This window comes from Luteimonas sp. MJ250 (assembly GCF_039548455.1).
Lineage (GTDB): Bacteria > Pseudomonadota > Gammaproteobacteria > Xanthomonadales > Xanthomonadaceae > Luteimonas.
Genome location: NZ_JBCLVB010000011.1, coordinates 1 through 115,343, shown reverse-complemented (window position 1 = coordinate 115,343; position 115,343 = coordinate 1). Strand labels below are relative to the sequence as shown.

The 115,343-nt window shown below is 70.2% G+C and carries 96 protein-coding genes and 1 tRNA gene (1 of these 97 running past the window's edge); 52 read left to right on the top strand and 45 right to left on the bottom strand.

Translation table 11 applies throughout. The features are described 5' to 3' along the window. Together WCE37_RS07175 and WCE37_RS07170 are read right to left on the bottom strand one after the other, a co-directional pair. Positions 1–9, bottom strand: the start of a protein-coding gene (locus WCE37_RS07175; protein ID WP_343254491.1) for a hypothetical protein. Its footprint begins 900 nt before the window's first position; only the first 9 of its 909 coding nucleotides appear in the window; its start codon is at positions 7–9; its stop codon lies off the left edge, out of view. Between the two features lie 65 nt (positions 10–74). Continuing rightward, positions 75–803: a glutamine amidotransferase gene (locus tag WCE37_RS07170; RefSeq protein ID WP_343278750.1), complete on the bottom strand. Its 729-nt coding sequence runs from the start codon at positions 801–803 to the stop codon at positions 75–77. Between the two features lie 99 nt (positions 804–902). Between WCE37_RS07170 and glyQ the strand changes: the two genes are divergently transcribed. From glyQ to WCE37_RS07145, 5 genes are all read left to right on the top strand, one after another. Next, a complete protein-coding gene (gene glyQ, locus WCE37_RS07165; protein ID WP_343278749.1) occupies positions 903–1,814 on the top strand; it encodes a glycine--tRNA ligase subunit alpha in 912 nt (303 codons plus the stop codon). 16 nt (positions 1,815–1,830) lie between these two features. After that, positions 1,831–2,070 (top strand): hypothetical protein, encoded by a 240-nt coding sequence (locus WCE37_RS07160; RefSeq protein WP_343278748.1) that lies wholly within the window; start codon positions 1,831–1,833, stop codon positions 2,068–2,070. After that, complete coding sequence (gene glyS / locus WCE37_RS07155) at positions 2,067–4,265, top strand: glycine--tRNA ligase subunit beta (protein WP_343278747.1); 2,199 nt, start codon at positions 2,067–2,069, stop codon at positions 4,263–4,265. The genes WCE37_RS07160 and glyS overlap by 4 nt, the downstream gene beginning before the upstream one ends. Before the next feature lie 61 nt (positions 4,266–4,326). Further along, entirely contained in the window at positions 4,327–6,240 is a 1,914-nt protein-coding gene (locus WCE37_RS07150; RefSeq protein WP_343278746.1) for an autotransporter assembly complex family protein, read from the top strand. Beyond that, on the top strand, positions 6,240–10,166 hold the full coding sequence (locus WCE37_RS07145) for a translocation/assembly module TamB domain-containing protein (RefSeq protein ID WP_343278745.1): 3,927 nt from the start codon (positions 6,240–6,242) through the stop codon (positions 10,164–10,166). The genes WCE37_RS07150 and WCE37_RS07145 overlap by 1 nt, the downstream gene beginning before the upstream one ends. A 115-nt stretch (positions 10,167–10,281) precedes the next feature. Here the strand turns inward: WCE37_RS07145 and WCE37_RS07140 are convergent, their stop codons facing one another. Continuing rightward, entirely contained in the window at positions 10,282–11,661 is a 1,380-nt protein-coding gene (locus WCE37_RS07140; RefSeq protein WP_343278744.1) for a sialidase family protein, read from the bottom strand. Between the two features lie 27 nt (positions 11,662–11,688). Between WCE37_RS07140 and WCE37_RS07135 the strand changes: the two genes are divergently transcribed. Both WCE37_RS07135 and WCE37_RS07130 read left to right on the top strand, forming a co-directional pair. Further along, positions 11,689–12,174 carry a DUF2007 domain-containing protein gene (locus WCE37_RS07135; RefSeq protein ID WP_343278743.1) on the top strand — a complete coding sequence of 162 codons (486 nt, stop codon included), beginning with the start codon at positions 11,689–11,691 and terminating at the stop codon, positions 12,172–12,174. 111 nt (positions 12,175–12,285) lie between these two features. Next, positions 12,286–14,658 (top strand): Tex family protein, encoded by a 2,373-nt coding sequence (locus tag WCE37_RS07130; protein WP_343278742.1) that lies wholly within the window; start codon positions 12,286–12,288, stop codon positions 14,656–14,658. Positions 14,659–14,700: 42 nt separating this feature from the next. Here WCE37_RS07130 and WCE37_RS07125 read toward each other — a convergent pair whose 3' ends face one another. Beyond that, on the bottom strand, positions 14,701–17,640 hold the full coding sequence (locus tag WCE37_RS07125) for a diguanylate cyclase (protein WP_343278741.1): 2,940 nt from the start codon (positions 17,638–17,640) through the stop codon (positions 14,701–14,703). An 88-nt stretch (positions 17,641–17,728) separates the two neighbouring features. Next, entirely contained in the window at positions 17,729–18,742 is a 1,014-nt protein-coding gene (locus WCE37_RS07120) for a cation transporter (RefSeq protein ID WP_343278740.1), read from the bottom strand. 116 nt (positions 18,743–18,858) lie between these two features. On the opposite strand from WCE37_RS07120, the gene WCE37_RS07115 reads away from it, so the two are divergent. The 4 genes from WCE37_RS07115 (at position 18,859) to WCE37_RS07100 (ending at position 22,672) form a co-directional block, all read left to right on the top strand. After that, complete coding sequence (locus tag WCE37_RS07115; RefSeq protein WP_343254503.1) at positions 18,859–19,044, top strand: oxidoreductase-like domain-containing protein; 186 nt, start codon at positions 18,859–18,861, stop codon at positions 19,042–19,044. Continuing rightward, complete coding sequence (locus WCE37_RS07110; RefSeq protein WP_343278739.1) at positions 19,041–19,955, top strand: TlpA disulfide reductase family protein; 915 nt, start codon at positions 19,041–19,043, stop codon at positions 19,953–19,955. Before WCE37_RS07115 ends, WCE37_RS07110 begins: the two co-directional genes overlap by 4 nt. 159 nt (positions 19,956–20,114) lie before the next feature. After that, positions 20,115–21,287 (top strand): porin, encoded by a 1,173-nt coding sequence (locus WCE37_RS07105; RefSeq protein ID WP_343278738.1) that lies wholly within the window; start codon positions 20,115–20,117, stop codon positions 21,285–21,287. Positions 21,288–21,322: 35 nt separating this feature from the next. After that, a complete protein-coding gene (locus WCE37_RS07100) occupies positions 21,323–22,672 on the top strand; it encodes a ferric reductase-like transmembrane domain-containing protein (protein ID WP_343276331.1) in 1,350 nt (449 codons plus the stop codon). Positions 22,673–22,870: 198 nt separating this feature from the next. On the opposite strand, the gene WCE37_RS07095 is transcribed toward WCE37_RS07100, so the two are convergent. Next, positions 22,871–23,413: a DUF924 family protein gene (locus WCE37_RS07095; RefSeq protein ID WP_343278737.1), complete on the bottom strand. Its 543-nt coding sequence runs from the start codon at positions 23,411–23,413 to the stop codon at positions 22,871–22,873. Between the two features lie 5 nt (positions 23,414–23,418). Next, a complete protein-coding gene (locus WCE37_RS07090; protein ID WP_343278736.1) occupies positions 23,419–25,665 on the bottom strand; it encodes a TonB-dependent hemoglobin/transferrin/lactoferrin family receptor in 2,247 nt (748 codons plus the stop codon). Between the two features lie 189 nt (positions 25,666–25,854). Between WCE37_RS07090 and WCE37_RS07085 the strand changes: the two genes are divergently transcribed. Next, positions 25,855–27,951, top strand: coding sequence for a cytochrome D1 domain-containing protein (locus WCE37_RS07085; protein WP_343278735.1), 2,097 nt, complete (start codon positions 25,855–25,857; stop codon positions 27,949–27,951). A gap of 52 nt (positions 27,952–28,003) precedes the next feature. On the opposite strand, the gene mnmG is transcribed toward WCE37_RS07085, so the two are convergent. Next, positions 28,004–29,917, bottom strand: a complete 1,914-nt coding sequence (mnmG, locus tag WCE37_RS07080) for a tRNA uridine-5-carboxymethylaminomethyl(34) synthesis enzyme MnmG (RefSeq protein ID WP_343278734.1) — start codon at positions 29,915–29,917, stop codon at positions 28,004–28,006. A 405-nt stretch (positions 29,918–30,322) separates the two neighbouring features. Continuing rightward, complete coding sequence (locus WCE37_RS07075) at positions 30,323–31,105, bottom strand: hypothetical protein (RefSeq protein ID WP_343278733.1); 783 nt, start codon at positions 31,103–31,105, stop codon at positions 30,323–30,325. 261 nt (positions 31,106–31,366) lie between these two features. Between WCE37_RS07075 and WCE37_RS07070 the strand changes: the two genes are divergently transcribed. Then, complete coding sequence (locus tag WCE37_RS07070) at positions 31,367–31,990, top strand: YdcF family protein (protein ID WP_343278732.1); 624 nt, start codon at positions 31,367–31,369, stop codon at positions 31,988–31,990. A gap of 5 nt (positions 31,991–31,995) precedes the next feature. Here WCE37_RS07070 and WCE37_RS07065 read toward each other — a convergent pair whose 3' ends face one another. The 6 genes from WCE37_RS07065 to bioB form a co-directional block, all read right to left on the bottom strand. Then, entirely contained in the window at positions 31,996–32,592 is a 597-nt protein-coding gene (locus tag WCE37_RS07065; RefSeq protein WP_343278731.1) for a hypothetical protein, read from the bottom strand. Positions 32,593–32,788: 196 nt separating this feature from the next. After that, positions 32,789–33,682: a malonyl-ACP O-methyltransferase BioC gene (bioC, locus tag WCE37_RS07060; protein WP_343278730.1), complete on the bottom strand. Its 894-nt coding sequence runs from the start codon at positions 33,680–33,682 to the stop codon at positions 32,789–32,791. Next, the gene (locus tag WCE37_RS07055) at positions 33,679–34,578 is read right to left on the bottom strand and encodes an alpha/beta fold hydrolase (protein WP_343279167.1); all 900 of its coding nucleotides are present in this window, start codon (positions 34,576–34,578) and stop codon (positions 33,679–33,681) included. Before WCE37_RS07055 ends, bioC begins: the two co-directional genes overlap by 4 nt. A gap of 185 nt (positions 34,579–34,763) precedes the next feature. Beyond that, positions 34,764–35,774: a multidrug resistance efflux transporter family protein gene (locus tag WCE37_RS07050; RefSeq protein ID WP_343278729.1), complete on the bottom strand. Its 1,011-nt coding sequence runs from the start codon at positions 35,772–35,774 to the stop codon at positions 34,764–34,766. A gap of 24 nt (positions 35,775–35,798) precedes the next feature. Next, positions 35,799–36,995 (bottom strand): 8-amino-7-oxononanoate synthase, encoded by a 1,197-nt coding sequence (gene bioF, locus WCE37_RS07045; protein ID WP_343278728.1) that lies wholly within the window; start codon positions 36,993–36,995, stop codon positions 35,799–35,801. Positions 36,996–37,004: 9 nt separating this feature from the next. Further along, positions 37,005–38,069, bottom strand: coding sequence for a biotin synthase BioB (bioB, locus tag WCE37_RS07040; protein ID WP_343278727.1), 1,065 nt, complete (start codon positions 38,067–38,069; stop codon positions 37,005–37,007). A gap of 49 nt (positions 38,070–38,118) precedes the next feature. Here bioB and WCE37_RS07035 point away from each other — a divergent pair, with 49 nt between their 5' ends. Continuing rightward, positions 38,119–38,913: a ComF family protein gene (locus WCE37_RS07035; RefSeq protein WP_343278726.1), complete on the top strand. Its 795-nt coding sequence runs from the start codon at positions 38,119–38,121 to the stop codon at positions 38,911–38,913. A gap of 15 nt (positions 38,914–38,928) precedes the next feature. On the opposite strand, the gene WCE37_RS07030 is transcribed toward WCE37_RS07035, so the two are convergent. Next, complete coding sequence (locus tag WCE37_RS07030; RefSeq protein WP_343278725.1) at positions 38,929–40,611, bottom strand: MFS transporter; 1,683 nt, start codon at positions 40,609–40,611, stop codon at positions 38,929–38,931. A gap of 114 nt (positions 40,612–40,725) precedes the next feature. Further along, positions 40,726–41,637 carry a 4-hydroxybenzoate octaprenyltransferase gene (ubiA, locus tag WCE37_RS07025; protein WP_343278724.1) on the bottom strand — a complete coding sequence of 304 codons (912 nt, stop codon included), beginning with the start codon at positions 41,635–41,637 and terminating at the stop codon, positions 40,726–40,728. A 123-nt stretch (positions 41,638–41,760) separates the two neighbouring features. Here ubiA and WCE37_RS07020 point away from each other — a divergent pair. After that, a tRNA-Arg gene (locus WCE37_RS07020) sits at positions 41,761–41,837 on the top strand. 202 nt (positions 41,838–42,039) lie between these two features. Continuing rightward, positions 42,040–42,648, top strand: coding sequence for an azurin (gene azu, locus WCE37_RS07015; RefSeq protein WP_343254525.1), 609 nt, complete (start codon positions 42,040–42,042; stop codon positions 42,646–42,648). Between the two features lie 174 nt (positions 42,649–42,822). Here azu and WCE37_RS07010 read toward each other — a convergent pair whose 3' ends face one another. From WCE37_RS07010 to WCE37_RS06980, 7 genes are all read right to left on the bottom strand, one after another. Beyond that, a complete protein-coding gene (locus WCE37_RS07010) occupies positions 42,823–43,848 on the bottom strand; it encodes an FAD:protein FMN transferase (RefSeq protein WP_343278723.1) in 1,026 nt (341 codons plus the stop codon). A 10-nt stretch (positions 43,849–43,858) separates the two neighbouring features. Continuing rightward, the gene (locus WCE37_RS07005; protein ID WP_343278722.1) at positions 43,859–44,476 is read right to left on the bottom strand and encodes a nitrous oxide reductase accessory protein NosL; all 618 of its coding nucleotides are present in this window, start codon (positions 44,474–44,476) and stop codon (positions 43,859–43,861) included. An 11-nt stretch (positions 44,477–44,487) separates the two neighbouring features. Further along, positions 44,488–45,312: an ABC transporter permease gene (locus WCE37_RS07000; protein ID WP_343278721.1), complete on the bottom strand. Its 825-nt coding sequence runs from the start codon at positions 45,310–45,312 to the stop codon at positions 44,488–44,490. Beyond that, positions 45,309–46,235 (bottom strand): ABC transporter ATP-binding protein, encoded by a 927-nt coding sequence (locus tag WCE37_RS06995; protein WP_343278720.1) that lies wholly within the window; start codon positions 46,233–46,235, stop codon positions 45,309–45,311. Before WCE37_RS06995 ends, WCE37_RS07000 begins: the two co-directional genes overlap by 4 nt. Continuing rightward, positions 46,232–47,458 (bottom strand): nitrous oxide reductase family maturation protein NosD, encoded by a 1,227-nt coding sequence (locus WCE37_RS06990; RefSeq protein WP_343278719.1) that lies wholly within the window; start codon positions 47,456–47,458, stop codon positions 46,232–46,234. The genes WCE37_RS06995 and WCE37_RS06990 overlap by 4 nt, the downstream gene beginning before the upstream one ends. Before the next feature lie 112 nt (positions 47,459–47,570). Further along, complete coding sequence (gene nosZ / locus WCE37_RS06985; protein ID WP_343254531.1) at positions 47,571–49,556, bottom strand: TAT-dependent nitrous-oxide reductase; 1,986 nt, start codon at positions 49,554–49,556, stop codon at positions 47,571–47,573. Positions 49,557–49,596: 40 nt separating this feature from the next. Further along, positions 49,597–51,861 carry a 4Fe-4S binding protein gene (locus WCE37_RS06980; protein ID WP_343254532.1) on the bottom strand — a complete coding sequence of 755 codons (2,265 nt, stop codon included), beginning with the start codon at positions 51,859–51,861 and terminating at the stop codon, positions 49,597–49,599. A gap of 54 nt (positions 51,862–51,915) precedes the next feature. Here WCE37_RS06980 and WCE37_RS06975 point away from each other — a divergent pair, with 54 nt between their 5' ends. Next, positions 51,916–52,992 (top strand): ferritin family protein, encoded by a 1,077-nt coding sequence (locus WCE37_RS06975; protein WP_343278718.1) that lies wholly within the window; start codon positions 51,916–51,918, stop codon positions 52,990–52,992. A gap of 48 nt (positions 52,993–53,040) precedes the next feature. Here WCE37_RS06975 and WCE37_RS06970 read toward each other — a convergent pair whose 3' ends face one another. After that, positions 53,041–53,172 (bottom strand): putative transporter small subunit, encoded by a 132-nt coding sequence (locus WCE37_RS06970; protein ID WP_343278717.1) that lies wholly within the window; start codon positions 53,170–53,172, stop codon positions 53,041–53,043. After that, positions 53,169–54,866 (bottom strand): sodium:solute symporter family protein, encoded by a 1,698-nt coding sequence (locus WCE37_RS06965; RefSeq protein WP_343278716.1) that lies wholly within the window; start codon positions 54,864–54,866, stop codon positions 53,169–53,171. Before WCE37_RS06965 ends, WCE37_RS06970 begins: the two co-directional genes overlap by 4 nt. Before the next feature lie 295 nt (positions 54,867–55,161). Between WCE37_RS06965 and WCE37_RS06960 the strand changes: the two genes are divergently transcribed. From WCE37_RS06960 to zapE, 4 genes are all read left to right on the top strand, one after another. Beyond that, a complete protein-coding gene (locus WCE37_RS06960; protein WP_343254536.1) occupies positions 55,162–55,677 on the top strand; it encodes a c-type cytochrome in 516 nt (171 codons plus the stop codon). An 81-nt stretch (positions 55,678–55,758) separates the two neighbouring features. Beyond that, a complete protein-coding gene (locus WCE37_RS06955) occupies positions 55,759–57,186 on the top strand; it encodes an ExeM/NucH family extracellular endonuclease (RefSeq protein WP_343278715.1) in 1,428 nt (475 codons plus the stop codon). Positions 57,187–57,259: 73 nt separating this feature from the next. Further along, positions 57,260–57,931, top strand: a complete 672-nt coding sequence (locus WCE37_RS06950; RefSeq protein ID WP_343278714.1) for an alpha/beta fold hydrolase — start codon at positions 57,260–57,262, stop codon at positions 57,929–57,931. Then, positions 57,924–59,057: a cell division protein ZapE gene (gene zapE / locus WCE37_RS06945; protein ID WP_343278713.1), complete on the top strand. Its 1,134-nt coding sequence runs from the start codon at positions 57,924–57,926 to the stop codon at positions 59,055–59,057. Before WCE37_RS06950 ends, zapE begins: the two co-directional genes overlap by 8 nt. A 153-nt stretch (positions 59,058–59,210) precedes the next feature. Here the strand turns inward: zapE and WCE37_RS06940 are convergent, their stop codons facing one another. After that, complete coding sequence (locus WCE37_RS06940; RefSeq protein WP_343278712.1) at positions 59,211–61,151, bottom strand: choice-of-anchor X domain-containing protein; 1,941 nt, start codon at positions 61,149–61,151, stop codon at positions 59,211–59,213. Between the two features lie 221 nt (positions 61,152–61,372). On the opposite strand from WCE37_RS06940, the gene WCE37_RS06935 reads away from it, so the two are divergent. From WCE37_RS06935 to WCE37_RS06895, 9 genes are all read left to right on the top strand, one after another. Beyond that, a complete protein-coding gene (locus tag WCE37_RS06935; RefSeq protein WP_343278711.1) occupies positions 61,373–62,686 on the top strand; it encodes an amidohydrolase in 1,314 nt (437 codons plus the stop codon). Positions 62,687–62,840: 154 nt separating this feature from the next. Further along, on the top strand, positions 62,841–63,698 hold the full coding sequence (gene queF, locus WCE37_RS06930; RefSeq protein WP_343278710.1) for an NADPH-dependent 7-cyano-7-deazaguanine reductase QueF: 858 nt from the start codon (positions 62,841–62,843) through the stop codon (positions 63,696–63,698). Positions 63,699–63,834: 136 nt separating this feature from the next. Then, on the top strand, positions 63,835–64,221 hold the full coding sequence (locus WCE37_RS06925; RefSeq protein WP_343279166.1) for a LysM peptidoglycan-binding domain-containing protein: 387 nt from the start codon (positions 63,835–63,837) through the stop codon (positions 64,219–64,221). After that, positions 64,218–64,706, top strand: coding sequence for a hypothetical protein (locus WCE37_RS06920; RefSeq protein ID WP_343278709.1), 489 nt, complete (start codon positions 64,218–64,220; stop codon positions 64,704–64,706). The genes WCE37_RS06925 and WCE37_RS06920 overlap by 4 nt, the downstream gene beginning before the upstream one ends. Before the next feature lie 180 nt (positions 64,707–64,886). After that, positions 64,887–66,215 carry an isocitrate dehydrogenase (NADP(+)) gene (gene icd / locus WCE37_RS06915; RefSeq protein ID WP_343278708.1) on the top strand — a complete coding sequence of 443 codons (1,329 nt, stop codon included), beginning with the start codon at positions 64,887–64,889 and terminating at the stop codon, positions 66,213–66,215. 690 nt (positions 66,216–66,905) lie between these two features. Further along, complete coding sequence (aceK, locus tag WCE37_RS06910; RefSeq protein ID WP_343278707.1) at positions 66,906–68,714, top strand: bifunctional isocitrate dehydrogenase kinase/phosphatase; 1,809 nt, start codon at positions 66,906–66,908, stop codon at positions 68,712–68,714. 129 nt (positions 68,715–68,843) lie between these two features. Further along, positions 68,844–69,710, top strand: a complete 867-nt coding sequence (locus WCE37_RS06905; RefSeq protein ID WP_343279165.1) for a methyltransferase — start codon at positions 68,844–68,846, stop codon at positions 69,708–69,710. Next, the gene (locus tag WCE37_RS06900) at positions 69,711–70,271 is read left to right on the top strand and encodes a pseudouridine synthase (RefSeq protein ID WP_343278706.1); all 561 of its coding nucleotides are present in this window, start codon (positions 69,711–69,713) and stop codon (positions 70,269–70,271) included. Positions 70,272–70,395: 124 nt separating this feature from the next. Continuing rightward, positions 70,396–71,535, top strand: a complete 1,140-nt coding sequence (locus WCE37_RS06895; protein WP_343278705.1) for a hybrid sensor histidine kinase/response regulator — start codon at positions 70,396–70,398, stop codon at positions 71,533–71,535. A gap of 35 nt (positions 71,536–71,570) precedes the next feature. Here the strand turns inward: WCE37_RS06895 and WCE37_RS06890 are convergent, their stop codons facing one another. Further along, positions 71,571–72,023 (bottom strand): hypothetical protein, encoded by a 453-nt coding sequence (locus WCE37_RS06890; protein ID WP_343278704.1) that lies wholly within the window; start codon positions 72,021–72,023, stop codon positions 71,571–71,573. 108 nt (positions 72,024–72,131) lie between these two features. Next, positions 72,132–74,672, bottom strand: coding sequence for an ATP-dependent helicase HrpB (hrpB, locus tag WCE37_RS06885; protein ID WP_343278703.1), 2,541 nt, complete (start codon positions 74,670–74,672; stop codon positions 72,132–72,134). Between the two features lie 186 nt (positions 74,673–74,858). Here hrpB and WCE37_RS06880 point away from each other — a divergent pair, with 186 nt between their 5' ends. Further along, entirely contained in the window at positions 74,859–75,674 is an 816-nt protein-coding gene (locus WCE37_RS06880) for a TatD family hydrolase (protein ID WP_343278701.1), read from the top strand. Positions 75,675–75,754: 80 nt separating this feature from the next. Here the strand turns inward: WCE37_RS06880 and WCE37_RS06875 are convergent, their stop codons facing one another. The 3 genes from WCE37_RS06875 to WCE37_RS06865 are packed head-to-tail and all read right to left on the bottom strand — an operon-like array spanning position 75,755 to position 79,161. Further along, positions 75,755–77,329, bottom strand: coding sequence for an OmpA family protein (locus tag WCE37_RS06875; protein ID WP_343278699.1), 1,575 nt, complete (start codon positions 77,327–77,329; stop codon positions 75,755–75,757). A gap of 51 nt (positions 77,330–77,380) precedes the next feature. Next, positions 77,381–78,202: an ABC transporter permease gene (locus tag WCE37_RS06870; RefSeq protein ID WP_343254560.1), complete on the bottom strand. Its 822-nt coding sequence runs from the start codon at positions 78,200–78,202 to the stop codon at positions 77,381–77,383. Next, positions 78,199–79,161: an ABC transporter ATP-binding protein gene (locus tag WCE37_RS06865; protein ID WP_343278698.1), complete on the bottom strand. Its 963-nt coding sequence runs from the start codon at positions 79,159–79,161 to the stop codon at positions 78,199–78,201. Before WCE37_RS06865 ends, WCE37_RS06870 begins: the two co-directional genes overlap by 4 nt. A gap of 123 nt (positions 79,162–79,284) precedes the next feature. Between WCE37_RS06865 and WCE37_RS06860 the strand changes: the two genes are divergently transcribed. The 6 genes from WCE37_RS06860 (at position 79,285) to WCE37_RS06835 (ending at position 84,110) form a co-directional block, all read left to right on the top strand. Beyond that, complete coding sequence (locus tag WCE37_RS06860; protein WP_343279164.1) at positions 79,285–80,007, top strand: ferredoxin--NADP reductase; 723 nt, start codon at positions 79,285–79,287, stop codon at positions 80,005–80,007. An 88-nt stretch (positions 80,008–80,095) separates the two neighbouring features. Then, complete coding sequence (locus WCE37_RS06855) at positions 80,096–80,488, top strand: hypothetical protein (protein ID WP_343278697.1); 393 nt, start codon at positions 80,096–80,098, stop codon at positions 80,486–80,488. Then, a complete protein-coding gene (locus WCE37_RS06850; RefSeq protein ID WP_343278696.1) occupies positions 80,485–80,685 on the top strand; it encodes a helix-turn-helix transcriptional regulator in 201 nt (66 codons plus the stop codon). Before WCE37_RS06855 ends, WCE37_RS06850 begins: the two co-directional genes overlap by 4 nt. Further along, entirely contained in the window at positions 80,682–82,184 is a 1,503-nt protein-coding gene (locus WCE37_RS06845; RefSeq protein WP_343278695.1) for an alpha/beta hydrolase, read from the top strand. Before WCE37_RS06850 ends, WCE37_RS06845 begins: the two co-directional genes overlap by 4 nt. 1 nt (position 82,185) lies before the next feature. Next, the gene (locus WCE37_RS06840; protein WP_343278694.1) at positions 82,186–82,932 is read left to right on the top strand and encodes an ATP-binding cassette domain-containing protein; all 747 of its coding nucleotides are present in this window, start codon (positions 82,186–82,188) and stop codon (positions 82,930–82,932) included. Next, positions 82,929–84,110 (top strand): ABC transporter permease, encoded by a 1,182-nt coding sequence (locus WCE37_RS06835; RefSeq protein WP_343278693.1) that lies wholly within the window; start codon positions 82,929–82,931, stop codon positions 84,108–84,110. Before WCE37_RS06840 ends, WCE37_RS06835 begins: the two co-directional genes overlap by 4 nt. Positions 84,111–84,188: 78 nt before the next feature. On the opposite strand, the gene WCE37_RS06830 is transcribed toward WCE37_RS06835, so the two are convergent. From WCE37_RS06830 to rpmH, 5 genes are all read right to left on the bottom strand, one after another. Then, on the bottom strand, positions 84,189–85,241 hold the full coding sequence (locus WCE37_RS06830; RefSeq protein ID WP_343278692.1) for an energy transducer TonB: 1,053 nt from the start codon (positions 85,239–85,241) through the stop codon (positions 84,189–84,191). A gap of 106 nt (positions 85,242–85,347) precedes the next feature. Beyond that, on the bottom strand, positions 85,348–86,727 hold the full coding sequence (mnmE, locus tag WCE37_RS06825) for a tRNA uridine-5-carboxymethylaminomethyl(34) synthesis GTPase MnmE (protein WP_343278691.1): 1,380 nt from the start codon (positions 86,725–86,727) through the stop codon (positions 85,348–85,350). Positions 86,728–86,763: 36 nt separating this feature from the next. Beyond that, entirely contained in the window at positions 86,764–88,536 is a 1,773-nt protein-coding gene (gene yidC, locus WCE37_RS06820; RefSeq protein WP_343278690.1) for a membrane protein insertase YidC, read from the bottom strand. A 13-nt stretch (positions 88,537–88,549) separates the two neighbouring features. Next, positions 88,550–89,011 carry a ribonuclease P protein component gene (gene rnpA, locus WCE37_RS06815; RefSeq protein ID WP_343278689.1) on the bottom strand — a complete coding sequence of 154 codons (462 nt, stop codon included), beginning with the start codon at positions 89,009–89,011 and terminating at the stop codon, positions 88,550–88,552. 49 nt (positions 89,012–89,060) lie between these two features. Further along, positions 89,061–89,201 carry a 50S ribosomal protein L34 gene (gene rpmH / locus WCE37_RS06810; protein WP_343254571.1) on the bottom strand — a complete coding sequence of 47 codons (141 nt, stop codon included), beginning with the start codon at positions 89,199–89,201 and terminating at the stop codon, positions 89,061–89,063. 219 nt (positions 89,202–89,420) lie between these two features. On the opposite strand from rpmH, the gene dnaA reads away from it, so the two are divergent. From dnaA to WCE37_RS06760, 10 genes are all read left to right on the top strand, one after another. Further along, positions 89,421–90,755: a chromosomal replication initiator protein DnaA gene (dnaA, locus tag WCE37_RS06805; RefSeq protein ID WP_343254572.1), complete on the top strand. Its 1,335-nt coding sequence runs from the start codon at positions 89,421–89,423 to the stop codon at positions 90,753–90,755. A gap of 255 nt (positions 90,756–91,010) precedes the next feature. Further along, entirely contained in the window at positions 91,011–92,111 is a 1,101-nt protein-coding gene (gene dnaN, locus WCE37_RS06800; RefSeq protein ID WP_343254573.1) for a DNA polymerase III subunit beta, read from the top strand. Positions 92,112–92,181: 70 nt separating this feature from the next. Next, a complete protein-coding gene (gene recF, locus WCE37_RS06795) occupies positions 92,182–93,255 on the top strand; it encodes a DNA replication/repair protein RecF (RefSeq protein ID WP_343278688.1) in 1,074 nt (357 codons plus the stop codon). Between the two features lie 806 nt (positions 93,256–94,061). Then, positions 94,062–96,512 (top strand): DNA topoisomerase (ATP-hydrolyzing) subunit B, encoded by a 2,451-nt coding sequence (gyrB, locus tag WCE37_RS06790; RefSeq protein WP_343278687.1) that lies wholly within the window; start codon positions 94,062–94,064, stop codon positions 96,510–96,512. A 68-nt stretch (positions 96,513–96,580) separates the two neighbouring features. Then, positions 96,581–97,396, top strand: coding sequence for a M48 family metallopeptidase (locus WCE37_RS06785; protein ID WP_343256200.1), 816 nt, complete (start codon positions 96,581–96,583; stop codon positions 97,394–97,396). Between the two features lie 119 nt (positions 97,397–97,515). Beyond that, positions 97,516–98,739: a tetratricopeptide repeat protein gene (locus WCE37_RS06780; RefSeq protein ID WP_343278686.1), complete on the top strand. Its 1,224-nt coding sequence runs from the start codon at positions 97,516–97,518 to the stop codon at positions 98,737–98,739. 150 nt (positions 98,740–98,889) lie between these two features. Next, positions 98,890–99,555 (top strand): energy transducer TonB, encoded by a 666-nt coding sequence (locus tag WCE37_RS06775; RefSeq protein WP_343278685.1) that lies wholly within the window; start codon positions 98,890–98,892, stop codon positions 99,553–99,555. A 98-nt stretch (positions 99,556–99,653) separates the two neighbouring features. Next, positions 99,654–100,400: a MotA/TolQ/ExbB proton channel family protein gene (locus WCE37_RS06770; protein WP_343256203.1), complete on the top strand. Its 747-nt coding sequence runs from the start codon at positions 99,654–99,656 to the stop codon at positions 100,398–100,400. A 32-nt stretch (positions 100,401–100,432) separates the two neighbouring features. Continuing rightward, a complete protein-coding gene (locus WCE37_RS06765) occupies positions 100,433–100,861 on the top strand; it encodes a biopolymer transporter ExbD (RefSeq protein WP_343256204.1) in 429 nt (142 codons plus the stop codon). A gap of 15 nt (positions 100,862–100,876) precedes the next feature. Continuing rightward, the gene (locus WCE37_RS06760; RefSeq protein ID WP_343278684.1) at positions 100,877–101,290 is read left to right on the top strand and encodes a biopolymer transporter ExbD; all 414 of its coding nucleotides are present in this window, start codon (positions 100,877–100,879) and stop codon (positions 101,288–101,290) included. A 111-nt stretch (positions 101,291–101,401) separates the two neighbouring features. Here the strand turns inward: WCE37_RS06760 and WCE37_RS06755 are convergent, their stop codons facing one another. The 3 genes from WCE37_RS06755 to cls form a co-directional block, all read right to left on the bottom strand. Continuing rightward, entirely contained in the window at positions 101,402–102,163 is a 762-nt protein-coding gene (locus WCE37_RS06755; RefSeq protein WP_343278683.1) for a pyridoxine 5'-phosphate synthase, read from the bottom strand. Positions 102,164–102,204: 41 nt separating this feature from the next. Further along, positions 102,205–102,471: a hypothetical protein gene (locus WCE37_RS06750; RefSeq protein ID WP_343278682.1), complete on the bottom strand. Its 267-nt coding sequence runs from the start codon at positions 102,469–102,471 to the stop codon at positions 102,205–102,207. A gap of 112 nt (positions 102,472–102,583) precedes the next feature. Then, positions 102,584–104,032 (bottom strand): cardiolipin synthase, encoded by a 1,449-nt coding sequence (cls, locus tag WCE37_RS06745; protein ID WP_343278681.1) that lies wholly within the window; start codon positions 104,030–104,032, stop codon positions 102,584–102,586. Between the two features lie 52 nt (positions 104,033–104,084). On the opposite strand from cls, the gene WCE37_RS06740 reads away from it, so the two are divergent. The 3 genes from WCE37_RS06740 (at position 104,085) to WCE37_RS06730 (ending at position 106,531) form a co-directional block, all read left to right on the top strand. Beyond that, a complete protein-coding gene (locus tag WCE37_RS06740) occupies positions 104,085–105,200 on the top strand; it encodes a PA0069 family radical SAM protein (RefSeq protein WP_343278680.1) in 1,116 nt (371 codons plus the stop codon). A gap of 75 nt (positions 105,201–105,275) precedes the next feature. Beyond that, the gene (locus WCE37_RS06735; protein WP_343278679.1) at positions 105,276–106,094 is read left to right on the top strand and encodes an ATP-binding protein; all 819 of its coding nucleotides are present in this window, start codon (positions 105,276–105,278) and stop codon (positions 106,092–106,094) included. Then, a complete protein-coding gene (locus WCE37_RS06730; protein WP_343278678.1) occupies positions 106,094–106,531 on the top strand; it encodes a response regulator in 438 nt (145 codons plus the stop codon). The genes WCE37_RS06735 and WCE37_RS06730 overlap by 1 nt, the downstream gene beginning before the upstream one ends. Before the next feature lie 32 nt (positions 106,532–106,563). Here WCE37_RS06730 and WCE37_RS06725 read toward each other — a convergent pair whose 3' ends face one another. The 4 genes from WCE37_RS06725 to phhA all read right to left on the bottom strand — a co-directional run bounded on the left by WCE37_RS06725 (position 106,564) and on the right by phhA (position 111,552). Continuing rightward, positions 106,564–107,274 carry a 2OG-Fe(II) oxygenase gene (locus tag WCE37_RS06725; protein ID WP_343278677.1) on the bottom strand — a complete coding sequence of 237 codons (711 nt, stop codon included), beginning with the start codon at positions 107,272–107,274 and terminating at the stop codon, positions 106,564–106,566. Positions 107,275–107,288: 14 nt separating this feature from the next. Then, the gene (locus WCE37_RS06720) at positions 107,289–108,302 is read right to left on the bottom strand and encodes a class 1 fructose-bisphosphatase (protein ID WP_343256024.1); all 1,014 of its coding nucleotides are present in this window, start codon (positions 108,300–108,302) and stop codon (positions 107,289–107,291) included. Positions 108,303–108,396: 94 nt separating this feature from the next. Then, positions 108,397–110,535, bottom strand: coding sequence for a TonB-dependent receptor (locus tag WCE37_RS06715; protein WP_343279163.1), 2,139 nt, complete (start codon positions 110,533–110,535; stop codon positions 108,397–108,399). A 114-nt stretch (positions 110,536–110,649) separates the two neighbouring features. After that, entirely contained in the window at positions 110,650–111,552 is a 903-nt protein-coding gene (gene phhA, locus WCE37_RS06710; RefSeq protein WP_343256023.1) for a phenylalanine 4-monooxygenase, read from the bottom strand. Between the two features lie 174 nt (positions 111,553–111,726). Here phhA and WCE37_RS06705 point away from each other — a divergent pair, with 174 nt between their 5' ends. Continuing rightward, positions 111,727–112,206: an Lrp/AsnC family transcriptional regulator gene (locus WCE37_RS06705; protein WP_343278676.1), complete on the top strand. Its 480-nt coding sequence runs from the start codon at positions 111,727–111,729 to the stop codon at positions 112,204–112,206. A 4-nt stretch (positions 112,207–112,210) separates the two neighbouring features. On the opposite strand, the gene WCE37_RS06700 is transcribed toward WCE37_RS06705, so the two are convergent. Continuing rightward, positions 112,211–113,158 (bottom strand): integron integrase, encoded by a 948-nt coding sequence (locus WCE37_RS06700; RefSeq protein ID WP_343279162.1) that lies wholly within the window; start codon positions 113,156–113,158, stop codon positions 112,211–112,213. A 1,208-nt stretch (positions 113,159–114,366) separates the two neighbouring features. Between WCE37_RS06700 and WCE37_RS06695 the strand changes: the two genes are divergently transcribed. Continuing rightward, complete coding sequence (locus tag WCE37_RS06695) at positions 114,367–114,738, top strand: hypothetical protein (protein ID WP_343278675.1); 372 nt, start codon at positions 114,367–114,369, stop codon at positions 114,736–114,738. Positions 114,739–115,343 lie beyond the last annotated feature (605 nt).

Below are 115,343 nucleotides of genomic sequence, written 5' to 3'. Positions count from 1 at the left end.
TGTACTCATCCAGTGTCCCCGGGTAGCAGTGTGTCCGTGGCGACGCCACGCCCGCTTATCGTAACCCGGCGACCTCAGGCGTGGCGGCGTGCGCGGCGCACGAAGCGGCGCAATACCCGTCGCGCGTCCGGCGCGGCGCGCACGGCCGCGCGCATGGCGGCCGGGTCCAGGCCTTCGGCGGCCAGGCTGTCGCGGCGTGCGTCGATATAGCCGCGCATGTGGCCGGCGCTGAATTCCGGGTGGAACTGCACGCCCCAGGCCGCGTCGCCCCAGCGGAAGGCGTGGTAGCCGTCGAGGTCGGAAGAGGCAAGCGCGACGGCGCCGGAGGGGAGTCCAAGCACGCTCTGCAGGTGGGTGGCCTGGGCCAGGAAGCGCTCCGGCAGGCCGGCGAACAGCGGATCGCCTTTGGCCTCCGGACCCGGGTCGATGGCGACGGTGCCCATCTCGCGGCCGCGGGGGTTGTCGGCGACCGTGCCGCCCAGCGCGTGCGCCAGCAGCTGGTGGCCATAGCAGATGCCGAACAGCTGCGCGCCCTCGTGGGCCGCGTCGCGAAGCCAGTCGGCCGTGCGCTCGCTCCAGGGCTCGCGGTCGCTGACCATGGCGCCGGAGCCGCTGACCAGCACGCCGGCATAGTCGCGATGCGACGGCGGCGCGTCACCGGACTGCACATCGACCACCTCGACTTCGCCGCGCGACAGCCCGGCGGCGGTGCGGATCCAGTGCGCGAAGCTGCCGTGGCGGCGCATCGAAGCCACGGGCCGGCCGGTCTCGAGGACCAGGAAAGGAGGTGTGTTCCGGGACATGCAGTGCAACCTTCGACGTGCGGCCGCGGGGCGCGCGGGGGCGGCCGCTATACTAGCCCGCCCTCCATCCACGCCGCCTCCGGCGGGCACGGACCGCGCATGACCGCACCCACTTTCCAGCAGCTGATCCAGCGGCTCAACGACTTCTGGGCCGCGCAGGGCTGCGTGCTGGTCCAGCCGCTCGACCTCGAGGTCGGCGCCGGCACCTTCCACCCGGCGACGTTCCTGCGTTCGCTCGGGCCGGAGCCGTGGAACGCCGCCTACGTGCAGCCCTGCCGCCGTCCCACCGACGGCCGCTACGGCGAGAACCCCAACCGCCTGCAGCGCTACTACCAGTACCAGGTGGTGATGAAGCCCTCGCCCGACAACATCGTCGAGCTCTATTTCGAATCGCTGAAGAGCGTCGGCGTGGACCCGCTGGTGCACGACCTGCGCCTGGTCGAGGACAACTGGGAATCGCCGACGCTCGGCGCCTGGGGCCTGGGCTGGGAAGTCTGGTTGAACGGCATGGAAGTGACCCAGTTCACCTGGTTCCAGCAGGCCGGCGGCATCGAGTGCAAGCCGGTGCTGGGCGAGATCACCTACGGCCTCGAGCGCCTGTGCATGTACCTGCAGAACGTCGACGACGTGTTCGACCTGGTGTGGACGCACGGCCCCGACGGCACGCCGGTCACCTATCGCGACGTGTACCACCAGAACGAAGTCGAACAGAGCACGTACAACTTCGAGCACGCCGACGTCGCCGAGCTGTTCCACCGCTTCGACGCCTGTGAGGCCGAGGCGATGAAGCTGGTGGAACTCGGCCTGCCGCTGCCCGCCTACGAGCAGGTGATGAAGGCCAGCCACAGCTTCAACATGCTCGATGCCCGGCGCGCGATCAGCGTCACCGAGCGCCAGCGCTACATCCTGCGCGTGCGCAGGCTGTCGCAGGCGGTCGCCGAAGCCTATTTCGCGCAGCGCGAGAAGCTCGGCTTCCCCGGGCTGAAGTCCGCCGCGAAGAACGTCGCCTGACAGGGAGCCACAGCGCATGACCGAGATCTTCTCCATTGCATTCGTCTACGCCTGGTCCGCGCCGGTGGCGTTCGGATTCTTCGCCGCGTACTGGGCGCAGCAGACCGGGCGCAATGCGTGGCTCTGGCTGCTGTTCGGCGTGCTGCTGATGCCGCTGGCCGGCATCGTCCTGCTGATGCTCAACGGCGACCGCAAACCGACCACGCCGGGCAACGGCCTGGGCCACCTCATCGCGGTCAACAAGGACCTTCCGTGACCGATACCGCTCCACTCCTGATCGAACTGGGCACCGACGAACTTCCCGTCGCCGCGCTGCCGGGCCTGGCACGCGCGTTCCTCGACGGAGTCCGCGACGCACTCACCGCGCGTGGCATCGCCTTCGCAGAGGGCGCACGGCCGCTGTACGGACCGCGCCGGCTCGCCGTCCTGCTGGACGGGGTGGCCACGGTGCAACCCGACCGCGCGTCCGAAGTGCTGGGCCCCTACGTCAACATCGCCCTGGACGCCGAAGGCCAGCCGACGCGAGCGCTGCAGGGTTTCGCGCAGAAGGCCGGCGTCGACTGGAGCACGCTCGAACGCAGCACCGACCAGAAGGGCGAGCGTTTCGTGCACCGCTCGGTGACAACCGGCGCCGCCACGCGCGACCTGCTGCCCGAGGTGCTGGACGAAGCCATCGCGGCGATCCCGGTGCCCAAGGCGATGCGCTGGGGCGCGCATGCGCACGCCTTCGCCCGCCCCGTGCACTGGCTGGTGGTGCTGCTCGGCGGCGACGTGGTGCCGGCCAGTGCCTTCGGCATCGCGTCCGACCGCATGAGCCGTGGCCATCGCTTCATGCATGACAGGCCGGCCTGGATCGGCGCACCCGGCGACTACGTCGACGCGCTGCGCGGTGCGAAGGTGCTGGTGGATCCCGAAGAGCGCCGCGCCGCCATCATCTCCGGCGTCGAGGCCGCAGCCACGAAGCTCGGCGGCACCGCGCGCATCGAGCCCGGCAACCTGGCGCAGGTGGAATGCCTGGTCGAATGGCCATCGGCCGTGGCCTGCTCCTTCGACCCCGGCTTCCTGGCCGTGCCGCAGGAGGCGCTGGTGGCGACCATGGAAGCCAACCAGAAGTTCTTCCCGGTGCTGGGCGGGGACGGCCGCCTGACCGAGCACTTCATCGGCGTGGCCAACATCGCCTCGCGCGACGAATCCGAAGTGCGCAAGGGTTACGAACGAGTGATCCGCCCGCGCTTCGCCGACGCCCGCTTCTTCTTCATCGAAGACATGAAGCAGGGCCTGTCGGCGATGAACGACGGCCTGGCCACCGTGACCTACCAGGCGAAGCTCGGCAGCGTGGCCGACAAGGCCGCGCGCGTGGCCGCATTGGCGAAGGCGCTGGCACCGGCGGCGGGGATCGACGCGGCGCTTGCGCGCCAGACCGCGCTGCTGTCGAAGGCCGACCTGCAGTCACGCATGGTCAACGAATTCCCCGAGCTGCAGGGCATCGCCGGGCGCTATTACGCGATCCAGGATCCAGCGCTTGCGGGACTGTCCCCAGGCGATCGCGAGGCGCTGGCCAACGCGCTGGACGAAGCCTGGCAGCCCCGCGGCGCCGGCGACGCCATCGCGCCTTCGCCGCTGGGCCGGCTGCTGGCGATCGCCGAACGCATCGACACCCTGGCCGGCGGCTTCGCGGCCGGGCTCAAGCCCACCGGCAACAAGGATCCTTTCGCCCTGCGCCGCAACGCGCTGGCGCTTGCGCGCACGATCATCGAAGGCGGGCTGGAGCTGGATGTCCACGGAATGCTGGACTCCGCGCGTCGGCTGGCATTGGCCGCCATGGTCGACACCGCCGACTCCGCACTCGCCTCGGCAAGCGGCGAGAAAGAGCAAGCCCGCGCCCGCAAGTCCCTGGAGCAGGCGGTCGCCGAACGCGACGCGGACCAGCATTCCGCCGTCGATGAACTCTACGACTTCGTCATCGAGCGCCTGCGCGGCTACTACGCCGGCCGCGGCGTGCCGGTGCAGCAGTTCAATGCCGTGGCCGCGCTGCGCCCGGCATCGCTGCGCGACTTCGACCGCCGCATCGACGCCATCGCCAGCTTCGCGAAGCTGCCCGAGGCCGAGGCCCTGGCCGCCGCCGACAAGCGCATCCGCAACATCCTGCGCAAGGCCGAGGGCACGGTGCCCGATACCGTGGATCCCACGCTGCTGCACGAGCCGGCCGAACAGGCCCTGGCCGCCGCGGTGGAGTCCGCCTACGCCGACACCGGCGCGCCGCTTGCCGCCGGCAACTACGGCGATGCGCTCGCGCGCCTGGCCCGGCTGCGGCCGCAGGTCGATGCGTTCTTCGACGCGGTGATGGTCAACGCCGAAGATCCCGCCCTGCGCGGCAACCGCCTGGCGCTGCTGCAGCGGCTGTCCTCGCGACTGGGCAGCGTGGCGGCCATCGAACACCTGTCGGCCTGACACCGGGCCCGGGCCGGATTGCGTTAATCGCGCCTCGACACGCCCCCGGTATCATTCATCGATGCATCCGCCCCGCCGCGCACTCCTCGCCGCCCTTCTGCTCGCAGCCACCGGCGGCGCGCATGCCGTCAGCGTCTCCTCGGTCGAGGTCAAGGGCCTCGACGACGAGATGGAAGAAAACGTCCGCACGTCGCTGTCGCTGGTCGATGCCATCGGCGATGAACTGGGCTGGCGCCGCCTGGGCTACATGCTTCGCGCCGCGGATGACGAGACCCGCGAGGCGCTGGAACCCTTCGGCTACTACTCTCCGCGGATCGTGGTAGAGCGCGTGCGCAACGGCGAGCGCCGGGTGGTGCTGGACACCGCTGCGACCGAGGGCCAGGACGCGGCCGATACGGCGGCCGCGACCGCGGCCGTGGTCCGCGAGGCCGACCGGGACCCCGGGCGCGCGCGCGACGACGCGCAGGCGCCGATTTCGGTGGTGATCACGGTGGAACCCGGCGACCCCGTGCGCGTGCGCCGCGCCGACATCGCCATCATCGGCGACGGCCACGACGACCCCTACCTCAGCGAGGAGGTCGACGACTTCGTTCCGCGCGAGGGTTCTGTACTGCACCATCCGACCTACGAAGCCAGCAAGGCGCGGATCAGCCGCCGGCTGGCGGAGCGCGGTTATTTCGACGCCGATTTCTCCGCCCGCCGGGTCGCGGTCACCCGCGCCGAAGAAGCCGCCGACATCGAACTGGTCTGGACCAGCGGCGACCGCTATGACATGGGCGCCACGCGCTTCACGCAGGTGCCGCACGAGGTCGTCGACAACAGCCTGCTCGAACGCCTGGTGTATTGGGAAGAAGGCCAGTACTACCACCAGGGCCGCCTGGACCGCCTGCGCACCTCGCTCAATTCGCTGGATTATTTCAGCCGCGTCGACATCACCCCGCGCCCGGGGGAGGCCGGGGACGGCCGGGTGCCGGTGGACGTCACGCTCACGCCCGCCAAGCGCGATGTCTACAGCGCCGGCCTGAGCTACGGCACCGACAGCGGCGCCGGCGTTCGCCTCGGACAGGAGCGCCGTTACGTCAACCGCCGCGGGCACAAGGCGCTGTGGCAGGTGGACTATGCCCAGAACCGCAAGACCCTGACCCTGCAGTACCGCATCCCGGCCTTCCGATGGCTGGACGGCTGGTACACGGCCAGCCTGCAGGCCGCCGACGAGCAGACCGACTACATCGACACCCGGCGCATCGAGTTCGTCGCCAGCCGCAGCGGCCAGTACAACCGCAACCTCAACCTGGTGGCCTCGATGCACGCGCTGCGCGAGCGCTGGGCCTACGAGTACGAAGCCGACACCGACCCCACGACGCCACCGGTGTACCGGTATGCGACGTTCACCTATCCGTCGCTGCGCGCGACCTACGTCGACCTCGATGACGCACTGTTCCCGCGCGGCGGCTACAGCGGCAGCCTGCTGCTGCGCGGCGGCGTGGAAGGCGCGGGCTCCGAGGCCAGCTTCGCCCAGTTCCACGCGCGCGCGCACTGGTACCTGGGCATCGGCGACAGCGACCGCCTGATCCTGCGCGGCGAGTACGGCCGCACCGAAACCAGCGCCCTGGTCGACATGCCGCCGAGCCTGCGCTTCTACGCCGGCGGCGACGGCAGCATCCGCGGCTACGAATGGCGCGAGGTCGGCCCGCGCGTGGTCGACGACGACGACGACAGCTTCGCCCTGGGCGCGCGCCATGTGTTCACCGCCAGCGCCGAGTACGAACACTACTTCCGCGGCGGGCCCTGGGGCATCGGCGCCTTCGTCGACACCGGCAGCGCCTACGACGGCTCGCCCGACCTGCGCACCGGCGTCGGCGTCGGCCTGCGCTGGCAGACCCCGGTCGGCCCGCTGCGGCTGGATATCGCCCGCGGACTGGACGATCCGGATTCACCCTTCACCCTGCATCTCAACATCGGGACCAGCCTGTAATGGCCGGCACGCCCGACCCAACCCCCGAAGAGCGCGAGGCGCGGATCGCGGATCTGCGCGCGCGGCGCAAGGCACGCATGCGCGCGCTGGCGGTCCGCAGCGGCATCGGCATCGCGGCGCTGGTGGCGCTGGTGCTGGTGGTGGCGTGGTGGCTGCTGTCGACGCTTGGCGGCCGCGACTTCCTGCTGTCACAGGTGGTGTCGCGCCTGCCCGCCGGGACCACGCTGGAATGGCGCGATGCCGAAGGCCCGGCGTCCGGGCCGCTGACGCTGCACGACGTCGCCTTCCAGCAGCTGGTCTGCCCCGAAGTCGACGACACGCCGGTGCCCTACGGCCAGTGCGCGGCGCCCAACGCGCTGCGCTTCAGCGCCAGGCGGGTCACCATCGACCCGGCGCTGCGACCGCTGCTCGGCCGCGTGCTGCGCCTGGACGCGGCCGAGGTCGAGGGCGCGGTGCTGGAGCTGCCGCCGTCCGACGACGGCGAACCGTTCTCGCTGCCGCGCTGGCCCGAGGTGCTGCCGCAGATCGAACCACCGCTCGGCCTCCAGGCCGACGCCATCGAGATCGACGGTTTCCGCGTGCTGCGCGGCGGCGAGCCGATGATCGACATCGCCAGCGTCCGCGGCGGCATGGAGGCACGCAGCGGGCTGCTGCGCCTGCAGGACATCGTTGTCGACAGCGACCGCGGCGTGTTCAGGGCCGGCGGCGAGTACGCGCCCGGCGACGACTACCGCATGGACCTCACCGCCTCGGCGCTGCTGCCGGCGCCCGCGGGCAGCACGCGGCCGCGCCTTGGCCTGGTGGCACGCGGCAACGTGGCCGCGCTCGACGTGGCGCTGTCCGGGCATGCGCCGGCGCCGGTGCGCGCGCGCCTGGGCCTGCGCGGCGGCGAGGACGCGCCGCGCTGGACGTTCACCGCCGCCAGCGAAGCGCTCGATCCCGCGCTGCTGGCCGGCTTCGGCGAGCCCGGCACGCCGCTGGCCTTCGACCTTGACGCCCGCGGCACCGGCGGCCGCGCCGAGCTGCAGGGCGACATCGCCTACGGCGAATTCCGCGCCACCCTGCAGCCCTCGCTGGCCATCCTCGACGAACAGGTGCTGGAGTTCGATCCGCTGGTGGTCGACGTGCTCGGCGGCCGCATCACCGTCACCGGCCGCGGCGACTTCGCCGATCCGCAGGCCGCCAGCGTCCGCTACGCGGTGCTTGCGCGCGGCCTGGCCTGGGCACCGACGCCCGCGGACGGTACCGCCGCCGATCCCGCCGCGACCGTGCACGCCGACGCCGACATCGGCCTGGCCGGCACCGCCGAGGCCTGGGCCGTGGTCGGCGAGGCCACGCTCACCCGCGATGGCGAAGCCGCCGAGGTCGAGCTGCGTGGCCTCGGCGACCAGTCGCGCCTGGACCTGCGCAGCCTGGTCGCGCGCACGCCCGGCGGCAGTCTGGATGGCAGCGGGCACGTGGCCTGGGCGCCGGCGCCGGGTTGGTCGATCGATGCCGATCTCGCCGGCTTCGACCCCGGCTACTTCGCCCCCGATTTCAGCGGCGCGATCGACGGCCGCATTTCATCCACCGGCAGTACGCGCGACGACGGCGGCCTCGAGCTCACCGTCGATGCCAACGACCTTGGCGGCCAGCTGCGCGGACGCCGGCTCTCCGGCAGCGCCAGCGTCGCCATGCACGGCGCCGCCACCGGCAGCACCGCGCCGGCGGCCTACGAGGGCGAGGCCGCGCTCAGCGTCGGCGGCAGCCGGATCGACGCCCGCGGCCGCGTCGACCAGCGGCTCGACATTGAAGCGACGCTGGCGCCGCTGCAGCTCGACGACCTGCTGCCCGGCACCGCGGGACGCGTCCAGGGCACGCTCACCGTCGCCGGCGAGCGCAACACTCCCGACCTGCGCGCCGACCTCGACGGCAGCGGGCTGCGCTATGGCGACTACATCGCCGACAGCCTGCAGCTGCGTGGCCACCTGCCCTGGCGCAGCGGCGGCGGCGAGCTCGAGCTCGACGCGCGCGGCGTGCAGGCGGGCCTGGCCCTGGACACGCTGGCGCTGCGCGCGCGCGGTGCGGTCGAAGACCTGCAGCTCGACGCCGAGGCCCGCGGCGACATCGGCCACGCGACGCTGGCGGGCAGCGCCCGGCGCGGCGGCAACGGCCTCTGGCGCGGCGCGCTCGACGCGCTCCAGGTCGCCCCTGCGGTCGGTGCCACCTGGCGCCTGCAGTCCACGGCCGCCTTCGCCCAGGCAGCGGGCGGGCGCTGGACGCTGTCGCCGGCCTGCCTGGCCCCGGACGTCGGCGGCCACCTTTGCGCCAGCGCCGACTGGCCGCGGCAGGGGCTGTCGATCGACGGCGAACAGCTGCCGCTTGCCCTGGTCGCTCCGTACCTTCCCAAGCAGGGCAGCGGCCGCCCCTGGTTCCTCGAGGGCAATATCGACATCGACGGCCGCCTGCGTCCGGCCGGAACTGCCTGGCAGGGCCATTTCAACCTCGCCTCGGCCAGCGGTGCGCTGCGCACCAGCGCGCGCTCGCGCCGCGACGTGCTGTCCTACAGCGGCCTGGCCCTGGACGCGGAGTTCGATGCCAACCGCATCGCCGCCACGCTCGGCCTGGGCTTCAACGGCAGCGGCCGCATCGACGCGCAGCTGCGCACCGGCTGGGACGCGTACGCACCGCTGGAAGGCAATATCACCGCTGCCACCAGCGAGCTGACCTGGCTTGAACTGTTCTCGCCCGACATCGTCTCGCCCGAGGGACGCCTGGATGCCGACGTCAGCCTGGCCGGCACCCGCGCCCAACCGCGGCTTGGCGGCAGCGCGGCCCTGACCGGTTTCAGCGCCGAGATCCCGTCGCTTGCGATCGCGATCGTCGATGGCCAGGCCCGGCTGGAGGCCCTGCCCGACGGCAGCGCGCGCATCAGCGGCACGCTCGGCACCGGCGGCGACGGGCGATTGGCGATCGACGGCAACCTCGGCTGGCAAACGGAGGGCTCGCCGCTGCTGCTGCAGGTGCGCGGCGACAACGTGCTGCTGTCCGACACCCGCGACCTGCGCGCGGTCGCCAGCCCCGACATCGAGGTGCGCTATGCCGCCGGCCGGCCACTGCAGGTCAGCGGCCGGGTGCTGGTGCCCAGCGCACGCATGGACCTGGAGCGGCTCAGCGACGGCGTCTCGGCGTCGTCGGACGTGGTGGTGCTCGACCCGGTCGATCCCGACGAGGGACCGGCCATGGCGATGGAGCTCGACCTCACGCTCGCCATGGGCGATGACGTGCATCTGAACGGTTTCGGCCTCGAAGGCGAGCTGACCGGCGAGCTGCGCGTGCTCTCGCGCGCCGGTCGCGAGATGACCGGCCAGGGCATGCTCGAAGTCGGCGGCCGGTATGAAGCCTATGGCCAGGAGCTGGCGATCACCCGCGGCCGCCTTGAATGGTCGAACACGCCGGTCTCCGATCCGCTGCTCGACATCCGCGCCGAGCGCAAGGTCGGCGACGTGACCGCCGGCATCAACGTCGACGGCCGCGCCTCGGCGCCGCGCGCCCGGGTCTGGACCGATCCCGCCAGCGACGAGTCGGAAGCCCTGGCCCTGCTCGCGCTGGGACGTCCGCTGTCGAGCCTGAGCGGCCGCCAGGCCAGCGACCTCGATGCCGCATCCGCGGCGCTCAACGCCGGCGGCAGCCTGCTGGCAGGGCAGCTGGGCAAGCAGATCGGCCTCGACGACGCCGGCGTGATGGAGTCGCGCGCGCTCGGCGGCAGCGTGCTCGGCATCGGCAAGCAGCTGTCACCGCGGCTCTACGTCGGCTTCGGCGTGTCCCTGCTGGGCACCGGCCAGGTGCTGACGCTGAAGTACCTGCTGCGCAAGGGCTTCGACGTTGAAGTCGAATCCAGCACCCTGGAAAGCCGCGGCTCGGTCAACTACCGCCACGAACGCTAGCCGGCTTTCGCTGGAGCGGCTGCAGCCGTGAAGCCATTGTGGGAGCAGCTATAGCTGCGAAGCCGCTCCCAAAAAATCGCGATTGGCGACCGCCGGAATCAGCTGGCAGCGGCGCTCACTGCCCGGCCGACGCCGGCACGATCCGCGCGCCGCGCAGGCCGGGCACGCCGTCGTGGACATCCGTCCAGACCACGTGCGCGTTGCCGCCGGCCACCGCCAGCTGCGGGAAGCCGGTGCCGCGGCCGCGGCCGGTGAGGTGGGCGACGCCGATGCGTTCGAACTCCGTGACCAGGTCCGGCGAGCGCCGCGACAGCCACAGCGACTGGCCACCGTTTTCTTCCCGCAGCCACAGCACCCAGGCCTGGCCATCGCCGAGCGCGATCGCGACACGCCCCTGCACCGCTTCGCCGCGATCAAGCGTGACCGGTGCAGCGAAACTCTCACCGGCATCACCGCTGTACGCGATGCGTACCTCGGGCACGTCGCCATCGGCGGCCGTGTACCAGGCGACCACGGCCGCGTCACCGTCGGCCGCCACCGCAGGGCCGTTGACCGGGCAGGCCGGCATCACCCAGTTGTCGGCGTGCACGGCCTTGGGCGTGGTCCAGGCCTCGCCGTCCAGGCGCGTGGCCAGGATGTCGCGCACTTCACCCTGGGCGCGGCCGCGATAGACCAGCAGCGGACCGCGCGCGGTGACCGCGGCGCTGGTCTGGCAGCAGTCGCAGACGCTGGCGTCGATCTCGACGTCGGCGGCCCGGCGAAGGTGGCCGTCGAAGCTTGCGGCGCGCAGGGTCATCGCAGCCAGGTCCGCAACGGCGGCGCTGGCGGCATTCGTTGCCGCGCCCATCGTCGCACCGGCTGCCGCGTCGCCCGCGTCGCCCGCTGCGTCCGCTTCGCCGTGGTCCGCGTGCCCGTTGCCGGCAGTGTTGCGCCCGTCCAGCCACGCGATCCCGAGCGTGCCCTGTCCCTGCGGCCACATCGAGACGAAGCCGTGTTCGGTCTGCGTGCCGTCATCGTGCGGACTCACCGGCTCGCTCCAGCTGCGGCCGCCGTCGAGCGAGTTGCTCAGCCGGACGTCATAGGCATAGGGCGCGTCGCCGTTCTTCTGCAGCCAGTGCGCCCACAGCGCGCCGTTGGGCGTGGCCATGATGTGCGGCGTGTCGGCCCAGTTGACGAACATGCTGTTGCCCACCGCGATCGTCACCGGCGCCGACTCCCAGCGCGCGCCTGCGAGGTCGTAGCTGGAGAACTGCAGGATGTGGCGGCGCCCGGGCTGCGAATTGGTCCAGGCCAGCAGCAGCTTCCCGCCGTCGACGGCGGCCAGGTCGGGAAGCGCCGAACCGGGCAGCATCGCCGGCAGCGGCCATTCCTCGACCACGCGCGCGGCGGCGGGATCGACCGCGGCAGTGGACGCCGCCGGGAGCGGTGCCGGTGCCTCGCTGCCGCATCCGGCAACAAGGCCCAGCGCGGCAAGGGTGATCATGGCGATGCGCATGCCGGCAGCGTACCGTAGGGATCGACCATGTTCACCACCGTCGCCGCCTATACCGATCCGATCGAAGCCCAGCTCGCGGCCGGCCTGCTGCAGGCGGAAGGCATCCCGGCGCGCCTGGACGATACCGGCACCGCGATCGCCAACTGGGAATGGCGGCTGGCCATCGGCGGCATGCGGCTGCGCGTGCCCGACGCGCAGGCCATCCACGCGCGACGCGTGCTGGCGGCGCTGGACGCCGGTGAGTACGCGCTGGACGAGGATGCGCTGTTCGACGAAGGCGAGGAAGGCAATATCCACGGCACCCACGGCCTGCAGGACGCGTTGGTCGCGGGCGCTGCGGGCGGCAGCGGAGACCGCGGCTCGCGTGACTCCCGGCGCGAAGCCGGCGCGCTGCATGCACCCGACCGCGAAAGCGTCTCCAGCCGGGTCGCCTGGGCGGCGCTGATGCTGCTTGGCCTGCCGCTGCCCTGGCGACGCCGGCGTGACCAGGGAGCGGCAACCCGCCGCGTGTGAGCGCAGCGCGCCTGGCCCGCGCGCGGCGCGCTGTCAACGGGTTCCGCGCATCGCGATGCGGGGCCACAATCGGCGCCTCCGCGGCTTGCGCCGCCCGATGCAAGACCACTGATGGCTGACCCCAAGACCGCGCTCGCGCGCAAGATCGCCCGGACCATCGCCGACGAGATCGGTGCCCGACAGACCCAGGTCGAGGCCGCCGTCGGCCTGCTCGACGAAGGCGCGACCGTGCCCTTCATCGCGCGCTACCGAAAGGAGGTCACCGAGGGCCTGGACGACACCCAGCTGCGCGATCTTGAAACGCGCCTGGCCTACCTGCGTGAACTCGAAGACCGGCGCGCCGCGATCCTCGCCAGCATCGACGAGCAGGGCAAGCTGAGCGACGAGCTGCGCGCCGACATCGAGGCCGCCGACAGCAAGGCGCGGCTGGAAGACCTCTACCTGCCCTACAAGACCAAGCGCCGCACCCGCGCCCAGATCGCGCGCGAGGCCGGGCTGGAGCCGCTGGCCGACGGCCTGCTGGCCGATCCGGCGCAGGTGCCGGAGGAATTCGCGCTGCAGTTCGTCGACGCCGAAAAGGGCGTGGCCGACGCGAAGGCAGCGCTTGAAGGCGCACGCGCGATCCTGCTCGAGCGCTGGGGCGAGGACGCGAGCCTGGTCGGCGAACTTCGCGAATGGCTGGCAAGCTGCGGCGTGATCCGTTCGAAGGTGGCCGAAGGCAAGGAGGCCGCGGGAGAGAAGTTCCGCGACTACTTCGACCACGCCGAGCCGCTGTCGAAGATTCCCTCGCACCGCCTGCTGGCGCTGTTCCGCGGCCGCCGCGAAGAATTCCTTCAGCTTGAACTCGACCCGGGCGCCGACCTCGACGCCGGCAACGCCTACGCCGAGGGCCGCGTCGCCCTGCAGGCCGGCATCCGCAACGACGGCCGCGCCGCCGACGCCTGGCTGCTCAACGCCTGCCGCCTGGCCTGGCGCGCGAAGCTGCAGCTGCACCTGATGCTGGACCTGTTCGCGCAGGCGCGCGAGAAGGCCGAAGCCGAAGCCATCACCGTGTTCGGCGACAACCTCAAGGACCTGATGCTGGCCGCGCCCGCGGGACCGAAGGCCGTGCTCGGCATCGACCCGGGCATCCGCACCGGCTGCAAGGTCGCGGTGGTGGATGCGACCGGCAAGCTGGTCGCGACCGACACGATCTATCCGCACGAGCCACGCAAACAGTGGGACCAGTCGGTGCACACGCTGCGCAGGCTGTGCGCCGAACACGGCGTGCAGCTGGTGGCGATCGGCAACGGCACCGCGTCGCGCGAGACCGACCGCCTCGCCGCCGACGTCATGAAGGCCGCGCCCGAACTGAAGCTGCAGAAGATCGTGGTCAGCGAGGCCGGTGCCTCGGTGTACTCGGCGTCGGAGCTTGCCGCGAAGGAGTTCCCCGGCCTCGACGTGTCGATCCGCGGCGCGGTGTCGATCGCGCGCCGCCTGCAGGACCCGCTGGCCGAACTGGTCAAGATCGAACCCAAGGCGATCGGCGTCGGCCAGTACCAGCACGACGTCGACCAGTACCGCCTCGCGCGCGCGCTCGACGCCCGCGTCGAGGACTGCGTGAACGCGGTCGGCGTGCATGTGAACACCGCATCGAGCGCGCTGCTGGCGCGCGTGTCCGGCCTGTCGTCGACGGTGGCCGCGAACATCGTCGCCCATCGTGATGCCAACGGCCCCTTCAAGCGCCGCAAGGACCTGCTGAAGGTGCCGCGCCTGGGCGACAAGACCTTCGAACAGTGCGCCGGCTTCCTGCGCATCGCCGACGGCGACGAGCCGCTGGACGGCTCCGCCGTGCACCCGGAAGCCTATCCGGTGGTCGAGCGCATCGTGGCCGCGACCGGCCGGCCGATCCACGCGCTGGTGGGCGACGCCGGTTTCGTGCGCACGCTGAAGGCGCGCGAGTTCACCGACGAGCGCTTCGGCGAACCGACCGTGCGCGACATCCTCGCCGAGCTTGAAAAGCCCGGCCGCGACCCGCGACCCGAGTTCAAGGCCGCGGTGTTCGCCGACGGCGTCGAGGACATCAAGGACCTGCGCGAAGGCATGATCCTGGAAGGCGTGGTGTCGAACGTCGCCGCCTTCGGCGCCTTCGTCGACATCGGCGTGCACCAGGACGGCCTGGTCCACATCTCGGCGCTGTCGGACCGCTACGTGAAGGACCCGCGCGAGGTGGTGAAGGCCGGCGACATCGTCAAGGTGAAGGTGCTGGAGGTCGATGTCGCCCGCAAGCGCATCGCGCTGACCCGGCGCCTGGACGACACCCCGGCGCCGCGGGACGCGCGGCCGGATGCGCGCCGCGATGATGGCCCGCGCGGCAACCGTGGCGGTGGCGGCAACCATCGCGGCGGCCCCGCGGCCCGCGGCGGCGGCACCCCCGCGCGCACCGCCGCGGCACCGGCCAACAACGCCCTGGCCGACGCCTTCGCCCGCGCCAAGCGCAGCTGAGCCACGCGCCCGTGCCCCGCCCAGCGGGGCATGCGGCCCGCCTCAGGCCGCGACGACACGGTCCCGGCCGCTGCGCTTGGCCTCGTACAGGCGCTCGTCGGCACGCCGCAGCAGGTCGTCCGGCTGCTCGCCCGCGGCGCGCTCCACCAGGCCCGCGCTGATGGTGCATACCAGGTCGTCGCCGAGCGATGCGATCCGCAGCGCGGCGATGTCCATGCGCACCTGCTCCACCCGGGACCGGCCAGCGTCCAGGGTCATGTCGTGGAGCACCACCAGGAACTCCTCGCCACCGGTCCGCCCCACGAACACGGACGGATCCCGCAGCGAGTCGAGCAGGCGCGCGCCCACGTGCGCCAGGACCTGGTCGCCGGCCTGGTGCCCGTGGCGGTCGTTGATGGCCTTGAAGCGGTCGACATCGAGCAGCGCCACGCACAGCGGGCTGCCGGTGGCCTCGGCGCGCGCCACCGCGGACTCCAGGCACAGGTCGCAGGCGCGGCGGTTGGGCAGGCCGGTCAGGGCATCGTGGTGTGCCTGGTGGGCGAGCTGCTCCATCAGCTGTTCGCGCTCGCGCGATGCCTGTTCCAGTTCGGCGTTCTTCTCGCGAAGCTCCTCGGTCCGCTGCGCGACCTTCGACTCCAGCCGCCGCTGGCGCCCGCGCTGGTGGCGACCCAGCCAGGCGTGCAGGCCCGCCAGCAACAGCGCCAGCAGGCACGCGCCCAGCAGGCGCACCGGCGTGCGCGCCCACCACGGCGCGGCGACCCGCAGCTCGACCTGCGCCCGGTTGGCCGGGCGCGACCAGTCCGCCGGTGCCCGCGCCACCTGGACTTCGAAGCGCAGCGTCCCGGCCGGAAGGTGGGTGTAGGCCAATTCGCCGGCCGAGCCGGCCTCGATCCAGTCGGCGTCGACGCCCTGCATCCGGTAGCGGTAGCGCAGGCTGTTCGGGCTGCGCTGGCTGACGCCGGTGTACTGGATCAGCACGCGCCCGCCGGGCGGAACGTCCGTCGCCGGAGCGCCGTCGACCAGGACCCGGTCGATCACCAGCGAGACGTTGCCGGCGGCCCCGGCCATGACCCGGGCCGGATCGAAGACCGCGATCCCGGCGGCGGTCGGCATCCAGAGTTCGCCGTTGGCCATGCGCCAGCCGGCGGGTGAGCTGCCACCGTTCGACTGGCGGCTGGGCATGCCGTCGTCGCGGGTGAAGGACTGCATGTCGAGTTGCACCACTTTGCCGCGGTCGACCTCGTCGAATGCACGGCGCGGGATCCGGGTCACGCCCTCGTTGCTGCTGACCCACAGGTTGCCGAAGTCGTCGGGCAGGATTCGGAACAGCGCGCTGCCCGACAGTCCCTGCCGCCGGCCATAGAGGCTGAACACGCCGTCGCGATGGCGCAGCACGCCGCGGTCGCTGGCAATCCAGAGCGTGCCGTCGGGATCGGACAGGAAATCGAAGGCGGACAGGGCCGGGAAGTCGACCTCCGGCTCCAGCACCACCAGGCGGCCATCGCTCCCGCGACGGGCCAGCCCGCCAAGGGAGCCGATCCACAGCGTGCCGTCGTCGGTGTGATGCAGCGCGCGCACCGGCAGCGCCGGCAGCGAGGGGAAAGGCCGCTCCTGCGTCTGTCCGTCGCGCCAGGCGGCGAGTCCGCGCTCGGTGCCGACCCAGAGCGTGCCGTCGGGCTCCTCCAGCACGGCGCGGACCTGCTCGGTGGCGAGCAGGCTGCCCTCCCCGGCCACGGGCCGGACCGGCGCCTGCGCATCCGCCGCGACGTGCATCACGCCGCGGTTGTATGTGCCCGCCCAGACCCCGCCGTCAGACGCCCGCGCCAGCGACAGCACCGAGGCCGATGGCAGGCCCGGCCGCGGCAGCAGCACTTCGATGCGCCCGTCGCGCAGGCGGCTCAATCCGCCCGAATGCCCCACCCAGACCTGGCCGTCGGCCGTCTCCACCAGGCTGCGCACGAAGTCGTTGCGCAGGCCCTGCTCCTTGCCCAGGCCCCAGACCGGGCCATCGCCGATGCGGAACAGGCCGTGCGTGGTGCCCATCCAGACCAGCCCGTCGCGACCTTCGAACAGCGCGCCCGAAGCGAAACCCTCGATGCCGTGGCGCCGGTCCAGCTGCCGCCACTCGCCCTGCCAGTAGCGCAGCAGCGTGCTGTCGGTGGCCGCGACCCACAGCGCACCCTGGCGGTCCTGCATCAGCCCTTCGGCCGCCCCGCTGCGCAGGCGCTCCAGGCGCTGGCCGCGGAGCCGCCAGACGCCGTGTTCACCCGCGATCCACAGGTCGCCGCCGCGGGCCTGCTGCAGGCCGCGGACTTCGCCCGCCGGCAGGCCCAGGCGCTCGCTCAGCGCCTCCAGGCGACCGGCGTGCCAGCGGTAGAGGCCATGGCGGTTGCCGGCCAGCAGGCTCCCGTCGGCGCGCGCCAGCAGCACCAGCACATCGAGGGCCGCCAGCGCCTCGCCGCCGTCGACACGCTCGCAGCCGCCATCCCCGCCAACCCGGTACAGGCCTTCGCGGGCCGTGATCCAGTAGCCGCCATCGATAGCCGGCGCAACGCGCGCAGCCTCCAGTCCGGGCGCGTCCGCGCAGGCCGGCCGGGCCTGGCCGCCATCGGGCACGTGCATCAGGCCGAGATGGTCGACCGACACCAGCACGCCGTCGCCATGGCGCACGATCTGTCGCGACGCGAGGCGCCGGCCGTCCGGGTGGTTCAGGTCCTCGACCTCGCGGAAGCTGCGTCCGTCGAAGCGCACCGTGCCTTCCCAGGTCGCGACCCAGAGGAAGCCGTCGCCGTCCTGGCTGATCGCATGGACCTGGCCATGGGGCAGGCCGTCGTCGGCGTTCCAGCGGGTGACCGTGTAGCGCTCGGGCGGCAGCTCCGGGTCCAGCGCCAAGGCCGGGCCCGCGGCCAGCCATGCACAGGCCAGCGCCGTGGCCAAGGCGCGCGAAAGCCACGCTGTCGCGCTGCGTCTGGATGCGTCCATGCCTGGCATGCCGTTCAACGTGCCCCTGTCCACGTTTCGCCGCCAGTGTAACAACTGCCCCCCGGGATGCCGCCCGCGGCCGCGCCGGCTACTCCGCCCACTCCGGGTCGGCGGTGAACTCGACCGTCAGCCAGCGGTTGGGCATGTCGCCACCGATGGCGTCGCTGATCTCCTCGCGCAGCCGGTCCCAGGCCTCCACCGTGCGCGCCGGCGAGCCCGGCGGGACGATGAACGCCAGCTCGATCTGGCGGCCGCGCCCGACCCGCGCCACGTAGGCGCGGAAATCGACGAAGCCGTGGCGCAGGACGACATCCCGGGCCACCTCGTCCACGTGCTGCTTCAGGTCCGGCGGCGTCACCAGCAGGATGTCGGCCAGCGCCTGGCGGATGGTGCCCAGCGGCATCGGCAGGATCACCAGGCACACCAGCGCCAGCACCGCCGGATCGATGTAGGGCGTGATCCAGTGCAGCGATGTGCCTTCCACCATCCACCCGACCGCGAACGCCACCAGCAGCGCGCCCGCCAGCAGCGCCGACATCAGCCAGCCCTTGGCGTCGAGCGCGACGAAGCCGGAGCGGATGCGCCGGTTCGCACGCAGCTGGAACAGCCACATGGCGAAGCTCACCGCGGTGGTCGCCGCCGCGTAGGCCATGGCCATGCCGAACTGCAGCTCGCGGCCGCCGGTCATGAACGCGTCCACGGCGTGGATCAGCGCGTAGATCGCGGCGCCGGTCAGCAGCAGCGCATCGACGCCGAGCACGATCGGCTCCAGGTGCCAGAAGCCCATGGTGAAGCGCTCGACCAGCCGCTGGTTGCGCAGCCCGCCCGCGGTCGAACCGGCGATCAGGCGCGCCACCAGCAGGCCGACCATGGTCATGCAGGCGTCGATCAGCGAGTACACGCCGTCGAAGACGATCGCGAACGAGCCCGACAGCAGGCCCATGGCGATGCCCAGGCAGGCGAACAGCAGGATCACCATCACCGAGAGGCGCAGCACGCCCTGCTCGGTGTCGACGCGCAGGCGTCCGCGAGGTTCCACGTCGACCACCCTGGTGTGCTCCTTTGCCGTGCCGTGCGGGACGCGTCGGGCTGCGCAGTGCATGGCCAGCCCGTGTCGATCCTCTCCGGACGGGGCACAGCTGACAAGCTGAACATCGTTCCGGTCGACGCCGGCCACGGCGTGGAACGCGGGCGGCGTGGATGGGACAATGGTGCGTAATGAGCCAGATCCTGCATACCTTCGACAACGATCCGCGCCCGACGCCTCCGGAAGCGCCCCTGCCCAGCGACTGCTGCGACAGCGGCTGCGATCCCTGCGTCAACGATTCCTACGCCGAAGAGCTGCAGTACTACCGCGAGCAGCTGGCGAAGTGGCTCGAGCGCCACCCGAAGTCCTGTCCTTGACGGGCCTGGGTCCGTTCCCGATCCACGCCGTCATCGCCGCGCTGGCCACCCTGTCCGGCTGGCTGGTCGTGCGCGCCTGGGCGCGGCGGCTGCCGGAGGCGCCGGATCCGGCGGACGTTCAGCACGCGGCCGCGTCGGCGCCCGCGGGCCCACCCGCCGCACCAGACGCCCGCCCGCAGCGGATTGCGGCAGCGCTGTTCGTCGACGCAGTGCTCATCGGCCTGCTGGCCGCACGCCTGGGCTACGTGCTGCTGTGGTGGCCCGAGTACATGGCCGCGCCGAGGTCGATCATCGCCATCGGCGACGGCGGCTTCCTGTGGTGGGCCGGGCTGGCGGCGGCGCTGGCCTTCGCGGGGTGGTCCACGCGCAGGCGCATGCCGCTGCGTACGCCGCTGCTGGCCGGCATCGCCGCCGGCATGCTGGCCTGGGTCGCCTTCGGCGGACTGCTGGTGATGATGCAGCGCTCGGCGCCGCCGCTGCCCGCGTTCGCGCTGACGACGCTGGACGGCGAGCCGACCACGCTCGCCGCGCTGTCCGGACGCCCCATGGTGCTCAACCTGTGGGCGACCTGGTGCCCACCCTGCCGCCGCGAGATGCCGGTGCTGCAGGATGCGCAGGCGCGCTACCCGGGCGTCGCCTTCGTGCTCGTGAACCAGGGCGAGGACCGCGGCACGGTCCGCGATTACCTGGACGCCGCCGGCCTCGAGTTCGAGCACCTGCTGCTTGATCCGCATTCGAAGGGGATGCTGGAGACCAACACCCGCGGCCTGCCGACGACCCTGTTCTTCAACGCCGACGGCCGCCTGCTCGACACCCACATGGGTGAGCTCACGCGCGCAAGCCTGGCGAGCGCACTGCAGAAGCGCTTCGGCGTGGCGGCCGGGAGCAGGGCCGCACAGCCGGACGGATAGCCCGACGGGGGCTGTCCGGATCACATCGCGAAGCAGAGCCGGCAACAGCGCACGCTTGATGCGGGTCAAGGACCGGCACCGGCGTCCGGCGCATAGTCCTTGCACTCGCCGGAGGCCGGTGCTCGCGACCGGTCCGGGCATCCACTCCCGGAGACCATCATGCGTATCCGCCACGGGCCACCCGCCCTGTCGCGCGTTTCCGCGCCCCGCCTGTCCCTCGCCGCCATCGCCGCGCTGGCGCTGGTGGCGGGCAGCGCCCACGCCGCCGACACCTGGAAGACCAGCGGCGACGTCCGCTTCGGCTACGTCGCCTCCGAAACCCGCGCCCGCAGCGGCGCCACCACCGACGCCGACAGCGTGCGCGCCCGAGCGCGCTTCCGCGTGAGAGGCGAACTCGGCAACGGCTGGCACGCCAGCGGCCGCGTGGCCGCGCGCCTGGACAGCGAACAGGACGACGAGGAGTTCTGGATGCGCACCTACGCCCCGGGGCCTTCGGGTCTCGAGGACGGCCAGGCGACCATCGACGAGGCCTACCTCGAATACCGGGCTGCGGATTCGCCCTGGAGCCTGCGCGTGGGCCGCTTCCAGGCCGCTTTCGGCATCGACGACATCATGAAGAAGTCGCTGGACCAGAACGACAGCACCAACTTCGACATCACCTGGACCGACGGCGTCTGGTGGCAGTGGCGCGGCAGCGACTGGACCACGCACGTGATCGCGCGCCACAACGACCACCGCGGGCCCACCGGCACGCTGCGGCGACCGCTGGACTTCGCCGACAGCGGTTCGCGCGCCGGCCTGTTCGTGGCGGCGGAATCGAAAACCGCCATCGGCCCCGTGGTGCAGCGCATGGTCACCATGACCTGGCTGCCCTCGGCGCTGCGCACGAACGGCCTCGCCGATCCGGCACTCGAGGATTACCTGGCGGTGACCGCCAAGGCCGCCGCCGAATGGCCGCTGGGCGAGGGCGGCACGAAGTTCCGCCTCGGCGGCGAGATCGGCTGGGCGGCCGACACCCCGCGCAGGCAGGCGATGAACACCGGCACCGGCGACGCAGACGCGCTGTCCTGGCAGGCCTCCTTCAGCCTCATGGACGTGCTGCCCGACCATGACGTCGGCATCGTCTACGGCCGCGTCGCCGACGGCTGGCTGCTGTCGAGCGACTTCCGCCCCAACGACGAGCTGCTGGAAGCGCGCTGGGTCTGGCAGGCGAGCAAGGCCTGGCAGCTCGACGCGCGCCTGCGCCGACGCGAGGAACTCGACCTGCCCGCGAGCGCCGTCCGCCCGCGTCGCGATGACGACCTGTATGTGCGCGCGACCTGGAAATTCTGAGCGGAGTGCGGCATGAACCGTCGCCGGAGCAAGACATGCGCAACCTGAGACGCGCGCTGTGGGGAACGCTTGTTGTGCTGGTGGTCGCCTGGCTCGCGGCCGAGCCCACGGTCTTCCGACCCGGCGGCTTCTTCGCGCTGCGCGGCGCGATGGTGCAGCTGACCGGCGTGGTCGCGATCGGCTGCATGGGCCTGTGCATGGTGCTGGCGCTGCGTCCGCTGTGGCCGCAGGCCTGGCTGGGCGGTCTCGACAAGATGTACCGCCTGCACAAGTGGCTGGGCATCGCCGCGCTGGTGGCCGGCATCCTCCACTGGCTGTGGGCGACCGGGCCGAAGTGGGCGGTGGGCTGGGGCTGGCTTACGCGGCCGGCGCGCGGGCCGCGGGCCGTGCCCGGCGGCCCGGTCGCAGCCTGGCTGTCGGACCAGCGAGGGCTTGCAGAAAGCATTGGCGAATGGACCTTCTACGCCGTCGTGGTGCTGATTGCGCTGGCGCTGATCCAGCGCTTCCCGTATCGCCTGTTCCACAAGACGCACCGCCTGCTGGCCATCACCTGGCTGCTGCTGGCCTTCCATACCGTCGTGCTGATGCGGTCGGGTTACTGGCTGTCGCCGGTGGGCTGGCTGGTCGCGGCGCTGCTCGCCGCTGGCACCTGGGCCGCGCTGGTGGTGCTGGCGCGGCGCGTCGGCGCCCGCAGGAAAGTGCCGGGACAGGTCGACGCCATGCACTGGTTCGACGACGTGCACTCGCTTGAAGTCGAGGTCCGGGTGCGCGACTGGCCCGGCCACAAGCCGGGGCAGTACGCCTTCGTGACCGTGGACGCCTCGGAGGGCGCGCATCCCTACACGATCACGTCCAGCTGGAACCCGGCCCGGCCGGTCATCTCCTTCGGCATCCGCGAGCTGGGCGACCACACCCGTGGCCTCCGCGACCGGCTCGGCATCGGGCAGGCGGTGAAGGTCGAAGGGCCGTATGGCTGCTTCACCTTCGACAACGGACCGGCGCGCCAGATCTGGATCGGCGGCGGCGTCGGGGTCACGCCGTTCGTCGCCCGCATGAAGCACCTGGCGCGCGAACAGAGCGGGCACGGCGCGCCGGCCGACCGGCAGATCGACCTCTTCCACACGACCACCGACTCCGACCAGGAAGTGTTCGAGCGACTGAACGCCGACGCCCGCCAGGCCGGGGTGCGACTGCACATCCTGGTGGACGCACGCGATGGCCTGCTGACCGGCGAACGGCTGCGGGCCACCGTGCCCGACTGGCGCGACGCGGGCATCTGGTTCTGCGGACCCGCCGGGTTTGGCGAGGCGCTCAAGCGCGACCTGGCCGCGCACGGGTTCCCGGTGGAGAAGCAGTTCCACCAGGAGCTGTTCGCGATGCGTTGATCCGGCGAGGGCCGCCGATCGGGCACCCGATTGCACCCATTGGGCCGAAGAAGCGCGACGAATTGTCTGCGCTGGAGACGCCCGACGGGATGCCGCGTGCACGAGCCTGGGACCGGATACGCGCGCTGACTGGACGTGCGCTCGCCGCCGCTTGCCGTCGCAGCGCCGGCGTTCCGCAACAACCGGGCGCCGGCGGACTCAGCCGGCAAACCCGCCGTCGGCGATGAACGCGGCTTCCGCAGCGGTATCCTCGCGGCCCAGGACCCGGTTGCGGTGCGGGAAGCGTCCGAAGCGCTGGACGATGTCGTGGTGTCCCCGCATCCGCTCCACCTGCCGCGGCCCGATGCGCGCAGCCAGCTCCAACGAGTACGCCTGGTCGGCGGCGTCCTCGGAATGGGTGGACGGAAACACGAAGAACACGCGATACGCAGGCTCCACGCCCTCCATATGGCCGCGACGCACCGCTTCGCGCGCATGCAAGCGCGCCAGTCCATCGGTGGCATACATGTGCGCGGTGCCGCGGAAGGCGTTGCGCGGGAACTGGTCAAGCAGGACCATCAGCGCCAGCGCGCCGTCCGCGGTGTCGATCCAGTGGTCGCAGCGGCGCGCGGCCGCCTCCATGTGCAGGTCGAGGAAGCGTTCGCGGAAGTCGCGGTCGAAGCCGGGATCCCTGGCCATCCACAGGCCCTCGGCGACGACGCGCGCCCAGAACGAAACAACCTCGCCGACTCCTGCATCCATCGTGTTCACCAGTCCAGCGAAATGTTCACCGCGGCGCTGCGTCCCGGCCGCGTGTGGAAGCCGATGTTGTCCTCGTCGGCCGCCAGGCCGCGCACGCCGCTCCAGTTCCAGTAGCGGCGGTCGCCCAGGTTGAGCAGGCCGGCGTTGATGCGGATGCCGGGCCGTGGCTCCATCCACGCGTAGAGGTCGAAGCGCGCGTAGCCCGGCGGCTCGAACAGTTCGCCGGCGCCGTGGTCGACGCGGCCCTGGCCACGCACGGCCACCATCGCGCCCTCGACGCCCCATTGCCCACCCGATGCCTCGTAGCGCAGGCCGAGCGTGGCGCGCGGCGGGTCGATGCTGTTGAGCGGAACATCGCGACGGGTGTCGTCGCCCCGCGACCATGCCATCGCGCCGCGCAGCTGCCAGCCGCCGGGCAGCGCCTGATCGGTCCACGGCAGGTTCCACAGCAGGTCGCCCTCGATGCCGCGGATGCGCGCGCGGTCGCGGTTGACCGACTGGAACACCAGCGCGCGCGTGACCGGGTCGATCCCGAGGTTGGCGCGCGAGTCGATCAGGTCGCGGTAGCGGTTCTCGTACACCGACAGGCTCGCGCGCGCGGCTTCGCCCACGAAGCGCCAGCCAAGCTCCAGGCCCTCGCTGCGTTCCGGGCGCAGGTCCGGATTGGCGCGCACCTCGTAGTTGAACACCGGCAGCAGCAGGCCGATGTTGACGTCGCCGAAGGGCGGCGCGCGGAAGCCGCGGGCGTACTGCGCGAACAGGCTGTGGCCACCGTCCAGGCTCCAGCGCAGGGCCAGCCGCGGCGTCACCTGGTCGGTGTCGACGTCGACCGGGATGCTGTCCGGGAAGTCCTCCAGGTAGATCGCATCCGGATGCGCGCGCAGGCGGTTCCACTCCGCGCGCAGCCCCGGGATCACCGCGAATCGTTCGCCGAAGGAGATCTCGTCCTGCCAGAACAGGGCCAGGCTGGTATTGCGCGAGTCGGGGAAGTCGCGCACCGGCAGCGGCTCGCCAAGGATCACGCTGCTGGTCGCGCCGGTGGCCAGGTTGGTCTCGACGCCGTCGCGCAGGCCGCGGTAGTCCTGGCGCGCGACGTCGATGCCGAAGACCTGCCAATGGCTGCCGAAGCGGCCGGCGTGCCGCGACTGGCCAAGCAGGCCAAGGCCCAGGGCATTGCTTTCGTAGTTGAAACGGCGCCAGCGCCGGGATTCGAAGGGCGTGGCGGCATCCGGCAGCCGGTACTGGTCGCTGTCCTGCCGGACTTCGGTGTCCTGGTGGTAGAGCTGCGCCTGCAGCGACTGCAGCCAGCGCCAGCCGGGCTGCCATTCGCTGGCGATGCTCGCGCGCAGGCGCTGCTGGCGGTCGTCGGCGTCGAGCCGGTAGGTGGTGGCGTAGCGGCCGCTGCCGAAGCGCAGCGAATTGACCGAGGTCTGGCGCGACTCGCGGGTCCCGTCCAGGGTGACGACATGGCGACCCGCCGCGCCCGCGTCGCGCACCAGCTTGGCGAGCACGCTTTCGCGAACGAAGTCGAGCGGATTGGGATCATCCTCCGCGCGCCAGGCGCGGTTGCCGGCCTGATGCCCGCGGCGTTGCGCCGCGATCGCCATCGCCTGCCAGCCGTCGGCGCGGCCGCCGGCCCAGCTGGCGGACAGCAGGCGACTGTCGTCGACGCTGTCATGGCCGATGCGAACGCCAAGGTGCCGGTCGCCATCGGCGCGCTGCAGCAGCGCATCGGGATCGAGCGTGCGGAAGGCGACCACGCCGGCCAGCGCGTCGCTTCCATACAGCGTGGACGCCGGGCCGCGCTGCACTTCCACCCGCTCCACCGCCTCCATGTCGACCAGGTCGCGGCCGGCCGAGGCGAACTGGCCGATGCTGTAGTCGTCGGCCAGGGGGATACCGTCAACCACGATCCGCACCCGGTTGCCGTCCAGGCCGCGGATCGAGAAGCCGCGGGTGCCGAAGCGGTTGCCCTCCGACACCACCTCCACGCCGGGCACGTAGCGCACCAGGCTTTCGGGATCGCGCACCAGGCGCCGGTCGAGGTCTTCGCGCTCCACCGCGGCCACGCTCGAGACCACCTGGCTGATCGGTTCGGCCACGCGACTGGAGACCACAACCATGGTGTCCAGGGTGGTGACGCGCTCGCCGTCGCCTGGCGAGTCGCCGGATGTGGGATCTCCGGCGGCCGCGGCTGCGGCGGATGCCAGCAGCAGGGAGGTCAGCGCAAGCAGGGGCACGGGCTTGGCCACGAATCGGCTCCGGAAAGGCGTGGATGCGAATGCGCCGCATTGTCGCGGCGACAGGACGGCCTCCGCATGACCTGCGTCAAGACGGGCATGTGTGAATTGATCCAGATCAATTACGCCGCTCGCGGCAACAGGCACGGTCCAGGTTGGAACGTCCACTGATCGCACCCGCTGTCCGCCAGGAGCACGCTGATGAAACGTTCGACGATCGCCCTCGCCATTCCGCTCCTGCTTGCAGGCGGCACCTACCTGGCCGTGGGCCAGGGCGCCGACGCCGCACCCGGCGACGCGGTAGTGGACGGAGGACAGGCCTATCTGCAGAACTGCGCCGCCTGCCACCAACCCGACGGCAAGGGCCTGGCCGGCGCGTTCCCCCCGCTTGCCGGCTCCGACTGGCTCCGGGGCAAGTCACCGGCCCAGGTCGCGTCCACGGTCCTGGCCGGACTTGAAGGCGAGATCGTCGTCAACGGCGTCACCTACAACAGCCTGATGCCGGCGCAGAGCCACATCAGCGACGCCGATATCGCAGCCATCACCACCCATGTCCTCAACAGCTGGGACAACCCGGGCGGCAGCATCACCGAGGCCGAGGTCAAGGCGCAGCGCGCGGCGCTGGCGGTGAGCACCGACCCCGCGCAGGGCGAAGTGCATCCGGGTACCAGCCAGGCGCAGGCGGCCTACGAGGGTGCGCCATCGACCGTCAGCGGCAGCGACGTCACCCAGATCCGCACGCCGGGCGCGCCGGCCATGAGCGAGGCCGAGTTCACCGCGGCGAGCGAGATCTTCTTCCAGCGCTGCGCCGGCTGCCACGGCGTGCTGCGCAAGGGCGCCACCGGCAAACCGCTCACCCCCGACGTGACCCAGCCACGCGGCACCGAATACCTGAAGGCGCTGATCAACTTCGGCTCGCCCGGCGGCATGCCCAACTTCGGCACCGGCGGCGAGCTGACCGCGGACCAGGTCGACCTGATGGCCCGCTTCCTGCAGCACACGCCGCCGAATCCGCCGGAATGGGGCATGCCGGAAATGCTCGCCAGCTGGAAGGTGCTGATCCCCGAGGACAAGCGCCCGACCAGGCAGATGAACAACTGGGACCTGGAGAACGTCTTCTCGGTCACCCTGCGCGACGCCGGCGAGATCGCCCTGATCGACGGCGACAGCAAGCAGATCATCAACATCATCACCACCGGCTATGCGGTGCACATCTCGCGCGCCTCGCACTCGGGCCGCTACATCTACACCATCGGCCGCGACGGCAAGATCGACCTGATCGACCTGTGGATGAAGGTTCCCGACCGCGTGGCCGAGATCAAGATCGGCCTCGAGGCGCGCTCGGTCGAGACCTCCAAGTTCAAGGGCTACGAGGACAAGCTCGCCGTCGCCGGCGCCTACTGGCCGCCGCAGTACGTGGTGATGGACGGCCCGACGCTGGAGCCGAAGAAGATCGTCTCGACCCGCGGCATGACGGTCGACACGCAGGAGTACCACCCGGAGCCGCGCGTGGCCGCGATCGTCGCCAGCCATGAGCACCCGGAATTCATCATCAACGTCAAGGAGACCGGCCGCATCCTGCTGGTCGACTACTCCGACCTTGAAGCGCTCAAGACCACGACGCTCGACGCCGCACCCTTCCTGCATGACGGCGGCTGGGACTCGACCAAGCGCTACTTCCTGACCGCGGCCAACAACAGCGACAAGATCGCAGTGGTCGACTCGAAGGAGCAGAAGATGACCGCGCTGATCGACGTCGACAAGATCCCGCACCCGGGCCGCGGCGCGAACTTCGTGCATCCCACCTACGGGCCGGTGTGGGCGACCTCGGCGCTGGGCAACGAGAACATCACCCTGATCGCCACCGACCCCGTCAACCATCCCCAATACGCGTGGAAGGCGGTCGCTGTGCTCAAGGGCCAGGGCGGCGGCTCGCTGTTCGTCAAGACGCATCCTGCATCGACCAACCTGTGGGTCGATACCACCCTCAATCCCATCGCGGAGGCCAGCCAGTCGATCGCCGTGTTCGACATCAACAACCTCGGCAAGGGCTACGAAGTGCTGCCGATCGCCGAATGGGCGAACCTCGGCGAAGGCCCCAAGCGCGTGGTGCAGCCCGAATACAACAAGGCCGGCGACGAAGTCTGGTTCTCGGTGTGGAACGGCAAGGACCAGCGCTCGGCGATCGTGGTGGTGGACGACAAGACCCGCAAGCTGAAGGCGGTGCTCGACGATCCGCGCCTGGTCACGCCGACCGGAAAGTTCAACGTCTACAACACGATGAAAGACGTGTACTGAGGTTTGCAGGGAGGGAACGAGCGGGGCGGGAGCCGGTCTCCCGCCCCGTTTTTCATGCGTGCTGCCTGCCGACAGCCTCGAGCGCGTGCATGCGCCGCGCGCGCTCCAGGTGCACCAGCAGCAGCGAGATCGCCGCCGGGGTCATGCCCGGAATGCGCTGCGCCTGGCCGATGGTCTGCGGCCGCACCTGCTCGAGCTTCTGCCGCAGCTCCGCCGACAGCCCGCGCACGACGGCGTAGTCGAAGCCTTCGCTGATCACCGCGTCCTCGCTGCGGCGCTGGCGCGCGATCTCTTCTCGCTGGCGTTCCAGGTAACCGGAGTACTTGGTCTCGATCTCGACCTGCTCGGCGACCGCGGGATCATCCACCGCGGGGCCGAACGCGGGCACCGCGGCCAGCTTCGCGTAGCCAAGCTCCGGCCGGCGCAGCAGGTCCAGGCCGCTGCACTCGCGGCTGATGTCGATACCCAGCACCGCGGACGCGTTGCGCCCGGCAGCGTTGTTCGGCGAGGCCCACAGCGCGCCCAGGCGCTGCGTTTCCGCGGCCACCGCGTCGCGCTTGCGCGCGAACGCATCCCAGCGCGCGTCGTCGACCAGGCCCAGCTCGCGGCCCACCGGCGTCAGCCGCAGGTCTGCATTGTCCTCGCGCAGCTGCAGGCGGTACTCGGCGCGCGACGTGAACATGCGGTAGGGCTCGACCGTGCCATGGGTGATGAGGTCGTCCACCAGCACGCCGATGTAGGCCTGGTCGCGGCGCGGCGCGAATCCTTCGTGCCCCTGCACCGCGCGCGCGGCATTGGCGCCGGCGAGCAGGCCCTGGGCCGCGGCCTCTTCGTAGCCGGTGGTGCCGTTGATCTGGCCGGCGAAGTACAGCCCGGCCACGGCCTTGGTCTCCAGCGTGGACTTCAGGCCGCGCGGATCGAAGAAGTCGTATTCGATGGCATAGCCCGGCCGGGTGATGTGCGCGCGCTCGAAGCCCTGCACAGAGCGCACCAGCTCCAGCTGCACGTCGAAGGGCAGCGAGGTGGAGATGCCGTTGGGATAGATCTCGGCCACGCCCAGGCCCTCGGGCTCGACGAAGACCTGATGGCTGTCCTTTTCGGCGAAGCGCACCACCTTGTCCTCGATCGACGGGCAATAGCGCGGCCCGGTGCCCTCGATCTGCCCCGAGTACAGCGGCGAGCGGTGCAGGGCGCCGCGGATGATGTCGTGCGTGCGCGCCGTGGTCTGCGTGATCCAGCACGACACCTGGCGCGGATGGTGGTCGCGGCTGCCCATGAACGAGAACACGGGACGCGGGTCATCACCGGGCTGCTCGACCATCAGCGAGTAGTCGAGGCTGCGGCCGTCGACGCGCGGCGGCGTGCCGGTCTTCAGCCGGTCGACCACGAAGGGGCCTTCGCGCAGGCGTTCGGCCAGGCGCACCGAGGGCGGATCACCCATGCGCCCGCCGGCGTGCTGCGCCTCGCCGACGTGGATCCGGCCGGCGAGGAAGGTGCCGGCGGTCAGCACCACCGCCTGCGCCTGGAAGCGCAGGCCGGTGTTGGTAACCGCCCCGCGCACGACGCCCGCTTCGATCAGCAGGTCGTCGACCGCCGCCTGGAACACGGTGAGGCCCGGCTGCGCTTCCACCGCGCTGCGGATGAAGGCCCGGTACAGCGCGCGATCGGCCTGGCAGCGCGTGGCGCGCACCGCCGGCCCCTTGGACGCATTGAGTCGCCGCCACTGGATGCCCGCGGCATCGGCGGCGCGCGCCATGACGCCGCCCAGGGCGTCGATCTCGCGCACCAGATGGCCCTTGCCGATGCCGCCGATGGCCGGATTGCAGCTCATCGCACCGATGGTCTCGATGTTGTGGGTCAGCAGCAGCGTGCGCGCACCCGCACGCGCGGCGGCCAGCGCGGCTTCGGTGCCGGCGTGGCCGCCGCCGATGACGATGACGTCGTGGCGATGGAAGTCGTGATGCATATCGCAATTATCGCGCTTGGGGGCGGGCTTGCGTCGACCGCCGGGAAAGTTGGCACGCAACCTGCGTCCGTTACAGGCGCACCCGGGATGGCAATCGCCTAGGGGGGCGTGGCCGGAGATTGGAACAGGGCTGGCCAAGCGCATCCTGGGGAAGCGAAGGGGCCGAACGTCGGGGGACGTTCGGCCCCGTTTTTTTGCCCGGGCTCCGGGCGGCGCAGTGCGCCTGGTCTGGAGCCGACGCCCGGCGGGAGCGGAACAGGGGGGATCCGGGATCCCCCGCCGGGTGTCGACATTGGTCACCCCGTATTACGTCAGGAAGCGACGCAACCGGTCAGTCGGCCCTAGCTTGCGACGACTGGCGTCAGTGCGCAAGCGCCAAAGCGCCGATTGCGGCATCCCGTCGCGCTACTCCTCCCGCACCCGGGTCCGCGTGGCCTCGGGCGACCGCCTTGAAGGCGCCGAGCGCGGCGTTGCCGAGCGTGAGGGTGCAGCCTGCGGCATCGGGCGCGCGGGCGCGGGCCGCGCAGGTACCGGCCGCGCAGCTGCCGGTGAAGACAGCCGCGGCGCAGCGGAACGAGGTGCTGATGTCCCCCGTGGCGTCGCGGGCAATGGCGCAGAGACGCGGGAGGGCGAGGCTCTCGCCGGCCCGGCCCGGCCCGGCATCGCGCGCGAAGGCGTGGACATCCGCACGGGGCCATTGCCGCCGCGCAACGGTGCCTCCGGCCGCCGGTTCTCGCGCAGCTGGCGCAGGCGGTCGCGCGGACGCGCCGCGGTATCCGCACCGGGCATCTGCTGTGGAGGCAGCGGCCGGCTCATCGGCGGCGCGCCGTCGTCACGCGGCGGACGGTTGTGGTTCGGCGGCCGGTGCGGGCGATGCGGGCGGTAATACCCGGGCCAGCCATAGCCGTAACCGGAGTATCCGCTGTACCAGGGATAGCTCCAGGAGCCGTACAGTCCGCCGTAATAGCCACGGGGCCGGTAGTAGCCGGCCACACCGTAAGCGGGGCCGCCGTAGTAACCGGAACCGTAGCCATAGCCGCCGTAGGGCGCGTAGTAGCCATCGTCGTAGTACGACGTATCGCCGTAGTAGTAGTCACCGTAGCCGTAGCCGGCGTAATCGCTGTAGCCGTAGCCCGTGGCGCAGCCGGTCAACAGGGCCAGGGCAAGGACGATGAGGATCTTGCGCATGTTGCTTCCCCCCCAAGGGTGAGTGCCAACACAGGGTCGACCCCGGCCATTGAACAGGGCTTAACCCCGGGTGAGGGCGCCGGCTGCTGAACCCTGCGTTCAACTCCGCTAGTCTGGGCCCATGTCTCCCGCTGCGGCCATTCCCGACGACATCCAGGCCGCCGCGGCCCGGCCCGCTGCACCCGTGCGCGCCATCCCTGCACCGGGTTCCGCAGCCTGCCAGGGCCGGCGCGAAGGCCTCGAAGCACCGCCGTGGGCCGCATGAGGCGCCGCAGGCGCTACGGCCAGGCCCGGCGGCCGCGCCCCGGGCTGCGCTGGCTGCTCCGGCTCACGCTGCTGGGCATGCTCTGGCTGCTCGGCGTCGCGGCCTGGATCGTCTACGTCGGCAGCCGCGACCAGGCCGGCCCGGCCGATGCCATCGTGGTCCTGGGTGCCGCGGCCTACGACACCCGCCCCTCGCCGGTGTTCACCGAACGCATCCGCCACGGCATCGATCTGTATGAGCAAGGGCACGCGCCGGTGCTGGTGTTCACCGGCGGGTACGGCGACGGCGCGCGCTTTTCCGAGTCGCAGGTCGCGCGCACCTTCGCGCTCCGCGCCGGCGTGCCCGAGCGGGCGATCCTGATCGAGACCCTCTCGCGCACCACCTGGCAGAACCTGGCACGCAGTCGCGACCTGCTGTCCGACCATGGCCTGCAGCGCGTGATCGTGGTCAGCGACCCGCTGCACATGGCGCGCGCGCTGCGCCTGGCGCGCCAGCTCGGCATCGACGCCGTCGGTTCGCCGACGCCCAGCACCCGCTTCCGCAGCTTCCGCACGCAGTGGCGCTTCCTCGCGCGCGAGGTCTATTTTTTCCACCGCGACCTGGTGGTCTCGCCCGACTGAAGGTCTCAGCCCGGGCTGCCGACCAGGCTCAGTCCTTCGCGCAGCAGCCAGCGCGTGGCCGCGGCGCGATCGGCCTGCGGCAGGCCGTCGAGCACGCCCACCAGCCAGCGGAAGGAGCGGCAGCGCGCCTGGCGGCTGACCTCGTCACTGCCCTCGCTGGCCATGCCGAGCATGAAGCCCTCGTGCAGGAAGGTGGCGCTGACCGCGGCCGACTTCAGCACCTGGCGTGCATGCTCCGGGTCGTAGGGCTGCACCTGGCCCTGCAGGCCGGTCATGGCGATATCGGTGAAGGCCATGGCGAAGCGTTCGCGGCTGGCGTCGTCGAGGCGGTCGACGGCGCGCTGGAACGCGGCCAGGTCACGCGCAGCGCCGGGATCGAACAGAGCGCACAGGGCACCGGATTCGGTGTCCGAACGTGAACTGGCGTGGACGGCCTTGAACAGCCGGTCGATGGCCGGATCGGGTGCGCGCAGCAGGACGTCATCGCCCAGCGACAGCACGGCGGCGGGATCGAGCTGCGACAGGTCGATTGAATAGCGCTGCGCGGACGCCGGCAGCGCGACGCAGGCGGCAAGCAGGAGTACGCACGCGGCGAGTAACACGTGCAGCGCGCGCCGCCGAGGATGCCGGCGCGAATGCCGGCGCGGGACAAGCGATGTGCGCGGCGGAGTGCCCGGGTCGGGACCGTGGGGCGCGGGACGAGGCTGGGAGGCAGTCGACATGGCGCGAGTGTATGCAGCGATGGCCGGCGCTGGATGAACCGTGGCCGCGTCCGTGCCCGCGCCGCAGCTGCGCCGCTCAGCCCCGGCGCCGGCGTACCGGGATGCCCGACGCCGGGAAGCGCGCCACGTCCTCGCCGCCTTCGCGGATGGGCTGCCCGTGCGCCGGCGCCCAGGCCATCGCGGTGATGGTTTCCCAGGTGGCCGGCAGCAGGCCGTCGCCGCCGCGCCACTGCTCGTAGGCGGCCTGGGCGGCGACGAAGCGCCCGCGGCCTGTCAGCGCGCGGCGGCGCGTGGCCAGGGCATTGGTGGCGCCGAGTTCGCGCAGTCCGCGCATCAGCCCGGCCATCTCGGCGTGGCCGTGCACATCGACGTCGCGGTCGAGCACCGGGTCGCGGAAGCCGGCGCGCATCAGCGCGTCGCCGAATTCCGCGATGCCCGCGAACGGCGACACGTGCGCGACGTCGTCGGCCTCGGCGAAGGCCGCGCGCAGTTCGTGCAGGGTTTCGGGGCCGAAGGTCGAGCACAGCAGCATGCCGCCGGGGCGCAGCACGCGGCGGAAGCCGGCGAACAGCGCATCGAGATCCTCCACCCACTGCAGGCACAGGTTGCTGAAGATGAGGTCGACGCTGTCGTCGGCCAGCGGCAGCGCGCGGGCGTCGGCGCAGATGCGGTCGATCGGGCGCTGCAGCGGATTCCAGCCGCGCTTCGGCGCGACCTGGCGCAGCATCGGCAGCGCGAGGTCGATCGCGACCACGCGCGCCTTCGGCCAGCGCTGGCGCAGGGCGACCGCGGCGGTACCGGGGCCGCTGCCGAGATCGACGATGTCCGCAGGCGCCTGCTCACCGAGGTATTCCAGCGATTCCAGCAGGCGCGACTCGACCTCGCGCTGCAGGTCGGCGGCGGCGGAATAGCTTCCGGCCGCGCGTGAGAAGGCGCGACGGACCTGCTGGCGGTCGAAAATGTGGTTCATCGCGTCCCCGCGGCGTGGCCGGTCCTGGTTCCTGCGGGCGCGCCGGCGAACGCCTGCGCAAGGAACCCGGTGATCGCGTCGGCGACCTGGTCGGCGTGGGTCAGGAACGGCGCGTGGCCGCCGGGTTCGATCTGGACAAAGCTCGCGCCCGGCGCCCGCTCGGCGGCGGCGCGCATCGCACGCGGATCAACCACGCGGTCGCGGCGGCCGGCGATCCACAGGCTCGGCACCTGGAGCAGCGGCAACAACGCCCGCTGGTCCACTTCGTGCAGCAGGTCGAGCCCGCGCGCGAGCGCTGCCGCAGGCGGCTCGCCGCGCGCGAACACCTCGCTGCGCAGCGCGCGCAGTTCGCCACGGGAGTCGTCCGAGCCGAAGGCTTCCAGCGCGATGAAGCGTTCGAGCGTGCCGTGGTAGTCGTTGCGCAGGCCTTCGGCGAAGCCGGCGAAGATCTCCGGCGACATGCCGTAGCGGCCTGTGTCGTCGATCGCCGCTGAAGCCGCTCCCACAGCCGCGGGCGAAGTGTCACCTCCACCTGCGGGCGGGGCTACAGCGGCGTTTCCCGCAGCATCGCGCACAAAGCGCGGTGCCGAACACAACATCAGCAGCGCCGGCACCAGTTCCGGCCGCGTGGCCGCGGCGCGCAGCGCGAACATGCCGCCCAGCGACCAGCCCAGCCACGGCGCTACCGGCACACGCGCGGCCACGGCCTCGACCACCGCATCCGGCTCCAGCGGCACCGCGCTGTCGCGGCTGCGGCCGTGGCCAGGCAGGTCGACCAGGTGCAGCTCGAAGCGGTCGGCAAGGCGTTCGACAAGGGGCGCGAACACGCCGCCATGCATTGCCCAGCCGTGCAGCAGTACCAGCGGCGCGCCGCGGCCGCGGACGTCGATGTGCAGGCTGGCGGTCACTTCGCCGCCGGCGTCTGGCGGCGCGGCGCGCGGGCGTCCCGGGGGGCAGGCATGGGATTCTTCCGGATGGGTAATGCGGTGGGCCGACAAGTCTGGAAAGCGTGCCGCACACTGTCAACCGGACACAGCGCGCCCGAGTTGACGCCAGCGATTGCCACGCCGCGCTGGTGCGCTCAGGCACCCCGGTCGGTCCGTAGCACCCTGGTCGCTCGCTCGCTGCCCGCGGCCGGACGAGCCACCACCCAGGCGAAGCCGACGATGCCCAGCACCACCACGCCCGCACCCGCCAGCGCCACGCCCCGCGGCCAGTCTTCACCCAGCAGCAGCACGCCCAGCAGCACCGCAAACAGCACCTCGGAGGCCTGCATCGCCTCCACCCCGCCCAGCGCCAGCGGCTGGCTGCGCACCATGCCGGTAGCCTGGAAGAACAGCACCATCGCGATCACGCCCGCAAACAGCGCCACCGCCGCGCCCAGCCACAGCTGCGCCACCGTCGGCGCACCCTGCGTGGTCCAGGCATACGTCGCCAGCAGCCACCACAGCGGCTGGCTGGCCAGCGTCATGCCGAACACGCGCTGGGTGGCGTTGAGCGTTTCACCGGTGGTCTCCAGGTGCAGCAGCAACATGCGGTTGCCGAGCGGGAACGCGAACGCGGCCGCCAGCAGGCAGGCCAGCGCGATCCAGCCGGCACGGTCCAGCGCACCGCTGGCATGGCCGAACTGCATCAGCAGCACGCCGGCAAAGATCACCGCCGCCACCGCCAGCCCGGCGCGCGGGATCCGCCGCCGCGCATCGCGGTACAGCAACGGCGCGCACAGCATCCCCGCGATCACGGTGAACTGGAACGTGCCCGCCACCAGCCACGACGGCCCGCTGGCCGCGGCGTAGCTCAAGCCCAGATAGAACACGCCGAAGCCGATCAGCGAGCAGCGCAGCCACGCCCACGGATGCGCGGTGATCGCGCGCAACACCGGCGTTGCGCCGCCCTGGAAAGGCATCAACGGCAGCATCAGCGGCAGGGTGATCAGATAGCGCAGCGAGGCGATCCACGCCCAGTGCATGGCCTGGTCGGCAGCGGCGCGGTTGATCACATAGGTCAGGGTGAAGAACAGCGACGCGCACAGGGCGATGCCGATGGCGGCCAGCGCGCGGCCCGGGGCAGGGACAGGGGCGTCAGTGGACACGGTTTTCGAAGGACGTCAGGGCGATCAGGCCGCGCTGGCGTCGACATGCTCGCGGCTGCGGGCAAGGGCGGCGACCAGCGCGTCCACCTGGTCTTCGCCATGCGCGGCGCACAGGGTCACGCGCAGGCGCGCGCGGCCTTCGGGCACGCTCGGAGGGCGGATCGCGGCCACCCGGAAACCCTCGGCCTCCAGGCGCGCGGCCATGTCCAGGGCGCGCGCGTTGTCGCCGCATGGCACCGGCTGGATCGGGGTATCGGAGGGCGGCAGGTCGAAGCCCGCGGCCTGCATCCCCGCGCGGAAACGCTGCACCAGCGCAGCGAGCTTCTCGCGCCGCCAGTGTTCGCGGCGCGCCAGCTTCACCGACGCCAGCGCCGCGGCGGCCTGCGGCGGCGGCAGCGCCGTGGTGTAGAGATAGGGGCGCGCGGTGCCTGCAAGGTGGTCGATGAGATCGATGTCGCCGGCCACCACCGCGCCGTAGCTGCCCAGGGCCTTGCCCAGGGTGACCAGCTGCAGGGGCACGTCGGCCACGCCCAGGCGCGCATCGGCCACGCTGCCGCGGCCGCCGGGGCCGAGCACGCCAATGCCGTGGGCGTCGTCGACATACAGCAGCGCCGACTGCATGCGCGCGGCCAGCGCCAGCTGGCGCAGCGGGGCGACGTCGCCGTCCATGCTGAAGACGCCGTCGGTGGCGAGCATCGCCGCACCCTCGGGCACCGAGCGCAGCTGGCGCAGCGCGCCCTCGGCGTCGGCGTGCGGATAGCGGCGCAGGCGGCAGCCGGCCAGGCGCGCGCCGTCGATCAGGCTGGCGTGGTTGAGCCGGTCCTGGACGCTGGTGTCGCCGTCGCCGAGCAGCGCCTGCTGCACGGCAAGATTGGCCATGTAGCCACTGCCGAACGCCAGCGCGCACGGCACTTCGAGCCAGTCCGCGACCTCGCGCTCCAATGCCTCGTGGGCAACGTGGTGGCCGCTGACCAGGTGCGAGCCGGTGCCGCCGACGCCGTCACGGGCGGCGGCGCCCTGCATCGCATCGACCACCTGGAACTGCTGCGACAGGCCGAGGTAGTCGTTGCCGCAGAAGTCCAGCAGCCAGCGGCCGTCGATCTCCATGCGCACGCCGTCGCGACGGCCGACCACGCGGCGGCTGCGCACCATGTCGCGCGCCAGCGCTTCGGCGCGCTGGGCCTGCGCGCGGCGACGGAGGTCGGGGCGCTTGGCGGCCATGGCGCGCTCCTAGGCCGCGCAGGTCCGCGGCGGCGGGCCGACGATGTCGGCGTGCACGGTACCGGCCTGGTCGTGGCCTTCGGCATCGACGCTGATCGCCATCGCGCGCAGGCCCAGGCGGTCGAACAGCGCCTGGTCGTGGGCGACGTCGGGGTTGCCGGTGGTCAGCAGCTTTTCGCCGTGGAAAATGGAGTTGGCGCCGGCGCTGAAGCACAGCGCCTGCAGCTCGTCGGACATCTGCTCGCGGCCGGCCGACAGCCGCACCATCGACTTCGGCATCAGCAGGCGGGCGACCGCGATCGTGCGCACGAACTCGAAGGGATCGAGCTCGGCGGTGCCGTGCAGCGGCGTGCCTTCCACCTGGACCAGGCGGTTGATCGGCACCGAGTCCGGGTGCGCGGGCATCGTCGCCAGGGTCTGCAGGAAGCCGGCGCGCTGGCGGCGGGTCTCGCCCATGCCGACGATGCCGCCGCAGCAGGTCTTGAGCCCGGCCTCGCGCACGTGTTCCAGCGTGTCGAAACGATCCTGCAGGTCGCGGGTGCGGATGATCGCGCCGTAGTTATCGGGATCGGTGTCGATGTTGTGGTTGTAGTAGTCGAGGCCGGCCTCCTTCAGCGCCTGCGCCTGGGTGCCGGTGAGCATGCCCAGCGTGGCGCAGGTTTCCAGCCCCAGCGACTTCACCCCGGCGATCATCGCCGCGACCTTGGGGATGTCACGGTCCTTGGGCGAACGCCAGGCGGCGCCCATGCAGAAGCGCGAGGCGCCGGCGGCCTTGGCCTGGCGGGCCTTCTCCAGCACCGCATCGGTTTCCATCAGCTTCTGCGCATCGACGCCGGTGTCGTAGCGCTGCGCCTGGGGGCAGTACGCGCAGTCCTCGGGGCAGCCGCCGGTCTTCACCGACAGCAGGGTGCTGACCTGCACTTCGGCCGGGTCGAAGGCCTGGCGATGGACGCTGGCGGCGCGGAACAGCAGTTCGGGCAGCGGCAGGTCGAGCAGCGCCTCCACCTCGGTGCGGGTCCAGTCGTGGCGCGGGGCGGCGGCGTCACCGGCGCGGAATTCACTGACGGCGGGCATGGCGTGATCCTGAAGGCGCTTGCGGAGCTGACCGGGCAGTCTGGAAAGCATGCCTGCACCTGTCAACCTCGCGCAGGCCATCGCGGTTGACGGCTGGTTCGGCCGGCTCGGCCGCTGCCTGTGGGCACCACGCTGCCTGGTTTGCGGAGAACCGGCCCGCAGCCGGCTCGACCTGTGCCCGGCCTGCGAGGCGGGCCTGCCGTGGATGCCGCCGGCCTGCCTGTCCTGCGCGATGCCGCTGCCGCAGCCGGCGCCTGGCGCGAACGCTGCAGCAGCGGGGGCCCCCGGTCCGCCGCGGCCTTCGCGGGTCCACCAACCCCGCCTCTGCAGCGCCTGCCAGCACGGCCCGCCGCCGCTCTCCGAAGTCCACGCCGCCTTCCTCTACGGATTCCCGCTGGACCGCCTTCTGCCGCGCCTCAAGTTCCACCGCGACCTCGCGGCCGGCCGCCTGCTGGCCCATGCCATGGCCGCCTGCTTCGCCGGCCTCGCGCGGCCCGATGTCCTGGTACCCGTGCCGCTGCACCGTGCGCGCATGCGCCAGCGTGGCTACAACCAGGCGCTTGAGCTCGCGCATCCGCTTGGGCGGACGCTGGAGCTGCCGGTGCACGCGGGACTGCTGCTGCGCATCCGCAACACATCGGCGCAGTCGCGCCTGGACGCCGACGCCCGCGTCGGCAACCTGCGCGACGCCTTCGTGGTGGCCGGCCGCGGCGCGCCGCCGCCGCACGTCGTGCTGGTGGATGACGTCATGACCACCGGCGCCACCCTGCACGCCGCCGCCGATGCCCTGTTCGATGCCGGCGTGGACCGGGTGGACGCCTGGATCTGCGCCCGCGCGCCCTAGCCGCGCCGCGGCGCCTTACGAGCCCCGGGGATCGGTCACCGGCTCGGTGAGGGCCTGCGGCCCCGAGACCGGCACCGTGTGCAGGTCGCTCGGCTGGCGCTCGATCATCCGCCGCACCCGTGGTCCGTCGGCCCCGCGGTGCAGCGCGCGCAGCTGGGCCGGGATGGTCGCATCGTCGTGGGTCAGGCGGCTGTTGTGGCGGACGTACTCGAGCCAGGTGGGCGTCGCGTAGCGTTCGATCCACACCTGCGGATCGGCGAGGTCGCGCAGCACCCGCCAGTTGCGGGCGCCGTCGCGGCGGCGGATGCGACGCCGCTCCGCCATCGCGTGGAGGAACTCCGGGACGTCCTGCTCGTCGATCAGGTATTCGATCGTGATCACCACCGGCCCGGTGCGCGGCTGGACCGGCACGGCGGTGGCGGGTTCCTTCCAGCGGCTGAGCGGATCAAGGTTGAGTTCGGTCAGCCTGGCCAGCGGACGCCAGACGCCGAGCAGCGCGCAGGCGACCATCACCAGCGCGGCGCCGGCCAGCGCGATGCGCACGTCGCCCTTTTCGGCGATGAAGCCCCACAGCCAGCTGCCCAGCGCCATGCCGCCGAACGCCGCCATCTGGTACAGCGACAGCGCGCGCGCCACGACCCAGCGCGGCGTGGACAGCTGCACCGTGACGTTGAACGTCGACAGCGCCAGCACCCACGACGCGCCGCCCAGCAGCAGCGCCACCATCGTCAGCGGCAGCCAGGGGCTCATGGCCGCGCCGGCCGCAGCGACCGCGAAGGCGAGGCAGGCCCAACGCACCAGGCCCTCGTTCGACAGCGCGCCACGCAGGTGCGTGCTGCCCATCGCGCCGCCGATGGCGCCGAGGCCGAACGCCCCCAGCAGCAGGCCGTAGGTCAGCGGGCCGCCGACGATGAGGTCCCTGGCGACCAGCGGCATCAGCGCCATCACCGCGCTCGCGCCCAGGCCGAAGACGAAGGCGCGTCCCAGCACCGTGCGGATGACCGGTGACATCATCACGTAGCGCACGCCCGCCGCCATCGCGCTGCCGAGCGCTTCACGCGGCAGCAGCCGCGGTTTCGGCTCGGGCTGCCAGCGGGCCAGCACCACGACCAGGGCGACATAGCTCACCGCGTTGACCGCGAACGCAGCCGCAGCCCCGGCGGCGGCCACGATGGCTCCGCCGACCGCCGGGCCGACGCTGCGCGCGATGTTGAAGCCCATGCTGTTGAAGGCCACCGCGCCGGGCAGCTCAGCGCGCGGCACCATGTCGCCCACCGATGCCTGCCAGGCCGGCGCGTTGAAGGCGGCGCCGCAGCCGATCAGGAAGGTGAAGAGCAGCAGCAGCCACGGCGTGATCAGCCCCGCCCAGGTGCACAGCGCCAATGCCACCGACACCAGCAGCATGAACACCTGTGCGCCCAGCATCATCCTGCGGCGGTCGAAGTTGTCGGCCATCGCGCCGGCCACCAGCGAGAACAGCATCACCGGCAGCGCGACCGAAGCCTGCACCAGGGCGACCATGTCGGCGGATTCCGCGATCGAGATCATCAGCCAGGACGCGCCGACCGACTGGATCATGCCGCCGAAGTTCGATGACGCGCTCGCGAACCAGACCCGGCGGAAGATCGGGTAGCGCATCGCCGACAGCGCCGAAGGGCGCTGCACGGGGTCGGGCGGAATGTCGGGCGTCTGCGCCATCAAGAGCCAGGCCGGGAGGACCGGCGGCCATTGGGCCAGAGTCGATGCCTCGGCCGCGTCATGGTCGCGCCGGCCCCCCTGCGGTCATGGCCAAGGCCGATGCCGGCGCCGCGGTCACGCCCCACCGCGCAGCGCGAGGTCGGCGGCGATGCCGGCGAACACCGCCATCCCGACCCAGTGGTTGTGCAGGAAGGCCCGGAAGCAGGGCCCGCGCTCGCGGTTGCGGCAGATCCGGAACTGCCAGGCCACCAGCGCAAGCGCCACGCCCAGGCCGGCCCAGTACCACGTGCCCAGGCCCGCCTGGCGGCCGACCAGCGCCAGGCCGAGGAAGGTCAGTGCGTACAGCACGCCCTGCGCCACCAGGTCCATGTCGCCGAACAGCACCGCGGTCGACTTCGAGCCGACCTTGATGTCGTCGTCGCGGTCGACCATCGCGTACCAGGTGTCATAGGCGGTCGACCAGAGGATGTTGGCCGCGTACAGCACCCAGGCGACCGGCGGCACCTCGCCCTGCACCGCCGCGAAAGCCATCGGGATGCCCCAGCCGAAGGCCATGCCCAGGTAGACCTGAGGCAGGTGCGTGTAGCGCTTCAGGTACGGATAGCTCGCGGCCAGGAACACGCCGACGAAGCTCATCAGGATGGTCAGCCGGTTGAGCGTGAGCACCAGGGCGAAAGCCGCCAGCATCAGTACCGCGAACAGTGCCAGCGCCTCTCGGCCGCGGACCGCGCCGGTGGCCAGCGGGCGCTCGCGGGTGCGCTCGACGTGCGGATCCAGCCAGCGGTCGGCGTAGTCGTTGATGACGCAGCCTGCGCCGCGCGTCAGCCAGACGCCTGCGCTGAAGACGAACAGTATCCACAGCGGCGGCACGCCTCCGGCCGCGATCCACAGGCCCCACCAGGTCGGCCAGAGCAGCAGCAGCCAGCCGATCGGCCGGTCGGCGCGCATCAGCTTCCAATACAGGCCCGGGCGCTCGCGCCAGCTGGGCGCGGCGGGGACGCGTGCCTCGAAACGTTCGTAGGACATGGCCGATATGGTACCGCCGGGGCGTGGCCAAGGCGGCGGACCCAGCAGCGCGACAGCGCACCGCCAGGGCCGCGTGCGGGCCTCTCGCTTCAATTCGCCAGATAGTGGAAAATGGCGGTCTGCGCGCCTGTAGCTCAGCCGGATAGAGTAGTGGCTTCCGAAGCCATTGGTCGGGGGTTCGAATCCCTCCAGGCGCGCCATTCCACTGTCCGCATCGACCAGGCAGGCCGCACCGTCGCCCTGCCATCCGTATCGGGCACGTAGCCGGTGGGTCCCGGCCCACGCGGTGCTCCAGGGCGGTGGGCGCGCCTTGAGCGTATCTTGTGCTCCCGGCATGCGCCCTTCACGGCGCGCAACGTTGTTTGCGAAAGCATGTCCCCCTCTTCCTCCAGGAGTTTATGCATGAACATCAAGATCGCAGTGTTGACCGCCGCCTGTGCGCTGGCCCTGTCCGCCTGTGGCGAGACGGCGTCGCCGCCCGCGGCAACCGATGCCGCGCCGGATGCCGCATCGCCTGCGGCCCCGGCCGCGGACACGCCGGCCGAGGCGACGCCACCGGCCGCCGACACCACGCCGGCTGCGACATCGAAGGCGCCCGCGAAGGGCAGCAAGGTCGCGGTGATCAACGGCTGTGAAACCGAGATCGAAGGCAATGACGCGATGCAGTTCAACGTGAATTCCATCACCGTCCCCGCTTCGTGCGCCGAGTTCACCATCACGCTCAAGCACGTGGGCAAGATGCCCGTCGCCGCCATGGGCCACAACGTGGTGGTGACCACGGCGGCCGACATGGCGCAGGTTTCGGCCGACGGCATGGCGGCCGGCCTCGAGGCGGGCTTCATCAAGTCCGATGACGACAAGGTCATCGCCCACACCGACATGATCGGTGGCGGGGAAACCACCTCGGTCACCTTCGCGGTCAGCGAGCTCCAGGGCGACGGGCCCTACAAGTTCTTCTGCAGCTTCCCCGGCCACGCGGCGCTCATGAACGGCAGCATCAGCGTCGAGTAAGCGGCAGCCGGCATCCTGACTGTTGAAGGCGGGGGCGCGAGCCCTCGCCTTTTTTTGTGGGTCTTCCTCGCGACGGCCTCCCGACCACGACGGCGCTCGGCGTTGCAGCGGGCGCGCGGGTGCCGAGGCCCTCAACCGGCACGCGCGATCGACAGCCCCTGCGGGGTCCCTGGCCTATGCCGCCGGTTTGCCGTCAGGGCCGGTCACGCGGCCGGCGGCGTCGACGAACCAGGTGCGCACCGACGGGTAGTCCGCGAGCAACGGTCCGCGACGCGCCGGCGACAGGATCGAGAGGGTGGTGGAAAGTCCGTCGGCGAGTGTCGCCCGCGGCGCAGTGACCGACACCGACGCATGGTGGTTGGCGCTGCGGCCGGTGCGGGGATCCAGCAGGTGATGGAGATCCGGGTCGGACCCGAAGCGCGTGCCGTAGCCGCCGGACGTTGCCAATGCGCGATGCTCGCCGTGGTCGCTGCCCAGCGGCAGTTCGAACAGCGTGCGGCCCGGGTCGGTCGGGTCGACCACCGCGGCGCGCCAGGGCCCGCCATCCGGCCTGTGTCCGAGCGCGCGCCCCTCGCCCACGTCGATCAGCACGTTGCCGAACCCGTCGGCCAGCAGCAGGTCGGCGATCCGATCGGTGATGAAGCCCTGCGCCACGCCATTCAGCGAAATCGCCGCGCCGGGCCGACCCAGCCGTATCCGGGCCGCGCCCACTTCGACATCGGCGAATCCGACGCGCTGTCGCGCATGGGCGATGGCCTGGGGCGACGGACCCCGCGGCGACGCATCCGGCCTGGAAAAGTGCTCGAAATACAGCCGCAGCAACGGTTGCACGGTGGGGTCGAATGCACCGCCGCTGCGCTGCGCCAGCGAAAGACCGAACGACAAAAGCTCGACCAGCTCCGTCGGCGGATACTCCAGCAGGCCGGTCGCGTTGAGGCGCGAGAGTGCGGAATCGGGCCGGTACAGGCTGAACACGGATTCAAGCCGCCCGACCTCGGCCACGCAGCGGGCGACCATCGCCTGCGCATGCGGGCGGTCGGGGTGTACCAGCGTCATCGAGGCCGGTGCGCCCAGCGCCACGCCCTTCCAGACGGTGGGTCGCAGCGACGACGCAACCGCCGCCAGTGCAAGACCGCCCGGCATGGATCCCATGGCCGCGCACATGGCGGCGATGGAGAGAAAGCGTCGGCGCTTGAGCATGGCTCGATCCTCAGTGGTCGGGATGCTGCCGATGGCTGTCGGCAGCCGCAGGTTCGTGGCCGTCGGCCGGTTGCCCGGCAGTGTCATGCGTACCGTCGCCGTGGTCCATCGCGCCCGGCATCGTCGGTGACAGATCCACCGGCCCGAGGACGTAGTCGTCGGGAATGCCGTCCAGGCGGACGATCCGCCCGCCGTGCTCGGCGCGGAACGTCTCCGCCGCCGGCTCCGTGGAGAACGGCACCGCCTCCGGCGCGCCCATGCCGCCGGTCATGGTGCTTTCCACCACGAACCACGCGTTGCGCGCATCCACCCAGGTGCCCGCCTCCGGGTGCTCCCAGCTGCGGGCCAGCCCCATGTCGTTGACGTAGACCGCCGACACGTCGCGGGCTTCCTCCGGCAGGCGCAGGAAGGCGACGGTGTCGCGTACCGACGAGAACCAGATCGGACCCTCGCGGCTCTCCAGGTGGATCTGCCCCTTGGGGCCTTCGTGGTCGGAGAGCAGCATTCCGCAGTAGTGGCCGGTTGCATCGTCCGGGACTTCGGCGGCGACCGGAGGCGGTCCTGCGGGACCGGCCCTGTCACACCCGGTGGCCAGCAGCATCGCCAGGCCAAGGGCTGCCCATGTCAATCGTCCAATCCTCATATCGGTCTTCTCCTGAATGCAAGGACCGCCAGGCCCAACGGAACCACCACCCAGGCTGCGAGTACCGCGAGCAGGACGCCCGCGGGCATTGGCGCCGCGTTGCCGGGGCCGGCCAGGCCGCTGTAGAGGGCCACGCTGTCGTTGGCGGTCATGTTGAAGATCCGGTAGACGTCCGCCGGATTGAGCAGCAGCAGTGCGTCCAGCACGTTCTGGGTCACGTAGCGGCCCTGGTCGGCTACCAGGATGCCCAGCAGGGCGGTGTCGTAGAGCAGCACGAACACCAGCCAGGCGCCGACGGCCAGGCCGGCCGCGGTGGCACGCTCGCGCACCAGGGTGCTGGCCAGCACGCCCATCGACACGAACGCCGCACCCAGCATGATCGAGGTGAGCACCATCATCGAGAAGGCGCCCCAGGCAAGCGAGTCGGATTCGCTGCCCATGGCCAGCGCGCCCGCCGCGACGCCATAGCCGAGCAGGGTGGCAATGCCCAGGATGCACACGTGGCCCAGCGCCTTGCCCACGACCACCTGCGAGCGTGCCACCGGATAGGACAGCAGCAGCATCAGCGTGCCGCGCTCCTGCTCGCCCACGATGGCGTCGAACGACAGCAGCAGGGCAATCAGGGGCACCAGGAAGATCGTGAGGCTGGCCAGGCTCACCACCACGACCGCCATCGGGTCGGCCCTGACCGCACCTGTGGGGGCACTGCCGAGCAGCACCAGTGACAGCGACAGCGCGGCCAGCAGCAGCGTGGTCGCGACCACCCAGCGGTTTCGCAGCCCGGCCCGCACCTCCTGCATGGCAAGCTTCAGGACGTTCATGCCGCACTCGCCTCCTGCTCCACCAGATGGCGGTAAAGATCCTCGAGTCCCGGCGTCGCCGTAGTGATGTCCTCGATGCCGTCGACTGTTGCCAGGGTGCGCAGCGCGGCCATCTTTTCCGCAGCCGGCACGCTGAGCACGAGCGTGCCATCGGTACGCACCGTGCACTGGCTTCCTGCCGGAAGCCTCGCAAGCAGTTGCGCCGTATCGTGGCTGCCGTCGCGCACGCGCAAGCGGAGCCTTGCATCCGGCACCGCGCCCTCGCGCAGATCGTCCAGGGTACCGGCCGCCAGCAGGTTGCCGCGATGCATGACCGCCACCCGGTCCACCCGGTTCTCGACCTCGGCCAGGGCGTGGGTGCAAACCAGTACCGTGGCGCCGCTGCCGCGCAGCATGTCGATGGTGTTGAACACATCGACCCTGGACGCCGGGTCCAGGCCACTGGTCGGCTCGTCGAACAGCAGCAGGCGCGGCTCTCCGATCAGCGCCTGTGCAATTCCCAGCCGCTGCCGCATGCCCTTGGAGTAGGTCGAAACCCGGCGTTTGGCTGCGTGCGCGATCCCGACCATCTCCAGCAGTTCGCCGTTGCGACGCGGCGAGTGGCGCTTCAGCCCCGCATAGAACGTCATCAGCTCATTGCCGGTCATCGCGCCGTGGAAGGCGACGTTCTCGGGCAGGAAGCCAAGCGTGCGCCGGGCTTCGGCGCCGTGGGCACCGGCCGGGTCCACGCCCGCCACGCGCACTGTGCCCTCATCGGGCCGCACGAGTCCGAGCAGGAGCTTGATCAGCGTGGTCTTGCCGGCGCCGTTGTGGCCGACCAGGGCGGTCGCTTCACCGGCATGCAGGGCAAGGGTGACGTCCTGCACCGCAACCACGTCGCCGTATCGCCGCGTCACGTCGTTCCACTGGGCAATGACGCTCATCGTGCGTCATCCTGCGGCATCTGCGGCGGACGCATGAGTGGGGCGCTGTCCACCACGCCGCCCGTGGACAGGGCGGGGAAGCGCGACTGTGCCCAGCGCACCATCTGCACCGCCGGGCTGCTCACCAGCGCCTTGGCCTGCGGCAGTGTCCACAAGATCTCGTCCATCACGTCGTTGGGCCGGTACGGCCGGTCGCCGATGCCGTCGCCATCCAGGTCATAAGCCGGATTGTCGCTCCAGTAATTGCCCCGACCCTCCGACGCCCAGTCCATGTGGCGCGTGCCCACGTATTTGATCTGCATCCGGTTGGCCACGAATGCGTTGCCACTCAGGGCGTTGCCTTCGGAGCCAGCGGTGAAATGGACGCCGATCGGGCAGCCCTCGAACCAGTTGTCCGTCATCTGGTTCTGGTTGGCGTTGTAGATGAACACGCACTTTTCGCCGCCGTTGCGGACCGTGTTGCCAACCACCCGCGAATCATTGGTGGCGTTGAGCATCAGGCCATGGTCCCTGTCGTTGATGGACACGTTGTCGCGGATTTCCAGGCCCTTGGAAAACATGATCGCCCAGCCGACGTGGTTGCCGCGGGACGTGTTGCCGATGATCCGGCTGTCGTGGGTGTACATGTAGTGGATCGCGAAGCGCAGGTTGGAAAAGGTGTTGTCCCGGAAGGTGTTCCGGTTGCTGACCCTGACGTAGATGCCGTCGCGGCCATGGCTGATGGTGTTGCCGATCACCTCGGCGCCGGGGGCGTTCCAGATCGTGACGCCGTTGCCGGCTTCTGCCAGGCGCATGTCCTTGAACCCGGTGATGACGTTGCCTTCCACGATCGAGCCTGCGGCTCCATGGAGATAAACGCCGAACAGGTTGTCGACCAGCTTGTTGTCACGCACGTCTGCCCGCGACGCGGACTCCTGGACCAGGATCGCCGAGTCCATCGCCGCCAGGTCGGTGCCCGACCCGCTGATCTGGAGCCCGTGGACGCGCACATCCGGGGCCGTGACCGTGACCACGCTGCCGGCACCGGGCCCGGACAGCACCGCGCCGGGCTCGCCGACCAGCGAGAGTGCCCTGTCGATGACGACCGGGCCTGCGTGCCGGCCGGCCTCCAGGCGAACGGTGTCGCCTGGCGCCGCGGCTTCGATCACCGACTGGAGCGGGACGCCAGGTGCCACCCGAAGCTCGGCGGCGAACGCCTGGGCCGCGACCACGGTCCAGGCCATGCCGACAACGCACACAAGGGCATCAGCGACCGCCGCTGCGCGGCGACCGCCCATGCCGGGCGGGCGGCGCCGGTTGCACCGGGCCGCCGGGTGAAGCAGGTACCGCATCCGCTCAGGCCTCGACCAGCATCCGCCCCTTCATTTCCATATGCATGGCGTGGCAGAACCACTGGCAGTAGTACCAGTACACACCGGGGCGGTCGGCGGTGAAGGTGACCGACGCCGTGGCCTGCGGACCGACTTCCATGGCCACGCCGTAGTTGACGATCGTGAAGCCGTGCGTGAGGTCTTCCACGCTGTCGTTGTTGGTCACGTACACGGTCACTTCATCCCCCCGCTTGACCGTGAAGTCGGTCAGGCTGAACGCCGGCGCCACCGAGGTCATGTAGACGCGGACCTTGTTGCCGTCGCGGATTACCTGCGCCGCGGCCTCGAGGGTGACGCCATCCGCCGCGGCCTGCCGGCGCGCGTCTTCCCACATCGGGTCGTTGCGGTCCCAGACGTTGACCGGGTTGACCTTGGAACGGTGGATGATCTCGATGTCATGCGGCTCGGCGAACGACGGGCCGTCGTGCACCAGCACCATCTCGTCGCCGGAGATGTCGATCAGCTGGTCGTTCTCCGGCTTGAGCGGTCCCACGTTGAGGAACCGGTCCTTGGAGAACTTGTTGAGCGACATCAGCCACTTGCCGTCGGCTTCCAGGCTCTCGCCCATCGAGGTGTGGTTGTGGCCGGGCTGGTATTGCACGTCAAGCTTCTGGATGATCGGGTCGACGTCCTCGCCGTTGAACAGCTGCACGGCCTTCTCGATATTCCACTTCACCAGCTGGCTGTCGATGAACAGCGTGGTGTAGGCATTGCCGCGCCCGTCGAACGCCGTATGCAGCGGACCCAGGCCGAGCTCGGGTTCGGCCACCACCGTGTCACGCGGCTGGATGGTGCCGGCGAACAGCTCGGGGAACTTGCGCACGTCGAACACGGTGACGGTCGGCGACAGCTTGCCGTTGGCGACGGCGTGGATGCGGTCGGGCGCCATGTTCATGCCGTGCGGGCTGTTGGACACCGGAACGTAGCGGGTGAAGGCCGAGTTCGCCTGCTTGCGGCCATCCAGGACCGGTGCGCCATTGATCATCTCGGCCTCGCCGTTCGCCACCGCGGCCTCGATCGCCTTGATGTCGAAGATGACGACGTGGTCCTGCTCGGCGGCGGACATTTCCGCCAGCGTCATGCCTTCCTCGGAGTTGTAGCTGGTCGCGAACGCGTACAGGCCGTCGTAATCGGCATCGACGTTGTCCAGGTTGCCGCTGACCATGACCTGCCAGGCGACCTGCATCGTGTCGCCATCGACCGCGGTGAAGATGTAGCGGTATTGCTCCAGGTCATTCAAGTTGGTGCCGTCGTTCTGCAGCGGCACGCTGTCTTCGCCGTTGCAGAACAGATAGCCGGTCTTCGGGTACTTCTGCAGGCGCATGCCATGCACGGTGTGCTGGTTCGGCAGCTCGAGGATCTTGTCGGTCTTCATCACGTCGCAGCGCACGCGCGCGACCCGCGTGTTGGCCTTGTCGTTCATGAACACGTAGCGGCCGTCGTGTTTGCCTTCGGTGAACGACATGTGCGGGTGGTGCAGGTCGCCGTTGAAGTGGGTCCCGCCGCGGGTGCTGAGGAATTCCCTCGTCTGCGGCGTCAGGCCTTCGGTGAGCACCTTGAGGCTCTCGTTGGTCTGGCCCCAGCCGGTGGCGCTGCAGCGGTTGAACACCGGGATCCGCATCAGCTCGCGCATCGACGGCATGCCGATGATGCGCAGTTCGCCGCTCTGCCCGCCGGAAAGGAATCCGTAGTACTCGTCGAGTTCGCCGGGTGCGATGTGGATCTTGGCCGCCGCATCCGACGTGGCCGTGCCGCCGCCCGCGGGCGCCGCGCCGGCCGCCGCGCCGGTGCCGTTGCCGGACGCGCTCCTGTCGCCGCAGCCGGCCAGGAGGCCGGTGGCGGCAGCGCCGGCTGCCAGAGCCACACTGCCCGTCAGCATCGCCCTCCGGCCGGAATTCGGCAGCGACGTGTCGGCCGCCGGGTCGATCGATTTGCTCTTGTCGTCACTCACGTTCGTTTCTCCATTGGGAATTGGATCCATGCAGCGGGGTTCACTGACTGGCATCGGCTGCTGCGGTCTGGTCGCCGTCTGCGGGCAGCACCGCCAGCGGTATTGACTTCGAGGCCGCCGCGCGCCTTTCGCGCTTGAGCCGGCGCTGGATCTGGACCGGGCACTTGGTATCACTGTGGTACAGCACCTGGCAGTGCAGGCACGAGATGCACTCGTTCGGGTTGATGTGGCCTTCGGGGTGGATCGCTTCCACCGGGCATTCCTTGAAACAGCGCATGCACGGGTTGCCGCACTCGCGGTAGCGCTTGAGCCAGTCGAACATCCGCATGCGCCCGGGGATCGCAAGCGCAGCGCCAAGCGGGCACAGGTACCGGCAGAAGAAGCGCTCGACAAAGAGCCCGGCGACGATCAGGGCCACGGCAAACAGCACGAACCACCACTCGCGCATGAAGCGAAGGATGATCGCGGTCTTGAAGGGCTCGACTTCCGCCAGCTGCTCGGCGAAGGCCAGCGACCCCAGCGAAACGCCGAACAGGACCAGGAAGATGATGTACTTGATCGGCCACATGCGCTGGTGGACGCCCCACGGGATCTTCAGCTGCGGCACCTTCAGCGCCTTGGCGACCCGGTTGGTCAGCTCCTGCAGGGCACCGAAAGGGCACAGCCAGCCGCAGAACGCCCCGCGTCCCCAGAAGATCAGCGCCACCGCGACCGAACACCACAGGATGAAGATCAGCGGATCGACCAGGAACGAGGACCAGTTGAAACCATCGCGGAGCGAGGTCGCGAATGTCAGGACGTTGACCACCGACAGCTGGGCCTGGGCCACCCAGCCCAGCCAGAACAGGGTGACCACGAGGTAGGCCAGGCGGATCCGGTCGAAGAGCAGCTCGCGCTTCACCAGGGCATCCTGGAAGAAGAAGATCAGGGTCAGCGCGATGAGCATCACGCCGAGCACGGCAATGGAGACGGTCTTGCTCTGCCACATCCGTTTCCACAGGGGATCGGTGTCCTCCTCGAGGAACGCGTGGGACCCCGTGCCGGCGCCCAGCCCGGCCGTGGGCAGCGTGCCGGCTGCGGAGGCGGGGTCCAACCCCGGTGCGGAACCGCTCGTGGTGTATTGCGCAGGGATCGAATAGGGCAGGTCGAAGGACACGAAGGCCTTGGTCAACGCACCGGTCGCCCGCTGCACGAGCAGCTGCAGGCGCCAGGGCTGCGCCGGATCGAACTCGCTGCCGTCCGGAATGACGAAGATCCCGATTTCCCTCAACGAAGGCGCGCCCTCGGCCCCGAGGGCACCCACGCGCCGATGGAACTGGTCACGGAAGCGGATCGTCTCGGCACCCTGGATCAGCTCGATGCGGTCGAAGATGCCGCCGCGGACATACCCGGACCCCTTGAACGAATAGATGCCTGACCCGCCGACCAGGATGGCCTGCTGGCCGGGCGCCAGCATCCGCAGCATGCTGGCGTATTCGCTTTCGCCCAGCAGGCTGCGTCCGATTGCCGGCTGCGACACCAGCGCCACGTAAAGATCAATGAACGGATCGTCCGGCGCGCCGGCCTGCGGACGCCGCGCGGCCTCCGGGTCGCCGGCTTCGGCGAAGCTGTCGTTGACCTCGCCTACGGTCAGGTGCAGGTGCGAGACCGCGCCCTCGTCGAGCAGTTCCTGCCAGCCGGCGATCGAGCCGGCCTCCGCGTCCACGGCGCGGGCTTGCGGCGCCTCGCCCGCAGCCGCGGCCGCAGCCGGCTGGCCGCCGTCCAGGCCCAGCAGGCGGGCCACCCGCGCTGCCGATCTCGTGACGCTTTCCCCCATCACCAGCACGGTCACGGTGGCGCCGCTCACCAGGTCCACACGCGGTGGCCCGGCTCCCGTGGCGGCGGCCTGCAGCGGGTTGTAGCCGACGAAAGGAGCCAGGTAATCGACGACGCGCTGCTCGGGTATGCCGATCAGCACGATCGGTTCACTGTGCGCGACCATCCTGATGCCGGTGATGGTGCCGGCCGTGTCGAGCCCGACCAGGATGTGGATCGGCTTGCTGGAATATCCGTTCGCGTTGACGTACTGCGTGTTCAGGTAGGCGTAGCCAGCCAGTTGGTCGCCGCGGAACACCTGCGCGACCGGCGGCGACTCCCGGGTCGGCCCGAAGCGGTCGGCGCCTGGCACCAGTTCACCGGGCGTGACCTGGTTCACGAACGTGTCGAAAGTGGCCGCCGACTGCGCGACCGCCGGCAGCCACGACATCGCGGTCAACAGGACCATGGCAAGCACAACGCGCCACGCCATGCCGGGGGGATGCCCCAAGATCCACTCCTCGCGGTGCGTATGGGATGATGACGCCGCACTGCTGGTGTCGACATGCGCGGCTTCGTCCACGCGGAGTATAAGCGGGGTTTTGAAATGGGTCGAACACGTCCCGACAGCGATACGACCGACCCGCTTTCGCTCGGCCGGGACAGTGGCGACCAACGCCGCTTCGGGTCCGTGGAACGCGCGCGGCGACGGTCGCGGCTGCGCGCCGATCCCGGCATCGACGTGGTCGACATGCCCACGCTGGTGGGGATCGCAAAGGCCATCGAGGACGAAGCGGTCCGGCGTTACGCACTGCTCGCGGAGCTGATGGACCGTCGCGGAGAGCCCGCGACCGCCGCGGCGTTTCGAGCAATGCTGGAAGAGGAGCGCAGCCACGTGGCGGCCGTCGATCGATGGGCTGCTTCGGTTGGCGAGCCTGCGGTTGCAGCGGACGATTACGAATGGCTCCTGCCGGCCGACCTGTCCAGCTCCTGGGACGAGATATCCGGAAGCGCATTGCTGACGCCGTACCGGGCTTTCGCGGTGGCGGTCGAGAACGAAGAGCGCGCGTTTTCCCTCTACGCCTACCTGGCCGCCCACGCGCAAGACGCGCAGATCAGGGCGGAGGCCGAGAAGCTCGGCGGCGAGGAGCTCCGGCACGCAGCCCTGCTGCGCCGCTGGCGGCGCCGGGCGTATCACCGCGAGCGCCGGACTGCGGCGCCGCTGCAGCCGCAGCTTCAGATCGATTCGACCGAGCTGCTGCGCGAGGTCCTGGCCCAGCACGAGGCGGCGATCGCCGCGACGCATCGTGCGCTGGTACCTCGCCTGGAACGCGCCGGCGACGGGGCCAGCGCGCGCCTGCTGCAGCGTTCCATCCCCGCGGTGGCGCGCGAGGGGACGCCAGGTGAAGCGGCAGGCCCCGAAGCGTCCGCGTCGCCCACGGCGGGCGCGCCCGGTGACGAGGATCCGCGCCACCTGCTGGTCGATGCACAAAAGCCACTGGAAGCGCTGGCGGATGTGCTCGAAGCGGTCATGGCCACGGCCGAAGGTGATCTGTTCGAAGAAGCGGCGGCCGCGACGGACAGCATCGTCAGGCGTATCGCGCAGATCTCGCTGCGGATCGGCAGTTCCGGCGAAGCGTAAGCACTGCAGCCGCTGCTACGGGGTCGTGGTGGCGCCACACCGCGACGCTCACACCAGCTCCTCGCCCTTGCGCCGCGCGCGGCGCACGTCGCGCCACACGCCGCGGCCCATGATGAACATCATCACCAGCACGATCACCGGCCAGACCAGCACATAGGCCACCATCAACAGGTCTCTCATCGGGCCACCCCCGGGGTCTGCACCGGCCGCACCGCGGCACTGCCGCCGGTGCCGGTGTCTTCATCGTCATCGAAGTTGCGCACGCGCCTGGCGATCAGGGCAAAGTCGAAGTCCTCGTCGCTGCGGAAGCTGAGCAGCGCGCACACCACGGTGCTGACACCATAGGCGTTGAGCGAACTCAACAGCACCGGGTAGTCGCGCAGGAAGCCGAAGGTGAAGGGCGCCAGCGCCAGTATCGCCAGCGCGCCCACGGCCAGTCCGGCGTGCTTGCCGAAGAAGCCGAAGGCCATCAAGCCCAGGACCACGCCGGCGCCGACGGTCGCGAACGCCTCGAGTACCAGCGCATACATTCCCGCGATCGGCAGCAGTTCGAAACGCGCCACGGTGAACGCGACCAGCGACACCAGCACCGCGGTAGTGAAGGCGCGGTTGTTGACCTTCTTCCAGTAGACGCTGGCGATCACCGGGAACACGATCGAGCCCCACAGCGCGCCCACGAACACCAGCAGCGAAAGAATGTCGATCCGGAAGCTGGCGAAGACCAGGCCCGCGGTGGTGGCCACGATCATGGTGATGCGCCCCACCCACAGCATGGTGGCCGGGTTGACGCGGCCGCGCGCCAGGTTCTTGCCGTAGATGTCGGTCATCATGATCGACGACAGCGCGGCAAGGTCGGAGTCGGCGGTGGACGACAGCGAGCCGATCACCATGATGAAGAACACGCCGATCATCACCGGCCCCAGGTAGCTCGATGCCATCTGCGGGATCAGGTTGTTGTGGTCGCCGCCGGCGGGTTCGATGCCGACCATCAGCGCCACCACGCCCAGCATGCCCAGGCCGATGACGGTGGCGCCGTAGCTGATGGTGGCGGTCAGGAACGTGGGCTTGATCAGGTCCTCGCGCACCGCGAACAGGCGCTGGGCGATGGTCTGGTTGCCGATGGCATAGGCCAGCACCGCCACGAAGTACGGCGCGCCCTGCTCCAGGAACGCGGTCTTCGAGAACATCGTCGCCTGCTCGGCGCTGAGGCGGTCCCAGCCCTGCGCCACCGCGTCGATGCCGCCGGCGTTGAAGAACACCAGCGGGATGATCAGCGCCGCGGCGCCGAGCATCGCGGCCACCTGGACGACGTCGGTCATGATCGATGCGCGGAAGCCCGACCACAGCGTGTACGACAGCGTGCCGACGCCGGCGATCACCACCCCGTGCACGAAGTCCAGCGGCGACAGCATCGCCACCAGGGCGCCTGCGGCGGTGAAGTTGGCCATCAGGCTGATCACGCTGCCGGCGATGTTGGAGCCGGCGAGGATCAGCTGGCTGGAGCGCCCGTGGCGGGCGTGCATGATCTCGGCCAGCGTGTGCGCTTCGGGCGCGACCTCGCGGAAGCGGCGGCCGAAGGGATAGATGAAAAGGATCATCAGCGCGCCCCACAGGCCGTAATGGATCGGCCCGGAGATGCCGTATTTGTAGCCCGACGTGGCCGCTGCGTAGAAGGAAGCCGCCCAGATCCAGGTGGCGGTCATGCTGGCGGCGGAGATGCCGAAACCCACCGCGCCGTTGGAGTTCATGTAGCCGTCGACGTTCTCGCTCCGGCGCGCGATGCGCGTGGACATCAGGAACGTTCCGCCATAGAAGGCGAGCATCAGCAGCAGGACGGTGGGTGTTTTCAGTTGATAGAACGTGAGGTCGGCCACGGGCAGGCGGATGCTCCCTGGTTGACGGCCATGTGGGCCGGAACGGGACGCAGCACGCAGGACATCCTGCCGGACGGAAGAGGTCCGGGCGAAACCCTTGCCGGGGAGGAACGACTGGAACAGCTGCGCCATGGGGCGCCCCGGAATCGCCCTGGTGGCGACGGCATCGGAAGCGCGGCGAAGGGCATATCCTAGCAGCAGCCCGCAAACAGGCCGGAACACTGCGTTGCAAGGCGACTGTGCTCTATAATCCAGCGCAGCGGTGGCCGCCGGCCACGCACGTCAATGGTGTTCCGTGCGCAACTACGACCTCGACTTCCTCAAGCGATTCTCCCTGGTGATCGGCTTCCTGACCGTGGTGACACTCGGGTTGATCGTCCTGTCCTACTTCGTGCACGTGTCGCTGCCGACCGAGGTCGATCCCTCGACCGCCAGGCACACCGCCAACCGGCTCGCGCCTGTCGGCGCGGTGTATGCAGGCGATACCGGCGCCGCCGCCCAGGCCGCTGCGTCCATGGCCGCCGCCGCTGCCGCGTCCGCGCAGGTCGCCTACGGCGGCACGCTCGATGGCTCGGTCATCTACGGCAACCTGTGCGCCGGCTGCCATACCGCCGGAGTCGCCGGCGCGCCGAAGCTGGAGCCGGCGGACTGGACGGCGCGCATCGCACAGGGCACCGAAACCATGCACCGGCACGCCATCGAAGGCTTCACCGGCGCCACCGGCATGATGCCGGCCAAGGGCGGCAACCCTGCGCTGACCGACGAGCAGGTCATCGCCACCGTCGACTGGATGCTGGAAAACCTGCAGTAAGCTGGCCTCCCGACCGGTCGTCGACGCCGCCCCACCGGGCGGCGTTTTCATTTCCGCATCCTGTCTTCGCCCGAGAACGCCATGAGCCACCGCGCGCCCGCACCGTCCGTTCCGTTCCTGCTGCCGGCACTGGCCGCCGCGCTGGCGCTGGCCGGCTGCGTTGCCACGCCCGCCCGCGAGGCACCGCCGGCCGCTGCCGCGGTGGAGCTCGCGGCGCCGCCGGCCGACTGGAACATCCACGACGGCCGCCGCGTGCGCATTACCGCGCCGCTGGTGGTCTCGGGCAACCACCGCATCGGCCGCGACAACACCGTGGTCGCCGCTTTCGGCGAGCGCCTGCAGACGCCGACCGAGGTCGCGCTGCCGGGCGCCGACGCCCACGCGATCGCGGCCGCAAACCGCATGCGCAGCCTTGCCCTGGTGCTGCCCGCGCAGGCTGCCGGCCATCCGCGCACCTGGCGCAGCGGCGGCGTGCTTGAAGCCGCCGAGGGCGACCTCCGGATCGGCAAGGACGGTCCGCGACTGCATCTGCGCGACGTCGAGGTGCTGCAGCCGGCATCGCGTCCGGCGGCACCCACGGTAGCCGGCGAAGTCCGCGTGGCCAGCCTCAACCTGGAAAACCTGTTCAACGGCGACGGCCGCGGCGGCGGCTTCCCCACCGCGCGCGGTGCGCGCACGCCGGAGGACTACCGGGCGCAGCTCGCGCGCCTGGTGGCCACGCTCGGCTCGCTCGATGCCGACGTGGTTGCCCTGCTGGAGCTTGAGAACGACGGCTACGACGCCGATTCCAGCCTCGCCCGGCTGGTCGCCGCGCTGGACCCGGACGGCCTGCGCTGGCGCTTCGTCGATGCCGGCACCGGTCCCGGCGACAATCCGATCCGGGTCGGCATCATCTACCGCGCAGAGCGCGTCGAGGCGATTGGCCGGCCGGCCACGCTCGAGGCCGGTCCCTTCGGCCCGCTCAGCCGTGCGCCGCTGGCCCAGGCCTTCCGCGCCGGCAACGGCCCGGCGTTCGTGGTGGTCGCCAACCACTTCAAGTCCAAGGGCTGCCGCGACGCCGCCGGCGCCGACCTCGACCAGGGCGACGGCCAGGCCTGCTTCAACGCCACCCGTCGCGCATCGGGCACGGCGCTGCGCGCCTGGCTTGCCGGCGACCCGACCGGCAGCGGCAGCGATCTGGTCGCGGTGCTGGGCGACCTCAACGCCTATGCCATGGAAGATCCCGTGCGCGGCTTCATCGATGCCGGCTGGCACGACGCCCTGGCCGCCGCCGATGGCGGACGGCCCTACACCTACGTCTACGACGCCCAGGCCGGCCGCCTCGACCACGCCCTGCTGAGCCCGGCCCTGGGCGGGCGCCTGCAGGACGCCGCCATCTGGCACAGCAATGCCGATGAGGCGCCAAACGTCGTCGATCCGGCCACCAACGACGGCGAAACCAGCACCGCGCCCTGGCGCGCCTCCGACCATGATCCGGTGATCGTGGGGCTGCGGCTGCGTACGCGATAGACCGCGGGCTTCGGCTGCGGACGTGGCAGCGCGACCACCGCCCCCGAACAGCGGGGCGACTATCATTGAGCCCATGAGCGAGCACCTGCCATTTCCCGATGCCTCCGGCCCCCTGACCCTGACCGGCCCCGCCGGCGCGCTTGAGGTGGCTGTAGACCTGCCGGACAACGACGTTGCCCGGCTGCCGGTAACCGCCGTGATCTGCCACCCGCTGCCCACCGAGGGCGGCACCATGCACAACAAGGTGGTGACCATGGCCGCGCGCGCGCTGCGCGAGCTTGGCGTGACCACGGTGCGCTTCAACTTCCGCGGCACCGGTGCCTCGGAGGGCGAATTCGACAAGGGCGACGGCGAGCGCGGCGACCTGCGCGCGGTGGCCGAATGGGTGCGCGCGGCGCGCCCAGGCGACCAGCTCTGGCTGGCCGGCTTCAGCTTCGGCGCCTACGTCAGCCTGGCGATGGCGGCGGAGCTGCAGCCCTCGATGCTGATCTCGATCGCCCCCCCTGCCGGTCGCTGGGACTTCGACAGCATCGCCACCCCGACGATGCCGTGGCTGGTGGTCCAGGGCGAGGCCGATGAAATCGTCGACCCGCAGGCCGTCTTCGACTGGCTCGACCGCCTCAAGGCCGAGCCGGAGCTGGTGCGGATGCCCGACACCAGCCATTTCTTCCACCGCAAGCTCATCGACCTGCGCGGCGCGATCAAGAGCGGCACGCGACGCCACCTGCCGGCAGCCAATGGCTGAAGCAGCGGACGCCGCGCGTCCGTCGCAGGCCTACCGCGAGGGCGTGGCGCGCGGCGACTGGGACGACGACCCCGCCCAGCACGCGCCGCTGGCCGCGCTCGATCGCGTGCATGAGGCCGTGGCCGGCACCCCACGCCGCGGCTGGCTCGCGCGCACCTTCGGCGGCGGCGAGCCTGCGCCGCAGGGCCTGTATCTGTGGGGAGGGGTCGGCCGCGGCAAGACCTTCATGGTCGACCTGTTCTACGCCGGGCTGCCGCTGCCGGTGGCCAAGCTCGATGCCGGCGGAAGCGGCGGCAACGGCAAGCGCCGCACCCACTTCCACCGCTTCATGCGCGCGGTCCATGAGCGCCTGCGCGAACATGCCGGCGAACGCGACCCGCTGGCGGCGATCGTGGCCGAGTGGCGGCGCTCGCTGCGCGTGCTGGTGCTGGACGAGTTCTTCGTCAGCGACATCGGCGACGCCATGCTGCTGGCACGGGTGCTGGATCGCATGTTCGCCGAGGGCATCGTGCTGGTGACGACCTCCAACATCGCACCGTCCGGCCTGTACGCCGACGGCCTGCAGCGCGCGCGCTTCCTGCCGGCGATCGACCTGCTGGAGCGGCACTGCCAGGTCGTCGAGATCATCAGCGACACCGACTATCGGCTGCGCGAGCTGACGCGGTCGCCGGTCTACCGCGCGCCGCTGGATGCCGGGTCCGACGCCTGGCTGGACGCGCGCTGGCATGCGCTTGGCGGCGACGACGCGCATCGCGAAGGGTCGATCGAGCTCGACGGCCGGCGCATCCCCACCCGTGCGCGCTGCCCGGGCATGGCCTGGTTCGACTTCGAGGCGCTGTGCGAGGGCCCGCGCGCGGCCTCGGACTACATCGGGATCGCGAGCGAATTCCACACCGTCCTGCTGGGCAGGGTGCCGGTGATGGCGGCCACGCGCGACGACGCCGCGCGCCGCTTCGTCACCTTCATCGACGAAGCCTACGACCGCAACGTCAAGCTGGTCTGTACCGCCGCGGCCGCGCCGCACGCGCTGTACGGAGGCGAGCGCCTGGCGGGTGCGTTCGAACGCACCGCCTCGCGCCTGATCGAGATGCAGTCCAGCGACTACCTGGCGCAGCACCACCGCTAGCCGCGCGGCCCCCTGCTGAAGGACACCCTCCCCCGCTGGAGGGCCCGTGCCCCTGTGTGAGCGGCGACAGCCGCGATTGCCCTTTGTGGGAGCGGCTACAGCCGCGATAGCGTTTTCAAGGCCACGGCCGCTCCCGGGATGCACGGCCGGTCTTCAGCGTGCGGCGTTCGCGCTCATCGTGGCGTTGCGGCCGGCGTCCCGGTACTGCGCCGGATCGCGCATGCCGGCGGTGTGGCACTGCCCCACCGTGTGGCCGCGGTTGGTGGCGCCCGGCAGCTGGGCGTAGCTGCGTTCGACCGTGCCGTCTTCCGGATCGCCCAGAACCAGGTCGCTGGCGATGTGGCAGTAGTCGTTGGTCCACCAGTTGGTGGTCCGGAACGCCGTCGTGTAGTAGTTGGCCTTGGCACGCGCCCAGGTCGGTACGCCGGCCAGCCACGCCGAAGCCCCGCTGTAGGTCATATTGCTGTTGGACCCGCAGGCGGCGCCGAACCAGTTGCCGATGGTGGCGATGATCCCGGACAGGTTGGTGCCCTGGTAGGGCGTCCCGACCGACTGCATCAGGCGCGCGCCGCTGGCGTTGTCGAGGCCGCTCCAGTAGTAGGCGTACAGGTGCAGCGAGGCCGCCCCGCCCTGGCTGTGCGCGACGGTCCCGAACGAGTTCCACTGTGCGCCGAAATTTCGGATCCGCTGTGCGAACTGGTCGTGGCTGCGGTTCTGGTTGGCGTCGAGGAACGTCGCCGAGTTGGCGAACTGCGACTGCGGCCAGACGCCGGCGGAACAGTAGCCGTGGACCAACACGAGCTTGCTGCCCGTCGCGGTTGCGCCCGGTCCGGCGGCGGCGGGGCGCGGTCCCATGGTCATCGTTTCATCGATGTGGGCGGCGATGGCGCGGTGGATGCGGAGCCGCGGCGTCGACAGCGGCACCCGCGCGGCGGTAGCCAGCGGGATGAAGTGGTCGGGATCCTCGATCCTCAGTTCGCGCAGCTCGAAGGGCGCGCCCGCGCCCGAGCGGCCGATCCAGCGCTCGTCCAGGCCGAGCACGACGCGTCCGTCCACGACCTCGGCCATGCCGCCGATCCATGCCACCGGCAGCTGCGCGCCCTTGCCGCCCTGGCCCCAGACTTCCGCGAACACGCGGTAGTGCCGTCCAGGCGCGGCATCGGCCAGCGGCAGCTGCACCGACAGGCGGCCGGCCGCGCCGGCCACGGCGGTGGCCTCGCCGGCGATCCGCGGACCCGCCGCGATCACCGGAAGCGCGTGTTCGACGGTGCGCACGAAGGACGCGCCCATGCGGTCGTGGCCGCGGACCACGACCTGGGCGATCCAGGTGCCGGTGCTCGTGGGCACGAACGCACCCGCCAGCTGGCCGTCGCGCGCAGCGCCGTCGGCGTGTCGGCCATCGTCGAACATCGGCCGCAGCGACTCGCGGCCGTCGGGGGCGAGGATGCGCAGCTGCGCCGACTGCACGCGACCGGCCTCGTGGCCGAGCCGCGGCGCGGATATGCCGTCGTCGGCGGCAAGCATGGCCAGGATCCGCATCTCTTCGCCGACGACCTGGCGCCGGTGCGCCTGGTGCGATGCCAGCTCGAGGCCATCGGCGCCCTTCAGCAGCACGTAGCCGCGTGCATCCTTGCCCGGCTGCGCCTGCAGGCGCAGGGTCCAGTCGCCGCGCACCAGGCCGTCGAGCCTGAGCACGGTCCCGGCCTGGCCGTCGTGTTCACCGCCCAGCCGTGACGCCCGGGCAGCGTCAGCCAGCGTGGCCGCCGGCATCTCGACGCCGGCCGGCGATACCAGGCGCGGCGACCAGTCGCCGCCACCGGCGAGCAGCATCGCCTCGAGCCGGCCGTCGTGCAGCGGCAGGCGGACCTCGGCGCGCCCGGACGCATCGAACACCACCGGCAGCAGCGCGCTGCGCGACAGGATCGCGGCGCCGGCGGGATCCGGCGCGCGCATCGCCTCGAACTCCGCGGGTGGCCCGGCCAGCTGTTTGGGCAGCAGCGCTGGCCCGGCGTCGGCGGCGAGCGCCGCCCCCGTCCCCCACATGAGCGATGCCCCGAGCATCGCGCGCAGGATTGCGTTCGTCCGCTTGTGCATACGGTTCTCTCCAGGAGTGATGGGCGGATCCCCATCCGCCGCATCCCTTATAGCCCCATGCCGCCGCGGCGAACGCGCACGGCTGCCCATGCCCAGCGTGCGTTTTCCGCGGATCGGTACGGAAGCGACCGGATCCGCTGCCGCGCCGGCCGCTGGCGCGGGCGTCCGGCGCTACTATCGGCACCAGCCCGTCTCGGCACGACTCTCCAGGAGCACCGCCCATGCCATCGCGCCCCGCACTGTCGACGCTTGCCCTTGCCCTGCTGCTGGGCGCCGTCCCGGTCCATGCGCAGGACGCGCAGCGCGCCGAAGTCGCCGCCGCGGCGCAGTCGCTGCAGCAGAAGGTGGTCGACTGGCGCCGCGACATCCACCAGAACCCGGAACTCGGCAACCGCGAGACCCGCACCGCGGCACTGGTCGCGCAGCACCTGCGCGAACTCGGCCTCGAACCGCGGACCGGCATCGCCACCACCGGCGTGACCGCGGTCCTCAAGGGCGGCAAGCCCGGCCCGCGGATCGCGCTGCGCGCCGACATGGACGCGCTGCCGGTGACCGAGGCCACCGGCCTGCCGTTCGCATCGAAGGCGACGACGACCTTCAACGGCCAGACGGTGGGCGTGATGCATGCCTGCGGCCACGACGCCCACACCAGCGTGCTGATGGGCGTGGCCGAAGCGCTGGTGGCGATGCGCGATGAACTGCCGGGCGAAGTGCTCTTCGTCTTCCAGCCGGCCGAGGAAGGCCCGCCGGACGGCGAGGAGGGCGGCGCCGAGGAGATGCTGGCCCAGGGGATCTTCCGCGACTTCAAGCCCGAGGCGGTGTTCGGCCTGCACGTGTTCTCGACCCTCAACGCCGGCGAGATCGGCGTGCGCAGCGGGCCGACGATGGCGGCATCCGACCGTTTCAACATCGTGGTCAAGGGCCGGCAGACGCATGGCTCGCGCCCCTGGGGCGGCGTCGACCCGATCGTGGCCGCGGCCGACATCATCGGCACCGCGCAGACCGTGGTCAGCCGCCGCCAGGACATCTCGAAGCAGCCGGTGGTGCTGAGCTTCGGCGCGATCCACGGCGGCGTGCGCTTCAACATCATTCCCGACCAGGTGGAGCTGGTGGGCACCATCCGCACCTTTGACGACGGCATGCGCGAGGCGGTGTTCGCCGACCTGGCCAACGTCTCCGAGAAGGTCGCGGCCGCGCACGGCGCCACGGTCGAGGCCAAGGTGCCCGACACCGCCGGCACCCCTGTCACCGCCAACGACCCGGCCCTGACCGCGCGCATGCGGCCCAGCCTCGAGAAGGTGGCGGGCGAGGGCAAGCTGATCGACATGCCGCTGAACATGGGCGCCGAGGATTTCTCGTACTACGCGCGCGAGGTGCCGGCGGTGTTCTTCTTCGTCGGGGCCACGCCCGCGGGGCGGGACCCGGCGACGGCGCCAAGCAACCATTCGCCGGAGTTCTTCCTCGACGAGTCCGCGCTCGATGTCGGCCTGCGCGCGATGCTGCAGCTCACGCTGGACTATCTGCACGGCGAATGAGCAGCTGACGCCGAAGGCCGGTGCCGCCATGGTTCCTGTGGGAGCCATGGCCGCGATGGCTTCCTGTGGGAGCGGCCATGGCCGCGATCGCCGCGACAGCGGCCCTCGATCACGGGTGAAACAGCGGCTGTTGCCTGCAGGCGATAATGCCGCCATGACCAGCGAACTCCCCCTCGGCCGCGAGGTTGCCTACCCGCGCGCCTACGACCCGGCCCTGCTGTTCCCGATCGCGCGCGACCAGGGGCGCGAGGCGCTCGGCATCGCCGCCGGGGCCCTGCCATTCAGCGGCCACGACCGCTGGCACGCCTATGAACTTTCCTGGCTGGACACGCGCGGCAAGCCGGCCGTGGCCACCGCCACCTTCCTGGTGCCCGCGGACTCGCCGCGGCTGATCGAGTCGAAGTCGCTCAAGCTCTATCTCAACTCGTTCAACTCCACGCGCTTCGCCGACCGTGACGAAGTCCAGGCCCGGATCAGCGCCGATCTGTCGGCCGCGGCGGGCGCCACCGTCGTGGTCGGGTTCGGGCTGCCGCCGGTGGATGCCGGCGCGGGCACCTACGCCCAGGCGGCGGCATCCGCGACCGGGCGGGACACGCCGACGGCGGTATCGATCGATGACATCGAGATCGACTGCGACGAATACGACGTCCCCAACCCCGCGCTGCTGGCGGCCGACGCCGGCGAGATGGTGAACGAGGTGCTGCACTCGGCACTGCTGAAATCCAACTGCCCGGTCACCGGCCAGCCGGACTGGGCCAGCCTGCGCCTGGCCTACCGCGGCCCGCGCATCGACCGCGCCGGGCTGCTGCGCTACCTGGTGTCGTTCCGCGAGCACGCAGGCTTCCACGAACAGTGCGTGGAGCAGGTCTTCGTCGACGTCATGGCGCGCTGCCGGCCGGAAGTGCTGTCGGTGGAGGCGCGCTACACGCGTCGCGGCGGGCTCGACATCAATCCCTGGCGGGCCACGCCGGGAACTCCGCAGCCCGCCGCCGGGCGCGACCCGAGGCAATAGCCGGCCCGCGACAGCGCGGGACCTCCACGCCGGCACGATGTTTCCTTAACAGCCGGCCGGTGTATATCTGTCGGCGCTTCACGCGGCGCAGGAGGCCCGAATGAACAATCCCCAGAACCCGAACGACCCCGGTTCGCTGTCGCTCAAACCCGGCGCCAACGCGTCCGGTACGCCGGCGAAAAGCGGCACCGGCAAGCCGGATTTCAGCAACGTCCGCAGCGGCGTCAGCAGCACCGAGGCCCCGGCGGAGGGCCGCCCCGACTTCAGCAACGTGCAATCTTCGGTCAGCTCGACCGAAGCCGTCATCGGCGACACGCAGTACACGGTGCGGGAGGGCGACACCCTTTCCCACATCGCCAGGGCCCAGTACGGCAAGGCCAGCGAGTGGCGGCGCATCTTCGATGCCAACCGCGACACGCTGGACGATCCCGATCGGATCCAGCCGGGCCAGACGCTGAAGATCCCCGCCGCGGCCCGCGAAGACGACGGCACCACGACCAGCCCCCACGGAGACAAACAATGACCCGACACCCGATGACCACCGCGCTGGCCGCGGCACTGCTGGGCAGCCTGGCCCTGGCCGGCTGCAAGAAGGACGAGCCCGTGGCGCCGCCACCGCCGATGTCCACGCCCGCGCCCGCCGCCACCCCGGCCGCGGCGCCCGCACCGCGGGTGAGCGTGACCTCGGTCGATCTCGGCACGGAGATCGACGGCGCCAACCGCATCGCCAGCCCGACGACGACCTTCACCCCCACCGACACCATCCACGCCTCGGTGGCCACGGCCTCGTCGGACCCGTCGGTGCCGCAGAACGGCCAGCTGACCGCGCGCTGGACCTATGAGGGCGACCAGCTGGTGGACGAGACCAGCCGTGACTTCAGTTTCACCGGCACCGGCCAGTCCGCCTTCAAGATCAGCAAACCCGACGGCTGGCCGACGGGCAACTATCGCGTCGAGATCCTGCACGACGGCGAAGTGGTGCAGACGCGGGACTTCGAGATCCGCTGAGTCCCCCGGGCGGCGACGAGGCGCGGCCTTCCGGGGCCGCGCCTTTTTCATGCCGCCGCCGGGACCCGGCGCGTCCCGCCGCGCGACGCGCCGCCTTTGCCCGGACCGTCGCGAAGCGCGACAATGACCGTCCGAATTCGCCGCGCGCGCTCCGCAGCGCGGCCTCCCTGGAGGAACCCGATGGCAGACTTCACCCCGGCCGTGCCGGCAGGCGGCAGCCCGATCACCAAGACCGCGAAGGGACTCAGCGTCCCCGACCGCCCGATCATTCCCTTCATCGAGGGTGACGGCACCGGGCCGGACATCTGGAACGCCAGCGTGCGCGTGCTCGACGCCGCGGTCGAGAAGGCCTACGGCGGCAAGCGCAAGCTGGAATGGATGGAAGTGCTGGCCGGCGAGAAGGCCTTCAACCAGACCGGCGAATGGCTGCCGGAGTCCTCGGTCGAAGCCTGCCGCGAGTACCTGGTGAGCATCAAGGGCCCCCTGACCACGCCGGTCGGCGGCGGCATCCGCTCGCTCAACGTCGCGCTGCGGCAGATGCTCGACCTCTATGTCTGCCTGCGCCCGGTGCGCTGGTTCGAGGGCGTGCCCTCGCCGGTGAAGAAGCCGGGCGACGTCGACATGGTGATCTTCCGCGAGAACACCGAGGACATCTACGCCGGCATCGAGTTCGAGCCCGGCTCGGCCGACGCGCAGAAGATGCTCGACTTCCTGCAGAAGGAATTCCCGAAGGGCTTCGACAAGATCCGCTTCGGCACCGCCGACAAGGCCAATGCCTGGAACGACCAGCTGTCCGCGGTCGGCCAGCCGGCGACCGACGCCACGGTCAACGTCGGCATCGGCATCAAGCCGGTCAGCTGGCAGGGCACCGAGCGCCTGGTGAAGTCGGCGATCGAGTACGCGATCGCCAACGGCCGCAAGTCGGTGACGCTGGTGCACAAGGGCAACATCATGAAGTTCACCGAGGGCGCGTTCCGCGACTTCGGCTACAAGGTCGCGCGCGAGCAGTTCGGCGCGGTCGAGCTCGATGGCGGCCCCTGGCACGTGATCCCCGAAGGCAAGCCGGGCGCGGGCATCATCATCAAGGACGCGATCGCCGATGCCTTCCTGCAGCAGATCCTGCTGCGCCCGCGCGAGTACGACGTCTCGGCCACGCTCAACCTCAACGGCGACTACCTGTCCGACGCGCTGGCCGCGCAGGTCGGCGGCATCGGCATCGCGCCGGGCGCCAACATCAACTACGTGACCGGACATGCGGTGTTCGAGGCCACCCACGGCACGGCGCCCAAGTACGCCGGCCTGGACAAGGTCAACCCGGGTTCGGTGATCCTGTCGGGCGAGATGATGCTGCGCTACATGGGCTGGACCGAAGCGGCCGACGCGATCATCAAGGCGATGGACGGCGCGATCGGCTCCAAGCGCGTCACCTACGACTTCGCCCGCCTGATGGACGGCGCGACCGAGGTGAAGTGCAGCGAGTTCGCGGACGAGATCATCAAGCACCTCTGACGACACCTCCCCACACGCTTCATTGTTCTCCTGCAATGCCCGCGACGCCCGTCGCGGGCATTGTCCGTTTCGGGGCCTCGCCTCTGGGTTCTTCTCCGGATTGAGGGGGAGGCGTATGGCCGGCCCGACGGGGTGGGCTGGTCCTCGACATTTCGGGGCTGACGTGACAGTGGGAGCGCGTTGTCAGGTCTGGAGCTGCTCCGTTCCGGTGCGCGCTGCCCGTCCCGTGCACAGGGGGTGTGCTCCCCCGGCCTGTCCGCGTCCTGCTCCCAAGGCCGGCCGCCGGCCATCCATGGCCGGCTGTACGCACACCCCCTGTGCGCGGGACGGGCCGTGGAGTTTCTTGGCTTCGGGACGGAGATCAGGAGCGGGCGCGCTCGCGCTCGTAGGGGTCGCCTTGGCGTGGCTGTGCCGCTTGATCCGGTGACGACCGCCCGGTTGCGACGTCTGCGTCGAAGTTGCCTCCGTCCACCACCGCGCAAAAGGTCCGGGCCCGCCGTGGATGCAGGGGGGATGCCCAGAGCCGGCCATGGATGGCCGGCGGCCGGAACTGGGAGCAGGATGCGCATATTCCGGCTGGGCATCCCCCCTGCCTCCACGGCGGGCAGCGCGCACCCTCCCAGGCATCCGCGGAGTACGCGCGCCCCTCGGAGGGGGCGATCAGACCGTCTCCTGGGCCACACTCGTGCCATGGCCCCTGCAGCAAGCGATCCGCTGGTGCCGCGCGCGGCCGCGCTGGTGCTGGATGCGTTCGAGGATTACGACGCGCGCTTCGGCGACCTGACGCGGCGGGCGCGGAGGCGCTTCATCCGTCGCGACTGGCGCGGAGCGCAGGCGGACGCGCTGGCGCGCATCGAGCTGCAGGAGGACTTCCTTCCAGAGGCGCTGGGGCGGTTCGAGGCGCTGGTGGGCGAGCGCATGCGCTCGCGACCGTTCTGGGCGGCGGTGCGCGGGACGTACGAGGCGCTGACGGAGGGCCGCAGTGACGCGGCGATGGCGCGCACCCTGTTCAATTCGATGTCGCGCCGGTTTTTCCTCACCGAAGGCGTCGCGCAGGCGCTGGAGTTCCACCAGCCGGGCGACGGCGCTGCCGGCGACCCGGACTGTCCCGGCGAGCTGCATTCGCTGCCCGACGGCGCGGACGCCTGCGAGCGCTGGCAGAACGCGCTGCGCGCGCGGGGCTTTCCGCATCGCGATATCGACGCCGACGCCCGCGCCATCGCGGATGCCGTGGCATCGCGCCTGCCGCTGCGCGGCGCGGACGTTGCCGACACCGCCGCGCGCTGCCCAGACGATCCCCGCGGCCCGGACATCGCCCTGCTGGACACCGTCTTCTACCGCGAGCGCCGCGCCTACCTGGTCGGCCGCGTCGAGGCCGCCGACGGGCCGCGGCCGCTGGTGGTGGCGCTGGTGAACGGGGCCGAGGGCGTGCGCGCCGATGCGGTCCTGGTCGAACGCGCGCAGGTCTCGATGCTGTTCGGCTACGCACGCAGCTGGTTCCACGCCGACCTGGCGCGCGTCGGCGATGCCGTCGCCTTCCTGCATGCGCTGCTGCCGGCCAAGCCGGTGTCGGAGCTGTACTCGGTGCTCGGCCGCGCCAAGCAGGGCAAGACCGAGCGCTATCGCGAGATCCGGCGCCACTTCGCCGCGCGGCCGGACGAGCAGCTGGTGCGCGCCGACGGCGTGCGCGGCATGGTCATGGCGGTGTTCACCCCACGCGACCTGCCGGTGGTGTTCAAGGTCATCCGCGACCGCTTCGCCGAGCCCAAGGACAGCGTGCGCGCCGACATCGAGGCCAAGTACCGGCTGGTCGCGCGCCGCGACCGCGTCGGCCGCCTGGTCGATGCGCAGGAGTTCCGCCGCCTGCGCTTCCCGCGCGCGGCCTTCGCGCCGGACATGCTCGAGGAGCTGCTGACGCAGTGCGCCGAAACCGTCAGCGCCGAGCGCGACGTGGTGCTGCTGCGGCACTGCTACGCCGAGCGCCGGCTGCGGCCGCTGGACCTGTTCGCGCGCGAAATGCCGGAGGCCGAGGCGCGGCGGGCGGTGATCGACTACGGCCAGGCGATCACCGACCTGGCGCGCAGCGGCATCTTCCCCGGCGACCTGCTGCTGAAGAACTTCGGTGTCTCGCGCCACGGCCGCGCGCTGTTCTATGACTTCGACGAGCTCTGCCTGCTGGAAGAGGTCAATTTCCGCGACGTGCCCGAAGTGCGCGAGGAAGACGAAACCCGGCCGCTGGAAGACTGGCTGTACGCGCGGCCGGACGACGTGTTCCCTGCGCTGTTCCCGAACTTCCTCGGGCTGCCGCCGCCGCTGCGGCAGGCCCTGCTCGAGGCGCATCCGGGGATTTTCGAGGCCGGCTGGTGGCGCGGCATCCAGGGGCAGCTGCGCGGCGGCGGTTATCTCGACGTGCCGCCGTATCCGCCATCGGCACGGCTGCCAGGCCCCGACCCCGGCGGAACAGCGACAGCGACAGCGCGCTCGGGCACAGCGCAGTGAGGCCGCGGCCGAAGCTGCCGGCAGCTGACCGCGGCCGAGGCACCGAGCGGGGGCGGCCTCCGGTACCGGCGCGGGCTGGACGACTTTGCGGGTAGGCTTGCAGCCCGGTCCACAGGAAACACCGCCATGATCCGACGCCTGCCTTTCGCCGTATTGCCGCTGATGCTCGCTGCCTGCGCCGGAGCACCCGCCGCGGGAGGCGATGCCGCCGCTCCTGCCGCCGTGCCGCCGCCTGCCACCGGGATGTCGATGCGCGCGCCCGACCCGCTGCTCGACCAGGCCCTGGCCGGCGCCTGGCGCTCGCCCGAAAACGTGGCCCGCGACCAGTACCGCCATCCGCGCGACACCCTGTCCTTCTTCGGCATCGAGACCGGCCAGACCGTGGTCGAGGTCACCCCCGGCGGCGGCTGGTACGCCGAGATCCTCGCGCCCTGGCTGCGCGCCGGCTACGTCGCCGCGGTCGTCGACCCCGCGGTCCTGCCCGAAGCCCGCCGCGACTACTCCGCGCGCTCCAGGGCCGGCCTGGAAGCGATGTTCGCCTCGGCCCCGGCGCAGTACGGCGATGCCCGCATCGTCGCCTACGATCCCGCGGCACCGGTGCTTGGCCCGGCGAATTCGGCCGACGCCGTGCTGACCTTCCGCAACGTGCACAACTGGCGCTCCTCGGGCCAGGCCGAGGGCATGTTCAAGGGCTTCTTCGACGTGCTCAAGCCGGGCGGCGTGCTGGGCGTGGTCGAACACCGCGCCGCCGGCGACGTGGCCGACGACGACAAGTCCGGCTACGTCGGCCAGGACCAGGTGATCGCGCTCGCGACCGCCGCCGGCTTCCGCCTCGATGAAGCCAGCGAGATCAACGCCAACCCGCGCGACACCCGCGACCATCCCAATGGCGTCTGGACCCTGCCGCCCGGCAACAACCACGACGCCGAGGACCGCCAGCAGTACCAGGCCATCGGCGAAAGCGACCGCATGACGCTGCGCTTCATCAAGCCCTGAGTGCTGGTCGCGTTCAACAAGCCGCACGGCGTGCTCTGCCAGTTCACCGACAGGAGCACGCCGCCGCGCCCGACCCTGGCCGGCTTCGGCCTGCCGCCCGGGGTGTATCCCGCCGGCAGGCTCGACCACGACAGCGAAGGCCTGCTGCTGCTGACCGATGACGGCGCGCTTGCCCACCGCATCACCGACCCGCGCTACCGGCTGGCCAAAACCTACCTGGCGCAGGTCGAGGGCGAGCCGGCACCGGAGCAGCTGGTCCGGCTGGCCGCCGGCGTCACGCTGCGCGACGGGCCAACGCGTCCGGCCCGCGCGCGCCTCGTGGATCCGGCGCCCGCACTGTGGCCACGCGATCCACCGGTGCGGGTCCGCCTGACCGTCGCCGACGCCTGGATCGAACTGGTCATCAGCGAAGGCCGCAACCGGCAGGTGCGGCGGATGACGGCGGCGGTCGGGCTGCCGACGCTGCGCCTGGTGCGGGTGGCGATCGGTGCCACCCGGCTTGATGGCCTCGCCCCCGGGCACTGGCGCGAACTCGGGAACGCCACGCCGTTTTCTTCCTGAACCGTTCAGCCGCAATCCGCTGCGCAGGCAGGCATTGCGATGGCGGCAGCTCGGTTGCGGGATCTTTCTGCTACCGTCGACGAAGGCGCGCGACATCCGTCACGCGCAGCGGTGGAACAGCGTCATGAAGGCAAGCACGATCCATGGCCGGGTACTCGTCGTCGACGACCAGCCGGCCAACCTGCGCGTTGTGAGCGCACTTCTCGAACGCCAGGGATACCACGTGGCCGTCGCCGAAAGCGGCGAGGCAGCGCTCGCCGCCGCCGAGGAACAGCGGCCGGACCTGATGCTGCTGGACATGATGATGCCGGGCATGGACGGCTTCGGCGTGATGGAGGAAATCCGCCTGCGCGCGCTGCTGCCACGGGTGCCGGTGGTCTTCCTGACCGCCGCCCAGGACCGCAGCCTGCTGTTGCGCGCCTTCGAGGCGGGGGCTGTGGATTACGTGGTCAAGCCCTTCATCCCCGAGGAACTGCTGGCCCGGGTCAACGCGCACGTCGGCCTGAAGCTCGCGCGCGATCGTCTGGAGCATGTAGCGCGCGAACGCCAGGAGCTGGTCAACCTGGTCGCCCATGACCTGAAGAATCCGCTCAGCAGCGTGGTCTTCGCCAGCGACATCCTGGCCTCGGGCACGCTGCGCCCCGAGCGCGTCCCGCGCTATCTGGAAGTGATCCGGGAAAGCGCCGAAGACGGCCTTGGCTACATCCGCCGCTACCTGGAAACCCAGGCCAGCGCCCGGGTGGCTACCAGCAACTCCGACGCCCGGGTGGGACTGGCCGAAGTGGTGGACTGGATCGTCCGCCGCTACGGCATGCAGCTGGAGGACAGCGGCTGTCGCCTGGTGGTGGGCGAAGTCGGACCTGCCGTGGTGGCGATGGATGCGCTGGTGCTGCGCCAGGTCGCGGGCAACCTGATCAGCAACGCGATGAAATATGCCCCGGGGAGCGATGTCGACATCCACGTCGCTTCCGGCGTGACCGGGTTCTGGAAGCTCTGCGTTTCCGACCGCGGCCCGGGCGTCCCGAAGCACCGCCAGCGCGAACTGTTCACCCCGTTCACACGGCTGACGGACGATGACCCCGCGCGCGCCGGCACATCCAGCGGACTGGGCCTGTCACTCGCAAGGCAGATCGTGGCCAACGCCGGTGGCCAGCTCTGGTACGAAGACCGCGACGGCGGAGGCTCCTGCTTCGTGGTCGAACTGCCCGAGGCGCCGAGCGTGCTGGCTTCGCCCCGTTCCGCGGTGGCGGGCTCCCCGGCCTGACCTGATCGATCGACCGGGGCGGGGTCCCTCCGGTTCTAGCGCTCGTCCTGCAGGGACGTTTCGCGCGACGTCGCGGCGTCGACTTCAACGCCCAGGTCGCCGGGCTCCAGCGCATCCCTGATCTGCTGCGGACGCCGCATCGCGGCCTGCTCGGCGGCCTTGCGGCGGTGCCGGAGCACGGCATAGGTCGCCGCGCCGATGCCGATCGCGGCCGCGGTCAGCGCCACCGGATGGCGACGGGCGACGATTCCGGCCGCACGCGCGCCGGTGCGCGCCGCGCCCAGCGCCACGCCGGCCTGGAGCCATTTGCCGGCGCCCTGCTGCATGCCGCTCAGCCAGGTGCCTGCATCGTGTGGAGCACCCTGGAGCCATTTGCCGGCACCGTCGGGCACGGCCTGGCGAAAGCCGTCGCCGAGGCGCCCGGCCAGGTCCATGGCCTTGTCGGGAATGGCGTTGCGGACGTCGCGGATGATGGTGCGCTTGCGCATGCGGATTTCCTCTGGATTGCACCGGCGCATGGCGCCGGGACGGGAATGGATGACGGGACCGAGTCTGGCCCGTGCTTCGTGGTGCCGGCGTGATCCGGACGAAGCCGTTCAGCCACCGCGCGGTCGCGCACGATGGGTGGGCACGGCGTTCCAGGGATCCTCGGGCCAGGGGTGCCTCGGGTAGCGGCCTTTCATCTCGCGCCGCACCTCCGGCCAGGTCCGGTCCCAGAAGCTGCGCAGGTCGGACGTCACCTGCAGCGGCCGCCCGGCCGGCGACAGCAGGTGCAGCAGCAGCGGCACGCGACCGTCGGCAATGCGCGGCGTGTCCGGCAGGCCGAACAGTTCCTGCAGCTTGACCGCGAGCACCGGCGGCTGCGGCTGGCCGTCGCCATCGACGGCGTAGTCGATGGTCCGGGCCTGGCCCGAAGGCACCGTGATGCGCACCGGAGCCAGCGCGTCGATGCGCTGCTGCAGCGCCCAGCCGACGCGGACGCGGAGCGCGGCGGCAAGCGCTTCGGCGTCGAGAGCGTCGAGTCTCGATTTGCCGGCGAAGGCCGGCAGCAACCAGTCGTCCAGGCTCGCCATCAGCGCGTCATCGGCGAGGTCGGGCAGCTCGAGTTCGGGCATCCAGGCGCGCAGGCCGGCAATGCGCGCGCGCCACTGGCGCAGGCCGTCGCTCCAGGGCAGCGCGTCGAGCCCGAGCGCGCGCACGGCATCGGTCAGCGCCTGCGCGGCCGCGGCGGGATCGACGCGGCCCGCGGGGCGGCTGTCGAGGACGATGCCTGCAAAACGGCGCACGCGTTCGCCCACCAGCGCGCGGCGCCCGGCGTCCCAGCGGGTTTCGTCGCGCTGGCTGAAACGCGCGCCGAAGTCGCGGCGCAGCGCGGCCTCGTCCACCGGTGCGGCGCGAAGCAGCAGGGCGTCACCGCGGGCCTCGTAGCGCAGCTCGCTGGCCACCAGCCAGGGTTCGCCGATCAGCTCGCTGTCCTCCAGCAGGCGCGCCATGCGGCCGTTGGCGAGCTGGTAGCGGCGAAGGTCGCCGGGATGGCGGGCGGCGATGCGGTCGGGGAAGGCGTGCGCAAGCAGGTCGCCGAGCGCGTGTGCGGGCGCGTCGACCACTGGCGGCCCCTCCAGCCGCAGGCGGCGGCGCCACTGGCGCGCGGAGGCGTCGATCGCGGCCAGCGCGGCGCGACTGGCATCGGCCGGGACGCGTCGCTCGCGAAACGCGGCCAGCGCGCGCCAGCGCGCGGCGACGGCGTCGCTGCGCGAACGCAGCGGATCGCGCGACTCGATCAGCGCGGCGAGATCGCATGCGAGCGCGCGCCCACGGGCATCGCCCGTGGCCAGCAGCATCGCCGCCAGGCGCGGATGGGTGCCGAGCGCCAGCATGCGCCGCCCGCGTCCGGTGATCGCCTCGCCATCGAGCGCGTCCAGCGCGCGCAGCAGGTCGCGCGCAGCGGCCAGCGCTCCCGCCGGCGGCGGATCGACGAAGCGCAGCTGGTCGCTGCCCCAGGCCGCCAGTTCCAGCGCCAGGCCAGCCAGCTCGACCTGGGCGATTTCCGGCCGCCGCTGAGGCTCCAGCCGCTGCGATTGCGGCCACAGTCGATACGCCCAGCCCGATGCCACGCGCCCCGCACGTCCCGCGCGCTGGTCGGCGGATGACTGCGCGATGCGGACCACGTCCAGGCGGCTGAAGCCGCTGTTGGGATCGTGCCGTGGCTCGCGCGCCAGGCCGCTGTCGACCACTACGCGCACGCCGGGCAGGGTCACGCTGGACTCGGCGACGTTGGTGGCCAGCACGATGCGCCGGCGACCCTCGGTCCCGGGACGCAGCAGCCGCGATTGCGCCTCGACCGGCAGGTCGCCGTGCAGCGCGAGCACGTCGACCGCCGACCGCGCGCCAACGGTCCCTGCCGGATGCGCAGCGGCATCGCCGAGCGCATCCGCGAGCACCCGGGCCAGCCGCTCGATCTCCCGCCGCCCCGGCAGGAACACCAGCACGTCTCCCGGATGCGTGGCCAGCGCATGCTCGATCGCGCGCCGCGCCTGGTGCTCCAGCGCCTCGTCACGCCGCGCGGGAAAGTGCGCGACGTCCACCGGATGGCTGCGGCCCGCGCTCGACAGCCGCGGCGCATCCAGGAATCCGGCCAGGCGCTCGCCATCGAGCGTCGCCGACATCACCACGATGCGCAGGTCCTCGCGCAGCCCGGCCTGCACGTCCAGCGCCAGCGCAAGCCCCAGGTCGGCGGCGAGATGGCGCTCATGGAACTCGTCGAACAGCAGCGCACCGACGCCATCGAGCATCGGGTCGTCCTGCAGCATGCGGGTGAGGATGCCCTCGGTGACGACCTCGATGCGGGTCGCCGACGAGATCCGGCTTTCGAAGCGGATACGGTAGCCGACGGTCTGACCGACTTCCTCGCCGAGCGATGACGCCATGAAGCCAGCCGCCGCGCGCGCGGCCACCCGGCGCGGCTCCAGCATCAGGATGCGGCGGCCGGCAAGCCAGGGCGCGTCGAGCAGCGCCAACGGCACCCGCGTGGTCTTGCCGGCACCGGGCGGCGCCTCGAGCACCAGCCGCGGACGCAGCAGCAGCGCCTCGCGGATGGCCGGCAGCAGCGCGTCGATGGGAAATGTCGTGTCGTGCACGCGCGAAGAATAGAGCCTTCGGGCCCGGGACGAGGCCCGAAGCCGCGAACCTCCAATCCGTCGAAGCGCGTCGCTGCACGGGGACATGGACAGCGCACATGGCTGTGCGCGGCAGGCGAATCAGCCATGGACGGCTGCTTCGCCGGTCCATGCCCCCGTGCAGCGGCGTGCTCCTACAATGCCCACATGCATCTCATCGACATCGGCGCCAACCTCACCCACGACAGCTTCGACCACGACCGCGACCAGGTCATGGCCCGCGCCCGCGACGCCGGCGTGGTGCAGATGGTGGTCACAGGCGCCAGCCGCGAGCACTCCCCGATGGCACTCGAGCTCGCACGCGCCCATCCCGGCGAGCTGTTCGCCACCGCCGGCGTGCATCCCCACCACGCCAGCGACTACACCGCCGAATGCGACGCCGAAATGCGCGCACTGCACGCGCATCCGCAAGTGGTGGCCGTCGGCGAAACCGGCCTCGACTACTTCCGCGACTTCTCCCCGCGACCCGCGCAGCGCAAGGCCTTCGAGCGCCAGCTCGAAATCGCCGCCGAGCTGTTCGCTTCGGGCCGCAGCAAGCCGCTGTTCCTGCACCAGCGCGACGCGCATGCCGACTTCATCGCGATCATGAAGGGCTTCGAGGGCCGCATCGGTCCCGCCGTGGTGCACTGCTTCACCGGCACCCGCGAAGAATTGTTCGACTGCATCGACCGCGACTGGCACATCGGCATCACCGGCTGGCTCTGCGACGAGCGCCGCGGCAAGCACCTTCGGGAGATCGTCTCCAACATCCCCGCCAACCGGCTGATGGTGGAAACCGACGCGCCCTACCTGCTGCCGCGCACGCTCAGGCCGATGCCCAAGGACCGCCGCAACGAACCGATGTTCCTGCCGCATATCGTCGAAGAGCTTGCGCGCGACCGCGGCGAAGACGTCGCGCTGACCGCGGCAAACGCCACGGCCACCACCCGCGCGTTCTTCCAGCTCCCCGCCCCAGCCCTGTAGGAGCAGCCACAGCTGCGATCCGGCCCACCCCGAAGGGCCAGGGCTTGGCCGGCGACACGCGTTGGCGAGGGGACGGGCGCTTACAGGCGGACGAGTTCCACGCGGCGGTTCTTCGCGCGACCCTCGTCGGTGGCGTTGTCGTCCACGGGCTGCGACTGGCCGTGGCCCTTCGCCTGCAGGCGCGCGTCCTCGATGCCCTGTCCGACCAACGCCGCCACCACGCTTTTCGCGCGCGCCTCGGACAGGCGCTGGTTATGTGCGGCATCGCCGGTGTCGTCGGTGTGGCCGTCGATCGACAGGCGCAGCGAAGGATCGTCGCGCAGCAGCGCAAGCACTTGCTCGACCTGCGGCTGCGAGTCGGGAAGGATGTCGGCCTTGTCGACTGCGAAGTTGACCTGGATCGCGACCCGGCCGTCGGCATCGAGCTGCTGTTTCAGCTCGGACGCCGGCAGCAGCGCAGCGGTCTGCACGAAGCCTTCGCGCTCGGCCACCACCCAGCCGGAGGAGAGATAATCCAGCGCCGCATGCACCCAGACCTGGCGGCCATCGGCAAGGTCGACCCGGTAGACGCGTGATTCGTAGCCGTCCCAGCTGAAACCGGTGGCGTCGCTGTAGAAGCCCTTCAGGTCTCTGCCGTAACGCTCCGACGCCTCCTTGGGGATCCTGCCTTCGAACACCAGGACGCCGCCGGCCTCGGCCATCATCGCTTCCAGGTTGCGGCGCACTTCGTGCATCGAGTTGAAGCGTTCGCGCGTCCTCACGTCCGCGGCGTAGGTCCGGCCCTCCACTTCCTCGAAGCCGCTGCCGGTCCAGAACGGATACATGTCGAAGTCGCGCTGCTTGGGCTCGTTTCCATCGGCATAGCCCGCCGGCAGCGACAGGTAGGGGAACTCGCCGCCCCAGTGCGCGCTGGCCTCGAACGGACGCTCTTCCACCACCACCATCGCAGCGCCGTGGGAATGCGTGGACAGCTGCATCCAGATGTTGCGTTCGGGCTGGCGGATGACGTGCACGCTGGTGGCCGTATCGGCGCCGAGGTTGACGCCTTCGATGAAGCCGCCGCCGATCTCGGTTTCCAGTTGCGGCCCGTAGTAGAGGTCGCGCTGCAGGGGACCCTCGAAGACCTGCTTCGCCCCGGCCTGCGCGAACACCGCTTCAAGGTTGCGGCGCAGTTCGAGCGGGGAGAATTCCTTGTCGCGGCGCTGGTCGCGGGCGACGCCCAGCAGGCTGTTCCAGCTCGCGCCCTCCACCCAGTGGAGGCCGTCGCCGAGCCGGAACGGGAAGCGCGCGTAGCTCCGCTGGTCGGGCGAGTTGACCGGACCGTAGCCGGTGGGCATGGAGAAAAACGGGAGTTCGCCCAGCGACGCGCTGCTCACCGGCACGCTTTCGATATCGAACGGCACCAGCGCGATGGCCTTGCCCTCCTTGTCCACGAGGCCCGGGCCGGGGCGGGCCGCACTGGCGTCGCCAGCATCGCCAGCATCGTCCGCGCCGGGCATCGCCGCCACAGCCGTGGCGTCATCGGCCAGCGGCGTGGCATCGCCGGCGGGTGCTGCAGGTGCGGCAGCGGGATCGCTGCCGGGGTCCGGCGCGGCACCGCAGGCGGACAGAATCATTGCGAGCGCGCACGCGGCGGCCAGGTTCCCTTTGCGCATTCCTCTTGCTCCAGTCAGGGCGGAAGGCGCGAGGTTACAACACGATGTGGCTCAGCTGCGCAGCCCGACGCCGCGCTTCAGCAGCCAGAGCCCCAGCGCACCCAACACCACCACGAAGACCAGCATCAGCGCATACGCCACCCACAGCGGGACGTCGCCCTGCCCGAGCAGGCCGTAGCGGAACGCGTTGACCATGTAGAAGATCGGGTTGGCATAGGTCGCCGCGCGCGCCCACTCGGGCAACAGCTGGATCGAATAGAACACGCCGCCGAGATAGGTCAGCGGGGTGAGGATGAAGATCGGCACGATCGCGACGTCGTCGAACTTCTTCGCGAACACCGCGTTGACGAAGCCGGCCAGCGCGAAGATGGTCGCGCCCAGCAGCACCGTCGACAGCGTCACCCACGGGTGCGGGACGCGCACGGTGGTGAACAGCATCGCGATGCAGAGCACGATCACGCCCACCATCAGCCCGCGCAGCACGGCGCCGGCGACGTAGCCGCCCAGGATCACCCAGGGCGGCATCGGGCTCACCAGCAGCTCCTCGACGTGGCGGCCGAACTTGGCGCCGAAGAACGAGGACGAGATGTTGCCGTAGCTGTTCTGGATCACGCTCATCATCACCAGGCCGGGGACGATGAAATCCATGTAGCTGATGCCGTCCATGGTCCCGATGCGGCTGCCGATCAGGCCGCCGAAGATCAGGAAGTACAGCGTCATGGTGATCGCCGGCGGCACCAGGGTCTGGCTCCAGATGCGCAGGATGCGCATCACCTCGCGGCGGGCGATGGTGCCGAGTGCGACCAGGTCGGCGCGCAGGCCCTCTGGCGTGGCGCGGTCGGCGGCGTCTGTCTTGGCGGGTGCGAGGCTCATGCCGCAGCTCCCGTGCCGGGCGACGCGGCGGTATCGCTGGTCATGCGCACGAACAGTTCCTCGAGGCGGTTGGACTTGTTGCGCATCGAGCGCACGCGGATGCCGGCCTCATCAAGCGTGGCGAACACGCGGTTGAGGTCCATCGAACGCGGCATGTCGATGTCGAGCGTGTGCGCGTCCATCGCCGCCACCCGCGCGCCGTCGATCGCGGGCAGCTCGGCCGGCAGCTCGCCTTCGACATCGAGCAGGAAGCCCTCGACGTCGAGCTTGGACAGCAGCGTGCGCATCGGGCCGGATTCGACGATGCGGCCGTGGTCGATGATCGCGAGGTTGCGGCACAGGTTCTCCGCTTCCTCCAGGTAGTGCGTGGTGAGGATGATGGTGGTGCCGCTGGCGTTGATCTCGCGCAGCGACTGCCACATGCCGCGGCGGATCTCGATGTCGACGCCGGCGGTGGGCTCGTCGAGGATCAAGAGCCGCGGCGAGGTCATCATCGCGCGGGCGATCATCAGCCGCCGCTTCATGCCGCCCGACAGCGTGCGCGCCATCATCTGCGCCTTGGGCGAGAGGTGCGCGCGCTCGAGCTCGACCTTCGCGCGCGCCAGCGCCTCGCGGCGCGGCACGCCGTAGAAGCCGGCGTAGTTGACCAGGATGTCGAGCGGCTGCTCGAACATGTTGAAGTTGAGTTCCTGCGGCACCAGCCCGACCAGGCGCATCGCGCGCGCGCGCTCGGCCTGCTGGTCGACGCCGAACACGCGCACCTCGCCCGAGGTCTTGTTGACCAGCGACGAGATGATGCCGATCAGGGTCGACTTGCCGGCGCCGTTGGGCCCCAGCAGCGCGTAGAAATCACCGGGCGCGACGTCCAGCGAAACCCCCTTCAGGGCTTCGACGCGGTTGTCGTAGGTCTTGCGCAGGTCGCGCACCGACAGGGCGGCGGGCGGGGCGGCGTGACGCATCGTGACTCCTTGGCCGCGGGTGCATGCAGGGGGGCGGTATTATAGGTGCCCTGCGGGTCCCGGCCCGGAAACGGTCCATCCCAAGTGCCCGCACAGTTCCCGCTCAAGCTCGTTTCCCGCCGCATGCTGGCGCCCACCGTGGCCCACCTGGTGCTCGCCCGCGACGACGGCCAGCCGCTGGACTACATTCCCGGACAGTTCGTGCAGGTGCATTTCAGCTACGGCGACGGCACCGCGACCAAGCGCAGCTACTCGCTGGCCACCATCCACGACCACGCGATGGGCCCGGGCGAGTGCGTGGAAATCGCCGTCAGCTACGTCGTCGGCGGCGCCGCCACGTCGCTGTTCGAAAACCTCGAGATCGGCGGCACGGTCCAGGCCAGCGGACCGTTCGGTCGCTTCTGCCTGCAGCCCGCCGACGACAACCGCCGCTACCTGCTGGTCGGCACCGGCACCGGCGTCACTCCCTACCGCGCGATGCTGCCGCTGCTGGCGCAGGCGATGGCCGAGCGCGGCGTCGAGGTGGTGCTGCTGTTCGGCGCCCGCTCGCCGGAAGAGCTGCTGTACGGCGACGAGTTCCGCGCCTTTGCCCAAGCGCACCCGGGCTTCCGCTTCGTGCCCTGCTTCTCGCGCGAACTGCCCGCGCCCGGCAGCGCGCAGGACCATCCCGACGTCCGCCACGGCTACGTGCAGCAGTTCCTGGGCGAGTTCGCGCCGCAGGCCGAAAGTGACATCGCCTACCTGTGCGGCAACCCGGACATGGTCGACGCCTGCTTCGAAGCGCTCAAGCAGCATGGCCTGCCCGTTCCGCGCATCCGGCGCGAGAAGTACGTCAGCAGCAAATAGCGCGGGAGGGGTGTCAAGCATGCTTGACACGGCGCTTCCGGTCGCGGCATCCTCGTGTCAAGCAAACTTGACACGAGGCGCCGCCGCCATGCTCTCCATCCAACGTCGCTACCGCCGCGAGTTCTTTCCCGCCATGGCGGCCTATGTGGTCGTGCTGTTCCTGTCGATGTACGCGCTGCGCGCGGTCGACGCGACCTGGGCACGCGCCATCCTGGCGCTGCTTCCGGCAGTGCCTGTCGTGTTCGTGGCGCGCGCGGTGCTGCGCTTCGTGCGCGACAGCGACGAGATGCAGCGCAGGATCCAGCTCGAGTCCTTCGCCCAGGCATCGTTGGTGCTGACCCTGGGCAGCTTCGCGCTCGGACTGCTGGTGCTGGCCGGGGTGCTGCACGTCAATGCGGGCCTGGCGCTGATCCTCGTCCTGCCGGCGTACTCCTTCCTGCACGGCGTCTTCGCCTGCATCACCACGCGCCGCTACCGGTGAAGAGCCGCGTCCGCGAACTGCGCGAGGCGAACGGCTGGTCACAGGCGCAGCTGGGCGAACGTCTGGACGTCTCAAGACAGACGGTGAACGCGATCGAGACCGGCAAGTACGATCCCAGCCTGCCGCTGGCCTTCCGCATCGCGCGCCTGTTCGGCTCGCCCATTGAATCCATCTTCCACCCCGAGGATCCCGCATGAGTACACGTGGAACCCCCATCGCCGCGCTGCTGGCCGTCGCGCTCGCGGCCGGCTGCACGGCGCAACCCGGCGACACGCCGGCCGACGGCCGCATGCGCCAGGGCGCGATCGGGTTCGAATCCTGCTCGCTGAGCGCGGTTGGCGCCAAGGCGGTCGAGGCGCAGTGCGCCAGCTTCGCCGTGCCTGAGGACCACGACGTCGCCGACGGTCGCCGGATCGAGCTCGCAATCGCCTTCCTCCCGGCCACCGGCCAGGCCGAGCCCGACCCGGTGCTGATGATCGCCGGCGGACCCGGACAGTCGGCGCTGGAGTCGTTTCCGGTGGCGGCGGCCGCCTTCGACGACGTGCGCCGCAGCCGCAACGTGGTCCTGGTGGATGCCCGCGGCACCGGCGGCTCGGCGCCGCTGCACTGCAAGGGCGACGAGGGCGAGAACGCCTTCGGCCCCGGGGAGGACATGTCGCAGGACGCCATGCGCGCCTTCGCCGAGCGCTGCCGCGACGCGCTGTCGCCCGACCACGACCTGCGCCGCTACGCGACCATGGACCACGTGCGCGACCTCGAGGCGGTGCGCGAGGCCCTGGGCGTGCCGCAGCTCAACCTGGTCGGCATCTCCTACGGCACGCGGGTGGCGCAGCAGTACGCCCGGACCTACCCGGCCGCCACGCGCACGGTGCTGCTCGACGGCGTCGCGCCCAACAGCATGGTGCTGGGCCAGGAACACGCGCGGAACCTGGAGCAGGCGCTCGCCACGCAGTTCGAACGCTGCCGCGCCGAACCCGCCTGCGTCGACAACCTGGGCGACCCGTCGGCGCTGCTGCCCGTGGTGCGCTCGGCGCTGGAAGCGGGCGATCTTGCGCCCGTCGACTACCGCGACCCGGTGAGCGGCGAGTGGCTCGAGGAAACCCCGGGCTTCGGCCACCTGGCGGCGCTGCTGCGGATGTTCTCCTACCAGCCCGCCGCCGCGGCGACCCTGCCGCTGTTGCTTCACGACGCGTCGCAGGGCCGCTACGCACCGCTGCTGGCGCAGTCGCGGATGCTGGGCGCGTCGCTGGGCGATGCAATGGCCCACGGCATGCAGCTGTCGGTGATCTGCACCGAGGACGTCGGCGAAATGTCGCTCGATCCCGACGACGCCGGCAGCGTGCTCGGCAATGAAATGGTGTCGATGCTGCAGGCGCAGTGCGCGGCCTGGCCGACTGCGCCGCGCGCGGAGGGCTTTCGCGAGCCGCTCACCGGCGACGTCCCGCTGCTCGCGATCAGCGGCGAGTTCGACCCGGTCACCCCGCCGCGCTACGGCGACGAGGTGGTCGCGCACCTGGCGAACGCACGCCACCTGGTCGCGCCCGGCCAGGGCCACAACGTGCTCGGCGCCGGCTGCATGCCGAAGCTGGTCGCCCAGTTCATCGAGCGCGCCGACGCCGCCGGCATCGACGCCGGCTGCCTCGACCGCCTGGCCCCGGCGCCGCCGTTCGCCGGCTATTACGGATGGGAGCCCTGAGATGATCGAAGTCCAAGACCTGCACAAGACCTTCAAGGCCAAGTCCGGCCCGGTGCACGCGGTGCGCGGCGTCAGCTTCGAGGCCCGCGACGGCGAGATCACCGGCCTGCTGGGCCCCAACGGCGCCGGCAAGACCACCACCCTGCGCATGCTGTACACGCTGATGTCGCCCGAGCGCGGCACGGTCCGCGTGGACGGCCTGGACGCGCAGCGCGATGCCAGCGCCGTGCGCCGCAGCCTGGGCGTGCTGCCCGACGCCCGCGGCGTCTACAAGCGCCTGACCGCGCGCGAGAACATCACCTACTTCGGTCGCCTGTATGGCCTCGACGACGCCACCATCGCCGCGCGCATCGACGAGCTGGCGGTCAGGCTGGGCATGGAGGACTTCCTCGACCGCCGCACCGAGGGCTTTTCGCAGGGCCAGCGCACCAAGACCGCGATCGCGCGCGCCCTGGTGCACTCGCCGCGCAACGTGATCCTGGACGAGCCCACCAACGGCCTGGACGTGATGACCACCCGCGGCCTGCGTGCCTTCCTGCAGGAGCTGCGGGCGCAGGGCCACTGCGTGATCTTCAGCAGCCACATCATGCAGGAGGTGGCCGCGCTGTGCGATCGCATCGTGATCATCGCCCAGGGCGAAGTACGCGCCAAGGGCACCCCCGATGAGCTGCGCGCGCAGTCGGGCGAAGACAACCTCGAAGACGCCTTCGTCAAACTGATCGGCACCGAGGAGGGCCTGTCCGCATGAGCCTGTTCAAGAATACGGTGCTGACCGTCGCCCGCAAGGAGCTGCTGGACCTGTTCCGCGACCGGCGCACGGTCATGCTGGGTCTGCTGATGGGTCCGCTGCTGTTCCCGGTGCTGATCCTGGGCATGGGCTCGATGGCCGAGAAGCGCGCGCGTACCCAGCTGGAATCGGTGCTGGACCTGCCGGTGATCGGCGCCGCGCACGCGCCTAACCTGGTCCGCCACCTGGGCACGCGCGACATCAATGCGATCGACCCGCCGGAGGACGCCGAGCTCGCGCTGCGCAACCAGGACCACGACGTGGTGCTGCGAATCCCCGAGGCCTTCCCCGAGCGCTGGCGCGAGAGCCGGATGGCGACCGTGGAGATCCTCTACGACTCCTCGCGCCAGGATTCGCGGATCCCGGTGGCGCGGGTGCGCGAGGCGCTCGCCCAGTACGGCAACCAGGTCGGTTCGCTGCGCATGGTCAGCCGCGGGATCAGCCCGGAGGCCACGATCGCGGTGATGGTGGCGCAGCGCGACGTGGCCACGCCGGAATCGCGGCGCGGCATGCTGCTCGCCTTCCTGCCCTACCTGCTGATCTTCAGCGCCTTCGTCGGCGGTGCGTACATGGTGATCGACGTCACCGCCGGCGAACGCGAGCGGCAGTCGCTGGAACCGCTGCTGGCCACGCCAAGCTCGCGCAGCGCACTGATGAGCGGCAAGATCCTCGCCGCCTGCGCACTGGGCATGCTCAGCCAGCTGCTGATCCTGGTCGCGCTGGCGGTCAGCATGGCGCTGGCGCCCAAGGCGCTGCAGATGGTCGCGCTGACGCCGCACATGCTGCTGTTGCTGCTGGCCGTGCTGATCCCGATCGTGCTGATCGGCTGCACCCTGCTGACCCTGATCTCGGCCAGCGTGAAGTCGGTGAAGGAAGCTCAGAGCTACATGAGCGTGCTGATGCTGCTGCCGATCATCCCCACCGTGGTGCTGATGGTCAGCCCGGTGAAGGAGCAGCTGTGGCAGTTCACGGTGCCCTTCCTGGCGCAGAACCAGATGGTGCTCAAGCTGGTGCGCAGCGAATCGATCACGCCGATGCAGTGGCTGGTCTACTTCGGCGCCAGCCTCGGCCTGGCCCTGGTGCTGTGGCTGATGGCCGCCCGCCTGTACCACCGCGAGAAGCTGGCGATCTCGGGCTGAGTCCCGGCGGGGCCTGCAGGCAGAACCGAAAAGCCCGGCCATTGGCCGGGCTTTTCCTTGTCGCGATCGGCTGGTGGCTCAGCCGCCGGGATTGAAGGCGATCGTGCGCCGCGTGGTGACCGGTTCGGACACCGGCTCGAAGCGCCAGCGGCGGACCGCGGCCACGGCTTCGCGGTCGAAGACCCGCGGCGGGTCGGCGCGGACCACGCGCGCGTCGCTGACGCTGCCGTCGGCTCCCACCGTGAACTCCACCTGGACCTCGCCCGCCTGCGCGGCACGCAGGGCGTCCGGCGGGTAGCGGGGTGCGGGCGTGCTGAGCGGCCGCAGCGTGGGCGACGCGGCCGCCGGGGCCGGTGTCGTGGCCGCCTGCTGGGCCTGCTGGCGCTGCTCGGCGGCGCGCTGCTCGGCGGCACGCGCCGCGGCCGCGACGCGCTCGGCCTCGGCGCGCTCGGCGGCTTCGGTTTCGGCGCGCTGCTGCTGCGCCAGCTGCTCGCTGGCCTGGCGCTGCTCGTCGGCCTGGGCGCGCTCGCGATCGACTGCAAGCTGGCGCTGGCGTTCGACTTCCTGCTCGGCGCTCAGCGCCTGCTGGGCGATGCGCCGGTCCACGGCTTCTTCAGCCGTGACGATCGTGGCCTGGAGGCGCTGCAGGGCGGGATGGTTGGCGTCGGCGCGTTCGACCAGGGCCGCCAGCCGGCGTGCCTCCTCGAAGTCTTCGCGGTCGCGCGCCTGCTCGGTGGCGATCACCAGCATCGGCATGAGGTCGGTCAGGGCGCTGGCGACCGCGGCATCGCCGGGGGATTTCTCGCGCAGGGCCAGGTAGTACTCCAGCGCGTTGTCGCCGGTCGGCGCGTAGAGGCGGCTTTCGGCATAGGCGGCGCGCCCGCGCTCGCGAAGCTCATCGGCGCCGAGTTCGGCCAGGGCATCGGCCTGGATGGCGGCCTGTTCGGCGGCATCGGCCGCGCTGGCGCCGGCGGCCCCGCTTGTGGCGGTCGCGCTGCTGGCGGCATCGCTGCCGGCGTCGGCCGCGGGCGCGGCGGTGTCATCCTTGCCGCAGGCCGCGATGGCGAGGATGAGGGCCGCGGCAAGGGCCAGCCGGGACAGGCTCCCTCGCGCGGTGGCTTGGTTGTTCACGGACATCTGTTTGTACTCCCCCTGAGTGTGCGGATGCGCACGTATGCCTAGGACGCGACACGCGGGCCTGTTTGTCAACACCCCGGCCCCTCGAGGCGCCCCTGCGCTACTTGCCGACGCAGAAGCGCGAAAATATATGACCCAGCAGTTCATCGGCCCCGACCTGGCCGGTGATGTCGCCCAGCGCGCGGTGCGCGGTGCGCAGTGATTCCGCGGCCAGGTCCAGCGCTTCGCCGGCCAGCTCCAGCGCGGCCCGGTCCAGGTGCGCGGCGGCGCGGCCCAAGGCCTCGACGTGGCGCGCACGCGCGGTGAACTCGCCTTCCCCGGCGGCAGTATCGGCGATGACGGGCTCCCCGCCCACCATCGGCTCGCCCATCACCAGCCGGCGCAGGCGCAGATGCAGCTCGTCCATGCCCTGGCCGGTGGCTGCGGACACGCGCAGTTCGCCGGTGGGCGGCGGCGGGGCGCCCGCCGGCAGCAGGTCGGCCTTGTTGTGCAGCCACAGGATGCGCGGCACGCCGGCAAGCCCGCTGGCGATCGCGTCACGGCCGGCGTCGGGATCACGGGCATCGACCACGGCGATCGCCAGCCCGGCCTGCGCCAGCTCGTCGCGGGCGCGGCGCATGCCTTCGCGCTCGATCGCATCGCCTCCCTCACGCAGGCCGGCGGTGTCGACCAGGGTCAATTCGGCGCCGTCGACGTGCACGGTTTCGCGCAGCAGGTCGCGGGTGGTGCCGGCGATGTCGGTGACGATCGCCCGCTCGCTGCCCGCGAGCGCGTTGAGCAGCGAGCTCTTGCCGGCGTTGGGCGGGCCCACGATCACCGCGTCCAGGCCGTCGCGCAGGCGGCGGCCGCGCTCGGCAGTGGCCAGCAACGCGGCCAGCCCGGTACGCGCCTGATCCAGGCGGGCAGCCAGTTCGGCGCCGCCCAGGGTGTCGAGCGGCTCGTCGGCAAAGTCGATCGCGGCCTCGGCGTGGACGCGGATCGCCACCAGGGCCTCGGCAAGGGCCTCGACCCGGCGCGAGAACTCGCCGTCCAGCGAACGCCGCGCGGCGCGCGCCGCGGTCAGGTCGCCGGCGGCGACCAGATCGGCCACGGCCTCGGCCTGGGCCAGGTCGAGCCGACCATTGAGGAAGGCTCGCTCGGTGAATTCGCCCGGCCGCGCCATGCGCGCACCCAGCGCGCAGCAGCGTGCGACCACGGCCTGCAGCAGCACCGGATTGCCGTGGCCCTGCAGCTCCGCCACGTCCTCACCGGTGTAGCTGGCGGGGCCGGCGAACAGCAGCACGATGCCGTCATCGATGGTTTCACCCGCGGCGTCGACGAAGCGGGCGTACTGCGCATGCCTGGGCCTGGGCGCGCGGCCGCCGCAGACCGCGCGCGCGATCTCCGCCGCAGCCGGCCCCGACAGGCGCACGATGCCGACGCCGCCGCTACCGGCGGCGGTGGCAACGGCAACGATGGTGTCGGTCACGGCCTGGCTCATTCCTGCATGCCGGGCGGACGATGCCGCCCTGGGCCGTCAGTCGCCGGCGAGCGCCTTGGCGGGCTTGTCGCCTGCGTCGGGCTTGCCGGAATCAGGCTTGTCCGCGTACTTGCGGATCAGCCACCACTGCTGCAGCAGGCCCAGCGAGCCGTTGGTCACCCAGTACAGCACCAGGCCGGACGGGAAGAAGACCATGAACACGCCAAAGGCCAGCGGCATCAGCTGCATCATCTTCTGCTGCATCGGGTCCATGCCGACCATTGGCGCGAGCTTCTGCGTCGACCACATCACGATGATGTTGAGCACCGGCAGGATGAAGTAGGGATCACGCGCGGTCAGGTCCTGGATCCAGCCGATCCACGGCGCGTGGCGCAGCTCGACCGACTCCAGCAGCACCCAGTACAGGGCCAGCCAGATCGGCATCTGCAGCAGCACCGGCAGGCAGCCGCCGACGGGATTGATCTTCTCCTTCTTGTACAGCTCCATCATGGCGACCTGGAACTTCTGCTTGTCCTCGCCGTAGCGCTCCTTGAGCTGGGCGATGCGCGGCTGGAACTTGCGCATCTTCGCCATCGACTGGTACTGGGCCTTCGACAGCGGGTACAGCACGGCCTTCACCACCAGCACCAGGCCGATGATCGACCAGCCCCAGTTCTGCACCAGGCTGTGGATCTTGTTGAGGATCCAGAACAGGCCCTCGCCCAGGAAGGCGAAGAAGGCAAAGCGGCTGTAGTCGACCGCGCGGTCGAGGCCGGGCACCTGCTGGGCCTTGATCGGGCCGACCAGCTTGGGGCCGACCCACAGGCGCGCGCTGGTGCTGGCCTGGTCGCCCGGCGCCACCGCCAGGCCGGGACCGACCTCGCGGATGAGGTACTGCGGCGCGCCGCCGGCACCGGTGGTGGCCTGCAGCGACACCGTGACCTCGTCGTTGGCACCGGGGATCCAGGCGCTGAAGAAGTGGTGCTGGAGCATGGCCAGCCAGCCGCCGGACTGGCGCGCGTTGACCGGGCCCTCGTCGGCGAAATCGGCATAGCGCACGCGCTGGTAGCCCTCGCCCGGGCTGAACCAGGTGGCGCCGTAGAGGCTGAAGGACTCGGGGTTGGTCCAGCCGGTCTTGAGCACCTGCGGCAGGCGGATCAGCTGGCGGTAGACATGGCCCTGCCAGAGCGCATCGCCCTTGTTGTAGACCGTGTCGCGCACTTCGATGGCGTAGCTGCCGCGGGTCAGGACATAGCTGCGACGGATGCTGACGCCGTCGGGGCCGTGCCAGACGAAGGGCACTTCGAGGGTGTCGGCGTCCGCGGCAAGCACGTAGCGGGTGCCCGCCGATTCCGGCACGAAACCGGCCTCGTGGGTGGGCGCGGCGCTGCCCTGGCTGACCCAGCCGCTCTGCGCGGCATAGAAGGTGGCGGGGCTGTTGTCGAACAGGCGCACGGGCGGGCTGTCCTCGTCGCGCGTCTGCGGGAACCGCAGCAGGTCGGCGCGGGCGACCACGCCGCCGTCCAGGGTGAGGTCGAGGACATCGGTGCGGACGTCGACCTGGCCGGCGCTGGTCGGCGCCGGAGCGGCGGAGACCCCGGGGACCGGCGCGGCCTGCGGCGCCGCGGGCACGGCGCCGGGCACGTTCGAAGTCGCGCCGTCGGTGACCACCGGGACACCGGGGACCGTGGCGGCGGAGTCGACCGCCGCGGTGCCGGTGGCTGCGCCCTCCACGGCGACGGGCGCGCGCTGCTCCTTGCCCCACTCCATCCACAACAGGGTCGCCACCATCAGCAGGGCGAAGATCAGGAAGGTGCGGGTCTGGTTCATGGGGCAGGAAGGCTCATTCGCCGGCGGGACGCGGCGTGGGGTCGGGAAGGTCCGCGGCAGGCGCGGGAATGGCGGAGGTCGCCGCGGGGATCGGCAGCGGCGCCGCGGGCATTGTGCCGCCCGACTCCGGCGCGGGCAACGCGCCGGCACGGCGCAGCGCATCGTGGAACGCCTCGCGGAGGACGGTGCGCGTAGCGCCGGCCGCGGCGGGCCGGGCCACGATCACGAAGGCGGCGTCGGGAAGGCGGGCGCGGAGTGCGCGGAATTCTTCGCGCAGGGCGCGCTTGATCCGGTTGCGTCCGACCGCGCGCCGGTCGACCTTGCGCGACACCGCCAGGCCAAGACGCGCCGGCTGGCCGTCATGGAGCAGGTGCAGGGCAAGGATCGGTGTGCCGGTGCGGCGACCATCGCCGAACACACGGTTGAACTCGGCGCGTACGCGCACGCGCGCTTGGCGGGGCAAGCGGCGATTCATGATGTGGCGGAACGCGACGGGCGGCAGGCATTCAGGCCGCCCGGCGACATCAGGCGGTGAGGCGCTTGCGGCCCTTGGCGCGGCGGCGGGCAAGGATCTTGCGGCCGTCGGCGGTCGCCATGCGGGCACGGAAGCCGTGGTCGCGCTTGCGCTTGAGGTTGCTGGGCTGGTAAGTGCGCTTGGTGGACATGGCGGATGCTCGGGCGGGACGCGGCGGAAAGAACCGGAGATTCTATGGCGCAGCGGCACCCCGGGTCAAATCGGGTTTTCGACGGCGCCTCGCGACGCGCGTCCGGCGCGGCGCGCGGGCGGGTACGCGGTGGTAGGCTGGCTGCCCCCTTTCACCTCCCGCCGCTCGTGGCCACGCCACGCCGCGCGGCAGGTCCGCTGTCGGTAGTCGAACCAGAACATGGATGCTTGGCCCCGCTGTCTCGAACGCCTGGAAGCCGAACTCCCGGCCGAGGACGTGCATACCTGGCTGCGGCCGTTGCAGGCCGCGCGCCGCGACGACGCAACCGTGCTGTACGCGCCCAACGCGTTCGTCCGCGACACCGTGCACGAGCGCTACATGCCGCGGATCCGCGAACTGCTGGGTTTCTTCGGCGACGCCGGCGCGGTCTCGCTTGAAATCGGCTCCCTGCCCCGCGCCGCCGAACCCCAGCGCGCGCCGGCCACCGCCGCGGCTACCGCCGCGAGCGCGGCTGCCGGCGCCGCCGCCTTCCACGGCAACCTGGACAGCCACTACACCTTCGACAACTTCGTCGAGGGCCGCAGCAACCAGCTGGGTCGTGCCGCGGCCTGGCAGGCGGCACAGAAGCCCGGCGTGCGCGAACACAACCCGCTGCTGCTTTACGGCGGCACCGGGCTGGGCAAGACCCACCTGATGTTCGCCGCGGGCAACGAGATGCGCCGCAACAATCCCGGCGCGCGCGTGCTGTACATGCGCTCCAACGATTTCTACAGCGCGTTCTTCCGCTCGCTGCAGGAGCGCACGGCCGACCAGTTCAAGCGCCAGTTCCAGACGCTCGACGCGCTGCTGATCGACGACATCCAGTTCTTCGCCGGCAAGGACCGCACCCAGGAGGAGTTCTTCCACACCTTCAATGCGCTGTTCGAGGGCCGCCAGCAGATCATCATGACCTGCGACCGGTTCCCGCGCGAAGTGGAGGGCCTGGAGCCGCGACTGAAGTCGCGCCTGGCCTGGGGCCTGCCGGTGGCGATCGATCCGCCCGACTTCGAAACCCGCGCGGCGATCGTGCTGGCCAAGGCGCGCGAGCGCGGCACCCACGTGCCCGAGGACGTGGCCTTCCTGCTGGCGAAGAAGATGCCCTCGAACGTGCGCGACCTCGAGGGCGCGCTGAACACGCTGTCGGCCCAGGCCAACTTCACCGGGCGGGCGATCACCATCGAGTTCGCGATGGAAACCCTGCGCGACCTGCTGCGCGCGCAGCAGGCGGCGATCAGCATCCCCAATATCCAGAAGACCGTGGCAGACTACTATGGTCTCCAGATCAAGGACATGCTGGGCAAGAAGCGGACGCGTTCGCTGGCCCGCCCCCGCCAGATGGCGATGGCGCTGGCCAAGGAACTCACCGAGCACAGCCTGCCCGAGATCGGGGATGCGTTCTCCGGACGGGACCACACCACCGTGCTGCATGCCTGTCGCCAGATCCGCACCCTGTCGCAGACCGATGGCAAGCTTCGCGAGGACTGGGACAAGCTCATCCGCAAGCTCAACGAATAACCGTCCGGCGGGCTGCCACAGCCCGGTGGACCGGAAGGGGACAAACTGTGGACAACTTTGGAGCCGGAATGAGGACCGAAACTTGTCCACAGCTTGTCCAGCCTCGAAAGACGACATTGTCAACGGGGTTGTAGCGCAATAAACTCGTTATAAATCAGTTGCTTGGGTTGGTTGTCAACCGTTTTTTCCGACACCACCTCCACCGCTTTTAAAGATTTATCCATTCAAGAGCCAAGGCAAGGGGACATCACCGGCATGCGTTTCAGTCTGCAGCGAGAAGCCTTCCTGAAGCCGTTGGCACAGGTGGTCAACGTGGTTGAACGCCGGCAGACCCTGCCGGTCCTGGCAAACCTGCTGGCGCTGGTGCAGGACGGCCAGCTGTCGCTGACGGGTACCGACCTGGAGGTGGAGATGATTGCGCGCTGCGCGGTCGACGACTCCCAGGACGGCGAGGTCACGATTCCGGCGCGCAAACTGTTCGACATCGTCCGCGCCCTGCCCGACGGCAGCAAAGTCACCGTCAGCCAGACTGGCGACAAGATCACGGTGCAGGCGGGACGCAGCCGCTTCACCCTGGCCAGCCTGCCGGCGAACGATTTCCCATCGATCGACGAGGTCGAGGCGACCGAACGCGTCGAGGTGCCGGAAGCCGCGCTCAAGGAGCTGATCGAGCGCACCGCGTTCGCCATGGCCCAGCAGGACGTGCGCTACTACCTCAACGGCCTGCTGTTCGACCTCGGCGACACCCACCTTCGCTGCGTGGCCACAGACGGCCACCGCCTCGCCCTGTGCGAGACCGCGCTTGACGGCAGTGCCCGGGCCAAGCGCCAGATCATTGTGCCGCGCAAGGGCGTGACCGAGCTGCAGCGCCTGCTGGAGGGCGGCGACCGCGTGCTCGAGCTTGAAATGGGCCGCAACCACATCCGCGTGAAGCGTGACGATGTCACCTTCACCAGCAAGCTGATCGACGGCCGTTTCCCGGATTACGAAGCCGTGATTCCGATCGGCGCCGATCGAGAGGTCAGGGTCGACCGCGAGGTGCTGCGAGCAGCCCTGCAGCGCGCCGCCATCCTGTCGAACGAGAAGTACCGCGGCGTGCGCATCGAGGTTTCACCGGGCCAGCTCAAGATCAATGCCCACAACCCCGAGCAGGAAGAAGCGCAGGAAGAAATCGAGGCAGACACCTCGGTTGACGGCCTGGCGGTCGGTTTCAACGTGAACTACCTGCTTGATGCGCTGAGTGCCCTGCGCGACGACACGGTGATCCTGGCGCTGCGTGATGCCAACTCGTCCGCCCTGGTGCGCGAAGCCGCCAACGCGCGTTCACGCCACGTCGTGATGCCGCTGAGGCTGTGAACATCAAGTTCCACGTGGAACACGAACGCCCGGCATCGCCCGGGCGTTCTGCTTTTCAGGGGTGCCCGCCGTGCACGTGACCCGACTCGACCTGCGCAACCTGCGCAACCTGGCCGATGTCAGCCTGCGACCCGGCCCCGGCCTGAACCTGTTCCTCGGGCCCAATGGCGCCGGCAAGACCAGCGTGCTCGAAGGGCTGCACCTGCTTGCCTACGGCCGCAGCTTTCGCGGTCGCGTCCGGGACGGGCTGATCCGCACCGGTCAGGACGCGGTGGAAGCGTTCGCGGAGTGGCGCATCGAAGGGGACGAGGGCCAGCATCGTGCGGGGCTGCGCCATTCCGGCGGTGGCTGGGAAGCTCGCCTCGACGGTGAATCCGTCGACCATCTGGGTCAACTCTGCGCCGCGCTCATGGTGGTGACCTTCGAACCCGGAAGCCACGCGCTGGTGTCCGGCGGCGGCGAGCCGCGACGACGCTTCGTTGATCGCGGCCTGTTCCACGTGGAACAAGGCTTCCTGCCGGTGTGGCGCCGCTACTCCCGCGCGTTGAAGCAGCGCAATGCGCTCCTCAAGTCCCGGGCGGGAACTGCACAGATCTCCGCCTGGGACCAGGAGCTGTCCGCTTCCGGCGAGGAGCTGACCCGCCGCCGCGTGCTCTACCTCGAACGTCTTCAGGAGCGGCTGGCTCCGGTGGCTACCGCGCTGGCGCCGAGCCTGGGCCTGATGTCGCTTGAATTCGAGCCGGGTTGGCGTCGTTCCAGCCTGTCACTGGCTGACGCACTGGCTGTGGCGCGCGAGAGGGACCAGATGCTGGGCCACACCAGCGTCGGCCCCCACAGGGCCGACTGGAAGCTTCGACTTGCGGACAAGAGCGAAGGGGAGGCCCTGTCCCGGGGCCAGGCGAAGCTGGCCGCCCTGTCATGCCTGTTCGCCCAGGCGGCCGACTGCGCCGCCGAGCGCGCCGACTGGCCGCTGATTGCGCTGGATGACTTGGCGTCCGAACTGGACGCAGAGCACCGTGCGCGGGTCATGGATTTCCTGCACGGGACACCGGCGCAGGTGTTCGTGACCGGAACGGATCGGTTGGAAGCGAGTGGTGAGATGGCGGTGTTCCACGTGGAACAGGGGTGCGTTGAACCGGCTTGATAGTCGATGTGTTTCACGTGAAACATTGTTTCCAGCGTGATCGGGCCCGTTGTGGTTGGACCAGATGTTCTTCCGGTCTGCATTGGGCTTTCGCGTGATTGCTCCGGGAGGGTGCGCGCTGCCCGCCGTGGAGGCGGGCCCGGACCTCTTGCGTGGTGCTGGACGAGGGCAACGTCGACGCAGATGTCGCAACCGGGCGGATCGTCACCGGATCAACGGCACAGCCACGACAGGGCGACCCCTACGATCGCGAGCGCGCCCGCTCTTGATCTTCGACCCGAAGCAGGAAAACGCCACGGCCCGTCCCGCGCACAGGGGGTGTGCGGAGAGCCGGCCATGGATGGCCGGCGCCCGGCCGCTGGGAGCAGGACGCGGAGACGGCCGGCGCAGCACACCCCCTGTGCGCGGGGCGGGCAGCGCGGACTACAACGGAGAAATGCACGGGACGAGCGGCGCGGACTACACCGGAAAAATGCACAGGACGTGCGGCGCGGACCCCAGTGGAGACGCTCCCGTCCCAGCTGTCACGTCGGCAACCGCAGCCTCTAAAAAAGAGCCAGCCCCGCTGCCGCGCCAGCCATATGCCTCCCCTCGGTCGGGATAAACCAGACAAGGGATCCGTGACGGTGGCCATTGGAGGGTTCCCGTGGTCGCGATCGCGGCTCCCGCGGCTCCCGCACAGGAGCCCTTGCCATGCGCCGCAAACTGGTATAATGGCGGTCTCAGGCCCCTATAAGTAATGTGTCTTGCGCCGGCGTTGCCGCGCTGGCCGTTGCCGGGCGATCCCAACGGCCAGAAGCACTTAGATGACTGACGACACCGGCAGCACCCCCGAAACCGCCAACTCCGGCTACGACTCCAGCAAGATCACCGTTTTGCGCGGCCTTGAGGCCGTCCGCAAGCGCCCGGGCATGTACATCGGCGACGTGCACGACGGCACCGGCCTGCACCACATGGTGTTCGAGGTGGTCGACAACTCGGTCGACGAAGCGCTCGCCGGCCATGCCGACGACATCAACGTGGTCATCCACGAGGACGGCTCGGTTTCGGTGTCCGACAACGGCCGCGGCATCCCGGTCGACATCCACAAGGAAGAACACGTGTCCGCGGCCGAGGTCATCCTGACCGTGCTCCACGCCGGCGGCAAGTTCGACGACAACAGCTACAAGGTGTCCGGTGGCCTGCACGGCGTCGGCGTTTCAGTGGTCAACGCGCTCAGCGAGCACCTGTGGCTCGATATCTGGCGCGATGGCGAGCACCATCGCCAGGAATACGCCCTGGGCGAGCCCTTGTACCCGCTCAAGGTCCTGGAGCCGTCAGGCGGACGCCGCGGCACCACGCTGCGCTTCAAGCCCGCCACCGCGATCTTCAGCGACATCGAATTCCACTACGAGATCCTGGCGCGCCGCCTGCGCGAGCTCTCGTTCCTGAACTCGGGCGTCAGGATCACCCTCAGCGACGAGCGCGGCGAGCCGCGCCGCGACGTGTTCGAGTACGAGGGCGGCATCGCATCCTTCGTCGAGCACCTGGCCCAGCTCAAGACCCCGCTGCACCCCAAGGTGATCTCGGTCATCGGCGAAGAGAACGGCATCACCGTCGAGGCGGCGCTGCAATGGACGGACTCCTACCAGGAGACCATGTTCTGCTTCACCAACAACATCCCGCAGAAGGATGGCGGTACCCACCTCATCGGCTTCCGCGCGGCGCTCACGCGCACGCTGACCAATTACATCGAGCAGAGCGGGGTCGCCCGGCAGGCCAAGGTGCAGCTGTCCGGCGATGACATGCGCGAAGGCATGATCGCGGTGCTGTCGGTGAAGGTGCCCGATCCCAGCTTTTCCTCGCAGACCAAGGAAAAGCTGGTCAGCTCGGAAGTGCGCCCGGTGGTCGAGCACACCTTCGGTGCCAAGCTCGACGCCTTCCTGCAGGAAAACCCGAACGAGGCCAAGGCCATCGCCGGCAAGATCGTCGATGCCGCCCGCGCCCGCGAGGCCGCGCGCAAGGCGCGCGACCTGACCCGGCGCAAGGGCGCGCTGGACATCGCCGGCCTGCCGGGCAAGCTCGCCGACTGCCAGGAGAAGGATCCGGCGCTCAGCGAACTGTTCATCGTCGAGGGTGACTCGGCCGGCGGCTCCGCCAAGCAGGGCCGCAACCGCAAGAACCAGGCGGTGCTGCCGCTCAGGGGCAAGATCCTCAACGTCGAGCGCGCGCGCTTCGACCGCATGCTGGCCTCGGACCAGGTCGGCACCCTGATCACCGCCCTCGGAACCGGGATCGGCAAGGACGAATACAACCCCGACAAGCTGCGCTACCACCGCATCATCATCATGACCGACGCCGACGTCGACGGCGCCCACATCCGCACCCTGCTGCTGACCTTCTTCTACCGGCAGATGCCGGAGCTGATCGAGCGCGGCCACATCTATATCGGCCTGCCGCCGCTGTACAAGATCAAGCAGGGCAAGACCGAGATCTACCTGAAGGACGACGCCTCGCTCGATGCCTACCTCGCCGGCAACGCCGTCGAGAACGCCCTCCTGGTGCCCGCCGAGGGCGAGCCGGGGATCAGCGGCGCGGCGCTCGAGAAGCTGCTTCTGGTCTACGCCGCGGCGCGCGAAACCATCACCCGCAACGCCTACCGCTACGATCCCGTCGTGCTCGGGGCGCTGATCGACTTCACGCCGCTGGACGCCGACATCCTGGCCGGCAACGTCGACGAACGCCACGAACTGGACCTGCTGGAGAACCGGCTCAACGAATCGGGCCTCGGCAAGCCGCGCTACCTGCTCGAATTCCAGCCGGCCACCGAAACCGCCGGCCCGGCACTGGTGGTCAAGCGCCGCCACATGGGCGTGGACGCGGTGCAGGTGCTGCCGTTCTCCGCCTTCGAGGGCGGAGAGCTGCGGGCGCTGCGCGATGCCGCGGCGCTGCTGCACGGCCTGGTGCGCGAGGGTGCCAGGATCACCCGCGGCAACCGCGTGCAGCCGGTCGCGAACTTCGCCCAGGCGCAGGCCTGGCTGCTCGAAGAGGCCAAGAGGGGCCGCCAGATCCAGCGCTTCAAGGGCCTGGGCGAGATGAACCCCGAGCAGCTCTGGGACACCACGGTCAATCCCGAGACCCGGCGCCTGCTGCAGGTGACGATCGAAGACGCCGTCGGCGCCGACCAGATCTTCAGCACGCTGATGGGCGACGTGGTCGAGCCGCGTCGCGCCTTCATCGAAGACAACGCGCTGCGGGTGTCCAACCTCGACGTATGATCCGGCCGGTTGACGCCGTCTTCAGGTGGCGACGCCTACAACCCGTACAGCCCAACCAGGATGTCGCCATGAAGACACTGCCGCTTGCATTCGCCGTTGCCGCCACCGTCGCCATGGCCGCCTGCGCCACCACCACGTCGCCCACCGGACGCACCCAGTACGTGGGCGCGGTGTCGCAGGAGCAGCTCAACCAGCTCGGCGCCCAGGCCTTCACCGAGCAGAAGGCGCAGATGAAGCAGACCGCCAATGCCACGCAGAAGCGCTACGTGGACTGCGTGGTCCGGGCGGTGGTCGCCCAGCTCCCGGCGTCGCAGCGCCAGATCGCCTGGGAATCGGCGGTTTTCGTCGATGACAACCCCAACGCCTTCGCGCTGCCCGGCGGCAAGGTCGGCGTGTACACCGGCATCTTCAGCGTCGCGAAGAACCAGGACCAGCTGGCGGCGGTGATCGCGCACGAGGTCGGACACGTGATCGCCAACCACCATGACGAACGCATCACCCGCCAGATGGGCGCCCAGGGCGCGCTGGGCGTGGTCGGCGCGCTGGTGGGCTCGCGCTACGGCGAGGGCGCCACCCAGACCACCAACCAGCTTGGCGGCGCCGCGCTGCAGACGGCGTTCCTGCTTCCCGGTTCGCGCGTGCAGGAAAGCGAGGCGGATGTCGTTGGCCAGCAGCTGATGGCCGAGGCGGGGTTCGACCCGCGCCAGGCGGTCAATCTCTGGCAGAACATGATCGCCGCCAGCGGCGGCAACCGGCCCGCGCAGTGGCTGTCCACGCATCCGGACCCGAGCGCCCGCATCGGTGAGCTGCAGTCGCGAGCCACCAGCCTGGTACCGGCATGGGAGCAGGCCCGCGCCGCCGGTCGACGTCCAGCCTGCGGCTGAACCAGTCCGCCATCGTCCATTGGTGCGCTCGCGTCGAAGCTACCTCTTCTGGTAGTTTTGGCTCCCCCCCGGCACGAGCGACGCCGATCGTCTCGTGCCCTGCACACCCGAGGCCTGCCATGTCCGCAATGTCGACCCACCGTTCCCTGCTGGTTTCCGCGATCGTCGCTGTGCTCGCCCTTGGCGTAGCCACCGATGCCGTTGCGCAGACCCCCAGCGAGCGCGCCGCCGAGCGCCGCGCCGCCCGCCAGGCTGGCGCCGACGCCGGCAACCAAGACGCGCAGACGCAACAGGCCGCCGCGGAGGAGTATCCGGCCGCCACCCGCAAGCAGCCGGGGCTGAGCGCGAGCGCGCGCACCGGGCCGCAGCTCAACAAGGTCTCCGAGGCGCAGCAGGCCGGTGACCTTGCCGCCGCCGAAGCCGCCGCCGCCGGGATCCTCGACAATGACAAGGCCAACGCCTACGAGCGCGCGATCACCCTGCGCCTGCTGGCCGACCTGCTGATCGGTGAAGACAACGAGCGTGCCAAGAACTACCTGCGTGAAGCCATCGAGCTTGACGGCCTTGGCAACAACGAACACTTCAACACCATGCTGACGCTTGCCCAGATCCAGATCCAGGAAGACGACTACGCCGGCTCGCTCGCCACGCTCGACCGCCTGATTGCCGAGACCGGCACCGACAAGGCCGATGTGCTGGTCCTGCGGGGCAACGCGCTGTACCGCCTGGAGCGCTACGACGACGCCATCGCCGCACTCGAGCCGCTGGTCAAGGGCAATCCGGAGGCCCGCAGCGACTGGACACAGCTGCTGATGGCGTCCTATGCCGAAAGCGGCCGGGCCAGCGACGCCATGGCGCTTGCCGAGCAGGTCGCGTCGCAGACCCCGGGCGACAAGCGCGCCCAGCTCAACCTCGCCAGCGTCTACCTGCAGGGCGACGACCATCCCAAGGCGATCGCCGTCTACGAGGGCCTGCGTTCGGCCGGCCAGCTCACCGAGGAGGCGGAGTACCGCAATCTTTCGGCGCTGTACCTCAACAGTGAAGGTGGCGAGCCCAAGGCCATCAGCGTGATCAACGAAGGCCTGGAAAAGGGCGTCCTCAAGCCCGACCACAAGACCTACGCGCAACTCGCGCAGGCGTACTACTTCAGCGACCAACAGGGCGAGGCGATCAAGGCCTACCAGAAGGCCGCGCCGCTGGACGATACCGGCGCAACCTACCTCAACCTTGCCAAGGTGCTGGCCGCCGAAGGGCGCAGTGCCGAATCCAAGGATGCCGCGCAGAAGGCTATCGACAAGGGCCTGGATGACCCTGCAGAAGCACGCAAGCTGCTGGCGCGCTGACACAGTGCTCCGTGAAAAGAAGGTCGACGCTGCGGTAGAACCGCGCGGCATGATTGGTATAAGCTTGGAAATTCCCGCGCAGAAGCCGAGTGCGGATCCAGACATCATTTTTCGGGGCGCTCCCGGCCCGGCCAGAATCGAGTTTTCCGCATGACGCAGCACGCAACGACCCCCGACCGGAACAACGACCAGGACGAGGGCCTGAACTGGGCGCGTATCGCCGGCTTCACCATGGTGGTGGCGTTCCACGCCGCCGCGGTCCTGCTCCTGCTGGCGCCGGTGAATCCGCCGGGCGCCCCGCCGGAAGAAGAAGCGGTCACCCGCGTGGTGCTCATCGAGCCGCCGCCGCCGCCCCCGCCGCCGCCGCCGCCGCCGCCCAAGCCGCCGGAGCCGCAGCCGATCCGCGAGCTGGTGCCGCCGCAGCCGACCCCGCAGCCGCCGCCGCCCCAGGAGCCGCCGGTCGTGTTCGACGAGCCCTCGCCGATGGATACCCCGGCGCCGCCGCCCGCGCCGCCTGCGCCGCCCGCACCGGTGGCGAACATCGGCGCCAGCGTCGATCCGTCATCGCGCAGCATGAACCCGCCGAAGTATCCGCCGGCCGCGCAGCGTGCAGGCATCACCGGCGAGGTCATCCTGATCGTTGAGGTCGACGCCAGCGGCAACGTCATCGACGTGTCGGTGGAGAAATCCAGCCGCAACCGCGATCTCGACCGCTCGGCCGTCGCCGCCGCCCGTGGCTGGCGCTTCAACCCCGAGATGCGCAACGGCGTCCCGGTCGCAGGCCGCGTCCGCGTCCCGGTGGCCTTCGTCCTCTGACACGCGGGTGCGCCGCGGCGCACCACCGCATCACATGTATTACCCGCTGTACCCGCTCCACCCTTTTCCAACACCACAACATCTAGAAGGTAAGCGTCATGCTGCAGGAAACCACTAACGTCCCCGCCGCCGGAGGCAGCAACGCTGCAGCGCTCCAGCAGATGGGTTTCGCGGACATGGTCCAACACATGGATGCGGTCGGCTGGGTGGTGCTCATCACCCTGCTGGTCATGTCGGCCATGTCGATCTACTGGATCATCTTCAATTTCATCAAGCACATGCGCCTGCGCGGCAGCGCCGACCGCGTGATCACCACGTTCTGGGAAACCCAGAACGCGCAGGACGCGATCCGCGCCATGGAAGAAGAGTCCAGGAGCGAGCCCTTCTCGAAGGTTGCCCTTGACGCCGCCCAGGCCGCCGCGCACCACCAGCGCCACGAAGGTTCGCGCCTGGTCGAGTCGCTCAACCGCTCCGAGTTCGTCGACCGCGCGCTGCGCCAGGGCGTGACCCGCGAGTCGCTGAAGCTCGAAGCCGGCCTGACCGTGCTCGCCACCGTCGGTTCGACCGCGCCGTTCGTCGGCCTGCTCGGCACCGTGTGGGGCATCTACCGTGCGCTGATCCGCATCGGTGCCAGCGGCCAGGCCGATATCGGCGCGGTTGCCGGTCCGGTTGGCGAGGCGCTGATCATGACCGCGCTCGGCCTCGGCGTCGCGATCCCGGCGGTGCTTGGCTACAACTTCTTCGTGCGCCTGAACCGCGGCCTGAACTACAAGCTCGACACCTTCGCCCACGACCTGCACGACTTCTTCGCCACCGGTTCGCGCGTCGGCGAGCAGAAGCGCTGACGGCGCAGTACGGCCAGTAAGGGAGAACCGACATGGCTTACAGTTCAAGCGGTAATGGTGGCCATGACAAGGTCAACGCCACGATCAACATCGTGCCGCTGGTCGACGTGATGCTGGTGCTGCTGATCATCTTCATGGTCACGGCACCGCTGATGGCCCACAAGGTCGCGGTCGAGCTCCCGCAGGCCAACCTGGACGAGCGCGATGACAAGGCACCGGCCGCCCCGCCGATCACCATCGCGGTGACCGACGCCGGCGAGGTCTATCTGAACGACCAGCCGGTCACGTTGCAGCTGCTGGAAAGTTCGCTGGCGGTCGAGGCGCAGAAAACGCCGCAGCCGTCGGTGAACGTCCGGGCCGACAAGACCACGAAGTACGGGATGGTGAAGGAAGTCGTCGATCTTGCGCAGGCCGCCGGCATGCGCAAGGTGGGCTTCGTCGCCACTCGCGAGAACAACTGACCCGGAGTTTGCAACATGGCTTTTTCCTCCAATTCCGGTGACGGCCCGATGGCCGACATCAACATCATTCCGCTCTGCGACGTGATGCTGGTGCTGCTCATCATCTTCATGGTCACGGCTCCGCAGCTGTCGTATCCAATCGATATCGACCTGCCGCAGCGTTCGGTGAATCGTCCGGACAATCCGGTCGAGCCGCCGGAGCCGATCAAGCTCCGGATCGACGGCTCGGGCCAGGTGTTCTGGAACGACAGCCCGGCACCGATCACGGCGCTGCGCAGCATGATGGAGACCGAGGTCCAGCGTGACCCGGCCAACCAGCCGACGCTGCAGATCGATGTCAACGAGGATGCCGACTATGGTGTCCTGGCCAAGGTCCTGGCCGAGGCGAAGAACGCGCAGATGATGAAGATCGGCTTCGTCAAGAACTGATCCCGCACCACCCGTCGGCGGCGTCGCCTGCAGCGCGCCGCGGATAGGACAACACGTTTGCTTTCTTGCGCCGCCCCACAAGGGCGGCGTTTTTTTGGCCTGCGCTGCCGCCTACAGCAGCGCGAGATACCGCCGGACGGTCATGGCCAGGCCCTCGTACAGCGCTTCCCCGATCAGCGCATGGCCGATCGAGACTTCCTCGACGCCGGGCACGGCAGCCAGGAAGTCGACGAGGTTGGACTGGCTGAGGTCGTGGCCGGCATTGACGCCCAGTCCTGCGGCGCGGGCGCGGCGCGCGGTTTCGGCGCAGGCGGCGAGCGCGCCGGTTGCGCTGCCGGCGGCGTGCCCTTCGGCGAAGGGGCCGGTGTAGATCTCGATGCGGTTGGCTCCGGTGGCGGCGGCGGCTTCGATCGCGGCGCCACCGGCACTGGAGTCGGCATGTGCATCGGCGAACAGGCTGACCCGGCAGCCGAGCGCGCGCAGTTCGGCCACGATCGGCGCAAGGCGTGCGCGGTCGCGGACGAAGTCGAAGCCGTGGTCGGAGGTGAGCTGGCCGTCGTCGTCGGGCACCAGGGTGGCCTGGGCGGGACGGGCCTCGCGGCACAGGGCGATGAATCCCGGATAGCCGGGCCGCGGCGCCGCGAACGGGTTGCCTTCGAGATTGAGCTCAAGCCCGCGCCCGGAGGCGAGCCCCGCCAGCGCCATGACATCGTCGGCGCGGGCGTGGCGCGCGTCGGGGCGCGGATGCAGGGTCAGGCCGTGGGCGCCGGCATCAAGGCAGGCACGGGCCGCGCGCAGCATGTCGGGTTCGCCGCCGCCGCGTGAGTTGCGCAGCACGGCGATCTTGTTGAGGTTGACGCTGAGCCGGGTCATGGGGGCAGGATACCCGTCCCCGTGCGCCCGGCGGCAGGGGTTCAGCCGTGCGGGGGTTCGCCGGTCCGGGCCTGCCCGGCGATGCGGCGCGCATCCGCCTGCTCGCGCAGGCGCTTCAGCTCGACCGGATCGAGCATCATGCTGTCGTCGCGCGACTGGTTGCCCACGCGCTGCGCGAGCAGGCCCAGCACCCAGGCCACGGTGGCAGCCAGTGCCACCATCAGGCAAAGCACGGCAAGCACCATCGACGACGCGTTCAGCGCCACGGCGAACGCGGCCACGGCCAGCAGCAGGAACAACCAGGGCATCGCACGCCTCCACGGGAACTGTCCCGAAGTCTAGCCGCTGGCGGCGCGCGCGCGTGCGGCCGCCGGGCGGTGGCAGCGTGCCGCCGGTCGCAGAACCGGGCGCACGGATGCCTTACAGCAGCGGCGACATCAGACGCGCCAGGGCTTCGGGCAGGCGCGCGCGCAGCAGCGGGCGATGGCGGCCGCGCTGCACCCTCGGCGCATGTGCCAGCTCGCCTTCGATCAGCGCGGCGAGGGCCGCGGCGATGCCGGGATCGTCGAAGAGCACCGAGACCTCGAAGTTGAGGCGGAAGCTGCGGTGGTCGAAGTTGGCGCTGCCGATCACGACCAGTTCGTCATCGACCAGCAGCGATTTGCTGTGCAGCATGCGCGGGCCGTACTCGTAGATCTTCACGCCGGCGACCAGCAGCGGGCCGAAGTAGGAGCGTGCGGCCAGCGTCACCAGCTTCGAGTCGCTGTCGCGGGGCACCACCAGGCGCACGTCCAGGCCTGCCAGCGCCGCCGAGGTCAGCGCCATCATCGCGGCCTCGCCGGGCACGAAGTAGGGCGTGGTCAGCCACACGCGGTGCTTCGCGGCCTGGATCGCCGAGACGTGCAGGCGGTGGATCGCCTCCCAAGGCGAATCCGGGCCGGACACCAGCACCTGCGCGCGGACCGGGCCTGGCGCGGCTTCGCGCGGCGTGTCGCGGGCGACGTCGGACAGGAAGGCATGGTCGCCGGTGGCATAGGCCCAGTCCTCGCAGAACACCAGCTGGAGCACGCGTACCACGGCGCCCTCGAGGCGCAGGTGCAGGTCGCGGTAGGCGGAGTCGCCCAGGCGTTCGTCCTGTTCGTCGGTGACGTTCATGCCGCCGGTGTAGGCCACGCATCCGTCGATGACCACGATCTTGCGGTGGGTACGCAGGTTCGCCCACGGCCGCCGCCAGACGTGGCCGAACCGCATCGGGTGGAACCAGGCGAGCTCGCCGCCGGCCTCGATCAGCGGCTTGAAGAACCGTCGCGCGTTGGCCGACCCGATCGCATCCAGCAGCAGCCGCACCCGTACGCCGGCGCGGGCGCGCTCGACCAGGGCGTCGCGCAGCGCGGCGCCGGTGCGGTCGGCCTCGTAGATGTAGTACTCCAGGTGCACGTGCTTCGTGGCCGCGGCGATATCGGCCAGCAGCGCCTGGTACTTGGCGGCACCGTCGACCAGCAGGCGCACGTCGCGCGCGCTCGACTGCGACAGGCCGGTGGTGGCGGTGGCCAGGCGCGCGAGTTCGGCGGCGTCGGCGTGGGCGGCGTCGGCGAAGGCTTCGCCGGCCGGCGCCGACTGGCGGCTGCGTGCGCGCCGCAGCCGCTGGCGCTCGATCCTCTGCGGCCCGAAGACGTGGTAGATGAAGAGGCCCAGGTAGGGCAGCAGAGCCAGGCCCAGCAGCCAGCTGAGGGTGGCCACCGGTTCGCGCTTCTTGAGGATGATGACGCCGCCCAGCAGCACCAGGTACGCGGCCCAGGCGGCGACCAGCCAGGCGCCAAGGTGCGGTATCGAAAGCAGTGCCTGCCAGGCTTCGCGCAACGCGTCCACAGAGCGCTCCCCTGTCGCAGGAGCTGCGACAACTGCTGCGTAGGCTAGCCCGATGCGCGACGATGGCAAAGCGAAGCTTGCGGTCCTGGGTGCCCCGAAGGGCCGCGGCTCGGCGTCGTGGGAGCCGGGCCGGTTCGAGCAGCGCAGCGCCAGCCGGGCGGACGACGGCTGGGGCTCCGGCCACGACTTCTCTGACGCCAGCGGCGAAGCGCTCGAACCCGGCCCGGAGACCGTGGTCACGGCCGAGCGTGCGCGCAGCATCATCAGCCGCAACCAGTCGCCCGATGTCGGCTTCGGCCAGTCGATCAATCCCTACCGGGGGTGCGAGCATGGCTGCGTCTACTGCTTCGCGCGTCCGAGCCACGCCTACCTCGACCTGTCGCCGGGCCTGGATTTCGAAACCCGGCTGTTCGCCAAGAGCAATGCCGCCGAACTGCTGCGCGCGGAGCTGGCGCGCCCGCGCTACCGCTGCGCGGTGATCGCGCTGGGGGTGAACACCGACGCCTACCAGCCCATCGAGCGCAGCCGGCGCATCACCCGCGAGCTGCTGGAAGTGCTGTCCGAGACGCGCCATCCCGTGCACCTGATCACCAAGAACGCGCTGGTGCTGCGCGACCTGGACCTGCTCGCGCCAATGGCCGCCGATGGCCTGGTGCAGGTGGCGGTGTCGGTGACCACGCTCGACAACCGGCTGGCCGCACGCATGGAGCCCCGTGCCTCTGCGCCGCATACCCGGCTGAAGGCGATCGCCGGGCTGCACGAGGCGGGCGTGCCGGTCAGCGTGATGGTGGCGCCGGTGATCCCGGCGATCACCGACAGCGAGCTGGAGGCGATCATGGCCGCCGCGCGCGAGGCTGGTGCGTCCGACGCGTCGTACGTGCTGCTGCGCCTGCCGCATGAACTGAAAGCGATCTGGCGCGAGTGGCTGGCCCTGCACTATCCCGAGCGCGCCGCGCATGTGATGAGCCTGGTTGCGCAGATGCGCGGCGGACGCGATTACGACAGTGCCTTCGGCAGCCGCATGCGCGGCCAGGGGCCGTTTGCGCAGCTGCTGGCGGCGCGTTTCAGCCGTGCCTGGCGACGGCTCGGGTTCGCGCATCTTCCGGCGCTGGACTGCACGCGCTTCGTCGCGCCGCGGCCTGCCTCGCCGCAGGGCCAGCTGTTCTAAAGGGCGTCCAGCCAGGGTAGAGAATTCACGGATCCTATACGCCACCGCGACGGCACGGTGGTGTACGGTTCCGCGATGAAACAGGAACCAACCCATGTGCCGCCGCCCGCCGGTGGCGCGCGGGTCGATACGCACGACCCGTCCGCGGACGTGGGCGATACCACCGCCGCACGACTGAACGAATGCGAAGCGCAGCTGGCCAGCGTCCTGAAGGACCAGGCCCTGGTGTCCTACGGCATTGCCCATGACCTGCGCGCACCGCTGCGCGCGATCGAGGGTTTCGCCGCGATGCTGGCGTCCGGGTCCGGCGAGGCACTGGACGCCACCGGCCGCGACTACCTGGCCAGGATCCGCGCCGCCGCCGCGCGCATGGCCGCGCTGCTGGACGCGCTGCAAGCGCTGTCACGGGCCTCGCACGACCATCTGACTGTCGCCGACGTCGACGCCAGCCTGCTTGCCGACTGGGCGCTGATGGAACTGCGCGATGCCGATCCCGGGCGCCTGGTCGAAGCCAATGTGCAGCCCGGCATGCGCGTGCGCGCAGACGAACGCCAGCTCAAGCTCCTGTTCGACCATCTGCTCCACAACGCCTGGAAATTTTCCGGAGCTCGCGACGCGGTGCGCATCGCCATCACCGCCGAATGCCACGGCGACCGCGTGCGGATCCACGTCCGTGACCAGGGCAGCGGCTTCGACACCAGTCATGCCGGGCGCGTGTTCGAGCCCTTCCAGCGGGTTCACGGCCCCGACGAGGGCGGCGGCCATGGCCTGGGACTAGCGATCGCGCAGCGCATCGCCACGCGGCTCGGCGGCAGTCTCGGGGTCGACTCGGAGCCCGGCAGGGGCAGCGTGTTCCACGTCGAGCTTCCTGCCGCGCAGGAAGCCCGGTCGTGATGAGCACCAGGCCGATCCTGTTGGTCGAGGACAATCCGGACGATGTGGAGCTGACCCGGATCGCGTTCGCCGAAGCGAAAATCGCCAACGCGCTGCACGTCGTCGACAACGGCGTGGACGCCCTGGACTACCTGTTCGCGCGCGGCAAATATGCCAGCCGCGATCCCGGTGACCATCCTTCACTGGTGCTGCTGGACCTCAACATGCCGCGCATGGATGGCCGCGAGGTGCTGCAGGCGATCCGCGCCGAGCCCAGCCTGCGCAGCCTGCCGGTGGTGGTGATGACGACCAGCGCCGAGCCCTTCGACGTCGAGGCCTGCTATTCGCTGGGTGCCAACAGCTATATCCGCAAGCCGGTCGATTTCGGCCAGTTCATGTGGGCGGTGAAGCAAGTGGGCATGTACTGGCTGGTGCTGAACCATCCGAGCGAGGGCTAGTTGTTCGCCAACCGGGAGCCGGGGAAAGCCTCTTACGCTCCGGCAAACAACGCCTCTGCGCGCTGGAAGAGGATCCAGCTGGTGGCGATGAACTTGTCGCCGCCTTCGGGGCGGTTGCCGCGGTGGGTGTGGGTGAAGGCGGTCGGGGCGATCAGGAGGTCGCCGGTACGGGGTTTGACCTTGCGCTGCTGGAACATGAACTCGGTTTCGCCGGCGTCGAAGCCGTCGTTGAGATAGACCGTCCACAGCAGGTGGCGGTGCAGGGTCTCGGCCTGCGGGTCGCGCGGGTAGAGCTCGCAGTGCCAGTAGGGATAGCCGCCTTCGTCGGCGGTATACCACTGCAGGTTGACCGTGCCGGGGCGCAGGCAGGCCATGGCCAACTTGCCGAGTGCACGCTCGTCCATGCGCGTGATGTCGTCGGCCTCGAGCCGGCGCAGGGCACCGTCGGCCGCGGGCTGCTGCAGCATCAGCGGCGCGATCAGGACCTGGGGGTAGCGACGCAGGTAGGCGAGCAGGCCGCCATACACCGCCACGTTCAAGGTCTGTTCGACGTCGGCCCATTCGGCGCGGCCGGCCAGGCCGATGTCGCGGCTCTTCTTCAGCTCCGGGAACACGCCGCTGCCGACGCGGCCGGGCTGCAGCGCATCACTGGCGCGCATGCGTTCGACGATGGCGGCGCAGGTGGCGGCGTCGAGCGCGCCGGGCGTTACTTCGATGAAGTCTGCTGCGGATGCGTGGCTCATCGGAGTGCCTCTGATCAGGAGGCGTCGTGGTCGCGGTGGTAGCGGGTGGCGGCTTCGACCTCCGACCTCGAGCCGAGGAAGACGGGGACGCGCTGGTGCAGCTGGCCGGGCGTGATCGCCATGATGCGATCGCGGCCGTTGGTGGCGGCGCCGCCGGCCTGTTCGACCAGGAAGGACATGGGATTGGCCTCGTACATGAGGCGCAGCTTGCCGGCCCTGGATGGATCCTTTTTGTCCCAGGGATAGATGAAAATGCCGCCGCGGGTGAGGATGCGGTGCACGTCGGCGACCATCGAGGCCACCCAGCGCATGTTGAAGTCCTTGCCGCGCGGGCCCTCCTTGCCGCAGAGCAGGTCGCGCACATAGTCCTGCATCGGCGCTTCCCAGTGGCGCTGGTTGGACATGTTGATCGCGAACTCCTTCGTCTCCTCCGGGATGCGGATGGCCTCGCGGGTGAGTACGAAGACGCCCTGTTCGCGGTCGAGGGTGAAGGCGTGGGTGCCGTGGCCGAAGGTCAGCACCAGGGTCGTCTGCGGCCCGTAGACGCAGTAGCCGGCCGCGACCTGGGCGGTGCCGGGCTGCAGGAAGTCCTCGTCGCAGGCGGCGGTCACGCCCTCCGGACAGCGCAGCACGGAGAAAATGGTGCCGACCGAAACGTTGACGTCGATGTTGCTGGAGCCGTCGAGGGGATCGAACAGCAGCAGGTAGTTGCCGCGCGGGTAGGCGTCGGGGATGGGGTGGCAGTGCTCCATTTCTTCCGACGCGCAGGCCGCGAGATGCCCACCCCAGGCGTTGGCCTCGAGCAGGATGTCGTTGGAGAGGACGTCGAGCTTCTTCTGCGCCTCGCCCTGCACGTTGCCGGTGCCGGCATCGCCGAGCACGCCGCCGAGCGCGCCCTTGCCGACCGCGATCGAGATGCTGGTGCAGGCGCGCGCGACCACGGCGATCAGCTGGCGCAGGTCGGCATTGATGCGTCCGGCGCGCTGCTCCTCGATCAGGTGGCGGGTGAGGGAGACGTGGCTGGACATCGCGGACCTGCGCAGTGGCGGACGGGGCGCCATTGTCGCCCAAGGTGCGGCGGGCTGCAGGGCCCTGCGGAAGCGGCTGCGGGACGCCGTGGTGTCAGCGGCGGTCGAACTGCCACTCGAGGCCGAGGAGCCAGGTGCGGTCGGCGCCGGGTTCGTAGAAGCGGCCGTTGCCCTCGTTCACGATCACCGAGCCGATGTGGTCGCGGTCGAGCAGGTTGTCGATGCGCGCGAACAGGCGAAGCGGACCGCTGGCGGTATTCCAGCTGCGCGAGGCCTCGACGTGCAGCAGGCCGTAGCCCGGTGCGGAGGCAGTGCCGGCATCGTTGACGGCGACGTTGCCGAGGGCTTCACCCTCGAGCGCGGCGCGCCAGGGGCCGCCGTTCCACTGCAGGCGGGCGAAGACCTGGCGCTCGGGGACGCCGGGGATCCGGCGGTTGGAGTCGCCGGTGCCGCCGATGCAGGCATCCGGGGCGGTGGCCGCGCCGCCGCAACCGCGGAACTCCGCGTCCAGCTGCGTCGCCGCCAGCCGCAGGTCCCAGGCCTCGCCCAGCGGCTGCAGCCAGGACAGCTCCACGCCCTGGCGGCGCGCGCCGCCGGCATTGCGGTAGCTGCTGCGGCCGGAGACGTTGCGGGCGACCGCGATCTCGTCATCGGTATCGGCGCGGAACAGCGCGGCCTCGAGCTGGCCGCCGGCAGGCATGCGCCACTTCATGCCGAACTCGTAGTTGTCGCTGACTGCCGGCTGCAGGTCGAAGGCCAGGCCCGCGCCGCCGTCTGCGCGATAGGAAAGTTCGTTGAAGGTGGGCGTCTCGAAGCCGCGGCCGGCCGAGGCATAGACCCGCAGGTGCTCCGAAGGCGCGAAGGTGATGCCCGCCACCGGCGAGGTCTCGCTGAACTCCACGCGGCCGCTGTCGTCGGGATTGCCGGCGGCGACGTAGCGGTCGCGAGAGGTGAACTCGACCTCGCTGTGGCGCGCGCCGAGCAGCAGCGACCAGCGCGGCGCGAACTGCCACCAGGCCTGGGCGTAGACATCGTTGGCGTCGACGCGGTTGCGCTCGTCGCGGCGCAGCGCACCGCGCACGCCGAGCGCGTCGCCAACGAAATTCTCGAAGCCGCGGCGCTGCTGGCGCTGGCGCTCGCCGTTGACGCCAAGGGCGAACTCCAACGGCCGCTCCGCGAGCGAACCGCTCCAGGTCCAGCGTGCGTCGTAGCCGGCGTAACGGTTGTCGAGGTTGATCACACCGCCGGAATGCAGCGGATTGCCCTGCGGCGCCGGCGGGATCGGCAGCACCTGCGTCACCTCGCGGTCGCCGCCCCAGGCCGAGACGCGCAGCGCGTGCGCCTCGCCGAAGCCGTGCTCGTAGACCGCGCCGGCCTGCGACTGGCGCACGCTCTTGCGGGTGTCATAGATGTGCGCGTTGGCGACGGCCTGGCGCGGGTTTTCGCGCACCTGCGCGGCATTGAGGCCAAGCGGATCGCGCGCCTCGGGGATGTCGACGTGGTTGAGCACCAGCGACAGCCGTCGGCGCTTGCCCAGGTCGAAACCGAGCTTGAGGTTGGCGACGTCGCGCCGCGCCGCGGAGTGGTCGCGCCAGCCGTCGGTATCCAGGCGCGACAACGCGAAGTTGTAGCCGACGACGTCGTTGCCGCCAAGCAGCCGCGCGGCGGCCGTCCAGGTGCCGTCGCTGCCCACGGTCGCGCGCAGCGACCAGGGATCGCCGGGCTGGCCGTCGGCGCTGTGGATCGAGACCACGCCGCCGGACGAGTTGCCGTGCAGGGCCGAGTACGGCCCGCGCAGCACTTCGATGCGCTCGGCGCCGGCAAGGCTGAAGTGCGAAAGCTGGCCCTGGCCGTCGGGCATCGAGGCCGGGATGCCGTCGGCGTACAGGCGCAGGCCGCGCACGCCGAAGGTCGCGCGCGAACCGAAGCCGCGGATCGAGAGCTGGGTGTCCTGCGCGAGGTTCTGGCGGTCGCGCGCGAGCAGGCCGGGGATGCCGCGCAGGGCATCGGCGACATCGGCGTTGGCACCGGAGATGTCGCCGGCGAGGTTGATGGTGGCGGTGGAGGCGGGCGTGTCGAAGGCCGGGACCGAGCGCAGGCGGGTGGCTTCGACGACGATCGCGTCGAGGGTGGTGGAGTCGGCTGCGGCGCCGGGGGCCGTGTCCGCTGGGCCCTGGGCGAGGGCGGGCGCGGCGGCGAGGATGAGGGCGATGGCGATGGCGAAGGGCAGCATTGCCGGCGCGGAAGCGGCCGGCCGCAGAGGGGGCGTCAATGTCATGCCGACATTGTCTCCCGCGGCAGCGGGAGATGGCGTGCAAGTGCGGGAATGGAGTGTTCCCGCCAGCCGTCAGACGTCGCCCTCGGTGGACCAGCCTTCGCCGGTGCCGCGCTGGTAGGCGTGGTCGGTGTCGAGCACGGTGCCGGCCGGGATCGAGTCCTGCTCGGCCAGCCGGGCGTAGATCGGAGTGAAGTCGGGCTCGGTGGCCGCCATCAGCTGTTCGAAGCTGTCGATGACGAAGTAGGTTTTCTGGTAGGTGTCGATGCGGTAGCGCGTGCGCATGATGCGCTCGAGGTCGAAGCCGATGCGGTTGGGCGCCGGCGACTCCAGTGAATGCACCGACTCGCCGCTGGACGAGACGATGCCGCTGCCATAGATGCGCAGTTCGCCGGCCTCGCGGATCAGCCCGAACTCCACCGTGTACCAGTACAGCCGCGTCAGGTTCTGCAGCGCGTCGGCGCCGATGGCGTGCGCCTTGACCCCACCGCGCCCGTACGCAGCCATGTAATCGGCGAACACCGGGTTCATCAGCAGCGGCACGTGGCCGAACAGATCGTGGAAGAGGTCGGGCTCTTCGATGTAGTCGATCTGGTCCGGGCGCCGGATCCACCAGGTGACCGGGAATCGGCGGTTGGCGAGGTGCTCGAAGAAGTCGAGTTCAGGCAGCAGGCCCTCGACTCCGATCAGCCGCCAGCCAGTGGCCGGCTCCAGCACGGCGTTGAGATCGGTGTACCTGGGGATCCGGTCCGGCGTCATTCCCATCGCATCCTGCGCGCGCAGGAACTCAGCGCTGGCGCGCCCGACCAGCAGCTTGCGCTGGCGTTCGAACAGGGTTGCCCAGGTGGCATGGTCCTCGGCGGTGTAGCCAGCCCAGTCCTGGTCGACCACGCCGGTGGCGTACACCGGCACCTTGCCCTTGTCGGTGTGGAGGTTCTCGAGGCGACGGGGCTGGGCCGGATTGGGCGTGGACATGGAAGACTCCGAAATGGGCGCGGACGTGACCTGCAGTACCGGCGAAGGCAGCTTTGTGCGTGTCAGGACCGCTATCCATCGACTCTAGCCGCATACGGGCGCAAGATGCTTGCATTCATTGCGCCACAGGCCGCCTGCGACGCAATAATGTTGCATACAACGATGGAGAGCCGGATGGCCCCGACCGACATCCTCGACCGCATCGACATCCAGCTTTTGGGCGAACTGCAGCGACAGGGCCGCCTCAGCAACGCAGACCTTGCCGAACGCGTGCACCTGTCACCGTCCGCCTGCCTGCGGCGCGTGCAGCGGCTCGAGCGCAGCGGCGTGATCGCCGGCTACCGCGCCGAAGTGGACCCCGAGCGTCTGGGCCTGGGTCTGACCGCCTTCGTCCGCATCCGCCTCAACCACCACGACGCCGCCGCCGTGGCCGACTTCGCCCGCGGCGTGAACGAGTGGGACGAAGTCGTCGCCTGCCACGCCCTGACCGGTGACATGGACTACCTGCTGCAGGTGATGGTGACCGACCTCGAGCATTTCTCCCGCTTCCTTCTGGACCGCGTACTCGCCCGCCCGGGCGTGGGCGACGTGAACTCCAGCTTCGTGCTGCGCACCGTCAAGGCGATGCGCGGGCTGCCATTGCCGACCGCGTAAGCGGCTACTCGCGATCGAGCGGGCTGAGTACGCCGCCGGCACCACGCCCGAGCACATGCGTATAGATCTGCGTCGTGGCCACGTCCTTGTGCCCCAGGAGTTCCTGCACCGTGCGGATGTCGTGTCCCGATTCCAGCAGGTGGGTCGCGAACGAATGGCGCAGCGTGTGGCATGTTGCAGGCTTGTCGATGCCGGCCATTGCACGCGCCGACTTCACCGCGCGCTGCAACACGCCCTCGTCGACATGGTGCCGCCGCCGCACACCGCTGCGCGGGTCCACCGACAGCCGCTGCGCCGGGAAGACCCACTGCCAGCCGAACTCGCGCGCGGCCGTCGGATACTTGCGCCCGAGCGCATGCGGCAACCACACCTCCCCGAAACCGTCCTGCAGATCATGTGCGTGCAGGATGCGCACGCGTTCGACCTGCCCCTTGAGCCCGGCTTCGATCGTGCGCGGCAGCGGCACCCGGCGATCCTTGCCGCCCTTGCCATTGCGCACGATGATTTCCCGGCGCCCGAAGTCCATGTCCTTCACGCGCAGCCGCACCGCTTCCATCAAGCGCATGCCAGCACCGTAGAGCAGGGAGGCCATCAGCCCGGCCTGACCATCGACCAGCGCCAGCAGTGCACGGACCTCCGCATGCGTCAGGACCACGGGGAGCTTCTTCGGGCGCTTGGCCCGCGTGACGGACCCGACCCAGGGCAGTTCCAGGCCGAGGACCTCCTTGTAAAGGAAGAGCAGGGCTGACAGCGCCTGGTTCTGGGTACTGGCCGCGACGTCGTCGCGCACCGCGAGCATGGACAGAAAGGCTTCCACCTCCACGAGGCCAAGATCGCGCGGATGGCGCTTTGCGTTCGCCAGGATGAAGCGACGCGCCCAGCCGACATAGGCCCGCTCGGTTCGTATGCTGTAGTGCTTGGCGCGGCAGCGGATGCGCACCTGGTCGAGCAGGCGCGGAGGTTGCGTTGCAACGGTCCCCGCAGCGTCGATCACGGAGCCGATTACCGCCTCACTTTTGCCCCGGTATGCCATACCGCCTCATCCGTGAGGTATTTTCAGGAAGCATTACCGCGTGAGGCAGGCGCGGCAAGCGGACAAGTGGATGATTTCAGGTGGGATTTTCCCGACGGGAACGCGAGCGTGGGACTACAGTGCAATCTGCTACATTCCGCTTTTGGGATCTACTTAGTGTTAGGCCCTCCATGACAGTTCTATCCGCTCTCGCAATGTTCGCAGTCGGCCTCTCCCTGACGGCGGACAGTGCTAGCGCGGGCGCCACGTCACCCTGCGACACGCAGCTGTCGCCCCTTCGCACGGTGGCCCCGAAGCTCCCTTCGCGCCTGCACAACGAGTTTGTTGGGAAAGCTGTTGTGTCCTATGTTGTCGACACTGCGGGCCGGGTGCGTTCTGTCCGCATCCTCTCCTCGGACTGGACACCTAGCGGTCATTCGAACGAACAGCCGGTGGGCTATGCCGAAGCCATCTTGGCAGCCGTAGCACAATGGCAGTTCGCCCCGCAGCCGCAAGCGTGCGTCCACCAGACACCACTCCTCTTCGAGGCGGACAGCAACTTGCAGTCAGACGCTGTCAGGCCTAACCATTCATTCAAGCCGACGCCACTTCGTGGCGCGGCTTAATTCAAGTGTTAGGCCTCAGGGGGGGCTGTGTCGTGAACTGGAGAGTGATAGCTAATTACACGATCCTGCTATTTCTTGCGCGGTTCTTAGTCGGCTTTCTAGACGGCCTGCTTTCCGCGCCGGCGACAGATCCTCAGACGGCCCTATGGCACTACGCCATCGGCAATCTGGCATCTTTCCTTATGGGCGCCGCCATCTTCGCGCTTCTGGTCATTCGCCTAGCTAATCGCCCATGCCAACATGCAGCGTTCGTGCTTCTAGCATATGTTGCGATCTCTCTACCGTTCGATCGAGTAGTGGCCATGTGGCTGCCGACCCACTATCCAAGCGTCTTAGCCGCAATAGACTGGCTTGTTCTTCTCATCTCGTTCTTGTCGGGCACGTTCATTGGGCAAATCTTTCGCCGCAGGTGTCCGGTTGCGGCCTCAAGGACCGAGGCGTCAGCGTCACAGGCTGATGCCTAACAATTCATTCAAGCCGACGCCGCTTCGCGGCGCGGCTTAATTCAGGTGTTAGGCGGCTATGGCAGGACTTCTCTACACCGCAGCAGTTTTCGCCGTAGCACTCGGCGCGGCCCACTCTGTCCTCGGCGAGCGTTACATCCTCACCCGCCTATTTCACCGCAGTGATCTGCCAAAACTATTCGGCAGCTCTGAATTCACGACCCGAACGTTGCGCTTCGCCTGGCACATCACCACCGTTGCGTGGTTCGGCTTTGCTGCGCTGTTGGTGCATGCCGGTCGCGGCGACCTCACAGTGTCCGGCATGCTCCAAATCATCGGACTCACCTTCGTCGCGTCCGGGGTCCTGCCGTTGCTCCTCACCCGAGGCAAGCACTTGTCGTGGCTGGTATTGTTCGTTATCGGCGGCATTGCACTCTGGTGCGCCGCCTAACGATTCATTCAAGCCGATGCCGCTTCGCGGCACGGCTTAATTCTGGTGTTAGGCCTTGTTTCCCGCACTGCCGTAGCAGCAGTTTCGACCGCCTGATGCATCTCGCTCATCCGTCGCCGTGGGCGTTTCGCACACACGGTGTCGGCATCGGCGACCAGTCCGGACGCTCCTCGGCTTCGGACACGTGCAGCTTCGGTACAAGTACGATCGCCCCGGGTCGGCCTCGTGACGCTGGCGGTGAGGATTCTGGGCCGCGCGGGCTGGCATTCTGGCTTCGGGCGCAGCAAGGGCAAGCCCAAGCTGCCGGCCAAGACTTGTTGTACTGTTCCGCTCAGGGGTTGGGTCATCGCAGGTCTGGCACAGGTGCCAGTCAGCGGCGGCCTAACGAGTCGTTCAAGCCGAATCCGCTTCGTTACGCAAAACACATGGCAGGTAGAGCTTGCCATGTGTTTCGCTTCACTACGCTGCTCGGCTTAACTCTGGTGTTAGACGTCACAGGAGAGAACAATGCAGCCGTACAGAACATTCCTTCTCATGATCTTGGCTGCTTCTGTACTGATGTTCTGCCTCATGTACCTCAACACCTACCAGGCCGACCATGTCTG

Coding starts and splice junctions, on each gene's coding strand:
- WCE37_RS07170 (WP_343278750.1), bottom strand. CDS start 803: ATGTCCCGGAACACACCTCCTTTCCTGGTCCTCGAGACCGGCCGGCCC.
- glyQ (WP_343278749.1), top strand. CDS start 903: ATGACCGCACCCACTTTCCAGCAGCTGATCCAGCGGCTCAACGACTTC.
- WCE37_RS07160 (WP_343278748.1), top strand. CDS start 1,831: ATGACCGAGATCTTCTCCATTGCATTCGTCTACGCCTGGTCCGCGCCG.
- WCE37_RS07150 (WP_343278746.1), top strand. CDS start 4,327: ATGCATCCGCCCCGCCGCGCACTCCTCGCCGCCCTTCTGCTCGCAGCC.
- WCE37_RS07145 (WP_343278745.1), top strand. CDS start 6,240: ATGGCCGGCACGCCCGACCCAACCCCCGAAGAGCGCGAGGCGCGGATC.
- WCE37_RS07140 (WP_343278744.1), bottom strand. CDS start 11,661: ATGCGCATCGCCATGATCACCCTTGCCGCGCTGGGCCTTGTTGCCGGA.
- WCE37_RS07135 (WP_343278743.1), top strand. CDS start 11,689: ATGTTCACCACCGTCGCCGCCTATACCGATCCGATCGAAGCCCAGCTC.
- WCE37_RS07130 (WP_343278742.1), top strand. CDS start 12,286: ATGGCTGACCCCAAGACCGCGCTCGCGCGCAAGATCGCCCGGACCATC.
- WCE37_RS07125 (WP_343278741.1), bottom strand. CDS start 17,640: ATGGACGCATCCAGACGCAGCGCGACAGCGTGGCTTTCGCGCGCCTTG.
- WCE37_RS07120 (WP_343278740.1), bottom strand. CDS start 18,742: ATGCACTGCGCAGCCCGACGCGTCCCGCACGGCACGGCAAAGGAGCAC.
- WCE37_RS07115 (WP_343254503.1), top strand. CDS start 18,859: ATGAGCCAGATCCTGCATACCTTCGACAACGATCCGCGCCCGACGCCT.
- WCE37_RS07105 (WP_343278738.1), top strand. CDS start 20,115: ATGCGTATCCGCCACGGGCCACCCGCCCTGTCGCGCGTTTCCGCGCCC.
- WCE37_RS07100 (WP_343276331.1), top strand. CDS start 21,323: ATGCGCAACCTGAGACGCGCGCTGTGGGGAACGCTTGTTGTGCTGGTG.
- WCE37_RS07095 (WP_343278737.1), bottom strand. CDS start 23,413: ATGGATGCAGGAGTCGGCGAGGTTGTTTCGTTCTGGGCGCGCGTCGTC.
- WCE37_RS07085 (WP_343278735.1), top strand. CDS start 25,855: ATGAAACGTTCGACGATCGCCCTCGCCATTCCGCTCCTGCTTGCAGGC.
- mnmG (WP_343278734.1), bottom strand. CDS start 29,917: ATGCATCACGACTTCCATCGCCACGACGTCATCGTCATCGGCGGCGGC.
- WCE37_RS07075 (WP_343278733.1), bottom strand. CDS start 31,105: ATGCGCAAGATCCTCATCGTCCTTGCCCTGGCCCTGTTGACCGGCTGC.
- WCE37_RS07070 (WP_343278732.1), top strand. CDS start 31,367: ATGAGGCGCCGCAGGCGCTACGGCCAGGCCCGGCGGCCGCGCCCCGGG.
- bioC (WP_343278730.1), bottom strand. CDS start 33,682: ATGAACCACATTTTCGACCGCCAGCAGGTCCGTCGCGCCTTCTCACGC.
- bioF (WP_343278728.1), bottom strand. CDS start 36,995: ATGGCCGCCAAGCGCCCCGACCTCCGTCGCCGCGCGCAGGCCCAGCGC.
- bioB (WP_343278727.1), bottom strand. CDS start 38,069: ATGCCCGCCGTCAGTGAATTCCGCGCCGGTGACGCCGCCGCCCCGCGC.
- WCE37_RS07035 (WP_343278726.1), top strand. CDS start 38,119: ATGCCTGCACCTGTCAACCTCGCGCAGGCCATCGCGGTTGACGGCTGG.
- WCE37_RS07030 (WP_343278725.1), bottom strand. CDS start 40,611: ATGGCGCAGACGCCCGACATTCCGCCCGACCCCGTGCAGCGCCCTTCG.
- ubiA (WP_343278724.1), bottom strand. CDS start 41,637: ATGTCCTACGAACGTTTCGAGGCACGCGTCCCCGCCGCGCCCAGCTGG.
- azu (WP_343254525.1), top strand. CDS start 42,040: ATGAACATCAAGATCGCAGTGTTGACCGCCGCCTGTGCGCTGGCCCTG.
- WCE37_RS07010 (WP_343278723.1), bottom strand. CDS start 43,848: ATGCTCAAGCGCCGACGCTTTCTCTCCATCGCCGCCATGTGCGCGGCC.
- WCE37_RS07000 (WP_343278721.1), bottom strand. CDS start 45,312: ATGAACGTCCTGAAGCTTGCCATGCAGGAGGTGCGGGCCGGGCTGCGA.
- WCE37_RS06995 (WP_343278720.1), bottom strand. CDS start 46,235: ATGAGCGTCATTGCCCAGTGGAACGACGTGACGCGGCGATACGGCGAC.
- WCE37_RS06990 (WP_343278719.1), bottom strand. CDS start 47,458: ATGGCCTGGACCGTGGTCGCGGCCCAGGCGTTCGCCGCCGAGCTTCGG.
- WCE37_RS06975 (WP_343278718.1), top strand. CDS start 51,916: ATGCGCGGCTTCGTCCACGCGGAGTATAAGCGGGGTTTTGAAATGGGT.
- WCE37_RS06970 (WP_343278717.1), bottom strand. CDS start 53,172: ATGAGAGACCTGTTGATGGTGGCCTATGTGCTGGTCTGGCCGGTGATC.
- WCE37_RS06955 (WP_343278715.1), top strand. CDS start 55,759: ATGAGCCACCGCGCGCCCGCACCGTCCGTTCCGTTCCTGCTGCCGGCA.
- WCE37_RS06950 (WP_343278714.1), top strand. CDS start 57,260: ATGAGCGAGCACCTGCCATTTCCCGATGCCTCCGGCCCCCTGACCCTG.
- zapE (WP_343278713.1), top strand. CDS start 57,924: ATGGCTGAAGCAGCGGACGCCGCGCGTCCGTCGCAGGCCTACCGCGAG.
- WCE37_RS06940 (WP_343278712.1), bottom strand. CDS start 61,151: ATGCACAAGCGGACGAACGCAATCCTGCGCGCGATGCTCGGGGCATCG.
- WCE37_RS06935 (WP_343278711.1), top strand. CDS start 61,373: ATGCCATCGCGCCCCGCACTGTCGACGCTTGCCCTTGCCCTGCTGCTG.
- queF (WP_343278710.1), top strand. CDS start 62,841: ATGACCAGCGAACTCCCCCTCGGCCGCGAGGTTGCCTACCCGCGCGCC.
- WCE37_RS06920 (WP_343278709.1), top strand. CDS start 64,218: ATGACCCGACACCCGATGACCACCGCGCTGGCCGCGGCACTGCTGGGC.
- icd (WP_343278708.1), top strand. CDS start 64,887: ATGGCAGACTTCACCCCGGCCGTGCCGGCAGGCGGCAGCCCGATCACC.
- aceK (WP_343278707.1), top strand. CDS start 66,906: ATGGCCCCTGCAGCAAGCGATCCGCTGGTGCCGCGCGCGGCCGCGCTG.
- WCE37_RS06895 (WP_343278705.1), top strand. CDS start 70,396: ATGAAGGCAAGCACGATCCATGGCCGGGTACTCGTCGTCGACGACCAG.
- WCE37_RS06890 (WP_343278704.1), bottom strand. CDS start 72,023: ATGCGCAAGCGCACCATCATCCGCGACGTCCGCAACGCCATTCCCGAC.
- WCE37_RS06880 (WP_343278701.1), top strand. CDS start 74,859: ATGCATCTCATCGACATCGGCGCCAACCTCACCCACGACAGCTTCGAC.
- WCE37_RS06875 (WP_343278699.1), bottom strand. CDS start 77,329: ATGCGCAAAGGGAACCTGGCCGCCGCGTGCGCGCTCGCAATGATTCTG.
- WCE37_RS06870 (WP_343254560.1), bottom strand. CDS start 78,202: ATGAGCCTCGCACCCGCCAAGACAGACGCCGCCGACCGCGCCACGCCA.
- WCE37_RS06865 (WP_343278698.1), bottom strand. CDS start 79,161: ATGCGTCACGCCGCCCCGCCCGCCGCCCTGTCGGTGCGCGACCTGCGC.
- WCE37_RS06860 (WP_343279164.1), top strand. CDS start 79,285: ATGCTGGCGCCCACCGTGGCCCACCTGGTGCTCGCCCGCGACGACGGC.
- WCE37_RS06855 (WP_343278697.1), top strand. CDS start 80,096: ATGCTCTCCATCCAACGTCGCTACCGCCGCGAGTTCTTTCCCGCCATG.
- WCE37_RS06845 (WP_343278695.1), top strand. CDS start 80,682: ATGAGTACACGTGGAACCCCCATCGCCGCGCTGCTGGCCGTCGCGCTC.
- WCE37_RS06840 (WP_343278694.1), top strand. CDS start 82,186: ATGATCGAAGTCCAAGACCTGCACAAGACCTTCAAGGCCAAGTCCGGC.
- WCE37_RS06835 (WP_343278693.1), top strand. CDS start 82,929: ATGAGCCTGTTCAAGAATACGGTGCTGACCGTCGCCCGCAAGGAGCTG.
- mnmE (WP_343278691.1), bottom strand. CDS start 86,727: ATGAGCCAGGCCGTGACCGACACCATCGTTGCCGTTGCCACCGCCGCC.
- yidC (WP_343278690.1), bottom strand. CDS start 88,536: ATGAACCAGACCCGCACCTTCCTGATCTTCGCCCTGCTGATGGTGGCG.
- rnpA (WP_343278689.1), bottom strand. CDS start 89,011: ATGAATCGCCGCTTGCCCCGCCAAGCGCGCGTGCGCGTACGCGCCGAG.
- rpmH (WP_343254571.1), bottom strand. CDS start 89,201: ATGTCCACCAAGCGCACTTACCAGCCCAGCAACCTCAAGCGCAAGCGC.
- dnaA (WP_343254572.1), top strand. CDS start 89,421: ATGGATGCTTGGCCCCGCTGTCTCGAACGCCTGGAAGCCGAACTCCCG.
- dnaN (WP_343254573.1), top strand. CDS start 91,011: ATGCGTTTCAGTCTGCAGCGAGAAGCCTTCCTGAAGCCGTTGGCACAG.
- gyrB (WP_343278687.1), top strand. CDS start 94,062: ATGACTGACGACACCGGCAGCACCCCCGAAACCGCCAACTCCGGCTAC.
- WCE37_RS06785 (WP_343256200.1), top strand. CDS start 96,581: ATGAAGACACTGCCGCTTGCATTCGCCGTTGCCGCCACCGTCGCCATG.
- WCE37_RS06780 (WP_343278686.1), top strand. CDS start 97,516: ATGTCCGCAATGTCGACCCACCGTTCCCTGCTGGTTTCCGCGATCGTC.
- WCE37_RS06775 (WP_343278685.1), top strand. CDS start 98,890: ATGACGCAGCACGCAACGACCCCCGACCGGAACAACGACCAGGACGAG.
- WCE37_RS06770 (WP_343256203.1), top strand. CDS start 99,654: ATGCTGCAGGAAACCACTAACGTCCCCGCCGCCGGAGGCAGCAACGCT.
- WCE37_RS06765 (WP_343256204.1), top strand. CDS start 100,433: ATGGCTTACAGTTCAAGCGGTAATGGTGGCCATGACAAGGTCAACGCC.
- WCE37_RS06760 (WP_343278684.1), top strand. CDS start 100,877: ATGGCTTTTTCCTCCAATTCCGGTGACGGCCCGATGGCCGACATCAAC.
- WCE37_RS06755 (WP_343278683.1), bottom strand. CDS start 102,163: ATGACCCGGCTCAGCGTCAACCTCAACAAGATCGCCGTGCTGCGCAAC.
- WCE37_RS06750 (WP_343278682.1), bottom strand. CDS start 102,471: ATGCCCTGGTTGTTCCTGCTGCTGGCCGTGGCCGCGTTCGCCGTGGCG.
- WCE37_RS06740 (WP_343278680.1), top strand. CDS start 104,085: ATGCGCGACGATGGCAAAGCGAAGCTTGCGGTCCTGGGTGCCCCGAAG.
- WCE37_RS06735 (WP_343278679.1), top strand. CDS start 105,276: ATGAAACAGGAACCAACCCATGTGCCGCCGCCCGCCGGTGGCGCGCGG.
- WCE37_RS06730 (WP_343278678.1), top strand. CDS start 106,094: ATGAGCACCAGGCCGATCCTGTTGGTCGAGGACAATCCGGACGATGTG.
- WCE37_RS06725 (WP_343278677.1), bottom strand. CDS start 107,274: ATGAGCCACGCATCCGCAGCAGACTTCATCGAAGTAACGCCCGGCGCG.
- WCE37_RS06720 (WP_343256024.1), bottom strand. CDS start 108,302: ATGTCCAGCCACGTCTCCCTCACCCGCCACCTGATCGAGGAGCAGCGC.
- WCE37_RS06715 (WP_343279163.1), bottom strand. CDS start 110,535: ATGCTGCCCTTCGCCATCGCCATCGCCCTCATCCTCGCCGCCGCGCCC.
- phhA (WP_343256023.1), bottom strand. CDS start 111,552: ATGTCCACGCCCAATCCGGCCCAGCCCCGTCGCCTCGAGAACCTCCAC.
- WCE37_RS06705 (WP_343278676.1), top strand. CDS start 111,727: ATGGCCCCGACCGACATCCTCGACCGCATCGACATCCAGCTTTTGGGC.
- WCE37_RS06695 (WP_343278675.1), top strand. CDS start 114,367: ATGGCAGGACTTCTCTACACCGCAGCAGTTTTCGCCGTAGCACTCGGC.